This window comes from Gibbsiella dentisursi (assembly GCF_039539505.1).
Classification (GTDB): Bacteria; Pseudomonadota; Gammaproteobacteria; order Enterobacterales; family Enterobacteriaceae; genus Gibbsiella; species Gibbsiella quercinecans.
This window is the reverse complement of sequence record NZ_BAABDG010000002.1, coordinates 1-115,343: the sequence shown is the minus strand read 5'-3', so window position 1 is coordinate 115,343 and position 115,343 is coordinate 1. Positions and strand designations below refer to the sequence as shown.

The 115,343-nt window shown below is 54.2% G+C and carries 108 protein-coding genes and 1 pseudogene (1 of these 109 running past the window's edge); 46 read left to right on the top strand and 63 right to left on the bottom strand.

The features are described 5' to 3' along the window. The 3 genes from ABFX35_RS00915 to ABFX35_RS00905 form a co-directional block, all read left to right on the top strand. Positions 1-217 carry the 3' portion of an ABC transporter ATP-binding protein gene (locus ABFX35_RS00915; protein ID WP_346078637.1) on the top strand. Its footprint begins 512 nt before the window's first position, so the window shows 217 of its 729 coding nt (coding positions 513-729); its start codon lies off the left edge, out of view; it ends in the stop codon at positions 215-217. Positions 218-438: 221 nt separating this feature from the next. Further along, on the top strand, positions 439-1,395 hold the full coding sequence (gene epsC, locus ABFX35_RS00910) for a serine O-acetyltransferase EpsC (protein WP_346078635.1): 957 nt from the start codon (positions 439-441) through the stop codon (positions 1,393-1,395). A gap of 336 nt (positions 1,396-1,731) precedes the next feature. Further along, positions 1,732-2,937, top strand: coding sequence for a multidrug effflux MFS transporter (locus ABFX35_RS00905; RefSeq protein ID WP_279027424.1), 1,206 nt, complete (start codon positions 1,732-1,734; stop codon positions 2,935-2,937). A gap of 36 nt (positions 2,938-2,973) precedes the next feature. Here the strand turns inward: ABFX35_RS00905 and ABFX35_RS00900 are convergent, their stop codons facing one another. The 7 genes from ABFX35_RS00900 to ABFX35_RS00870 all read right to left on the bottom strand — a co-directional run bounded on the left by ABFX35_RS00900 (position 2,974) and on the right by ABFX35_RS00870 (position 10,833). Beyond that, positions 2,974-4,053 carry a fimbrial protein gene (locus ABFX35_RS00900; protein ID WP_346078632.1) on the bottom strand — a complete coding sequence of 360 codons (1,080 nt, stop codon included), beginning with the start codon at positions 4,051-4,053 and terminating at the stop codon, positions 2,974-2,976. Next, the gene (locus tag ABFX35_RS00895) at positions 4,044-6,476 is read right to left on the bottom strand and encodes a fimbria/pilus outer membrane usher protein (RefSeq protein ID WP_346078630.1); all 2,433 of its coding nucleotides are present in this window, start codon (positions 6,474-6,476) and stop codon (positions 4,044-4,046) included. Before ABFX35_RS00895 ends, ABFX35_RS00900 begins: the two co-directional genes overlap by 10 nt. A gap of 4 nt (positions 6,477-6,480) precedes the next feature. Next, complete coding sequence (locus ABFX35_RS00890) at positions 6,481-7,176, bottom strand: fimbrial biogenesis chaperone (RefSeq protein WP_279027418.1); 696 nt, start codon at positions 7,174-7,176, stop codon at positions 6,481-6,483. 55 nt (positions 7,177-7,231) lie between these two features. After that, entirely contained in the window at positions 7,232-7,828 is a 597-nt protein-coding gene (locus ABFX35_RS00885) for a fimbrial protein (RefSeq protein ID WP_279027416.1), read from the bottom strand. Positions 7,829-7,849: 21 nt separating this feature from the next. Beyond that, complete coding sequence (locus tag ABFX35_RS00880; protein WP_279027414.1) at positions 7,850-8,362, bottom strand: helix-turn-helix transcriptional regulator; 513 nt, start codon at positions 8,360-8,362, stop codon at positions 7,850-7,852. A 1,164-nt stretch (positions 8,363-9,526) separates the two neighbouring features. Beyond that, on the bottom strand, positions 9,527-10,018 hold the full coding sequence (locus ABFX35_RS00875) for a FidL-like protein (RefSeq protein WP_346078627.1): 492 nt from the start codon (positions 10,016-10,018) through the stop codon (positions 9,527-9,529). Next, positions 10,015-10,833, bottom strand: coding sequence for a winged helix-turn-helix domain-containing protein (locus ABFX35_RS00870; protein WP_346078625.1), 819 nt, complete (start codon positions 10,831-10,833; stop codon positions 10,015-10,017). Before ABFX35_RS00870 ends, ABFX35_RS00875 begins: the two co-directional genes overlap by 4 nt. Positions 10,834-11,346: 513 nt before the next feature. On the opposite strand from ABFX35_RS00870, the gene ABFX35_RS00865 reads away from it, so the two are divergent. Next, positions 11,347-12,285 carry a LysR family transcriptional regulator gene (locus tag ABFX35_RS00865; RefSeq protein ID WP_279028661.1) on the top strand — a complete coding sequence of 313 codons (939 nt, stop codon included), beginning with the start codon at positions 11,347-11,349 and terminating at the stop codon, positions 12,283-12,285. A 13-nt stretch (positions 12,286-12,298) separates the two neighbouring features. Here the strand turns inward: ABFX35_RS00865 and ABFX35_RS00860 are convergent, their stop codons facing one another. The 9 genes from ABFX35_RS00860 to ABFX35_RS00820 all read right to left on the bottom strand — a co-directional run bounded on the left by ABFX35_RS00860 (position 12,299) and on the right by ABFX35_RS00820 (position 24,137). Continuing rightward, a complete protein-coding gene (locus tag ABFX35_RS00860) occupies positions 12,299-12,700 on the bottom strand; it encodes an ExbD/TolR family protein (RefSeq protein ID WP_346078623.1) in 402 nt (133 codons plus the stop codon). A gap of 2 nt (positions 12,701-12,702) precedes the next feature. Beyond that, entirely contained in the window at positions 12,703-13,419 is a 717-nt protein-coding gene (locus tag ABFX35_RS00855; RefSeq protein WP_279028665.1) for a MotA/TolQ/ExbB proton channel family protein, read from the bottom strand. A gap of 11 nt (positions 13,420-13,430) precedes the next feature. Beyond that, positions 13,431-14,207 carry an energy transducer TonB gene (locus ABFX35_RS00850; protein WP_346078621.1) on the bottom strand — a complete coding sequence of 259 codons (777 nt, stop codon included), beginning with the start codon at positions 14,205-14,207 and terminating at the stop codon, positions 13,431-13,433. Continuing rightward, on the bottom strand, positions 14,200-15,522 hold the full coding sequence (locus ABFX35_RS00845; protein WP_346078619.1) for an aryl-sulfate sulfotransferase: 1,323 nt from the start codon (positions 15,520-15,522) through the stop codon (positions 14,200-14,202). The genes ABFX35_RS00850 and ABFX35_RS00845 overlap by 8 nt, the downstream gene beginning before the upstream one ends. A 10-nt stretch (positions 15,523-15,532) precedes the next feature. Continuing rightward, a complete protein-coding gene (locus tag ABFX35_RS00840) occupies positions 15,533-17,797 on the bottom strand; it encodes a TonB-dependent siderophore receptor (RefSeq protein WP_346078617.1) in 2,265 nt (754 codons plus the stop codon). A 451-nt stretch (positions 17,798-18,248) separates the two neighbouring features. Continuing rightward, positions 18,249-19,337: an ABC transporter substrate-binding protein gene (locus ABFX35_RS00835; protein WP_428832152.1), complete on the bottom strand. Its 1,089-nt coding sequence runs from the start codon at positions 19,335-19,337 to the stop codon at positions 18,249-18,251. Between the two features lie 560 nt (positions 19,338-19,897). Further along, complete coding sequence (locus ABFX35_RS00830) at positions 19,898-21,679, bottom strand: aryl-sulfate sulfotransferase (protein WP_346078615.1); 1,782 nt, start codon at positions 21,677-21,679, stop codon at positions 19,898-19,900. A gap of 128 nt (positions 21,680-21,807) precedes the next feature. Continuing rightward, entirely contained in the window at positions 21,808-22,569 is a 762-nt protein-coding gene (locus ABFX35_RS00825; RefSeq protein ID WP_346078613.1) for an ABC transporter ATP-binding protein, read from the bottom strand. After that, positions 22,566-24,137, bottom strand: coding sequence for an ABC transporter permease (locus ABFX35_RS00820; protein WP_346078611.1), 1,572 nt, complete (start codon positions 24,135-24,137; stop codon positions 22,566-22,568). The genes ABFX35_RS00825 and ABFX35_RS00820 overlap by 4 nt, the downstream gene beginning before the upstream one ends. 413 nt (positions 24,138-24,550) lie before the next feature. On the opposite strand from ABFX35_RS00820, the gene ABFX35_RS00815 reads away from it, so the two are divergent. After that, positions 24,551-25,930, top strand: coding sequence for a diguanylate cyclase (locus ABFX35_RS00815; protein WP_279026961.1), 1,380 nt, complete (start codon positions 24,551-24,553; stop codon positions 25,928-25,930). Between the two features lie 116 nt (positions 25,931-26,046). On the opposite strand, the gene ABFX35_RS00810 is transcribed toward ABFX35_RS00815, so the two are convergent. From ABFX35_RS00810 to idnD, 11 genes are all read right to left on the bottom strand, one after another. After that, positions 26,047-27,366 (bottom strand): anaerobic C4-dicarboxylate transporter family protein, encoded by a 1,320-nt coding sequence (locus tag ABFX35_RS00810; RefSeq protein ID WP_279026962.1) that lies wholly within the window; start codon positions 27,364-27,366, stop codon positions 26,047-26,049. Positions 27,367-27,424: 58 nt separating this feature from the next. Then, the gene (locus tag ABFX35_RS00805) at positions 27,425-28,270 is read right to left on the bottom strand and encodes a fructoselysine 6-kinase (protein WP_346078608.1); all 846 of its coding nucleotides are present in this window, start codon (positions 28,268-28,270) and stop codon (positions 27,425-27,427) included. A 63-nt stretch (positions 28,271-28,333) separates the two neighbouring features. After that, complete coding sequence (gene fraB, locus ABFX35_RS00800) at positions 28,334-29,308, bottom strand: 6-phosphofructose-aspartate deglycase (protein WP_346078606.1); 975 nt, start codon at positions 29,306-29,308, stop codon at positions 28,334-28,336. Positions 29,309-29,490: 182 nt separating this feature from the next. Beyond that, positions 29,491-30,267: a GntR family transcriptional regulator gene (locus ABFX35_RS00795; RefSeq protein WP_346078604.1), complete on the bottom strand. Its 777-nt coding sequence runs from the start codon at positions 30,265-30,267 to the stop codon at positions 29,491-29,493. Between the two features lie 46 nt (positions 30,268-30,313). Then, positions 30,314-30,784: a NanQ anomerase/TabA/YiaL family protein gene (locus ABFX35_RS00790; RefSeq protein ID WP_346078603.1), complete on the bottom strand. Its 471-nt coding sequence runs from the start codon at positions 30,782-30,784 to the stop codon at positions 30,314-30,316. Between the two features lie 95 nt (positions 30,785-30,879). After that, positions 30,880-31,575, bottom strand: coding sequence for an RraA family protein (locus tag ABFX35_RS00785; protein WP_095845776.1), 696 nt, complete (start codon positions 31,573-31,575; stop codon positions 30,880-30,882). A 19-nt stretch (positions 31,576-31,594) separates the two neighbouring features. After that, positions 31,595-33,103: an MFS transporter gene (locus ABFX35_RS00780; RefSeq protein WP_095845777.1), complete on the bottom strand. Its 1,509-nt coding sequence runs from the start codon at positions 33,101-33,103 to the stop codon at positions 31,595-31,597. Positions 33,104-33,149: 46 nt separating this feature from the next. Beyond that, the gene (locus tag ABFX35_RS00775) at positions 33,150-34,100 is read right to left on the bottom strand and encodes a 2-hydroxyacid dehydrogenase (protein WP_346078600.1); all 951 of its coding nucleotides are present in this window, start codon (positions 34,098-34,100) and stop codon (positions 33,150-33,152) included. Between the two features lie 32 nt (positions 34,101-34,132). Continuing rightward, positions 34,133-35,125 (bottom strand): DNA-binding transcriptional regulator IdnR, encoded by a 993-nt coding sequence (idnR, locus tag ABFX35_RS00770; protein ID WP_095845779.1) that lies wholly within the window; start codon positions 35,123-35,125, stop codon positions 34,133-34,135. 37 nt (positions 35,126-35,162) lie between these two features. Continuing rightward, positions 35,163-35,927, bottom strand: a complete 765-nt coding sequence (idnO, locus tag ABFX35_RS00765; protein ID WP_279026976.1) for a gluconate 5-dehydrogenase — start codon at positions 35,925-35,927, stop codon at positions 35,163-35,165. Positions 35,928-35,941: 14 nt separating this feature from the next. Beyond that, the gene (gene idnD / locus ABFX35_RS00760) at positions 35,942-36,976 is read right to left on the bottom strand and encodes an L-idonate 5-dehydrogenase (protein ID WP_279026977.1); all 1,035 of its coding nucleotides are present in this window, start codon (positions 36,974-36,976) and stop codon (positions 35,942-35,944) included. Between the two features lie 456 nt (positions 36,977-37,432). Here idnD and idnK point away from each other — a divergent pair, with 456 nt between their 5' ends. Continuing rightward, complete coding sequence (gene idnK / locus ABFX35_RS00755) at positions 37,433-37,993, top strand: gluconokinase (protein ID WP_279026981.1); 561 nt, start codon at positions 37,433-37,435, stop codon at positions 37,991-37,993. Positions 37,994-38,092: 99 nt separating this feature from the next. On the opposite strand, the gene ABFX35_RS00750 is transcribed toward idnK, so the two are convergent. Continuing rightward, a complete protein-coding gene (locus ABFX35_RS00750) occupies positions 38,093-38,716 on the bottom strand; it encodes a cysteine hydrolase family protein (protein ID WP_346078597.1) in 624 nt (207 codons plus the stop codon). A 394-nt stretch (positions 38,717-39,110) separates the two neighbouring features. Here ABFX35_RS00750 and ABFX35_RS00745 point away from each other — a divergent pair, with 394 nt between their 5' ends. Together ABFX35_RS00745 and ABFX35_RS00740 are read left to right on the top strand one after the other, a co-directional pair. Further along, a complete protein-coding gene (locus ABFX35_RS00745; protein WP_346078595.1) occupies positions 39,111-40,097 on the top strand; it encodes a helix-turn-helix domain-containing protein in 987 nt (328 codons plus the stop codon). A 107-nt stretch (positions 40,098-40,204) separates the two neighbouring features. After that, the gene (locus ABFX35_RS00740) at positions 40,205-40,846 is read left to right on the top strand and encodes a glutathione S-transferase family protein (protein ID WP_095845785.1); all 642 of its coding nucleotides are present in this window, start codon (positions 40,205-40,207) and stop codon (positions 40,844-40,846) included. Between the two features lie 60 nt (positions 40,847-40,906). Here ABFX35_RS00740 and ABFX35_RS00735 read toward each other — a convergent pair whose 3' ends face one another. Then, positions 40,907-41,809, bottom strand: coding sequence for a LysR family transcriptional regulator (locus ABFX35_RS00735; protein WP_121555927.1), 903 nt, complete (start codon positions 41,807-41,809; stop codon positions 40,907-40,909). Positions 41,810-41,902: 93 nt separating this feature from the next. On the opposite strand from ABFX35_RS00735, the gene ABFX35_RS00730 reads away from it, so the two are divergent. Next, the gene (locus ABFX35_RS00730) at positions 41,903-42,886 is read left to right on the top strand and encodes a nitrilase family protein (protein WP_121555928.1); all 984 of its coding nucleotides are present in this window, start codon (positions 41,903-41,905) and stop codon (positions 42,884-42,886) included. 76 nt (positions 42,887-42,962) lie between these two features. Here ABFX35_RS00730 and ABFX35_RS00725 read toward each other — a convergent pair whose 3' ends face one another. After that, positions 42,963-43,358, bottom strand: a complete 396-nt coding sequence (locus ABFX35_RS00725) for a VOC family protein (RefSeq protein ID WP_095845788.1) — start codon at positions 43,356-43,358, stop codon at positions 42,963-42,965. Between the two features lie 233 nt (positions 43,359-43,591). Here ABFX35_RS00725 and ABFX35_RS00720 point away from each other — a divergent pair, with 233 nt between their 5' ends. Next, positions 43,592-44,035: a VOC family protein gene (locus ABFX35_RS00720; RefSeq protein ID WP_346078594.1), complete on the top strand. Its 444-nt coding sequence runs from the start codon at positions 43,592-43,594 to the stop codon at positions 44,033-44,035. Between the two features lie 826 nt (positions 44,036-44,861). Then, on the top strand, positions 44,862-45,494 hold the full coding sequence (locus ABFX35_RS00715; protein ID WP_346078592.1) for an acyl-homoserine-lactone synthase: 633 nt from the start codon (positions 44,862-44,864) through the stop codon (positions 45,492-45,494). On the opposite strand, the gene ABFX35_RS00710 is transcribed toward ABFX35_RS00715, so the two are convergent. From ABFX35_RS00710 to ABFX35_RS00700, 3 genes are all read right to left on the bottom strand, one after another. Next, the gene (locus ABFX35_RS00710) at positions 45,466-46,215 is read right to left on the bottom strand and encodes a helix-turn-helix transcriptional regulator (protein ID WP_346078590.1); all 750 of its coding nucleotides are present in this window, start codon (positions 46,213-46,215) and stop codon (positions 45,466-45,468) included. The two genes, ABFX35_RS00715 and ABFX35_RS00710, sit on opposite strands and share 29 nt — an antisense overlap. A gap of 688 nt (positions 46,216-46,903) precedes the next feature. Beyond that, the gene (locus ABFX35_RS00705) at positions 46,904-47,170 is read right to left on the bottom strand and encodes a hypothetical protein (RefSeq protein WP_121556009.1); all 267 of its coding nucleotides are present in this window, start codon (positions 47,168-47,170) and stop codon (positions 46,904-46,906) included. Continuing rightward, positions 47,148-47,654: a DUF2778 domain-containing protein gene (locus ABFX35_RS00700; protein WP_230472743.1), complete on the bottom strand. Its 507-nt coding sequence runs from the start codon at positions 47,652-47,654 to the stop codon at positions 47,148-47,150. The genes ABFX35_RS00705 and ABFX35_RS00700 overlap by 23 nt, the downstream gene beginning before the upstream one ends. A gap of 449 nt (positions 47,655-48,103) precedes the next feature. On the opposite strand from ABFX35_RS00700, the gene ABFX35_RS00695 reads away from it, so the two are divergent. Next, the gene (locus ABFX35_RS00695) at positions 48,104-48,532 is read left to right on the top strand and encodes a DUF3828 domain-containing protein (RefSeq protein ID WP_279029331.1); all 429 of its coding nucleotides are present in this window, start codon (positions 48,104-48,106) and stop codon (positions 48,530-48,532) included. Positions 48,533-48,719: 187 nt separating this feature from the next. Here the strand turns inward: ABFX35_RS00695 and ABFX35_RS00690 are convergent, their stop codons facing one another. After that, positions 48,720-49,625 (bottom strand): LysR substrate-binding domain-containing protein, encoded by a 906-nt coding sequence (locus ABFX35_RS00690; RefSeq protein WP_279029329.1) that lies wholly within the window; start codon positions 49,623-49,625, stop codon positions 48,720-48,722. A gap of 364 nt (positions 49,626-49,989) precedes the next feature. Between ABFX35_RS00690 and ABFX35_RS00685 the strand changes: the two genes are divergently transcribed. From ABFX35_RS00685 to ABFX35_RS00660, 6 genes and pseudogenes are all read left to right on the top strand, one after another. Then, positions 49,990-51,018 (top strand): ornithine cyclodeaminase family protein, encoded by a 1,029-nt coding sequence (locus tag ABFX35_RS00685; RefSeq protein ID WP_346078586.1) that lies wholly within the window; start codon positions 49,990-49,992, stop codon positions 51,016-51,018. 291 nt (positions 51,019-51,309) lie between these two features. Further along, entirely contained in the window at positions 51,310-52,782 is a 1,473-nt protein-coding gene (locus tag ABFX35_RS00680; RefSeq protein WP_346078584.1) for a YfcC family protein, read from the top strand. A 260-nt stretch (positions 52,783-53,042) separates the two neighbouring features. Further along, complete coding sequence (locus tag ABFX35_RS00675) at positions 53,043-53,771, top strand: ABC transporter permease (protein ID WP_279028962.1); 729 nt, start codon at positions 53,043-53,045, stop codon at positions 53,769-53,771. Then, positions 53,765-54,487, top strand: coding sequence for an ABC transporter permease (locus ABFX35_RS00670; protein WP_346078582.1), 723 nt, complete (start codon positions 53,765-53,767; stop codon positions 54,485-54,487). Before ABFX35_RS00675 ends, ABFX35_RS00670 begins: the two co-directional genes overlap by 7 nt. A gap of 93 nt (positions 54,488-54,580) precedes the next feature. Next, complete coding sequence (locus tag ABFX35_RS00665) at positions 54,581-55,420, top strand: transporter substrate-binding domain-containing protein (RefSeq protein ID WP_279028963.1); 840 nt, start codon at positions 54,581-54,583, stop codon at positions 55,418-55,420. Positions 55,421-55,629: 209 nt separating this feature from the next. Next, a pseudogene (locus tag ABFX35_RS00660) lies at positions 55,630-55,803 on the top strand (carboxymuconolactone decarboxylase family protein); the annotation flags it as partial. On the opposite strand, the gene ABFX35_RS00655 reads toward ABFX35_RS00660, so the two are convergent. Beyond that, positions 55,775-56,269 carry a DUF2938 family protein gene (locus ABFX35_RS00655; RefSeq protein ID WP_279028957.1) on the bottom strand — a complete coding sequence of 165 codons (495 nt, stop codon included), beginning with the start codon at positions 56,267-56,269 and terminating at the stop codon, positions 55,775-55,777. The pseudogene ABFX35_RS00660 and the gene ABFX35_RS00655 sit on opposite strands and share 29 nt — an antisense overlap. 74 nt (positions 56,270-56,343) lie before the next feature. Here ABFX35_RS00655 and ABFX35_RS00650 point away from each other — a divergent pair, with 74 nt between their 5' ends. The 7 genes from ABFX35_RS00650 (at position 56,344) to ABFX35_RS00620 (ending at position 62,339) form a co-directional block, all read left to right on the top strand. Next, the gene (locus tag ABFX35_RS00650) at positions 56,344-56,742 is read left to right on the top strand and encodes a helix-turn-helix domain-containing protein (protein ID WP_095848950.1); all 399 of its coding nucleotides are present in this window, start codon (positions 56,344-56,346) and stop codon (positions 56,740-56,742) included. Between the two features lie 468 nt (positions 56,743-57,210). Further along, positions 57,211-57,873 carry a DUF3313 domain-containing protein gene (locus ABFX35_RS00645; protein ID WP_346078579.1) on the top strand — a complete coding sequence of 221 codons (663 nt, stop codon included), beginning with the start codon at positions 57,211-57,213 and terminating at the stop codon, positions 57,871-57,873. Between the two features lie 51 nt (positions 57,874-57,924). Beyond that, entirely contained in the window at positions 57,925-58,677 is a 753-nt protein-coding gene (locus tag ABFX35_RS00640; RefSeq protein ID WP_346078578.1) for a MipA/OmpV family protein, read from the top strand. Positions 58,678-58,848: 171 nt separating this feature from the next. Beyond that, positions 58,849-59,475, top strand: a complete 627-nt coding sequence (locus ABFX35_RS00635; RefSeq protein ID WP_346078576.1) for a paraquat-inducible protein A — start codon at positions 58,849-58,851, stop codon at positions 59,473-59,475. Continuing rightward, positions 59,468-60,088, top strand: a complete 621-nt coding sequence (locus ABFX35_RS00630) for a paraquat-inducible protein A (protein WP_346078574.1) — start codon at positions 59,468-59,470, stop codon at positions 60,086-60,088. The genes ABFX35_RS00635 and ABFX35_RS00630 overlap by 8 nt, the downstream gene beginning before the upstream one ends. After that, complete coding sequence (locus tag ABFX35_RS00625; protein WP_346078572.1) at positions 60,085-61,731, top strand: PqiB family protein; 1,647 nt, start codon at positions 60,085-60,087, stop codon at positions 61,729-61,731. Before ABFX35_RS00630 ends, ABFX35_RS00625 begins: the two co-directional genes overlap by 4 nt. Beyond that, positions 61,731-62,339 carry a PqiC family protein gene (locus ABFX35_RS00620; RefSeq protein WP_346078570.1) on the top strand — a complete coding sequence of 203 codons (609 nt, stop codon included), beginning with the start codon at positions 61,731-61,733 and terminating at the stop codon, positions 62,337-62,339. The genes ABFX35_RS00625 and ABFX35_RS00620 overlap by 1 nt, the downstream gene beginning before the upstream one ends. Before the next feature lie 503 nt (positions 62,340-62,842). Here the strand turns inward: ABFX35_RS00620 and ABFX35_RS00615 are convergent. Continuing rightward, positions 62,843-63,475 (bottom strand): TetR/AcrR family transcriptional regulator, encoded by a 633-nt coding sequence (locus ABFX35_RS00615; protein ID WP_346078568.1) that lies wholly within the window; start codon positions 63,473-63,475, stop codon positions 62,843-62,845. Positions 63,476-64,075: 600 nt separating this feature from the next. On the opposite strand from ABFX35_RS00615, the gene ABFX35_RS00610 reads away from it, so the two are divergent. From ABFX35_RS00610 to ABFX35_RS00595, 4 genes are all read left to right on the top strand, one after another. Continuing rightward, entirely contained in the window at positions 64,076-65,197 is a 1,122-nt protein-coding gene (locus ABFX35_RS00610) for an efflux RND transporter periplasmic adaptor subunit (protein ID WP_279024429.1), read from the top strand. Next, entirely contained in the window at positions 65,197-68,307 is a 3,111-nt protein-coding gene (locus ABFX35_RS00605) for an efflux RND transporter permease subunit (RefSeq protein WP_279024428.1), read from the top strand. The genes ABFX35_RS00610 and ABFX35_RS00605 overlap by 1 nt, the downstream gene beginning before the upstream one ends. Further along, on the top strand, positions 68,304-69,683 hold the full coding sequence (locus ABFX35_RS00600; RefSeq protein ID WP_346078565.1) for an efflux transporter outer membrane subunit: 1,380 nt from the start codon (positions 68,304-68,306) through the stop codon (positions 69,681-69,683). The genes ABFX35_RS00605 and ABFX35_RS00600 overlap by 4 nt, the downstream gene beginning before the upstream one ends. A gap of 124 nt (positions 69,684-69,807) precedes the next feature. After that, positions 69,808-70,242 carry an RcnB family protein gene (locus ABFX35_RS00595; RefSeq protein WP_346078564.1) on the top strand — a complete coding sequence of 145 codons (435 nt, stop codon included), beginning with the start codon at positions 69,808-69,810 and terminating at the stop codon, positions 70,240-70,242. Positions 70,243-70,332: 90 nt separating this feature from the next. Here the strand turns inward: ABFX35_RS00595 and ABFX35_RS00590 are convergent, their stop codons facing one another. Continuing rightward, complete coding sequence (locus ABFX35_RS00590; RefSeq protein WP_346078563.1) at positions 70,333-71,274, bottom strand: helix-turn-helix domain-containing protein; 942 nt, start codon at positions 71,272-71,274, stop codon at positions 70,333-70,335. A gap of 158 nt (positions 71,275-71,432) precedes the next feature. On the opposite strand from ABFX35_RS00590, the gene ABFX35_RS00585 reads away from it, so the two are divergent. From ABFX35_RS00585 to ABFX35_RS00575, 3 genes are read left to right on the top strand one after another with little or no spacing between them, the layout of a single operon-like run. After that, a complete protein-coding gene (locus tag ABFX35_RS00585; protein ID WP_230479066.1) occupies positions 71,433-72,431 on the top strand; it encodes a carbon-nitrogen hydrolase family protein in 999 nt (332 codons plus the stop codon). A 1-nt stretch (position 72,432) separates the two neighbouring features. Continuing rightward, complete coding sequence (locus tag ABFX35_RS00580) at positions 72,433-73,482, top strand: phenylacetaldoxime dehydratase family protein (protein WP_346078561.1); 1,050 nt, start codon at positions 72,433-72,435, stop codon at positions 73,480-73,482. Next, entirely contained in the window at positions 73,479-74,354 is an 876-nt protein-coding gene (locus ABFX35_RS00575; protein WP_346078560.1) for a transporter, read from the top strand. Before ABFX35_RS00580 ends, ABFX35_RS00575 begins: the two co-directional genes overlap by 4 nt. A gap of 177 nt (positions 74,355-74,531) precedes the next feature. Here the strand turns inward: ABFX35_RS00575 and ABFX35_RS00570 are convergent, their stop codons facing one another. The 21 genes from ABFX35_RS00570 to ABFX35_RS00470 all read right to left on the bottom strand — a co-directional run bounded on the left by ABFX35_RS00570 (position 74,532) and on the right by ABFX35_RS00470 (position 94,293). Beyond that, positions 74,532-75,050: a hypothetical protein gene (locus ABFX35_RS00570; protein WP_346078558.1), complete on the bottom strand. Its 519-nt coding sequence runs from the start codon at positions 75,048-75,050 to the stop codon at positions 74,532-74,534. Positions 75,051-75,099: 49 nt separating this feature from the next. Then, entirely contained in the window at positions 75,100-75,285 is a 186-nt protein-coding gene (locus ABFX35_RS00565; RefSeq protein WP_346078556.1) for a hypothetical protein, read from the bottom strand. Continuing rightward, complete coding sequence (gene surE, locus ABFX35_RS00560; RefSeq protein ID WP_346078554.1) at positions 75,266-76,045, bottom strand: 5'/3'-nucleotidase SurE; 780 nt, start codon at positions 76,043-76,045, stop codon at positions 75,266-75,268. Before surE ends, ABFX35_RS00565 begins: the two co-directional genes overlap by 20 nt. A 70-nt stretch (positions 76,046-76,115) precedes the next feature. Further along, complete coding sequence (locus ABFX35_RS00555) at positions 76,116-76,385, bottom strand: HPr family phosphocarrier protein (protein WP_346078552.1); 270 nt, start codon at positions 76,383-76,385, stop codon at positions 76,116-76,118. A 49-nt stretch (positions 76,386-76,434) separates the two neighbouring features. Further along, positions 76,435-77,271 carry a class II aldolase gene (locus tag ABFX35_RS00550; RefSeq protein ID WP_346078550.1) on the bottom strand — a complete coding sequence of 279 codons (837 nt, stop codon included), beginning with the start codon at positions 77,269-77,271 and terminating at the stop codon, positions 76,435-76,437. 5 nt (positions 77,272-77,276) lie between these two features. Then, a complete protein-coding gene (locus ABFX35_RS00545) occupies positions 77,277-78,020 on the bottom strand; it encodes a GntR family transcriptional regulator (RefSeq protein WP_346080799.1) in 744 nt (247 codons plus the stop codon). Between the two features lie 190 nt (positions 78,021-78,210). Further along, positions 78,211-79,242, bottom strand: a complete 1,032-nt coding sequence (locus tag ABFX35_RS00540; RefSeq protein WP_346078548.1) for a zinc-dependent dehydrogenase — start codon at positions 79,240-79,242, stop codon at positions 78,211-78,213. After that, positions 79,239-80,741: an FGGY-family carbohydrate kinase gene (locus ABFX35_RS00535; RefSeq protein WP_346078546.1), complete on the bottom strand. Its 1,503-nt coding sequence runs from the start codon at positions 80,739-80,741 to the stop codon at positions 79,239-79,241. The genes ABFX35_RS00540 and ABFX35_RS00535 overlap by 4 nt, the downstream gene beginning before the upstream one ends. A 210-nt stretch (positions 80,742-80,951) precedes the next feature. Then, the gene (locus ABFX35_RS00530; protein ID WP_346078544.1) at positions 80,952-82,340 is read right to left on the bottom strand and encodes a PTS galactitol transporter subunit IIC; all 1,389 of its coding nucleotides are present in this window, start codon (positions 82,338-82,340) and stop codon (positions 80,952-80,954) included. Between the two features lie 13 nt (positions 82,341-82,353). Then, positions 82,354-82,635: a PTS sugar transporter subunit IIB gene (locus ABFX35_RS00525; protein WP_346078542.1), complete on the bottom strand. Its 282-nt coding sequence runs from the start codon at positions 82,633-82,635 to the stop codon at positions 82,354-82,356. A 60-nt stretch (positions 82,636-82,695) separates the two neighbouring features. Beyond that, positions 82,696-83,160, bottom strand: coding sequence for a PTS sugar transporter subunit IIA (locus tag ABFX35_RS00520; RefSeq protein WP_346078540.1), 465 nt, complete (start codon positions 83,158-83,160; stop codon positions 82,696-82,698). A 410-nt stretch (positions 83,161-83,570) separates the two neighbouring features. Next, the gene (locus ABFX35_RS00515; RefSeq protein ID WP_279024413.1) at positions 83,571-84,164 is read right to left on the bottom strand and encodes a response regulator transcription factor; all 594 of its coding nucleotides are present in this window, start codon (positions 84,162-84,164) and stop codon (positions 83,571-83,573) included. 78 nt (positions 84,165-84,242) lie between these two features. Continuing rightward, complete coding sequence (locus tag ABFX35_RS00510) at positions 84,243-85,541, bottom strand: FKBP-type peptidyl-prolyl cis-trans isomerase N-terminal domain-containing protein (protein WP_279024411.1); 1,299 nt, start codon at positions 85,539-85,541, stop codon at positions 84,243-84,245. Continuing rightward, a complete protein-coding gene (locus ABFX35_RS00505; protein ID WP_346078537.1) occupies positions 85,538-85,960 on the bottom strand; it encodes a hypothetical protein in 423 nt (140 codons plus the stop codon). The genes ABFX35_RS00510 and ABFX35_RS00505 overlap by 4 nt, the downstream gene beginning before the upstream one ends. 313 nt (positions 85,961-86,273) lie before the next feature. Further along, positions 86,274-87,992, bottom strand: a complete 1,719-nt coding sequence (locus tag ABFX35_RS00500) for a PglL family O-oligosaccharyltransferase (protein ID WP_346078536.1) — start codon at positions 87,990-87,992, stop codon at positions 86,274-86,276. Positions 87,993-88,094: 102 nt separating this feature from the next. Beyond that, on the bottom strand, positions 88,095-88,643 hold the full coding sequence (locus ABFX35_RS00495; protein ID WP_423783642.1) for a fimbrial protein: 549 nt from the start codon (positions 88,641-88,643) through the stop codon (positions 88,095-88,097). 194 nt (positions 88,644-88,837) lie between these two features. Next, entirely contained in the window at positions 88,838-89,494 is a 657-nt protein-coding gene (locus ABFX35_RS00490) for a fimbrial protein (protein ID WP_279024407.1), read from the bottom strand. 78 nt (positions 89,495-89,572) lie between these two features. After that, on the bottom strand, positions 89,573-90,340 hold the full coding sequence (locus tag ABFX35_RS00485; RefSeq protein WP_423783643.1) for a fimbria/pilus periplasmic chaperone: 768 nt from the start codon (positions 90,338-90,340) through the stop codon (positions 89,573-89,575). A gap of 118 nt (positions 90,341-90,458) precedes the next feature. Then, positions 90,459-93,011 carry an outer membrane usher protein gene (locus ABFX35_RS00480; protein ID WP_279024405.1) on the bottom strand — a complete coding sequence of 851 codons (2,553 nt, stop codon included), beginning with the start codon at positions 93,009-93,011 and terminating at the stop codon, positions 90,459-90,461. A 47-nt stretch (positions 93,012-93,058) separates the two neighbouring features. Further along, positions 93,059-93,604 carry a fimbrial protein gene (locus ABFX35_RS00475; protein ID WP_279024404.1) on the bottom strand — a complete coding sequence of 182 codons (546 nt, stop codon included), beginning with the start codon at positions 93,602-93,604 and terminating at the stop codon, positions 93,059-93,061. A gap of 164 nt (positions 93,605-93,768) precedes the next feature. Next, the gene (locus ABFX35_RS00470) at positions 93,769-94,293 is read right to left on the bottom strand and encodes a fimbrial protein (RefSeq protein ID WP_279024402.1); all 525 of its coding nucleotides are present in this window, start codon (positions 94,291-94,293) and stop codon (positions 93,769-93,771) included. A gap of 677 nt (positions 94,294-94,970) precedes the next feature. Between ABFX35_RS00470 and ABFX35_RS00465 the strand changes: the two genes are divergently transcribed. From ABFX35_RS00465 to ABFX35_RS00455, 3 genes are all read left to right on the top strand, one after another. Further along, positions 94,971-95,318 (top strand): hypothetical protein, encoded by a 348-nt coding sequence (locus ABFX35_RS00465; protein ID WP_279024400.1) that lies wholly within the window; start codon positions 94,971-94,973, stop codon positions 95,316-95,318. Between the two features lie 257 nt (positions 95,319-95,575). Further along, positions 95,576-96,538: a fimbrial protein gene (locus ABFX35_RS00460; RefSeq protein ID WP_423783641.1), complete on the top strand. Its 963-nt coding sequence runs from the start codon at positions 95,576-95,578 to the stop codon at positions 96,536-96,538. A 13-nt stretch (positions 96,539-96,551) separates the two neighbouring features. After that, positions 96,552-97,052 carry a fimbrial protein gene (locus tag ABFX35_RS00455; protein WP_346078533.1) on the top strand — a complete coding sequence of 167 codons (501 nt, stop codon included), beginning with the start codon at positions 96,552-96,554 and terminating at the stop codon, positions 97,050-97,052. 218 nt (positions 97,053-97,270) lie between these two features. Here ABFX35_RS00455 and ABFX35_RS00450 read toward each other — a convergent pair whose 3' ends face one another. After that, the gene (locus ABFX35_RS00450) at positions 97,271-97,450 is read right to left on the bottom strand and encodes a hypothetical protein (protein ID WP_346078531.1); all 180 of its coding nucleotides are present in this window, start codon (positions 97,448-97,450) and stop codon (positions 97,271-97,273) included. Between ABFX35_RS00450 and ABFX35_RS00445 the strand changes: the two genes are divergently transcribed. The 7 genes from ABFX35_RS00445 to ABFX35_RS00415 all read left to right on the top strand — a co-directional run bounded on the left by ABFX35_RS00445 (position 97,449) and on the right by ABFX35_RS00415 (position 105,353). Beyond that, complete coding sequence (locus tag ABFX35_RS00445; RefSeq protein ID WP_346078529.1) at positions 97,449-98,981, top strand: ABC transporter substrate-binding protein; 1,533 nt, start codon at positions 97,449-97,451, stop codon at positions 98,979-98,981. The two genes, ABFX35_RS00450 and ABFX35_RS00445, sit on opposite strands and share 2 nt — an antisense overlap. A gap of 60 nt (positions 98,982-99,041) precedes the next feature. Further along, positions 99,042-99,959: an ABC transporter permease gene (locus tag ABFX35_RS00440; protein ID WP_121555533.1), complete on the top strand. Its 918-nt coding sequence runs from the start codon at positions 99,042-99,044 to the stop codon at positions 99,957-99,959. Between the two features lie 10 nt (positions 99,960-99,969). Further along, positions 99,970-100,905, top strand: a complete 936-nt coding sequence (locus ABFX35_RS00435; protein ID WP_279024393.1) for an ABC transporter permease — start codon at positions 99,970-99,972, stop codon at positions 100,903-100,905. Positions 100,906-100,916: 11 nt separating this feature from the next. Beyond that, on the top strand, positions 100,917-101,909 hold the full coding sequence (locus tag ABFX35_RS00430; RefSeq protein WP_279024391.1) for an ABC transporter ATP-binding protein: 993 nt from the start codon (positions 100,917-100,919) through the stop codon (positions 101,907-101,909). Beyond that, positions 101,906-102,766 carry an ATP-binding cassette domain-containing protein gene (locus ABFX35_RS00425; RefSeq protein WP_279024389.1) on the top strand — a complete coding sequence of 287 codons (861 nt, stop codon included), beginning with the start codon at positions 101,906-101,908 and terminating at the stop codon, positions 102,764-102,766. Before ABFX35_RS00430 ends, ABFX35_RS00425 begins: the two co-directional genes overlap by 4 nt. A gap of 71 nt (positions 102,767-102,837) precedes the next feature. Then, entirely contained in the window at positions 102,838-104,274 is a 1,437-nt protein-coding gene (locus ABFX35_RS00420) for a M20 family metallopeptidase (protein WP_346078526.1), read from the top strand. A gap of 149 nt (positions 104,275-104,423) precedes the next feature. Further along, positions 104,424-105,353 carry a LysR family transcriptional regulator gene (locus tag ABFX35_RS00415; protein WP_346080797.1) on the top strand — a complete coding sequence of 310 codons (930 nt, stop codon included), beginning with the start codon at positions 104,424-104,426 and terminating at the stop codon, positions 105,351-105,353. Positions 105,354-106,330: 977 nt separating this feature from the next. On the opposite strand, the gene mtnK is transcribed toward ABFX35_RS00415, so the two are convergent. Further along, a complete protein-coding gene (gene mtnK / locus ABFX35_RS00410) occupies positions 106,331-107,530 on the bottom strand; it encodes an S-methyl-5-thioribose kinase (RefSeq protein WP_346078524.1) in 1,200 nt (399 codons plus the stop codon). A 140-nt stretch (positions 107,531-107,670) separates the two neighbouring features. Here mtnK and mtnA point away from each other — a divergent pair, with 140 nt between their 5' ends. Next, a complete protein-coding gene (gene mtnA / locus ABFX35_RS00405; protein WP_346078523.1) occupies positions 107,671-108,699 on the top strand; it encodes an S-methyl-5-thioribose-1-phosphate isomerase in 1,029 nt (342 codons plus the stop codon). Between the two features lie 52 nt (positions 108,700-108,751). On the opposite strand, the gene ABFX35_RS00400 is transcribed toward mtnA, so the two are convergent. From ABFX35_RS00400 to ABFX35_RS00390, 3 genes are read right to left on the bottom strand one after another with little or no spacing between them, the layout of a single operon-like run. Continuing rightward, positions 108,752-109,294 (bottom strand): 1,2-dihydroxy-3-keto-5-methylthiopentene dioxygenase, encoded by a 543-nt coding sequence (locus tag ABFX35_RS00400; RefSeq protein ID WP_095845838.1) that lies wholly within the window; start codon positions 109,292-109,294, stop codon positions 108,752-108,754. Next, positions 109,294-109,980, bottom strand: coding sequence for an acireductone synthase (mtnC, locus tag ABFX35_RS00395; RefSeq protein WP_121525716.1), 687 nt, complete (start codon positions 109,978-109,980; stop codon positions 109,294-109,296). The genes ABFX35_RS00400 and mtnC overlap by 1 nt, the downstream gene beginning before the upstream one ends. After that, the gene (locus ABFX35_RS00390) at positions 109,977-110,591 is read right to left on the bottom strand and encodes a methylthioribulose 1-phosphate dehydratase (protein ID WP_121555741.1); all 615 of its coding nucleotides are present in this window, start codon (positions 110,589-110,591) and stop codon (positions 109,977-109,979) included. The genes mtnC and ABFX35_RS00390 overlap by 4 nt, the downstream gene beginning before the upstream one ends. A gap of 232 nt (positions 110,592-110,823) precedes the next feature. Here ABFX35_RS00390 and ABFX35_RS00385 point away from each other — a divergent pair, with 232 nt between their 5' ends. The 3 genes from ABFX35_RS00385 to ABFX35_RS00375 all read left to right on the top strand — a co-directional run bounded on the left by ABFX35_RS00385 (position 110,824) and on the right by ABFX35_RS00375 (position 115,177). Continuing rightward, complete coding sequence (locus ABFX35_RS00385; protein ID WP_095845840.1) at positions 110,824-111,984, top strand: pyridoxal phosphate-dependent aminotransferase; 1,161 nt, start codon at positions 110,824-110,826, stop codon at positions 111,982-111,984. Further along, the gene (locus ABFX35_RS00380; RefSeq protein ID WP_121555730.1) at positions 111,972-112,745 is read left to right on the top strand and encodes an amidohydrolase; all 774 of its coding nucleotides are present in this window, start codon (positions 111,972-111,974) and stop codon (positions 112,743-112,745) included. The genes ABFX35_RS00385 and ABFX35_RS00380 overlap by 13 nt, the downstream gene beginning before the upstream one ends. A 176-nt stretch (positions 112,746-112,921) precedes the next feature. Further along, positions 112,922-115,177: a hypothetical protein gene (locus tag ABFX35_RS00375; RefSeq protein ID WP_346078520.1), complete on the top strand. Its 2,256-nt coding sequence runs from the start codon at positions 112,922-112,924 to the stop codon at positions 115,175-115,177. The last annotated feature ends 166 nt before the right edge of the window (positions 115,178-115,343 follow it).

Sequence of the window (115,343 nt, the reverse complement as noted above, 5' to 3'; positions counted from 1 at the left end):
ACTGGCCCGCCAGTACCACATTGCCCTGCTGCTGGTCACGCACGATCTGGATGAAGCTTTTTACCTAAGCGATCGCGTGCTGATCCTGGGCGGCACCCCCGGGCATATCATCCAGGAGGTCAACGTGGCCGTCGCCAGGCCGCGCGATCGGCGCGACGATCAATTAGCCCATCTGAAAGCCGGGGCGCTCACGGAGCTGATTAAAATCCACGCCTGACACCGCTGGAGCAACGGCGGGTATATTCACAGAGTGACTATCGAAAGCTTATAAAAGTATTTGATTCGGGCAACGCGGGGGCACACTATCATAGCTATAACCTAATGAATTCATCCAAACTTATATACCCGTTGTACTTAAAGTTGTTTCGCCTGCCACACACCTGCAACCTGAAGTATGAAGGGGCTATATTGTGATGCTGTTTTAAGAGGTAAGCCACTATGCCGGAATTGGGTGAATTGTTTTATATCCCGCAGAAAAATATCAACTGGCATTTAGACAGCATCGTTGACGAATTAAAAAATGTTCGTCAACAGTGGCGTGATAAATACCAGCAGGGTAATTATCAAAATAAACGCTTGCTCCCGTCGAAAGAAAACGTCAGCAATATTGCCGATACGCTATCAAAAGTCTTGTATCCGATGCGCTTAGGCGCAACCGATCTCAAAAAAGAGAGCGAAGATTATTATGTGGGATACCTGCTGGGCAACGCGCTGGAGCGCCTGGCGGAAGAAGCCACGCTGGAATTGCGCTATAACGCCGGCGAACAATCCCATCCTGGCGATGAAGCGCAAGAGGCCATCAACCGCATCAAGCAGTTCGCCGCACAGTTGCCAACGATACGCAAACTGCTGGACAGCGATATTCTGGCTGCTTATCAGGGTGACCCTTCCGCCCGCAGTATGGATGAAGTGCTGCTGTGCTACCCCGGTATTCACGCCGTTATCCATTACCGCCTGGCCCATGAGCTGTACCGGCTGGAACTGCCGCTGCTGGCGCGGTTGATGACGGAAAAGGCGCATAGCCAGACCGGTATCGATATTCACCCCGGCGCGCAAATTGACGAAGGGTTCTTCATCGATCACGGCACCGGTGTGGTGATTGGCGAAACGGCGATCATTGGCAAGCGTGTGCGCATTTACCAGGCCGTCACGCTGGGCGCCAAGCGCTTTATCACCGACGCCGACGGCAATTTGCAAAAACGCTATCCGCGCCACCCGATCGTTGAAGACGATGTCGTGATCTATGCCGGGGCAACGCTGCTGGGGCGTATTACCATCGGCGCCCGTTCGAGCATTGGCGGTAACGTCTGGTTAACCCGCGACACGCCGCCGGACAGTAATATTCGGCAGGCCAGTTTATTACAAAGCCAATTTAAAGATGGCGATGGCATTTAACCTAACGGCTTATTCTCTTTCTGGTTTTTATTAGGCAGCACGCTACGCGGAGTTCGCTCTCCCTACCCTGTAAGCATACGCTCAGTAAGTTATCGTATGATTTATCATCATGTTTGATACCCATCAAAACCAAAGCAGAAACCGGTTTCAAACCCCGTTTTTTTTGCCATAATCAACAATATTTATTCATGCTGCGATTGAACAAATTGTTATGCACCTTTGCGGGGACGGGAACCTCAACCACGCCCTTGATGCTCAACCGAAGGTGCACAAAGGCGCAGATATGAAGGCTAACCATTCATCCATAGTGAAGTGGCGAAATAAAGGAGAGTGCGAATGAGAACAGGATCTGCCCCCGCCGGATCAAACACGCTGACAATCATCATGGTGCTCTCTGTTCTTTCGATCTTTCCGCCGCTGGCGACCGACATGTATCTCTCGGCCTTCGGCGACATCCAGGCTTATCTCAATGCCCCGGATGGGGCACTGGAGCTGTCGCTGTCGGTATTCTTCCTTGGCCTATGCGTCGGCCAACTGGTGTTCGGCCCTTTAATCGACCGGTTCGGCCGCAAGGGGCCGCTTCTGGCCGGAGCCGCGCTGTTCTGCGTCGCAACGGTACTGTTGCTCCTGACCCGTTCAACCTCGATATTTGTCGGCCTGCGGTTCATCCAGGCACTTGGCGCCTGCGGCGGTATGGTGGTGGGGCGCGCGGTGGTCTCAGATCTCTATGAGGGGACCGCAGCAGCGCGAACCATGACTCTACTGGTCATGCTGATGACGCTTGGGCCCGTCGTATCGCCGCTGCTGGGCGGCGTTATCGTAACGCAGTTCGGCTGGAAAATGGTCTTTATCACGATGTTGGCGATCGGTGCTCTCGCACTGGCGCTGGCATCCATGCTGCTGCCGGAAACCTTACCCGCCTCAAAACGGCTCAAGACGCCACTGACCGGCGTATTCAGCGATTATTGGCAGTTGTTGGCTTCCCGCCCGTTCGTCGTCCCGGCGCTGGTCAGTTCATTGGTCCAGGCGGCCATGTTCTCCTTTATCACAGCCTCATCCAGCGTTTTCCAGGGAGTGCTCGGCCTCGGTAAGATTGAATATGGCCTGGCCTTCGGCTTTGTCGCGCTCGGGTTGGTCGTCGCCTCGTTCGTCAACAATCGGTTGCTGGTGAAGTTGCAGGTACAAACGGTTATCAGCACTGTACTGCCGCTGTTTGTGGCTATTAGCTTCGTACTGCTGCTGGTTTCGCAAACACATCGGCTTTGGGTGCTGATCGCCCCACTCTGGTTCTCAATCGCCATGGTCGGTTTGCTGAGCGCGAACGCCACCTCCATTGCCATGGAGGCGGCACGGGGGCAATCGGGTGTGGGCTCGGCCTTGGTCGGCGCCATGCAATTCGGCGTCGCCTTCATCTGTTCAGCCGTGGTGGCTTCAGCGATCAGTTCAAGCGCCTTGCCTTTGGCGCTCGGGATACTGCTCCCCGCCCTTGCCGCGCTGATACTCTGGTCATTTGGCCGAACATCTTCCGGCAACGTAATATGAAGAACGGCTAATTAGCGGAGCGGCTGGCCTGGGTGTTTACTCATATTCCATATAAATCACCATGGTGCCAACCACCGTGCCGGCCGAGAGATTACTGCTGTCGTAAATCTTGTAACGTGCACCGATATCAATGCCGGTGAGTGAAGTAACCAAACTACTGCTTTTGGTCATTGAGGCCAACGAGGTGGCGCCGGAATCAAACGTTGAACTCATCTTGATAGGATCCGCAGCACTGTTAAACAGCTGAAAACCAATGCCGGATGAGGTCGAGGAAGGATTTCTGATTATGTAATTGCCGGTATCGACCAGATCGTTACTGTAGGCGCGTAAATTAAACGTCTTCGTGGCGAGGCTGTTCACGCTGCCGCTGCAGCTCACCGGGATCGTGAACTGGCTGTCCGAATAATCGCCGGATTTCAACGCAAAAACAGTAGTGTTGGGCAAGGAAAACGCAAGGTTTTCAATGACGCAGGTCGTAGTGGTCGGCAAGAAATTCACCGTCATCGACGCAAATGCTTTGACATAACTGAAAGAGGCTGCGGTTGCCAGAGCAGAAGTAGAGACAACTTTACGCAAAGCGCTTGCGGTTGCATAGGTGGAATTGCCGCTTGAGGTCACTAGGTATAAGACCGGTATCTCAATGCTGGAACCTGAGGTCGTGGCATCATAGGTGGTACCGTTCACGACCTCGGCGTTAAGCGTCATATCGGCATCAAAAGTACTTGCCGCAATAGCCGTGTTTACAAGGCCCGTAAACGTTTGGCTGCTTTTTGAGAGCGATGCGGTAAATTTGATATAGGTATCCAGATCCCCATTAGTGAATTTGACCGTGTAACCGCCATCTATACCATTACGATAATACAACGTTGTCGAACCGGCCCAGCACTGTAACGTATAATTTGAAAAATTCGAGCTTTGGGTATAGGAATAGCTATTACTTAACGAAAGCATATCGCTAATATCAGTGGAAGCGTTACTGGTCACCGCCATAGAACGGTCACCGATTAACATGCTATACGGATCACACCAGGCAGCATACACCTGCGCCCCAGAAAAAAGCCCAAATAATGCCAAGAAAACATTGAGTAGATACTTTTTACATACGATTATTTGCATATATTCCCGCCTGTAACAGTCGCGTCCCTTATAACACAAGAACCACCATTCGTTTTAATTAAAATATAATCAGGCAGAGTATTTGCCTTTATATAAATTAAGCTACCCTGAGCTACATATCCGAGTTCATGACCTTCCTTGTCAAAAATAGACGAACCAAAAGACAATGGTTTCCCTCTGCTATCAGCGGCGCGTAAAGAAAACGTCTGGCGCGTATCAGTGATATATTTGACATAGGAAATACTGCCCTTCCACGGGGCAATTTGTTTGATATTACCTAGCACATCATTGCCGGCCTCGGAACGTAGATAGTAGCTGTTTTTGCGCCAGGCTTTAGCATAAGGAATAAGCGTTTTACCGGAACTGTTGGTTGTAAAACTGCCATTGCCATTCACTTTCGCGCCGGAAACGCCTGGCGCATCAATGATAACGAAGTTGCTGCCCGTTCTTGGCGATGTCAACACACCATACCGTGAAGCCAAAATGCTGCCGGTGGCACCAACGCCATACTGGCTGTAGTTACTACCTTTAGTAACATTACCGGTGAGATTGGCGAACGGTGAATCATAAGAAACGTAACCGCCTGCCGTGGTTTTTTCTTGCTGGCTATTTTTCACCGACAGGTTATAGCGCAGGTTGTCTGCATATTGCTGGTTCCAACTCAAAGATGATGAGCTATATTCTTTCCCCTCCGTAGTCAAGGATGAACTAATACTGCTTGCACGCTCAAAAATGGTGATTGGAATACTCAAAGACAGACTGGCGTACGATTCGTCATAATATTTTACGTCTCTATCCTGAGCATCGACCAGGCCGACAGCGTAACCCTGGCTATACAGACGCCGCCCGGCATTCAATGTCCAGGAAATATTATTATAGCTATTGCTCCATCCCAATGAATATTGCTTTGATTTATCCTGGGTGTTCCAGTAGTCAACGGTATAAATGCTGGCCGACAGCGTGCCGTAACCTTCAGGCAAACGCTGATCCACCGAAATGCTCAGGCTGTTTTTTTCCTGCGCCTGATAACCGATCTTGTTGCTGATGTATTGGCTGATGGAGTCGGATTCATTCAGCGTCAGATAATCCGGTTTTTTATGTGTCAGGCTGACAGTGACATTGGTATTGGCACTGAAATAGCGGTTCCAGGCAATTCTACTTTTGCTGCCGCTGGCTTTGTTCTGCGCAGCTTGCAGGGCGGCCTGTTCAACGCTGGCTGATAGGGTTCCGGCATACGGCACCAACACCGATGCACCAATCAAGCCCGATTTGTATCTGCTGCTCAAAATCGAACCGGCCGCCAGCGTCAGGTAGTTATTCACCCCCAACGAATACTCTACCTGAGAGAAGTAGCTTTTATCCAACAGTGAGTCGGTGCGTAACTGACCGGCGTTAAACAACCAGTCGGAAGAACCACTGCGCAACATGCTCGAAGCCGCTGAATAAGGAATAAAAGACGAACTGGTGGTGCCATTCGCATTCTCAATCACCAGATTGAGATCGGAGCGTGAGCCCGTTGGCATCAGATCGGCGACGATAAACGGCCCGCCAGGCACACTCTGCTGGTAAATAATTTTGCCGTCCTGCAGCACCTTAATGACTGCGTTGCCGTCAGCCGTGCCTTTAATTACCGGCATATAGGTGCGATAGCTGTCCGGCAGCATCGTCAAATCTTTTTTCACGCCCAGACCACGAAAATCGAAGCTATCGAACCAGTCGGCATTGCTGGAATTGTCACCCAACGTTGCGATCGCGTCGATCGCCGGTAGCGATTTCTCCAGATAACGGCTACGGTTCACCCACTTCGTTTCGGCATTTTGACGACGATAGTAGTAAGAGTTATCACGGAAATGCCAGTCAGCCAGATTCAGGCCGCTATTGAGCGACAGATATAAATAAGATTGGTCGTCACCGCTATTACGGTAGCGACTCTGTGAATAGAGCATATTGTAGTTGGTATACAGGCCACTGATCCCCTTATCCCAGAGTTCGGGGGGCAACCAGTTTTTATCATGCGCGATAATATCCGCCTGCGGTACGGTAATCTCGAGGCGCAGACTATCGTGGTGGAACACCACGGCGCGCTGCTCGAGATATTGCACCAGCAAAACCCACTCCGCCGCGTTGCGCTGTTCCGCTAGCAACAGCGTTTTAATATCAAGATTCTTCAGATAGCCCGCATCGACATAAACCGCGCCATCAGCATCGATTTTTACATCATATTTCCCTTTCCACTCTTTATTGACAAAAACATCAGCGGAATAGATGCCAGGACTGATGGCGCTCTTTTGTGCCTGTGAGAGCTCTTTGGCGCTGGTGCCAACCATGAAGCTCTGGTCAAATTCAGCAGTGGCTAAAACGGAACATGAAAATGTCTCGCCCGATAGCAACAGGATGATAATTAATCGATTGCAAATTTTCATATTCTCAGTTGCTGATATCGATGTCTCTTTGCGTGCCAAAATCATCAATAATTTTAAAAGTGTAGGATTTCCGATCGCTCAGCAGATGGCGTTTATCGTACTCATTACAAGAGAATGGTCGTAATAACAACGCCTTATCAAGGAGGTTACCCCCTTTGCTTTTCTTATCCTCAATGCCTATCACGGTAACGAAATAAGGCGTCTCGTTTTTAATGCAAGACCCCTGAACACGGATATGCTGATTGATGCTGTTTGGGCTTATCGCTAATCCTGCTGGGCGATAGAACACTTTTAAGCGGCTCCGCACCGCAAATTGTAAATAGTTGCCGCTTTTGTTCTGCGGAACGGGGGGAACATCAATAATATTCAGCCAAAACACACTTTCACGATCGGTTGGCAGACTCGCGGCCAGATCATTTTTAACGATATTCAGTACCTGGCCGTTATCCGCATCAATACGGACTACCGCGGGTACGACCGCCAACGCTAATTTTAAATCTTCAGGCCTGGCGTCCGGATTGCCGTCATCAATCCATGATTGCACCAGATGCGCCTCAGACGATTTATTCATTAACTGCACATTCGTGCTTTTCTTACCGCCATCAAAAATGACCCGGGTGTTATTCACCACGACGCTGGCATGGGCATAAAATGTGCTCGTCAGCAATAAAGAGCACAACAAAGTTATCTTACTGATCATGTCTTTCCTGGAAGGACATCCTTGTCCTGTTATTTCATCCAAATAGCGTTAACGATTACTCGTATTCAAAGGTATAGGTTGCCGTGGTGATCACAGAACCGGTGGTGGCGGAACTTCCACCGTAATTGTAATAGTTGGCGTAGTAGCTCAGAGTGCCGTTCGCCGCGGTGTCATATTTTGACGAGTCGGACGACGTAGTCGCCAGACCGGTATTCAGCGCACTGTTCAACGCCACCAGCGAGCTACCGTCGGAGGTAATACCAATGCCTACGCCCGTGGCGGTACCGGATAAATTCTTCAGATAAATGCCATCATCCGAGACATTTGAACCTGAGAATGTGATCTTCAGCGCTTGGGCTGTAGTACTGGTGCTGTCGAATCCCGTACACCCGTCCACCGTCAGGCTGAATTGTTGCGGGTTCGCCGTCACTACGCCAATAGTAGAACCAACATCTGTGGCGGTGACCGGGGACATGTCCACAGTGAAATCACTGCCGTTGTTGGTGGTGACATTACAGGTTACATCGGTGACTGCTCCGGAGAAGGTAATCGTGCCGCCGCCAACGCCAGAAGTGGTAGTCGCGGAAGCAAGATTACAAAAGAAAAAAGCAACCAATCCGATAGTGATTTTATTAAAATTCCGATTTTCCATTTACATTATTTCCTTGGTCATTCATATTATTTCTAAAAGAGTGAGTAATAACTTATAAAATTCTAAAGTATTCTGACACCTCCACTTCGTCATCACTTTTGCTTTAATGTTGCTGATATTTTTACGCCCACAGTGAAAAATAATTGCCATTTGTTCTACTGAGACGCCCTGAGCCAACAGCAAGCAATAGCGTCTTTCGACCTTGGTCAACCTGGGAATATAAGATAACCGCATTTGAACCCGACTTATTGACCGACCACTCAGTAGCTGTACAAACTCATCGACGCTAATCCGGCTGCAAGCCGCGATGACGCTAATGTCGTTTGGAAACAAGCTAATTACATTTAATAAATGTCTTGGTCCAATAACTACAGTCCTCTGATAATCAGTACGATTAGCAGTCAGGCAGTCAATAACCCCACCATTTCTAACCTCAAACATATTCTTAGGCATGGCGAGGCATGAAATAATGTGCTTCACACCTGCGGTCATAAATGCATCACCGCCAAGAATAATAACTCTAATCGCCCCCATATAAAACCAACCTATTTGTCCCGGTGCTGCTTATTCCGGGCTTACCGAACAATAAAATTTGTGCGCACCACATACCTACCTTTAGCCGGTAATTCAGTTTTGCATAAATTTCATGAGGCTATTTTTACCCAGATTGAGCATGAATGTTAATGATTTATTAAGTGGATATATCTTAAAAAAATAAATGAACAGCTTGACATTAAGCCAATAAAAAACAACAACCATCCATTTGATATATATATATTTTCATTACCACCCCTCCAGTTAAATGTATAAATTACGATTTTTCTTTACAAATAAGCTTACCAAGTAACGGATTAATCCTAGATGACACAACCTATTTTATTGCGCCCTTATGTAAGTTCAAATTTTCACCATTAAGAGCAATAAATTGATAAAAATCAATCTAACGCCTATTTTTTAATTTGACTCAAGAAAACAACTTGACTGCATTGATTCCCCTTATCTCGAATAATATCCACTTAACCCCGAGCTGCCGGCATCGCTTTACATCCTGTTTATACTCAATGCTGGCTAATATCCGTCCAGACGCACTACGTTTGCTTCGGATTAAATTTACGCCCAAACCATCGACACCAGCAATTTAAAGATGTAAAAACGATATAATTAGATTTTTATTCCGCAAAATTAAAAAAATAAGAATTACATACCAAAAAGATGAGTCACTACGATAAACCGAAGGGTACGGCGCCATTATGTGCATCGGAACCACTCATTAGATAAATATGCTAATAAAATATAATTTTCGGATAAAAATTCCATTTAAAATCCATTTATAGATTTATCCCCATTGATAAGCGGTGACGTATAATCCAACAACCCGCTTATCGGCACGGCAGTCTGATTTGTTTGCGCAATATCGTAGTGGCCGTTGAACTAGAAGTTACGAGCGGAAGGGAAGCTATTTTCCCCTTTTTATCCATACAGCCTTGGAGACGCCATCGTCGAAATAAAACATTATCCGATTAATGACTCTAAAATAAGAACAAAAACCTATTAATTATAAATTTATAGGTTTTTGTTCCAGAATGTTTTCGCGGATTGATTTGACCGTATTACATGTGCCGATACAGCGATTAAAGGTGGGCGTAATCATGCCGAACGCCGTACGGATATTCGGCATGATGAGCGAAAATTATCGATTCAGTAGCGCTGGCAGGTGAACAAATGAGAGAGGGGACCGCCAATCAGATAGGTTTTTTTATCGAGCTGCACCACATTCAGTTGTAAAGAAGAGGGATCAAGCATCAACTCAGCCAATAGGTGATTAAAAGCCGCATCAGGGGTATTATCGGTCGATGATTTTATAATATTATCAATATGATAGCGATAAGTATCATAATCAATTTTATCGCCCTGATTGAGGATAATTCGACGATTAAGGGTAGTAACCTTATCGCCGTAAGTCACCTGCCCATTGAGCAATAAATAGCCTGAAGATTTATCCTGGAAACGCAGATCATGCTTCAGCGCAAACTCGATACTCCCCCCCTCTTTACGGCTTAGGTCATAACGCGTAAAGGTGGAGCAACGAAATGGAAAATCGTCGACGTGGCGCATAAACGTCACTGCCCCCAGGGAAATCAGAGCGAGCAGGATCATGACGGCCAACGCTATCGTGGTGGTTCTTTTCAACTCATTCTCCAGTCGAGATAATAGACGTTATCGCACGAGATAACATTTCCGCTGTTATCCAGCTTGCAGAAAGAGATGAGCGTTCTGCCATAATTTTGCGGAGAGAATGCGGTATTTTTATCGAAATAGAGACGCAGGCTGCTATCACAGGTTTGGTGATTTTCGCGCATCATTTGTTGGATTTGGTTCTTCAGTTCCGGCTCAGCCGGGCTGTCCCCCCCTTCTAAAAACACGACACGACAGCCGCCCGCCAGGGCGATGGAAACCGGTGCAATTTCCTGTTTACCCGCTTTTATTACCAGATAGTACCAGCTTCGGCCTGCAATCAGACAAATCAGCAACCCCGCCAGCAGCAGGCAACCATAAAGGGCAACGTGCGCCTTGGCGCGGCTTTTAACCGGCGGGGAAGTTTCAGTCAGCGAAGATTGCGATACATCTTCACGGGCAAACGCTTCCCGCGTGATGGGAATATCCGTGTTAAGGCGGATCCCCATTTTAGGCACGGTGATGATCAAATTTTCACAGCCAAACGCCGCCAGTGCGCGCCGCACAATGCTGAGATATTGATTAAGATTGTTATTCGAACCGCGTAGCCCATATTTATCCCACACCTCCGTCAACAGTACGTCCCTTGCCAGAATTTCACCGTTGGAGTTGAGCAATTGCTCGAACAGCCGGCCAGATGAAATACTCAGGCTTAGCGTCTCCTGCGTGGGCAGATGGCTCAATGTGCAATCATCTGAGTTATAAGTTATGGTCCCGTCGATCGTATAAATCATGCAAAAAATCACCCTATGCTCGCGGATCGCATCCATTATAAATCAGATTCTTATAGCGAGCGAATCTAAGTACCCAGATAATACAAATGCGTAGGTTCACTTTCTCGGATAATGTAGGCGAAAAAATATAGCCGCAGAGTAAAAACAGACTGATCCACGCGATATCGCGCTATTACTGCTTTTCGCCAGCGCAGCGGCACATGCCAATAGCCGGCATAAAGTATATTCTGCTGCCAACGGCATTATGAATAATGAGAGCAGGCTAAAGACAAACCTACTCCACGGATAAAAACATGCCGATACCGCCATTACATCTTAACAGCACATTCTGATTGCCATAAATGATACAGGGAAAATGGAAGGATAATTATTTACCGTGTTCCTTAATGCTGTTTTTCCGTTTAGGGCGGCAATGAATTAATCTGCCGTAAGTTACGCCGCAAAGGTGGGGGATGAGCGACGGCATATCTTATAACGTTATGTCATTGTCTTTTACCTGCCATCTCCCTACAAAATGGCGTAAATACCATACATTGGGGCGGCATAGCGATGAACTTGGATCTACGGCAATTGCGTAACTTTCTCGCGCTGGCTGAACACAAAAGTTTTGTGCAGGCGGCCGAAGCGGTTTACCTGTCACAATCAGCCTTCAGCCGCAGCATTCAAGCGCTGGAACAATCCGTGGGTTGCCAACTGATAGAGCGCCAGAGCAAACAGTTTGCCCTCACCTGGCAGGGGGAAAAGCTGCTGCCGATGGCGCGGCGCATGCAGGAACTGTCCGACGATCTGCTCAAAGAGATGCGCAACATGAGCGATGAACAGAGCGGGAGTCTGTTTTTTGGCTGCGGCCCGGCGCCCTCTTCGCTGCTGATCCCGCAGGCGATCGCCCACTTCAACCGCCTGCGCCCGGGCGTGCGGATCACCTACAGCGTCGATAACTGGCAATCACTGCACCAACGGCTGATCGCCGATGAATTTTCCTTTTTTATCGCGGATATCTGGCAGGCTGAAACCAACCCGGAGCTGAGAGTGCAGCCGCTGCGCAGCCAGCGCTGCTTTTTCGTCTGCCACCGTTCGCACCCGCTGGCGGAACAGGGCGGCGTCACGCCGGCACAGTTACTGAGCTACCCTTTTGCCGCGCCCTATCTGCCGACCGGCATCCGCAAGGTGCTAGCGGCACTGAGCCAGCAGCCGGACTTCACGCCGCACATCCAGTGCGACTATGTTTACTCGCTGTTCGGCGTCTTGCGCCACAGCAACGCCATCAGCTTCGCCAGTGCCGATACCTTTGAGCTGTTACAGGAAAGCCACGGGCTGGTGCGGATTAACCTGGCGGAAGCGCCGCCGGAATGGGAAAAGATGTGCACCCACTTCGGCATTATTTCCATGATGAACAAGCCCCTGCCGCCGCTGGCACAGCTGATGGTCGATACCATCGTCGACACCGATCGCCACGATCCGGTGAACTGGCTGGCGGCTGGCGAATAAAAACCGCACCGCGCTATTTTTGCGTCAACAGCGCCAGGCGGGTGATGCCGGCTTTTTCCATTTCGGCCAGGATCCCGGCCACCGCGCCGTAGTTAGCGCCCTCATCCGCCTGCAGTTGCACGATCAGATCGGCGTTTTCTGCCTTGGCCTGCTGCAAGCGCGGGATCAACATCTCGCGCGGCACCGCCGTTTTATTCACAAACAGCTGCGCCTGCGCGTCGATACTGACCACCAACGGGTCCCGCTGTTCCGGCGGCGCTATGGCCTCGGTTTTCGGCAGTTTAATCGGGATGGCGTTGGTCAGCATCGGGGCGGTGACGATGAACACCACCAGCAGCACCAACATCACATCCACCAGCGGCGTGATGTTCATTTCACTCATCACTTCATCGTTATCCTGCGAGACAAAAGCCATAATCACACCACCGGCTGCATTTTAAGGGGGGCAGTATAAGGCGCGGGCGCCTGTTCTGCCCCAGTGGCGGTAAACAGGTGGAATTCCTGCGCCTGGGCCACGCTGAAAATATCGTGGGCGAAATCATCCAGATAGGCCACATGCAGCTTCATGCGGCGGATGAAATAGTTGTAGACCAGTACGGCGGGAACCGCGACGGCGATGCCGACGCCGGTGGCGATCAGGGCATTGCCGATCGGCCCGGCGACGGTATCCAGGCTGGCGGAGCCGGTCTGGCCGATCTCCTGCAGCGCCGCCATAATCCCCCATACCGTGCCGAACAGGCCGATAAACGGCGAGGTACTGCCGATACTGGCCAACACCGCCAGCCCGGCTTCCAGCGAACGGCGTTCGCGCTGGATCTGCTGGCGCAACGCGCGCTCAATGCGGTCTGGCAAATTGACCGCGCCAGCGGCGCGCCCCGCTACCGCCTGCGCGGCATCCAGGCTAGCCCGCGCCAGGTTGGCAGAGGCGCCCGGCGCGTTCCCCGTTGCCGCCAGGGCGCCACTGATGCTCTCCTGCTGCCAAAATGCCCGCTGGAAACGCCGGTTGCGCTGCTTTTGCCGCGAAAACTGCACCAGCTTGGCCAGGCCGATCAGCCAGGTCAGCACAGAGAAAAACAGCAGTAGCAAAATGACGGCGCCTTCCGCCGATGCCAATTCAATGTGTCCCAAAGTCATAGCCTGTCGCCTCATGAAGTTAAATTGAAATTAATCGGAACCGTAACCCAGCCCGCTTCCGGCTTGCCGCCGCGTTGCGCCGGCACGAATGTCCAACGCTGTACCGCCGCTTTGGCCGCCTCGTCCAGCACCCCATAGCCGCTGGATTTCTGCAGCCGGATGCTTTGCGGCGTGCCGTCGGCGCGCACCTGAACCTGCAACAGCACAGTGCCCTGCCAGCCACGTTTGAGCGCGGCCGCTGGGTAATTCGGCGCCGGGTTACGTAAATAGGCCGCGTTGGCCGAAGGCGGTACCAGCGGCGCCGGCGCGGGGGCGGGTTTTGCCGCCGGCAGCGTGCTAAGCGGCTGCTCCACCGGTCGTGGCGCGCTCGGCGCCGGTTTGCTTTGCACCGGCGGCTTTTTCCTGACCACGGGTTTTGGCTTTGGCGCTGGTTTCGGCGGCGGCGGTGGCGCAACCTCATCAATCACCGGCGGTGGCGCTTCGGCAGGCGCAGGCGGTTCTGCCGGTTGCTCAACCGGCGGCGCCGGCGGCTGGGCAAACTCGATGGAAACCGCCACCGGCATCGGCACCGGCGGCAAGACCGCCTGCTGGCGCGCCGCCAGCGCCACGATGACCGCCGCATGCAAGGCCAACGTCAACACGCCCAGCAACAGCCACTCGTAGGCCCGGAGCCGATAAGGACCGGGCGCCTGCACGACAAAGCGCCGCAGCGTCTGCGGCGGCCAGGCCGGCGGCGCGTCATGCTCCGCCTGTAGGGCGTAGCGCCGATACGCGAACGCTTCAGCCACGGTGTTGCCCCTCGTTGACGACGCGGAATTGCGCATTGGCCGGCGGCGTCACCGCCTGTTCACTGTGCGGCGTGCCGGCCGGCGCCCAGTCATAAGGCACCGGCGTAGCGCGGTACAAGCCATTACGCCCTTTGCCGTAGAATGGGCTGACGTATTCCCACACCGTCTGGCCTTCCGCCGTCACCTGGAACACGCGCCCACTTTGCCCTTCGGTGATCAGCGTGTTGCCGTTAGGCAGGCGCCGCGCCAGGCTGGTGAACGTGCTGAAGAACGCCGAGCCGGGACGATACTCCCAGACGATCTGTTTGGTTGATGGGTCTATCTCGACCACCCGCGATATGCCGGTGGCGATGCGGTAAGCCACCGGCGGGTAGCCAGAACCGCCCTGGTTGTCGAACACCAGAATATTGCCCGCCCCCGGCAGCCCTTTCGGGATTATTTTGGCGTCGTGCTGGCCGCTTAACTGATCCACCGGGCGCGGCAGTTTCGCCCCGGCGGCAAACGGGTTGCTGCGCTCTGCCGAGGGGTAGTTCGGCCCCAGGCGCCACACCACCTTGCCGGTTTGTTTATCAATGATGGCGATAAAGTTGGCCTGCCGGGAGTCAATGATGATGTTGTCCGGATGGAAACGCGTATCGCCGGCGTCATACCAGCGGTTTTCGCCAAGCGGGCGGGCGTTGTTCAGGTGCAGGTAATCCGCGAGATCGGTGTTATGCACCAGTTCCAGCTGTTCCGGGGTAAAGCCAAACTCGTTCAGGTGATCGGAGGCCAGCCAACGCCAGACCACGTTGCCGTTAGGATCAACCTCATAGATCGCATCGTCGATCAACGCATCCAGCTTGAAACCGGCCACCTTGTGCAGGCGGTTCGCCAACAGCAACGTGTTGCCATTAGCCAGCCGCGTTATCTCATGGTGCTGGTGAGCGTTACCCACCGCCGGCTCGCCGGCCCAGCGCCACACCACCTTGCCGCTCCAGTCCAGCTCGGCCACGGCATGGTTATTCACGCCATTGCCGAAGGTGCGCCGATCACTGTCCTTGCGCTCTGCCAGTTGCACAAACACGTGCCCCTTGCGCCCCTGGTTGACGGCGGGATCGATCACTTCCGTCGGGAAGCCGCGGTATGGCCAGCTACGCACCACATTACCGTTCATGTCGATCAGATAGCTTTTGTCGTCCGCGCCGCTGAATACGGTGTAATGGCCCCAGGCTTTGGCCGGATCGTACAGGGTGACGCCGGTGGGGAACACGGTCGGCGCCGCCAATACCTTGGCGCTAACCAACAGAGCAGCGGCGACGTTAAGCACTTTTTTCATCTTGGTTCCCTTAGAAATCGTAACGGACGTTGAGGTTGAGCGTGCGCGGCGCGCCGACCACCAGGGCATTGCTCGCGGCGATCCAGTAATCTTTATCCAACAGGTTGTTCAGCTCGGCACGGTAGGTAATCTGCCCTTTGCCCAGCGGAACGCGGTAGCTGGCACCAAGGTTGTAAAGCTCATAGGACGGCGTCTGCAGGGTGTTGGCGGTATCAATGTACTGTTTGCCGGTGTGCGTCACGCCGCCGTAAACGCGCAGCCCGGGCAGCGAGAAGAACTCTTTTTCCACGCTGAAGCTCCCCTGATAGGTCGGTACCGCCGCCGCTTTTTTACCGACGACGGCCGCCGCGGCCTCGCGATATTCGGCGCGCAGCCAGGTGCTGCCCACATTGAGGGTTAGCCCCGGCAGTGGGCGGTAGCTGCCGTTGAATTCCAGCCCGTCGTAACGCACCGTGCCGTCGCCGACGTAGTAGTTATCCGCTGCGGCGTAGCCGGTGCCCCGTTCGATACGAAACAGCGCGGAAGCCAGCGACCAGTCCCTGCGTTCGCTCTTGATGCCCAGCTCATACTGCTTGCTTTCGATCGGCGCCAACTGCTGGTAGGCATTGGCATAGGTGCTCCCGACGTTGCCGCCGTCTTCCAGCGCTTCAACGTAGCTGGCGTAAATCGTGGTGTCGGGCCGTGGGTTGAACATTAGCGCCACGGTCGGCGTCAGCGGCTTCTCACGGTATGCGGTGCGCTTCGCCCCGGAAACGTAGTAGTTGTTGTTTTCGTAATCGAACTTCCGCAGCCCCAGCAACAGCGACCAGTTGTCGCCCAGCCCCAGGGTGTCGCTGAAGTAGGCCGATTTGGTGGTCCAGTCGGAAATGCGGAAGTAACGGCGCGGCGAATCGCCGTCGTAGGCCAGATCGAGCGAGGAGCCGTACAGATTGCCGGCCGGGAAAATGCCGGAAGCGGGATAAAGATGGTTTTGCCCGCCGGTGCTGGTGGCCGGATTGAGCGCGGGATCGCCGATGTTGAGATCGCGGGTTTGCTGCTGCCATTCCACCCCGGTGACGATGTTGTGCGTCAGCCAGCCGGTTTCAAAATCCCCCTCCAGGCGGAACTGCACGGAATCGTAGTTCAGCGTCGGGCGATAGAATTGCCGCAGCGCTACGTTGTAATCCCCCTGGGCGTTGCGCAGGTAGAGCGTTTCGTCGCGCGAATCAATACGTTTGAAGGTGTGCGAGTAACTGGCATCCAGCGTCCAACTATCGTTGATTGACCACTCCAGCCCGGTGGCGCCCACCCACACCGTTGAGTTGTAATAAGAGGAATCATAGGCGGTCAGGTCTTTACGCCCGTTGATCGCTGCCGGCAAGGCGTTGCCGGAATAGGCATAGTTCCCGGCACGGCTAATGCTAAGCGTGGTAATGCCGCCTTCCAGATCGCGCTCTTGATACAAGCCGTTGGCACGCCACACCAGCGAAGGCGTGATCCGCATATCCATATAGAGGGACACCGCCTGGCGATCGACTTTCGTGCCGTTATACGCCTCGCCCTTTTCGTTAACCGCGTTAAAGCGGTAGCCGAAGCGATCGTCGTCGCCAAAGCGGCCGCCGGCATCCAGGTGCTGGCTGAAAATGCTGTCCTGCGAATAACCTGCCGCGATCGACAACGTTGGGGTATTGGTCGGTTTTTTCGAGATGTAGTTGACGATGCCGCCGGGCGATCCGATGCCGTAAAGGAAGCCGGTCGCGCCCTTGAGCAACTGCACCTGCTCAAACATTTCCAGCGGCAGCTCCACCCCGTACATCTGGAACGGGTGGCCGTCAATCTTGTAGCCATTGACGAAGTCCAACGGCAGGCCGCGCACCGCCAGGGCATAGGCATCCAGCCCGTAAGTGCTGCCCTTGGCCTCGACGCCGGCTTCGCCGGCAAACAGTTTGCCGATGGTTTTCGCCTGCCGTTCCTCGATCTTTTCGCTATTGATGCTGTGGGTGGCAAACGGCGTTTTCAGATCGCTGCGCGTGCCCAAGGTGCCGCTGCTGACGACGGTGCCGCGCTGTGCGCTGACCGTTACCGTGCTCAGCACTCGCGCCTCGCCGGCCGCCGGCGACTGGCCCTGGCGATTTTCGGCTTCGGCCTGGGGTTCGTTTTCCTCGGTTCCCTGCTGTTGAATATAAGTCGCCGTATCATTGGTTTCGGCCAGCACAACGCCGGGTTCACCGGCTAGCGCTGCGGCAATAGCGAAAGAAATCGGTTTTAACCTTATTGTGGAATAAAGAGACGGCATAATGTTTATTCTCCGGTGTATACCCTTCATACTTCAAGTTGCAGGCGTGTTGGCTTTCCTCGCTCACCCCAGTCACTTACTCCAGTAAGCTCCTGGGGATTCGCTGCGTTGCCGCGTGATTCGGTCATACGGCCTCACCCCTTCGGAGCCAGCGCTAACGCTGTTCAAAAACGCTTTTGCATTTTTGTCCTGCAACTCGAATTATTTTGGGTATAGATATAATTTGCTCCTGCATACATCAATTTTATTTATCTGCAATTTGAAGTATGAAGGGTATATTTAATTTTTATATTTCCGCTGAAATACTTCGCCGGCGGCGTTATTTTATTTCCCAGACGTACTTTCCCGTTATATTTCACTAACCGGAATGCGCTAAAATAAATTATTCCACGGGGATAAGGTTAGAACTCGGTGCCTGCCCGGCATATGCACCCGGCAGGCGAACAGCAAATTACTGGGGCACAGCCTGCCCGTCGGCGCCATAACGCGGCCAGACCGGTTCCAGTTGCAACGTTTTCAATGCCTGCTCCACAAACTGGCCGTCAAACCAGCTATCAACGGTAAACGCCGTGCGAATTAAACCGGCCGCTTTGGCCCGGTCTACGCTGTCTTGCAGACTGGCCTGCAAGAACGCATCCAACCGTGGCGAACTGCGGAAATTCAATTCCGCCGGCTGCAGTTCGGCCAGAAACAGCGCCTGCGGGATCCAGCTTTGCGCCTCGAGCTTTTCAACATACGCCGCCGTATTGTCCGGCTGGCTAATCCAGTGGGCGTTTTGCACCAGGATATCCACCAGTTGCTGCGTTACCTGCGGGTAATGCGTAATGAAATCCTGGGTGGCGACCACGCCGGCCTGGGTGGTGTTCGCCCGGCCCAGTTCCCCGCTGTCGGCCACAATGGCGATGCCCTGCTCGCGCAGCGTTAAAAGCGACACGCCGCCCCATACGGCATCGATGCGGCGAGCGGCCAACGCCGCGCGCCCGGCGGCCCAATCCAGATTGATCACTCTGACATCTCGCTCGCTCAGTCCAACGCTTGCCAGCGCACGATCAAACGCCAACTGATCGGCCGTGCCGCGATATACGGCCACCCGTTTGCCTTTGATATCCGCCAGGGTTTTGATGCCCGATTCCGGCGTGGCGGCCAGGTAAGAATGGGAGCCACGTACCCCCAGCAAGAAACGGGTTTGCAGGCCACCAGCGCGGCCGATAATCGCGGCCAAATCGCCCAGATAGGCGATATCCAACTGGCGGTTGGCTAACGCCTCATTCACCGCCGGCCCGGCCCCTTTGAAAAAGGACCATTTTATCTTGATCCCCTGCGGTTCAAATGCCTGCTCGAATTGCCGCTGGATATGCGCCAGCCCCAGTGGGCCGGCGATAAACGGTTTATTGCCCGCACTTTGATCGGGCACGCCAATGCGGATTTCCGTGGGCTTATCATTTTGCGCGTTTGCCTGGCTGACCACCCCGGCGGCCAGTAGCCAAAATAGCATGCCCCATTTGAATGCCTGCGCCACCGCTATCCATCGTTGTTTCATTTTATTTTTCCATTCGTCTATTTATTAATTGAATTTACCTAACTGCCATAGGCGACTATAAATAACTTTTTTATATTTCCTTTTGTGAAAAAGGGATAAATTAGTGATTACCCGCGTTACAGGAACATATGCATTTATTGCACGCACACCATCGATTTAACGCATGCGCCATTATCGCAAGATTATTAAATTATCCTCCCCATTAATTTATAAATTCTATACCCCAAATAATTCGAGTTGCAGGACAAAAATGCAAAAGCGTTTTTGAACAGCGTTAGCGCTGGCCCCGAAGGGGTGAGGCCGTATGGCCGAATCATGCGGCAACGCAGCGAGTCCCCAGGAGCTTACTGAAGTAAGTGACTGGGGTGAGCGACAAATCTGCCAGGAGCAGATTTGAACGCTGTTAGCAGCGGCCCCTTTGGGGCGAGGCCCAAGGATGGGCCGAGTAATAAAGCCAACACACCTGCAACTTGAAGTATGAAGGGTATAATTAATACGGGCCAGAGCCATAAATTAATACGGCACCGGCCCCGGTGATTATCTCGGCTATGTTTATGTTGTTATAGCGCCAACCATTGTGCCAACTGGCCGCTGGTTAAGCCGTTTTTGGCCCTATCGATCACCTCGCCGTCTTTCAACAGCAGCAGCGCCGGTAGCCCGCGCACGCCAAAGCGCGCCGCCAGTTCAGGGAAACGATCGGCATCCAGATAGTAACGCGGCCGCTGCGCCAGGCCGGCGGCAAGCGCTGGCTCATTGAGCTTGCGCCACAGGTTGCGGCAGTGAATGCAACGTTCAGCGCCGACAAACAGCAATACGTTGCCCTGCTCAAGCTGTGCGCTGTCTGGGTGATCAATCCGGCTAAAGCCTTCGGCATCAACGCGGAACACTTTTGGGCTGCGGCGCAGCGTATCGTTGTCGGTGGCCACGCAGAGCGCGTCGCCGCTTTTGCTGTAAGGCAGGGCGCCCTCAACCTGCACCACGCTGGCAAAACCGCTGCGCCCCGCCGCGCCCGGTTGGCGCAGTTGCGAAACGTCTGGCGCGGCGATGGCGGTCTCTTCCGGCTGCGCCAGTTGCGGGATCCACGCATACGGCACGCGGTAGGCGCGATAAACCATGTTGTTGTTGAGCGCCTTGCCCCAGTACGGGGAGATGTATTCCCAGACGATCTCGTGCTCCTGCGTCACTTCAAAAATACGGCCGTTCGATCCTTCATTGATCAACGTGTTGCCGTTCGGCAGCCGTTGAATATTGCTGATATACGGGCTGTAGAAACGGTAAGAGTCTGTCGGCTGTGGGATACCGGCTTCATAAGGGGAATAGCGCCATTCAATATCCAGCGTCACCGGGTTGATTTCCAGCACCCGCGAGTAATCGCGCCAGGCGTTTTTCACCCCATCCGGCGATGCCGGGTTAGGCGCGCCATACCCGGCCCAGCCGCCGTTATCAAACACCAAAATATTGCCGGCGCCCGGCAGGCCGGCGGGAACCATGTGCGCATGGTGCTGGCCGATAATCCACCCCAGGTGTTTCAATTCCGGTTTGCTGTAGTCCGGGCCCAGTTGCCAGACGATCTTACCGCTCGGCTTATCAATAATGGCGATGATATTTGATTCACGCGCGTCCCAGATGATGTTGTCCGGGTGGAACCGGGTATCCCCGGCGTCAAACCATTTGTTCGGCCCCAGCGTGGACATGGAGTTGATGTGCATCCAGTCCCCCATGCCGCCGCCGCTGGCGCGCATATTGGGGTTGTTGCGGATCGCTTCGCGCGCGGCTGCGTCAAAACCAAGCTCGGCAAAGTGATCGCTGCAGCGCCATTCCCAAACAATATTGCCCTGCCAGTCGACTTCGATAATGGTGTCATCCAGCAGCAGCTTGTCGCTGATTTCCGGGTTGTGCAGGTTCTTGTGCGCAAGTATCAGGGTATTACCCCCCTCAACCTGTGGCTCCAGGCCGGGCGCATAATACCCCACCGGGTTACCCGCACGCTGGTAATCATGGTGCGCCCGCGCCATCCAGCGCACCGGATTGCCGGGATCGCGTATTTCTTCATAGCGATCGAAGCGCCAGGTAATATTGCCTTCCCAGTCAACCTGCACCAGATCCGCCATATCCTGCATGCCGTAGCGGGGATCGCGCTCGCTCAGGTGGCCCAGGATCACGCCGCCGGGGAAGATCTTGTTCGGGAAACCGTGCAAATTTGGCCAGTGGCGCAGCTCGCGCCCGTTCATGTCCGTCAACACGGCGCCGCTTTCCACCGCCTGAAATACGGTGTAACCGCTCCAGGCTTTTTCCGGGTTATAAATCGTGGTGCCGGTTGGGTAAACAGAGGGATGCCCCATTGCTGTTTTCTCCTGTTTTCATTAAGTGATGCCCGCAGGCTTAAAACGTTGCCCAAACCGCAGGCGGCGGCCTTCTCTGTATGCGCCTAGCGCCAGGGAATTGCGTGTAATGCCGCCTGCGTTGGGGGTTAATGCGAACCGAGGTGTGGCTGCGTTATCAGGCTGCGGATGCGGGCGCAGCAGGCGCCAAATTCCGCGCTGTCCCGATCGCGCGGCTGGGCCAGTGCCACGGTGACGACATCCAAAATCCGCCCCGGCCTGGGCGAAAGCACCACGACCCGGTCTGCCAGCGCCACCGCCTCCTCCACGTCGTGGGTAACGATCAGGGTGGTGGTGCCCTGGCTTTGATGAATGCGCAGCAATTCCTGCTGCATCTGCTGGCGCGTTAACGCATCCAGCGCGCCAAAAGGTTCATCCAGCATCAGGATCTCGGGGCGGGCGACCAACCCGCGGGCGATCGCCACGCGCTGGGCCATCCCGCCGGAGAGCTGCGCCGGCAAGGAACGCGTGAATTCACTCAGTTGCACCAGTGAAAGAATATGGCTTATCCGTTGGCGCTTCTCGGCCTGGCTTATCGGTTCATCCGCCAGCCCCAGCGCCACGTTTTGCTCAACGTTCAGCCAGGGGAACAGGCGCGGTTCCTGAAACACGATCCCTCTGTCGCGCCCGGTGCCCCGCACCGGTTGGCCGTTAACGCGGATCTCCCCTTGAAAATCACCATCCAGGCCGACCAGCAGGCGCAGCAACGTCGATTTACCGCACCCGCTGCTGCCGACCAGCGCCACCAATTCACCGCGTTGAATATCCAACGAAAAATTGTCGATAGCCGTCAGGTGTTGCCACTGTTTTTTAACGTGGCGAAACGCCACAACCGTAGAAGATGCCGTCATATTTGCTCCTGCCGTCGCCAGCGCGTGGCGGATGCTTCCAACACGCGGCCCGTTTTATCAAGCAGCGCCCCGGTGATGCCGATAAGTAACATGCCGCAGAAAATCGTCGGCATATCAAGAAGCTGTTGCGCATTGATCATCAGGCTGCCGATACCTACGCCCGATGACATGAAATACTCCGCGCCGATGTTGCCCAGCCAGGCATAAAGCAACGCCAGACGCAGGCCAGCAAAAATACCGGGGGCGGCGCCGGGCAAAATCAGTAAGCGCAGGTAGTCGGCGCCTTTGAGGCGCAAAACCTTCGCCACTTCATCCAGTTGCGGATCGCGCCGGGCAACAGCCTTCAGGGTGCTAAAAAACATCGGGAAGAAGGCCGCCAGCATCACGAATACCACTTTGCCGGGGTTGTCGTTGCCCACCCAGGCGGTGAGCAACGGCAACCAGGCAAACAGCGCGATCTGGCGCAACACGTTCAGCGTGGGGGAAAAAACCGCGCCGACGGTGGGCCTTAACGCACAGGCCAGGCCACCGGCAAAGCCCAGCACAATCCCGGCCGCGCCTCCCAGCAGCGCACGGCCCAGGCTTTGCCCCATCGCCTGTAACAGTTCGCCGTTTTGCAGGCCGCGGATCAGGCGCTCAACCACCGCCAGCGGCGAAGAGAGCAACAGCGGATCGATCCAGTCATGGCGGCTGGCAAGCTGCCAGAGCGCCACCAGCAGCACCGGCAGCACGAGCCCGGCCAGCCGCGCCTGCCGGCGGTGCAGTTGCCGGCTAAGCGCGGGCTGCGGCCAAAAAACCAGCCGCTGATACAACCGGTGCGTTCCCCATTCCATCACCAGGCCACTGATGCCGATAACGGCGATCGCGACAAACACGATATCGAGTTGAAAAAGCTGGCGCCCCCAGACCATCAGGTAGCCAATCCCCTGGGAAGAGGCCAACAGTTCAACCACGATCAGCGAGATCCACGCCTGGGAAAGCGCCAGATGCACCCCGGTAAACCACCCCGGCAGGCTGGCGGGCACCAACAGCAGGCGAAAACGCTGCCATCCATTCAGGCGCACCACGTGCGCCACTTCGCTTAAACCGAGCGGCACCGCGGCCAGCGCCTGCTGTGTGTTCAGTGTGACGGGCACGATAACCGCCTTGACGATCACCGCCATTTTCAGCCCATCGTCGATGCCGAACAGCACCATAAATAGCGGGATCCACCCCAGAGTGGGGATTTGCGCCAAGGTGTAGAACATCGGTTCCAGGTATTGCGCGCTGCGGCGCGATAGCCCGAATAGCCCGCCGAGCAGCGTGCCGGCCACCACGCCGAGCAGTAGCCCCAGCGCCAGGCGCTGCAGGCTCACCCACCACTGGGCAAGCAGATCGCCCTGCCAAAGCGCGCTCGCCGTTGCCAACACCACCCGCGGCGCCGGCAGGATTTGTTCCGGCATCCACTGGTACTGCGCCGCCAACTGCCACAGGGCAAACAGCGCCGCCGGCAGCAGTAAAGGCCACAGATTTATATGCCACATCGGCGGCGCCAGCAGTCGCCTTTTCAAGAGCAGCAGTTGTGCCATAGCAACCTGTTTAATCAATGAAAACATGTGGCTATCAAACAGTCCTTTGCTGCGCTTGACTAATGCATTTCTTGAATATGCCCACTGCAAAAGACGCATTTATCCCGCTGCGCCGCGCCAGCGCTGGCTTAGCTCAATTCCGGCATCGCTTTGCTAAAAAAATCATTTAAAACAAGATAGTGGTATATGCAGAACCGTTAAACAGAGGGCGCCGATGGCGAAAAGGGTACGGTAACGCGGGTTTTTCTGGCGCAGTGGCGGCGGCGCGGTGGAAAAGAATGAGGGGGGTTACCAGGCGCTGAAATATAGCCAAAATAATTCGGCCGCAATCCAAGCCTATTACAACAGGTATGCTACGATAGATGAAATTATTTGCAGCATAACTTTCAGATAACCTGTTGGCTTAATTAAAGATGCAGAAAGAAATCGAACAATATATCTCTGTTATTCTTCAAGAGTGGCAGCCCTTACGCGCAGAGCTCCCGCAAGCGGCGATCGTGGTTTTGCAGCAGATTGCGGAAGAGCAATCTGACGATCTGGCCAACAAGTTTTATGAAAGTTTGTTTAAAGATCCGGCTATTGCGCGGCACTTATCCTATGAACTGGTGCAAGAACGGCTAAGCCGTTCTCTTTCCAAATGGGTCAAGGCCGTTCTGACCCACGGCGAAAACCAGCTCGAAGCGCTGGCGCAACAGCAATACCACGTGGGCGGCGTCCATGCCCGCATCGGCATTCCCGTTGAATTTGTGCAACGTGGCGCCCGGCAATTGAAGTACGGCATCTTTGACTACGTTACCAGCCGCAGCCTGGATCCCTCCCTCAGTTTACAGGTGATGCATTATGCCGCGATGGCGATTGATATCGCGATCGAAATGATGAGCCACGCCTATGCGATGTCGCATTACCTGGCAACACGTAATGAAGAATCTTACCGCCTGCATGTGTTGATGAATAACGCGCATCTGGAGCAAGGCAAGCAACAGACGGCCCTTTCCAACTGGGAAAACTCGGTGATTTACAGCCTGGTGAGCGGCGCACGGCAAACGGAGCCGCTGGTCAACATTTCCGAATCCAGCTATGGCCTGTGGTTCCGCCATAAATGTGTGCGCCACTTTGGCGAAAACCAGCAGGTTCAGCAAATGCGCCAGTTGATGACGCAGATTGATGAAAAAGTGGATAGCATTGATACCACGGCGGAAATGCCGGTAAAAAAAATGCAGGAACTGCTACGCGTCATCCATAGCAGCTGCCAGCAAATTAATACCCACATGGAGATGCTGTTTAACGAAGCATCGCATATGCAAGACGGCAAAGATGCCCTGACGAATTTGCTCAACAAGCGCTACCTGCCAATTGTCCTCAAGCACGAAGTCAGCCTGGCGATGGAAAACCATTTGCCGCTTAGCGTCGCCATCATCGATGTGGATCATTTCAAACAGGTGAACGATGAGTGGGGGCATACCGTGGGCGATCGCGCGCTGACGCACATCGCCAACCTGCTCAGCGATAATATTCGCTCCAGCGATTATCTGTTCCGCTACGGTGGGGAAGAGTTCCTGATTGTGCTGGTTGAAGCCGGCCAGTCGGAAACCTATACGTTGTTGGAGCGCATCCGCCGGATCATTAGCAGCACGCCTTTTGAAGGCGTTGCCGGGAAAACGCTGCCCATCACGGTAAGCATCGGGTATGCGCAACATAATGGGCTCCCGGACTATAACCTGTTGCTCAATAAGGCGGATATTGCGCTGTATGAGGCCAAACGCAACGGCAGAAACCGTATTGAGCCGCAATAAGCTTAGGGGCTGGAGCGCTATTTCATTAGACCCATATATACCCTACAACTTGAAGTATGAAGGGTATAACGCGTTTATTCCGCACGGGTACCGCCAGAGGGGCCACCGATCCCCCATTACGGTATGACAAATTTGCCGATGGCTAACCCGACCACGACCGAGACGATCACATTCACCAGGCCGGGGCGCATAAAACTGTGGTTAAGCACATATTTACCAATACGGGTAGTGCCGGTGTCGTCGAAAGCCAGCGCAGCCAGGCACTGCCCGGCGACCGGGATCAAGAAATAACCGTTCACCGCCGGCCATGAGCCGATGAGTGCATAAAGCGGCAACCCCAGCGCCAGCCCCAACGGCAGCAAAATCAACGTGGTCGCGGCCTGGCTACTGACCATGGCCGAAACAAAGAACATCATGATGGCAATCAGCCAGGTATGTTCCTGAAGCAGCACCTGCACCTCGGCCTTAATCAGATCAATATGGCTGCTGACGAACGTTTCGCTCATCCAGGCAAGGCCGAAGGCACAGACGATCGCCAATGCACCCGCGCGAAATACCGAGCCACTCAGGATGTGATCGACGGGTGGGCGGCACAGCAATACGATCAGGCAGGCAAACGACAACATCACCATTTGGATTGCGGCAGACATCGACAGCGGCTGCAACCCTTTTGCCGTTTCCACCAGCGGGCGCAGCCCTGGAATCAACCCCAACAGCACAATCACTACGGCGCCGGTCAAAAACAACAGCACGGACAGTTTCGCATGCGGGGCCAGCACAGCTGCCCTTTCCGTTTTACCGATCGGTTTTAACAACCCTTCGCTCAACCTGCGCTGGTATTCAGGATCGTCCTTTAACTCTTTGCCTTTATTAAAGGTTGCGATAGCGCCTGCCGCAACGCCAATTAACGTCGCGGGTACGCAAATCATCATAATGGTGGAAATCGAAACCCCCAGCGGGGCCAGCAGGCCGACCATCGCCGCCATCGCGGCGGAAATCGGGCTTGCCGTGATCGCCTGTTGCGAGGCAATCACCGATATGGACAGCGGCCGTTCCGGACGATTGCCCGAATCACGGGAAACTTCAGAGATAACCGGCAGCAAGCTGTAGACAACGTGCCCGGTACCCGACATGAAGGTAAAGAAATAACAGATAAACGGCGCCAGCAACGTGATATAGCGAGGATGGCGGCGCAGCATACTTTCCGCCAGCCGAACCAGAAGATCCAACCCGCCGGAGGCTTGCAAAGAAGAAGCAGCCAATACAACCGAGAGAATAATCAGAATAACATCAATCGGTGGTGAAGAAGGCGTCAGGCCGAAAACAAATACCAGGATGCCAACGCCAAATCCCCCGATCATCCCTAAAAAGACACCACCGACTCGGGCACCAAACATCAGAGCCACAAGAATAAAACCGAGTTCCGTCCAAAACATATTTACCCCCTGATAATTACGGAGTTAATGCCAGACTTTTATTTAAAGGGCGCGGTGTTTAATCGGAATAGGGTTTCCCAAAACCAAATGCGCCATAATGATGCAGAACGCCGCGTGCCAATGCGCCCCCCGCCGCCATAGCACGAAGTACAATTTCTCTATCGGCTTCAGGCTGCCCGGCTTGTAGTATCGACAGCATAAAGCCGGTTAGGAAAGCATCCCCCGCGCCCAACGTATCTATTGGTTCGATATATTCCGGCTGCCATGCAATAACCTCTTCGCCCGAAAAATAATAAACTTTCTCATGGCCACGGGTGGCGATAATATGCCGGCAGCCAGAATCAAATAGCTTATCTATCTTTTGCCTTGTTTCATTTTCCGTAAGCGCACCACAGGAAATAAAACCATAATCCACCCACGGGCAAACTTGCTTAAAATAAGCATCCGTACCCCGTGAGGAAAAATCGAAAGATAACGTGACGGGTAATGTTTTTATCTTGGCCAGTTCTGTTTCCAGATGGCCATTCAGGCTAGAGTGCACTAAATCAAACTGTGCGATGTAGTCCAGATCGGTTGCTGCCAGCGCCAGCGGATGCTCGCGCAGCACACCATTTTTATTACTGGTGACAAATTCCCGATCGCCGTTCACCAGCCGGATGCAGGCATAGCCATTCTCACCGCTGTAGTGCCGGCAACGCTGCCTATCAATGCCTAATTCGTCTAACGTCTGCTGTACGTGCCGGGCGGCGGCATCGCTGCCAAACGCCCCCAGAAACGCACTCTCCATCCCGGCCTGGCGGGTATAAACCGCAAAGTTGAGGGCGTTGCCGCCAGGGTACATCATGCCGGAATGGAGGTATTTATCAACGACGTTATCGCCGATGCCAATCGCCTTTATGCTCATTGTTGTTCCTTATCCGATCATCCAGCCAATGGCATCCTTGCCCGATTAACGCGCCAAATAAGATCAGTACTCCACCTTCCACATATAACGGCGCGTGGTTAATGGATGCTGACGAATATCAGCAAGCGCACGGTTATAAACCGGGTAGACATTGTTGAACAGCGAGTGGTTAAAGTAATCGATTACGGTCGGCTTAATGGTGGAAAGGCCCAGCTCTTTGGCGTCTACGACTTCAATACGGCGACCATATTTTTTCAGGAATGTTAATGCGCGCTCGTCCACGGCGCGGGTGCTGCCTTCAGAGAACTGGAAGAAAAATGGCGTGTTGGCGTCGGTAATCTCAAAGGGGCCGTGGAAGAACTCACCGCTGTGAATGCAGGCGGAATGGATCCACTGCATTTCCATAAAAATACAGGTGCTTTGTAAATAGGCGGCGCCATAACCGGCACCGCTGGCCAGGGTATAAATAACCTTATCATCCTTATATTCTTCAGCGAACGCCAACGCGCGTTTCTCCAAATGCTCACAGGCGCGGTAGACAATACGGTTAATTTTGCTCAGCCCGTCCTGGAAATCATCATAATGCATATAGCCTTCCGTCTGCTGCAGGAACTCTACGGCACTTAGCAACCCTTTGATGGTTTTCTCTTGCGCAATGTCTTTACCTTCGCCAAAGCTATAGGTTTCAACAAAATCACAGTGGGCCACCAGTGGGGAATCAGTGACCCACGTCAAGCCGATCACCGGTACGCCACGGCTTTGCGCCAGCGCGGCGGCCTGGATAGTTTCTGGCGTATTCCCCTTATGCGAAGCCACGATGACGACGGCATTGTCGGCCAGCGCAACCGGTGGGTTATTGATAAACTCGCCACTGTTGTACAGCCCAACAGAGAGTGTTTTGGCCTCTTTCTCGATAAAGGCTTTCGCGGGGTAAAATGCGGCATAAGAGCCCCCACAGGCAACGTAGTAAATATGCGTGATCCCCCCTTTCGCCGCGTTGTTCTCCACGATGCCGCTCACAATTTCTTTGATACTCATACTGATCTCCTTGGGTCTGTACAGACATCCAGCGCCACAACACAATGCCGCTTAATGTATTTAAATGTATTGGTTTAATCATATAACATTGGGATACATTTAGATCAATAAAATCGCGCAAAAAAATCGGGATCCACGATGTAGATCCCGATCTCAGGGGTATTTAAACGGCGAAGCAGTGATTAAACCGTGAAGCGGATTTTGTCACCCACAATCAACTGATGAGAAATACATGATACTTTCCCTTTATTATCAATCATCTCGCTTTTTATTGAGATTAAGGGATAGCGCTGAGCGACACCAAGATAATGAGCCACTTCAAAGTTGGCATACACCAGCTCGATCACTTTGCTTGAATGGGTAAACCATAGATCGTACTTATCGCGCAGGAGATCATACAAAGAGTTATTGTTTAGATCCTCGCCCAACAGGAAAGCAAAAGACGGCGGGAACCAGACCGTCTCCAATGAGACCGGCACATCGTCGGCATAACGAATACGCTCCAGCACCACGGCTTTCTCATCTTTGCTGATATTAAACCGCTCGCGTATTTCTTCATTCGCCGGTTCAAAGACGGATTTAATGGTACGTGCCCCTGGGCGATAGCCCTGCGAACGGCACAACTCGCTGAAGCTCATGATGCCTGCCATGCTGCGCTGGAATTTCTCACCGGAGACAAACGTCCCTTTACCTGAAACGCGGGTGAGCAAATTTTCACGCGTGAGCGCATCAAGCGCTTTACGCACCGTCACCCGGCTGACCTTCCAACTGGCACTGAGATCATTTTCGGTTGGGATTTGCTGCCCAGGCTTAAACTCGCCGCTTGAAATGGCTGCTTTCAGGGCTTCTTCAAGCTGTTTATACAGTGGCTTGGCGCTTGTGGGATCCGGCTGATTCACGCTAAGTATCCTTTTGTATTGCCATAATGCGCACAAAATATAGCATACAATACACAACATTTTCGCTTATGGATGAACCGGCTCCGGTTACGTATTGGCGGGATGGCTAATAGCGGCCAGGCGCGGCGATCTTGATCACGGCCTTTCTCAGAAAATGGGTTGAATCCAAATAACAGGCAGGCTTATGCCATTCCCCCGGGAAGAAAATCACCAACCCGCCGGGGGGCAATACCAACCATGCTTCGCCCTGCTGCGCCTGCGCAAAACAGATATCCCTGGCCTTATCATAGGGCGTGATATTTTCCATTCGTCCATCCCCGCAGACATACCCCAGCGTTTCCGGGCCGTTTAGCGGAATATGAATATCAATATCACGCTGATGCATTTCAAAAGGTTTAACCGCTGGCGCCGTTAATTGCCGGTCCATCATCTTAACCAGAATCTTTCCCGCTCCCAGTGAATAATCACCTGGCGCAAGATCAAACAGATCCAGCGCCATTACCTGTTCCAAAGCGGTTAGGAACTCTGCATCCAGTCCGGGATGGTGTTTAATCGAAGCCAATGAATCAACAATCATGCCATGCTCCTTTTTTAAATAGCACGCAGGGGTTAACCGCCACATCCGTTAACCCCCGGCATGATATTTAGCGGGTATTAAAACGTGCCGAACAATCAGAAATAAACATCGTCGATGACGTCGACGTTTTTTGCCGCAAATAATTTATCAATCCAGGTGCGCTCCAGGGCGCCGGATTTTGCCAGTTCAAAGTTGTGATTATCCACAACCAGGTACTGCTGGGCCTCTTCCAGAATACGCGCGGCATCCAGGCGCGGAATGATAATCACCCCATCGGCATCGCCCATAACAATATCCCCTGGGCAGACATGAATTTTCCCACAGGCGATCGGCACATTAATTTCACCCGGGCCATCCTTGAATGGGCCACCTGGCGTATGCCCGACCGCATACAGCGGAAAATCCATTTTTGAAATCCCTTCGATATCCCGAATCGGCGCATCCAGCACGATCCCTTCGATACCACGGTAGCGGGCATAGGTGGTCATCACTTCGCCCATCAGCGACTGGCTGCGGTCCCCTTCGTTCGAAAGAATAATCACATCATCACGGCCGGCAATATCCATGGCCTTATGCAACATCAGATTATCGCCAGAGCGCGCTTTAACGGTGACGGCTAACCCGCACATAACGGCTTTTTGGGGCGCGCTCATCAGCTTTATTTCCGATGACAACGCCGGCATGCGGCTCATACAATCGGCGACCACCGCCGCGGGGAGTTGACGGAATGCATCAAGCAAAGGGAGTGCATCCATCGGTCTTTTTAAAAACACACGATTACCAATAGCCATTCCAATATCCTCTAAGTGATTAATTGTGAACTTTTTCGGCCAAAGCGATCTGCTCTGGGGTGGTCTTCTTCGTGAAAGCGCCCGTGAGAGGGGTTCCGTCAACAGCGTCGTAATAACGCAGCGCTTCTGGCCGCAGCCAGCGTTGCAATCGTGACGGCATATCTAAGCCAATCAGCAGGATAACGACAAATGTCAGCGAGAATGACAAACCACTCAGCGCCGTTCCCAGGCTGAATTGTTGGGCAATGGAGGCGCCTAAAACAGGCGCCAGTGCCCCGCCCATAGAGCCAATGTTGTAAATGAACCCCAAATTGGCTGCACGTTGGTCGGTATCGAAATAGCCGCTGATCAGTTTGGCAAGCAGCCCGCCAACGCCCTGGCTAAATAGCTGCTGCAAGAAAATCAAAGCGCACAGTAGCCACACGCTGCCGCCGGTTAAGGCAAATACCGGGATGATGATGATCTGGGCAATCAGCAGGCTGATGACGTAGGTTTTTCTGGTGCCGAAATAATCGCCGGCGATACCGGCAAAACAGCAGCCTAGCCCCATGCCGAATCGGCTGAAAGAGAACACCAGCGCCACGATTTCAGGCGTGTAATGCAGCTCGGTTTTTAAATAGGTCGGCAACAGCGCATGTATCGGCCAGCCATACAGAAATACGCATAAAATAATCACCGTCAGCATTAAGCTGGTGGGCCATTTTTTGCCGCCGCTTTGTACCAAAAAGGAAATAAAAATCAGTGTGGTGATCACCCCCAGAATAGCGACCAGTACGGCAGGCCGACTGTGATCGAAACAAAAATACAGCGCCACCGCAGCGATAACAGACATGGCGATATTCATGCCGCTTTTAGCCGCATTACCATTGCGGTATAACAAATCAACCATGGTAAATACGGGCTTGGTGCTCTTGGCACGATTTTTTGCCCATTCTTCGGCTTCGGGAATAGCGCGGCGCAACCATAACGCATACAGGATTGGGATAATCCCGATATAAAATAATACGCGCCAACCCCATAAAGGCACGATGACGCTATAGGCCATTACCGAAAGAATAGCGCCGGCGGAAAAACCAGAGTTAAGAAACGCGCTGGCCTTATTACGCATGTCCTTGGGCCAGCTTTCGATCACGTAGGCGGAACTTGTGCCGTATTCCCCGGCCATCCCAACACCGACAATCACCCTGGCGATGAACATCCAAGTGTAATTAGGCGCTAAACCACAGGCGACCGTGCCGCCGGCAAACATCACAATGCTGGCAATCATGGCGCTCTTTCTGCCAAACCGGTCGCCCATGGCGCCCAGGGCCAGGCCGCCGAACCACCTTAAGATAAAAGCGGCGGAAACCAGCCCGGCGGCTTCAACCGTCGGGATATTAAACTCCGCCATGATTTCGGTTAGCACTAAGGTGATAATGACAAAATCAAAACCATCAAGCATATAACCGATCCAGGCAGCCCAGAATGCTTTCCACTGCGGCCGCGTAATGCGCCGGCTCCAGTGCAGGGTCGAGGACTCATTATTCATAACGTACCTCATTATTTAAGGGTAATATTTCACGTATTTATTTTTCTTACTGTAAATCCAGCGCGGTTATCGCCTTGCCTTCGGTGAAGTAACGATCAAGGTTATCAAAGACGTTATTTGCCATTGCCTGGCGGGTTTCAACCGTTGCGCTGGCAATATGCGGCGTGAGTAAAACATTATTCATCTGCAATAATGGCAGTGGAATTTCCGGCTCATGCTGATAAACATCCAAAGCCGCGGCCTTAATTGTGCCTGATTGCAAAGCTTCAATAAGATGTTGCTCATTAACTAACGAGCCGCGCGCAATGTTAATCAACGTGCCATCGGGCCCCAAGGCCTGCAATACGGCGGAATCAATCAAATTCCGGTTACTTTCATTACCGGGCATGGCCAATACCAGAAAATCTGAAAATGCCGCCAACGCCTGCACGTCGGGGAAATAACTATATTCAACGGACGATTTTACGGTTCTGTCGCAATAGCCCACGTGCATATCAAAGGCGCTGGCGCGTTTAGCAATTGCCTTGCCAATTTTCCCCAGCCCCAAAATCCCGATCTTTTTACCGCTGACTTTACTGGCAAGGCGAGGGGATGTCGTTAACCATTGACCACTTCGGGCGAAATTATCCTGATAGGATAATTGCCGTGCCTGCGCCAAAATAAAAGCCAGCGCCAAATCCGCCACATCATCAGTTAAAATATCGCGGGTAACGGTAACGTTAATCCCCCTTTCCGCCGCTTTGACTAAATCAATACCGTCGGTTCCCACGCCAAAAACTGAAATAATTTCCAGCCTAGGCAGCCTGGCCATCACATCGGCGGATAAGCCAACATCGCCACGGGTGGCAACACCGCGAATTTTTTCGCCGTGCTGACGTAAATATTCATCGCTATTTTCGCACTGATAAAGGTTATGACAGATAAAACGGCTAGCCAACCTGTTTGCCAACGCATCCATTAATGGTTGAACAACCAGGATATGTTCTTCTTTGCTCATAATTATCTCGCTTTAACGCGTTAATTAATGGGTTATATCGTTTCCCCGGTAAATATCTTGAAGCCCAGATCAACGCTACGTGTGGCATTCGCAGCATCCATTTTTTTGATGATCACCTCTGCCGACTTTTTACCAATTTCAAAGCGCGGAGTGATTACACTGGCTAATACAGGCGTCACCGTTTTGCCAATATCAAGGCCATGGAAGCCGGCAATAGACATCTGCTCCGGAACCCGAATGCCACGCCGCAAACACTCCTGCAATACGCCAACGGCAATATCGTCATTGGTGCAAAATATCCCGTCGACTTTTTGCGCCCCAGCCAACACATCTTTGAGCATCATCGCGCCCAGCGAAAATGATGAAATGCTGTTAGGTGATATACGGCGAGCCAGTAAACCGGACTCTTGCATTGCCGCGCGATAACCAAGATAGCGTTGGTTATCGCGCTGATCGTTACGCGATCCGAAATAATAAATATGCTTTTTCCCATGCTGGATCATGGCATTCACCATATGGTAAGCCGCTAATTTATTATCAAAGCCAATTTCAATATCGATCTGTGATTCCAGCGTATCCATGATTTCAATAACGGGTATTTTCGACGATCTTAAATAGCTTTGCGCACGCAAGGTGTGTACTTTTTCGCACAGCACGATACCTTCAATGTCATATGACAATAGATTGATAATCTGCTTTTCTTCATTCTCCCTGGAATAGTTATATTCAGAAATTAACAACTGATAACCATGCTGGTTAGTGATAAACTCCAGGCCGGAAAGAATGTCTGAAAACACCTGATTCTGGAAAGAGGGTATCAGCACGCCAATTGAATTACTTTTTGCATTGAGCATAATATTGGGCGCTCTGCTTGGTATGTAATTCATCTCATCCAGTATTTCTGCAATTTTCAGCCGGGTTTCCGATGCCACCTGTTTGGGCTCACGTAGATAGCGGCTAACGGTCATTTTACTCACGCCCGCAAGGCTTGCTATATCCTGGAGACTTATCCGGTTATTACGCATAGATACCCTTTATGAAGTTTATATCCCAGCCACAGAATCAAACGGCGACCAACATGCCTCCATCCACGAAAAGCAGGTGACCATTTACAAAGTCAGAGGCTTTCGAAGACAAAAAGACAGCGGCGCCAATCAATTCCTCAGGGTTCCCCCAGCGGGCGGCCGGAGTGCGCTTACATAACCAGTCTGTAAATTCACGGTTTTCGACCAACGCCTTGGTCATTTCAGTTTTAAAATAGCCGGGCGCGATGCCATTAATTTGAATATTGTATCTGGCTAATTCTACGCACATCCCACGCGTGAGCATTTTTACCGCCCCCTTGGAGGCCGCATAAGGTGTGATGGTGTCGCGCCCAAGCTCGCTTTGCATAGAGCAAATATTGATAATTTTACCTTGTTGCCGTTTAACCATATGTTTGGCAACCGCTTGGGAAACGATAAATACCGATTTCTGATTTACCCTGATCACATCATCCCATTCAGCTTCAGGAAATTCAGTAAACGGATGGCGGCGCTGAATCCCCGCGTTATTAATCAAAATATCGATCGGGCCAATACGTTGCTCAATTGCGGCAACGCCATGCTGCACCTGTTGACTGTCCGTCACATCAAAAGGCACGCCATAGGCTTTTATGCCCTGCTGTTCCAGGTGGGTAACCGCCTGATCGACCCGTTCTGCGGTTATGTCATTAATAATGATTTCTGCACCATAGCGCCCAAGCCCCTGGGCCAATAAAAAGCCGATCCCTTGCGCCGAACCGGTAATTAACGCTTTTCTATCTTTGAGAGAAAATAAAGTATCCACAATCCATCCCCATATTATGCAAAAACGAGCTGTACTTTTGATGCGGCTGATTTGTCCGCCGCGAAATTCAGCGCTTGCTGGAAATCTTCAAACCGGTACTCCGCGCTGAGCAAGGGCAGCGGGTTGATCTTTTTCTCCTCCAGCCATTGCACTGCAGTGTTAAATTCTTCCGTAAAACGAAACGTGCCAATGAGGTTAATTTCTTTGGCAATCAGCGCCATCAATGGGATCTCTGCGGTTGCGCCCCCCATCCCCACCTGCACGACGTGCCCTTTTGCTCGGGTGACCTGAACGCAGCGTTTGATAGAAGCCGGATGGCCCGAAGCCTCGAATGCCACATCAAAAAAGCCTTTGCCTGATTCATAGCCTGCCAGTGCCGGCGCATCGGCGGTAAAGGTGTTATCGGCCCCCATGGCGCGGGCAAGCTGCAAACAACGTTCACTGATATCCGTTGCCACAATCTCTTCGGCCCCCAACGCCTTGGCGGCCGCCACAACCAGGCAGCCGATTGGGCCAACCCCGGAAACGAAAACCCGTTTGCCTTTAACACTGCCGGCCTGGTTGACCGCGTGGATAGCCACCGCCAGCGGTTCAGCAAAAACAATCACATTGCCGCTCACCGCAGGGTTAAAAGGAATACACTGTTCGTTCTCCACGATTTTATATTGCGTAAAACCGCCATCAACGTGAGGAAAATACATTGCGCTGCCAAAAAAACGCATATTCAGGCACTGATTAGTATTCCCCTCCAGACAATATTCGCATTTAAGGCAGGGTTTACTTGGGTTAATCGCCACCGCCATACCCGGGGCCAGAGAAGGCGCACTGGATTTCTCGACAATACCAATCACTTCGTGCCCTAAAATCATTGGCATTTTCACCGGATAACTACCCACCCGGCCATGCTGATAATAATGTAAGTCCGAGCCACAAATGCCGCCGCGGGTGATTTTAACCAGCGTACCTTTATTCTCATATTCCAGTTCATATTTTTTAAGCGCAACGGCCCGCTCGCCTGTTACCACACAGGCAATAGAGTTAATTTTCATATTGGCTCCCTTTATTGATGTGCGGCTTATTAAACGAACAAAACCGCGTTTAATTTGTGATTAAAATCACACAAAAGGGATGTTACATTGGGATGTTACGCATATCATTACCGAGCTCTCAAAATTCAAAAAATAGCCGTTGAAATAGTTGCGCTATGTCTATTACCTGTTAGCGGCAATCCATTACGCCATCAATACATTAGAAAGAGTAAAACATCCCGATACATTTTTAAATTCTTCTCACGCTGGTTTATTTTTATTTATTAAAATTTTTATCAGGAAAAATATCGCCATATTTAAAAACAACACCGTTGATTTTAAACAGGTGTTACACCAGGATGTTACGCATAACGTGATGCCGGTTATATTTTTATATTCCCAGCCGATTAAAACATCAGTTTATTCAGTTATACCGGGTAGGATGTTTTTGATTTTGTCTTTAACAGGGGTAATAAAATGGCGGGTGAAAGCTATATTTTGATGGGCGTTTCAGGAAGTGGTAAATCGTTGATCGGGAAAAAGTTAGCAGATGAACTCGGTGCCAAATTCATAGACGGCGACGATCTGCATCCTGCCCGCAACATTGACAAGATGTCGCAAGGGATCCCGTTAACTGACGAAGACCGGTTGCCATGGCTTGCAAGGCTTAATGACGCCTCTTACAGCCTTTTTAAAAAAAATGAAATGGGCTTTATCGTTTGTTCTTCGCTTAAAAGAAGCTATCGCGACGTTCTCAGAAAAGGCAGCCCTCATATCGTTTTCCTGTGGCTGGACGGCGATTACCACGTCATTCTTAATCGCATGGCCGATCGTACCGGGCATTTTATGCCGATAGAACTGCTGAAAAACCAATTTGAGGTGCTGGAGCGGCCGGATGCGACTGAACGCGATGTTATCCGCATCAACGTAAATGAGGGCATTGAACAGGTAATACGGCAATGTAAAAGCGCCATCGCTTCGATTAAACAGGCGCGAGAAGCCGGCCCCGCGGTGGGCAGAGAGCATGCTAATCCGTAGCTGGGAACGCGCGGGCTTCCGCTTTCGGCGCCATAAAGCGGATATTCGGGCCGCCCAGGACATCCCGAATATCCGTTTTTTAATGACACGCGGAATTAATCAGGCCGTACGGCGCGCGTTTTGATTCGAACTATAGATATTTTCACGCACCGGCTGGCTGCCGTTTTGCAGCACGGCCAACCATTCATCCGTGGTCAGCACCGCCGCAAAGCGCGCCTGCAGCACAACGGAAAATACCCGATGAATCTCCTCAGCGCTGGCGCTGCCCGCGCGGTTTGCGTAAGACACCGCTCCCGTTGCATCGCTTAGAAACTCAACCGCCAACCCGGCATGCAATGCGTGTTTGATGGTGGAGTCGTCGCAGTTTTGCGTCATATAACCAACCACCGTGAGCGTATCAATGCCATTGGTGGCGACCCACTCCCCCAATCCGGTGCCCGAGAACGCACTGGGCATGGATTTTTCAATCGCCAGGGCACGCGGGCGGTTTGCTATCTGTGGATGAAGTTGCGCACCGAGCGATCCGCGAGCAAACAGCGGTGAATCTTCCGGCGCAAAGTTCTGCACAATCACCACCGGGATGCCATTCGCTTCGGCGGCATCCAGTGCTCTGCCGATGTTGGCGAGTGAAACCTGCCGATCGGGGTATTCGATGGGCAGATCGCCCGTGAAGTATTCATTTTGTACGTCAATGACGATTAACGCGCGTTTGCAAGCGGCCATGATGAACTCCGTATATCAGTGAAAGAGTGATTAGGCTGTGTCCCGCAATAGGTCGTGGTGCCGTCGTTGCGTCCAAAGCCCGTCATCTTGGCTGCGGGCGCAGGGCATAGTGGGCCTATGTTCAAGCCCGATAACGCAGAGGACGGGCTTTGGGGGCACGACCCTCCGGGCTGGGGCCATTGGGCCGCGCTCCTGCGTTGCTCGCCGTTTATTTGGGCCCGCCAAACCTCACGGCTTGCGCCTTGACGCACAGCCCAATGACCGCCAGCGGCACTCGCGCACTATTGCGAGACACAGCCTAGTGTGCGCCACGCCAGCGAGAGCCGCCATTGGCCCAAGTGACAATATTCGATATAATCGGGCCAAAACTACCGCCGCGCCCGGGAGCCGGAAAATGACTTCACCCATCGTTACCGTCGTCGCCTTCGACCATATCAGCCCGTTTCATCTCTCTGTGCCTTGCCTGGTGTTTGGCGATGAACGGCGGAACGGCAACCGCCCCTGGTTCAGGCTGCATGTCTGCGCAGCGGAAACTGGCCCGTTGCAAACCACGGCGGGTTTCACAGTGAGCTGCTCCGAAGGGTTAGCCGCGCTGGCGTCGGCGGATATGGTGGTCGTCCCCAGTTGGCGCGACGTTAACGAAACCCCGCCGGAGGCTTTGCTGGATGCGCTGCGCCAGGCGCATATGCGCGGCGCACGCATTGTCGGGCTGTGCCTGGGCGCCTACGTATTGGCGGCCGCCGGCCTGCTCGCCGGGCGTAAAGCCACCACCCACTGGGCATGGGCCGAAGATTTCACCCGCCGCTACCCGGATACCGCGCTTGATGCCAGCGTGCTGTATGTGGAAGACGGTAACGTGATGACATCAGCCGGCGTGGCCGCCGGTATCGACTGTTGCCTGCATATCGTGCGCCAGCACTATGGCCATGAGGTGGCCAATCAGGTAGCGCGGCGCCTGGTGGTGCCGCCGCACCGCGAGGGGCTACAGGCCCAGTTCATTGAACAACCGGTGCCAAAACAACTGACCGATAAGCGCATGGCCGAACTGCTGGATTGGCTGCGGGCCAATCTTCAGCAGCCGCACCCGATTGACGCCGTGGCCGACCGTCTTGCCCTGAGCCGGCGAACCTTCACCCGCAGATTCAAACGGTTGACCGGAATGACGCTCGGCGAATGGCTGCTGCAGGAACGCATCGCTCTGGCACAACGGCGCCTGGAAACGTCTACGGCTCCGGTTGAGGCGATTTCCGAAGAGTGCGGTTTTGGCTCCGGCGCCGTCATGCGCCAGCACTTTGCACACCGATTAAAAGTCACCCCTTCCGCCTACCGCCGCGCATTCCAGGAGCGGCCGTTGGCAACGCTGACGGAAAAAGACGATTGACCTGGCAGCCCAAACCTTGCAGGGTAATACTCATGGGGCCAGAACCGCGTGCAGCCCCAGGCAAGCTGTCGCGAGCCATTGTTGATTCATTGCCAAAGGAGGTATGCGTGTTGACAATATGGGGAAGAAAAACCTCTTCGAACGTGCAGGCGTTAATGTGGTGCGTCGGTGAATTAGGTTTGCCGTATAAACGCCTGGACATCGGGCATAAATACGGCGGCAACGATACGCCGGCCTTTCTTGCCATGAACCCTAACGGCACGGTGCCGGTACTTAAAGACGGAGAGGATGAAGCCCTTTGGGAAACCGGGGCGATTCTGCGTTACCTCGCCACCCGTTATGCCACCGGCGCCTTCTGGCCGGCACAGCCGCAGGAACGTGCCAGGGTGGATAAATGGGCCGAATGGGCCAAACTGAACATCGCCCTTAACTTTACCGCGCCCGTGTTCTGGCGCGTTGCCAGAACCGCCAGCCGGGATCGCGATGCCGCCGCCATCCAGGCGGCCCTTGCGACTCTGCACGCCAAAATGGATATCGCCGAATCCCTGTTAGCGCAACAGGCTTTTTTGGCCGGCGAGCAGCTCACGCTGGCAGACATACAGTTCGGGCATATTCTTTACCGCTATTTTGATATCGATATTGCCCGGCCCGCCTTCCCCGCTATTCGCGCTTATTATGAAAGGCTGACGCAGCGGCCGGCATTTGCCGAGCACGTAATGGTTTCCTATGACGAATTAAAAGTCACGTGATTGCCTGGCGTTGTGCTATCTGCCGCACTGCGGGTTTGAAATACCGGGGCCGCCCCCAGCTCACTGAGCCTGGCGGCCAGGCGTCAGTTTCCCGGCGATCTGTCGCGCGGTTTTAATAAAATTATCCCTTAACGGATCGCGGATTTCGCTATTCCAGGCCAGGCCGGCCTGCCAGGATGTGTGGGGGCCGCTAAGGTGCACAAACCTGATACCCGGCGGCGTGATAGAAAGCGCCCCTTGCGGGATCAGCGCACAGCCATTACCGGCGGCAACCAATGCCAGCAGCGTATGGATATCAGAGGCGTATTGCCCCACTGCCGGCGCGATAGCCCGTGATGCCAGATAGCGGTTAATCTGCGTGGCAAGCCCGCGCCCGCGGTGTGGCGCCAACTGGAGCAAAGGGTGCTTCGCCATGGCCAATTCAGGTTGGTTATCGGGGATCGCCAGCGCGGGCATGGCCGGCACGGCCAGGAGAAGTTTCTCGGTTAATAGCGCTACCGCATCCAGCGGCGGCGCCACTGGCAAACGGACAAAACCGGCATGGAGCCTGCCGGCGCGGATGTCTGCGCACTGCACGTCAGAGGGTATATCATCCAGCCGGATACTTACGCCAGGGAAGCGCTCACGAAACGCCATAATCACTTGCGGCGCCAGCCCAAAAAAAGACAGCCCAAACCCCAGCGCCAATTCCCCCGCGCTGCCTGCCGCAATATAACCGGCATGAAGAAGCAACGCATCGTACTCGCCCAGTAGGTTTTTTGCCCTGGCATAAAGGCGCTGGCCACCCGTCGTCAGCGTCGCGCCATGGCGCCCGCGAATAAACACCGGGAACCCAAACTGTAGCTCAAGCAGTTGGATTTGCTTGGTCAATGCCGGCTGGCTAATACACAGCACCTCGGCGGCAAGCCGGTAGCTCCCCTGATCGGCCAACGCCGCCATCGCCTTCAGTAACTTGATATCCATTCCGTTTTGTTATCTATGATGGAAATTATTTGATTATATCTTAATCGACCAATCTGATGAAATCCTGACTGAACTTGGCTCAGGAGAAAGATAATGAAGACAGATCTGCGTGTGGCCACCGTGCAGTTCCAGCACAAGGCCGGCGATAAAGCGTATAACCTCGCCACCATGGAAAATTTCATTCACCAGGCCGCCAAAGAGCAGGTAAAAATACTGGCGTTCCCCGAGATGTGCCTGACAGGCTACTGGCATGTGCCCAAATTGCCTGCGCACGCCGTCCGGGCCCTTGCCGAGCCGGTAGCCACTAGCGCGGCGATCGGCCAGGTTGCGCACCTGGCGCAAGCTTACGATATGGCCATCGGCGTTGGCCTGATTGAAGAAGCGGAAGATGGCCGTTTGTATAATGCCTACGTGGTCTGTATGCCCGACGGCACAAAGCACGTCCACCGCAAAATCCATGCGTTTGAACACCCCGAATTTTCAAGAGGCGAGCGGTTCACCGTTTTTGATTCGCCCTGGGGAGCACGCATTGGCATATTGATTTGCTGGGATAACAACCTGGTTGAGAACGCACGGGCAATGGCGCTGCTGGGCACAGAGATCCTGATTGCGCCACACCAAACTGGCGGCACTCATTCCCGTAGCCCGTACGGTATGAAGCCGATCCCGAAAGCCCTGTGGGAAAACCGCCATCGCGATCCGCAAAGCCTGCGCGCGGCGTTTGCCGGGGAAAATGGCCGAGGATGGCTGATGCGCTGGCTGCCCTCACGCGCCCATGACAACGGGCTGTTTATCTTATTCAGCAACGGCGTGGGCCTGGATGATGATGAAATACGCACCGGCAATGCGATGATCATCGATCCTTATGGCCGTATCGTGGCCGAAAGCGAGGCGATTACGGATGATATGGTGACATGCAGCATCGATCTCTCGCTAATCCCCCTAAGCACCGGCCGCCGTTGGATATATGGCCGCCGGCCAGAGCTTTATGGGCTGCTGACGCAAAAGCAGGGCTATGAGCGTGATGCGCACGATGCCCGCTTCTCTGATGAGCCTACGGCTATCAGTAAAAAATAACCTGCAGACTACGCCGCCGGGGCCGCACACTGCCCCGGCGGCTATCTCTGCATGCGTGGCGTATTCAATAACAGGTTTAGGCATTCTGGTATAAATCCCAGCGGTTGCCATAGATATCTTCAAATACCACGACCATGCCATATTCTTCCTGACGGGGTTCTTCGCAAAAATGTACGCCGTTCGCTTTCATGGCGTGGTAATCACGCCAGAAATCATCCGTTTGCAGAAAGAGAAACACCCGGCCGCCGCACTGGTTGCCAATAAAAGCCTCTTGCCGCGGGTTGGATGCCCTGGCAAGCAGAAGATTACAGTCGCTTTCCGGGTTCGGCGTTACCACCACCCAACGTTTCCCCGGCTGCGGCGTATCTTCCACCAGCGTGAACCCCAGTTTATTGGTGTAGTAATCAATTGCCCGATCGTAATCATCGACAACGATAGCCACGTAGCCCATGCACCTTTTTTGCGTTCTCAATCATTCCCCCTTGTTTTCCAGAAACCTTGCCTGCATAGCCAGTTAAACATAACACCGATTCGAATAATCGCTATGCAGGATGATGGGCGGCAGCGCGGCTTGCCCGGCCACTTATATTGGGCGAGCATTCTTTTTGCAAAACCGGATTGCTATGAAATTTAACCGTTTGCCAGAGACACAAATCCAGGCGTGTTATTCTGCACACTGTTCCCCACAAATAAGGAGCAATACCGATGGAACCCCAATTACCTGATATCGGCGTTTTATTTGTAGCTGGCTTTGGGCCAATCACAACGGACAGCAAAAGCAGCCAAGCCCTGTACCTCAACCTGCTGGGGCTGCCGCTCAAGCCGTTAGCCGAAAACCCGGATTACCTGTTGGTTGAGGAAGGGGCGTTAGAGGGCATAAAGCATTTCGCACTCTGGCCATTGAACCAGGCGGCGCAATCCTGCTTTGGCCGTGATGATTGGCCTGATGATCTGCCCGTGCCGCAAGCATGGCTGGAATTCGACGTTGCCGATATTGCGATGGCGACCGAAAAATTAATCGCAACGGGCTATCATTTGCTGATCGCAAACCGCGAAGAACCCTGGGGGCAAAAGGTAACGCGTTTCCTTAGTCCAGAAGGGTTGTTAGTCGCCGTGAGTGAAACGCCCTGGTTACGCAACAAGGCGTAATGAAAAGCAGAAAAAACCGCCTGCCCCATTCCATCCATATTGGAATTATTTCCAATTATATAATTAATATTTTTGCTGAAGTGGCAGGCCCTGTATTTGTAAATAGGGCATAGCAAACGGTGTGAAGCCACCGGCAATGATTTGTCTTCATTTTTAGTGAATTTTTTGCGAAAATCCCGCGAGTTATGCTTTCCATATAGCCTGGCGTATTTGCTGCACGCATAACAACGTTAAAAAAGGCTTACTGAGGCAATATCACCAGTAAGGCCAAGTGGAGTTTCCGCTGGCCATACGATAATAGGGATGAACGACGAGTGTTATTCACAGTTTGCATGTTTGCCAAGAGCTCCCTGGTTTTGCTTATCGATGTACTGACGACCTATTCAGCGGGTAAAGACGCGATCAGAGCCTTTTCCAGGTTTTGGCTGTTTTTCGTTGCTGTCGCCTCATTCGCCGGGTTTATCGCAGATGTATTGTATAATTGGCTGCTAATGGGCTAATTAGCCGATTTAATGATTAAAAATCACGTAAATACAGCCCTTTCTTTTTCAATTTCTAAATCCATCTGTTTTTTCATGCATTTTACCTGACTGTTGTTACCCCTGCGGATTTAACCTCCCCGAGCCGGCCACTGGCGCAGAAGAACTTAAGCAGCAGCTTCCACCACATTCAAATAGTATTATGATGTAATAATATCAATAAGTTAAAAAATATGCGTATTTTCTCATCGCACAATCGTTTATTTTTCCAAAGGTAATCCTAGAATACTGACACGCAGCATGGAAAAATTACGCTAGGTTTCCGCGAATTAAAACAGGGTGATGGAATGCTTGAACTGTTTGACGTCAGCTATGAAGAGCTAAAAATTACACGATCAAATGAGCTTTACCGACTGAGAAAAAAAACTTTCAGTGACCGCCTGGGATGGGATGTGGTATGCAACCGCGATATGGAGTTTGATGAATTCGATAACCCCGCGACACGTTACATTCTCGGGCTATGTGAGGGGCAGTTAGTTTGCAGCGTGCGCTTTATCGGCCTTGAGCAGCCCAATATGATAACTCATACGTTCAACTCTTGCTTTGGCTCGGTATGCCTTCCCGATACGGGTATAGAATCAAGCCGCTTTTTTGTCGATAAAGAACGCACCCGGCAACTTCTCGGTGAGCGTTACCCCATCAGCCGGGCGTTATTTCTTGCCATGATCAATTGGGCACGCCATAACGCACATAGCGGCATTTACACCATTGTGAGCCGGGCGATGCTAACCATCCTGAAGCGTTCAGGATGGCGCTTCAGGCTACTGAAAGAGGGCTTCCTCAGCGAGCAAGAAAGCATCTATTTGGTATTTGTTCCCACGGAACAGCAAGATCAGGATCACATGGCCGCAGGGATCATCAGCGCGCTGGGCTGCCCTGCCCCATCCACCGTTACCTGGCCGCTGTCGCTGCCGAAGTAATCAGCTCCAATTCAACGCCCAGCCGGATGGCCTGCCGGGCGTTACTAACACCCAGTTTAATGACGACATTCCCCATGTGGTGCTTCACCGTACTGACGGAAATACCGAGGATAGCAGCCACCTCGCTATAGGTCTTCCCCATGCTGGCCCAGTACAGTACGTCACTCTCCCGTGGGGTAAAAATGGGTTTGCCTTCGATCGCCTTATCCTGCTGCCTGCCAGGTGAGACTGAATCGGCAAGGCGATACATTTGTTCATTAATATCAATTAATAACATCTGCATAGCCCCCCGTTCAGAAGACAGGCGCTGCTCCAGATTGTCGTCCCCTTTGCTGCCGATGAGGATAGACAACAGGGCCAGATTACCCATCTGATCGTGCAATACAAACGTATATCCATTAACAACATTGTACTTTTTGGAAAGGGAGAATATTTTTGTGAACTTCAGGTCTGACATTAGGGTGATGTTTTCATCCCAGACAAAGGGGGATACACGCTTGAAAGCGGTCAGTATCACCGGGTCAGTAAGCTGAAAATTGTTGGCGCGGTAGAGATTAAACCACTCATCAGGATAGCTGGAAATAATCAGGACATCTGACGGTTTTTTCTTGTTGACTACGGTGTAGGCGTATTCAGGGTTGCCCAGCAGGGACAGTTTCCTATCGATATAGCCCCGAAGTGTCTCCATAATTGCATGATTTTTACTGAAAACCGAAAACATAAAGGCTCCCTGACGGTCGTTTTTCCCGTTTAGCGTGCATGTATGCACTTAAGTACAGGTATTGATAGAACTTAAGTACAAGTTACGCGAGCAGTTCTACACCCTATAATAAACTCAGTTGTGTTGATGGCAAAAAAAACTGACCAATCAGGCCAGGCCGCTAATTCAGCCAACACCAGGGAAAATTTTCCGGCCAGACAGGGCATACAAAAAGTCACTGCTGGCCGGGCTTCTTACTTTAGCCCGTCTTAACAATACTATCAAACCCCGCTTTCCTGCTGCGGCTCACCTGACGCTATTGGGAACCTGACACAGGTTATCCTATCCTCTGCCGCCTGTTTATGATACTCATCGCTTGCCTGAAAACAGGAAAATGCGCCGCTGGCAAATTCAACGCTTCCCCCCGTTCTGACCAAGAGCAAACCAGGGCAAGAAGCGAATGAACCATTCAGTCACTAAGAGCCTATCCCTATAGGCATTATTAGCACAGCGCGTTTGGGCACAGACAACACGCATGCTGAACGGACGTTTGTCCGGCTTATCGGGCGAACATAGCAAGTAAAAACAGCCTTAATGGGATAGACGCTTAGCAACGTTAATTGAGTAAAAGATTATCAATTATGCCAGGACAAAAACGCTTTTGCGTTTTTGTCCTGCAACTCGAATTATTTTGGCTATATAAAGTGAATTAGCGTTGGATTTTTCTGAACAGAAAAAATATGACGATTGCGGCCAAAAGGGGAACACCAAACAACACCCACAACCCGGCAGGATCATACTCTCCATCAGCCATCGCCATACCGGTAGTGTTCAGGAAATCATCAACCCGATAAGACAGTTTCTCAAGCAACCGCCAAACAGGAGTGACAAAAAAGGCCACGGCCAAGCAGGCAAGATAGAGACCGATAAAAAAAAGTACCCGATGTATGCGATTACTTGATACGGCAGTTTTCATAGTCTGTTCTCCCTCTAACCGCAACCTGTCCATATGCCATAATCCCCGCCTTAACCTTCACCTTTTTGGTGCTTAAAAGAGCACGGCGCAATACCTCAAACTGGGACACGGTAGGGAATGTGATACATCCCCATGATTCCCCGCTACCGTCGGGGCGTAAGGGATGGATCCTAAAGCCCCCTCTATCGACACCATTGACAAAAACGTGATCGCTCATCGTTTCACTGTCGTAGAGGCCAAACCATGTACTGTGGTCAGTGCCATTTCGCCAATCCTTGATGGCACTTAATGCCTTATTAGCAAAGCTACCCGTTGGACGGTCTACAATCCAATAATTACCAGGGGGTAATGCCGCTTTATTTTTGAACGCACATTCAGCGATATTTGTTGTGGGGTTTTCACCAGAGAACACATCAAAAGTTCCCACGCCATAGCACAGCAATTTTACGGTTTTGCCGTCTGCGCTCCCCTTGTTATAGTCCATCTCACAGTGGATCATATTCAAAAACCATTTCTAAAGTTAAACTTTCCTTATCATAACGCTATCACGCCATCCTAAAAATAAGAATTGTCTGCTGCCTTACCGCCAAGCATCTGAATTCGGACGGGAGTAGCCATAAAGCCCGGTTGGTGATGTGACAGCATCCAGAGTGTACTAGTCAATGGTGCTATCAGAATATATAGGGGGAAATTCAGCCAATGCTGCGTAATTCCCTCTAGCCCGGATATTCCGTTCATTATGGGAACATATGCCGGCATAAAGCATATCGTTACAATCGCACCTTTGATTTCCTTATGTTTTTCAGGAAAGATCGCCACATCATACATGTAAAAAAAGGTTTCTTATGTGGGATGCCCACAGAGCGGCTATGTATCCCGGTTCTGGCTATAGGCGATTACATCCAGCTTATATAATTTACAGGCATGACTAATATGAAGAATTTACTTATTTCGCTTTTATTTGTTTCTCCAATCGCTCTGGCCTCTGCTGAAATGCCCCCGCCAGAACGTGCAGCGTTGAATTTTAACAAGTGGTACATCGGGCAGCTTGAAAAAGACGCATCCCCTTTAACTGATTTTACCTCGTTAAATAAATATGTTACTAGTGACACCATAAAGTCGTTAAAAAAGCTTTATGCCGGTGACAATAATGATAAGGACATGCCAGATTCAGATATGTTTATCAAGGCTCAGGATTATAATGACGACTGGAATCAAGTAAATGTCATTTCATCTGATTTTGATGCTGCATGTACCCATGTATATATTGCTTTCGGTGATAAAAAAGACCATATCATTGCAGACTGTATGGTACAGGAAAACAACAAATGGAAAATCAGGTCCGTAACGCTGATAAAGTAACGCTAGCATGGCATAGCCGCGCCAGCGGCTTTTTTCATGGGCAAGATTCAGTGGCTGGCGTTGAGCTTGAAGAAAGTATTTTTTCTGGCACTTAGTGGATTCCTTCATTACAAAGCCCCTGTTTTACTCATTGGATACAATAGCGGAACAGTCTTAGCTGAGAAAATTTAGCGGGTATAATTAATTTTTAAATCAACGCGGTTTCTTCCATAAGAAAATGCCAGAATGCTTCGGCAAATTCAGAGGCAAGATCGCCGTTCATATTCTCAGCCAATTTTATTTCTGTAAATCCGGCTTCAAGATAAGGTTTAAACGGCCTGATCGTTAACCCCCTGTCAGTAAATTCACGCGCAGAAAAGTAATCTGTCACCGTGATACCCGCTCCCTCAATGACCATAGAGCAGGCCGTATGGGATAAATACGTTTCAATCATTGAATTATTATTGATGCCGGCCAATTCAACACTGACGCGTTTGGAGAAGATTGAGCCTGGTTCCACGTCAATAATCGTCTCGCCGACTAAATCGTTACGGGTGATAAAAGGTTTCTCACACAGCGGATGATGTGAAGGTAAAGCCACCACGCCGGCGATAGAACGGTGGCGGCAAAGCATACCGCTGCGCTCAAACTGAAAATCCACATAGCCGAGCTCAACGTTGCCAGCGGCAACCCGTTCAATAACGGTGGGCGAAGGAAGCGCTTCCAGCGAAACATGCAAACCACCCCGGTTACGAACAAACCTTGCCAGAAAACGAGCCAGGATACCGTTAGCCAGTGCAGGCATAGCGACAATGCGTAGCGTCCCGGCAAAATTCCGGCCAATATCTTCCGCCACTTTGCCAATGCGGTCCAGGCCGGTAAACGCATTCTGCACTTCACGCATAAGCGTAAATGCTGCTGATGTGGGCACCAGGCGATTACCTTTTCGATCAAAAAGATGCAGTTTGGTGACGCGTTCAAAATCCGCAATAAGCCGACTTACCGCAGGTTGGGTAATAAACATCAACTCTGCTGCCGTTGTAATCTGGCCTGTCAGCATAACGGCGCGAAAGGCTTCAACTTGTCTGAGATTCAGACGATGTGACGGCTGCATAGTCTCTCCTCAAACCAGACATCAAAACCGTGACAGTTCAGCGCTCTCACTGGTGTATCGCCACCCTACCATTAATTATGCTTAAGATTCAATACATAAGGCCACAGTATAATATTTTGTTATGGTTAGCGGCGATTATTTTATTTTTTAGGCAGGTATATTTTATTGTATTACTTATCATATTGAATTTAAACGGCCATTTTATGGCATGAGCGTTATCCTTGAAATAATGTTTTAAACATAAAGCCAAACATTAAATAAAAATTTAAACACTTCACCTTCAAAAATGGTGCAAGCGTGCTTTTTATCCGGGCATGGCTGTTTTTACAATCTATTAATAAAATAATACAGGCAGGAGTCACTAATGACCAATAATAGCGGAAAAGTGCTTATTCTCAATGAAAAACAGGTAAAAGATGAACTGACGCCACAACTTGTTTTGGATCTGGTAGAAAAATCATTTGCTGAATACGCCAATGGGAATGCCGTTAACCCGGTGAAACTTCACCTTCCATTATATCCTCATCATGAAGGATATATTAACTCAATGCCATCTTATCTGACCAAAATGGAAATTGCCGGGGCTAAAGTCGTCAGTGTATTTAAACATAATATGAAAGAGCACTGTCTGCCGAGTACGATCGGGACAATTATTTTGCATAATACAGAAACCGGCGCACCTTATGCCATTATGGATGGTACGTATATCACAGCGGCGCGTACCGGTGCCGTAATTGGCGTGATGGCAAAATATCTGGCAAAACAAAACTCGAAAGTGTTTACGGTGGTTGGCGCCGGTGCGACGGGGTTATCTGCATTTATCATGATCAATGCCGCACTGAATGAAAGTATTACCGAAGTTCGTCTCGTTGATATTAGCCCTGATGCTCAAGCCAGGTTTTCCTCTTCGGCAAAAGAGATCTTCCCGGCTATTCGCTATGTCAACTACGATAGCATTCAGGAAGCCTGTACCGGCGCGGATATTATCGTTGCTGCTGCGACGGCATCAACGCCGCTCTATGATGATATCACCTTTGATAAGGGATCAACGTTATTGATGATCGAGGGGGACATGGATGATAAGTTCGCCAACAGATTTGATAGCTTTATTGTTGATTTTAAAGAGTGCTTCGTCGAGCGCGTCAATGTAACCAATACCTATCATGCCGAAGAAACCGGAGAACCCATTCAGTTGCTTTCAGAAGAGAGCGTGACGGCAGAAATTGGCGATGTGATTACAGGGAAAGCAACGGGTAGAAAATCCGATGAGGACATTATCGTCGTCGGTTCTATCGGTATGGGGATCCAGGATATCATCGTCGCTGATTACGCCTGCAAAAAGGCCCGTGAAAAAAATAAAGGCACGCTGGTTGATTTTTTTAATCTTCCCTGATGTATTTTTGGCTGCAACGTAATAACTATCCTGAATAATCAGAAGCCTGACAAAACCGCTACACTGATGTAGCCAGCCAAGAGGGAACCGTACGTACAGAGCGGCTACATACGGTGTGAATATATATGCAGGGATCAGCCCAGGGCCACAGATAAATTTTTACTGGCAGGTCAGCATTAAGTGAATGGCTAAAACTATCCATAATAGCCCGCTGTATTTCTATAGTGAGCGAAGGATGGGAGCGGCTCATTTATATAAGCCTGACCGAGCCATATTTTTCAAGGGAACACCATGAATCTCAAGTTGCCATCATCGTTTACTATACTTTTTTGGATTATCATCGCCATATCTGTGATGACGTGGATTATCCCTGCCGGTCATTACGATACGGTTGAAGGAACGGCGATATTAAAGGCCGGGACTTATCAAACTATAGCGAAAAACCCACAAGGATTATTTGAAATACTGATGTCGCCTGTTCGGGGTTTTTCTGTTTCACTGGGGGTTGTGTTATTTATTCTTATCATAGGTGGGTTTCTGGGCGTAATGGCGAAAACAGGTGCGTTAGATGCCGGCATCGCCAGTGTTGTAAAAAATTCGCAAGGGAATGCAAAAAAATTAATCCCTATTCTGTTTTTTATTTCGGCTGTTGGTGGCTCCACCTACGGTTTTGGCGAAGAAACCGTCGCTTTTATTCCATTAATTTTGCCGGTAATGATCGCCACTCGCCTTGATCCGCTGGCGGGAGTAGCAACCATTTTGCTGGGTTCGGAAATTGGTATACTTGCCTCAACCGTCAACCCTTTTGCCACTGGCGTGGCTTCGGCGGCAGCCAATATTTCCCTTGGGGAAGGCATATCCTGGCGTTTACTTATCTTTGTTTCTAATGTGACTATCGCTATTCTTTATCTTTACCGCTACGCACAGCGTGTGGAGAAAGATAAAAATAACTCTTTAATGATAAAAACATGGGATGACGATCAACAATATTGGAAAAAAGAAGCCGTCATTGAAGGCATGACGAAAACGCAAAAAGTGGCACTGATGCTGATGTGTTTAACCTTTATCATTATGATAGTGTCAATCATCCCATGGGATTCACTGAATAATAAATGGACTTTCTTCATTACCGGTAAGGCGTGGCTCAGTCACACTTTTTTTGGAAAAATCATGGGTGACGTCCCCGCCCTTGGCACTTGGTATTTTAATGAGTTATCCATGTTGTTTTTTGGCATGTCTATTATTATTGGCCTGGTTGCCCGGTTATCTGAAAAAGAGATTGTGGAAAGCTTTATCGCGGGCTCGAAAGACCTGTTGGGCGTGGCGTTGCTGGTGGCGCTGGCAAAAGGGATCCAGGTGGTGATGGATGGCGGGCATATTACCGCAACGATCCTGCACTGGGGGGAACAGGCGCTTACCGGGGTTTCGCCTGCGGTATTTGGTATTTTTGTTTACCTGTTTTACTTGCCTATGTATTTCTTTATCCCTTCCACATCCGGGCTTGCTGGCGCAACGATTGGTATCACCAGTGAATTATCCAGGTTTGCCGGCGTGGCACCCCATGTCGTTATCACGGCATTCCAGGCTGCATCCGGCTTGACCAGCATCATTACGCCAACCTCAGGGATCCTGATGGCGGGGCTTGCTGTCGGGCGAATTAACTTTGGCATCTGGTTGAAATTTGTTGCGAAGCTTGTCGCCATACTATTCGTGCTGGATATGCTCATCATCGCGATTGCAGCGCATGTCAGTGCATTTCCGTGAACGATGAGATACGGCCGCCAATGGGGCAAAACCACTATCACGCCAGGCAACAGCAGAGGCGGTTTGGAAAGTGCTCTTTTCGCCAACAGGCGAAGAGAAAGGGCACGTCGCGTGGTAGTAAACAGAATATTATTCATTTAATTCAGTATGTTATTTATAAGAATAACATTAGGTAATGCAAGATTATCGATATTTAATTTCCCAGAAAACATCCCTCATTGTAACACTGTTGACAAAACCAGCCTGTGGCAGAGGAGCGTATGTCCATAATAGAACTCTTTTATTTCGGTGATGGTGGCTGGGGGGCGCTTTTACTCAGCGCATTAGCAATGACCCTCTCTTTGGCTGTGGCGGGCATGCTGCTAGGAATGCTGGCAGGCATCGGCGGTGCTTATGCCGCATTATCGGGCGTGCCGGCTTTACGGCTGCTTGCCCGGATTTATACTACGCTGCTGCGAGGGATTCCTGATTTACTGGTCATTTATTTATTCTATTTCGGTTCATCCACGGTACTAACGGCCGTTAGCCGTTTCTTTGGTTCCGAAGGTTTTGTCGGCGTGCCAGAGTTTTTTATCGGCGTATGCGCGCTAGGGATCGTTGCCGGTGCCTATTTAACCGAAGTATTTCGTGGCGCGATTCAGGCAATTGATAAAGGTGAGATTGAGGCTGCACTTGCTTTTGGTATGACCATGATGCAGCGCACACGGCGTATTGTTCTGCCCCTTGCGGCCAAACATGCTTTGCCTGGCATGGTAAATATCTGGCAAATGGTTCTAAAAGATACGTCGCTGATATCCATTATTGGCTTGGTGGAACTGATGCGGCAGGCACAAATAGCCGGCGGCTCCACGCACAAATATTTTACCTTCTATATGGCGGCGGCAGTTATTTATCTGTTTGTTTCCTGGCTTTCAGGGCGTGTGTTTGCAAAAGCCGAACGCGTCACCATGCGTTCAGTGACTCGTGACGAGGAAGGTAAAGCATGCTGACGGAGCTAAATTTTTTTGCTGATATTTTCATGCGCCTTCTGGCCGGTGTGCCATTAACCATTCAACTGGCGGCAACGGCGATATGTGTTGGCGGTATTCTTGGCATGTGCCTGGTCTTTATGCGTATTTCAGGGCGTTATCTGCCGGATTTGATTGCCAGAGGGTATATCTCTATTTTTCGCGGAACGCCGCTGCTGGTTCAGATTTATTTAATTTATTACGGCCTGAGCCAATTCCCGGAGGTACGTTCCAGTTTTTTGTGGCCGTTTTTACGCCAACCGTGGTGGTGTGCCGTGCTTGCGCTTTCACTCAATACTGCTGCCTATGTTGCAGAAATTGTTCGGGGATCGATGATTACCGTTGCCAAAGGGCAAATTGAGGCAGCGCTCGCCTATGGTATGAAGACCTCCTTGATATACCGGCGGATCATTCTCCCGCAGGCGTTTGTACGCATGCTGCCCGCCTATGGGAATGAAATCATTCTGATGATTAAGGCAACGTCACTGGCTTCTACCATCACGATTATGGAGGTCACCGGTATTGCTGCACAAACCATATCAGAAACCTATCGCCCGATAGAAGTGTTTGCCGTTGCCGGGATGATTTACCTTTTCCTGAACTTTTCTGCTGTATTTGTTATCCGGCAAGCAGAGCAGCGCCTGTCGCCGCAAAATTCATTCGACCGCAATGTTCAAAACGCAAGAGACTATTTCTGACGTTGGTATATGCAGGCCAAATTTAAATATGCTGTTATTTCCACCAGACCATAAATTAATTATTCCTCACGACACCGGAGATCGTTATTGACCATGAAATTTCATACCGTTTTTCTTCTTACATCAGTGGCTATTTCGTTTGCTTCCCCCGCATATTCACAGGATAACATTCGCTTTGCGACAGAGTCGTCTTTTGCTCCGTGGAGCTTTACCAATGCAAATGGGAAATTAGACGGTTTTGAAATCGATCTCACGCATGAACTTTGTTCTCAGATCAAGGCTAATTGCCAAATTTATTCTCAGAGCTGGGACGGTATTATTCCTTCGCTGACAACGGGAAAATATGATGCGATCATTGCAGCGATGAGCATTACACCCAAGCGCCAGGCCGTCATTGGTTTTTCCACACCTTATGCCGTTGCGGTAAACACGTTTATGACGGTCAACGGCGGCGGGCTGGATACGCTGGCAGGCAACGGTAAAACCCTGCCTCTTGATGCAGACAAAACCCGGGCGGACGAGGTTATTGCTGCACTGAATGATCAACTTAAAGGCAAAATTGTTGGCGTTCAGACCTCAACCACCGCCTCGGCATTTTTAGCTGAACACTTTAAGGGGGTTGAAGTCAGGGAATACAAAACGATGGACGAAGCCAGCCTCGATCTGTCTGCCGGCCGTATTGATGCCATTCTGGCGAATGTTACGGTGCTGCAGGCAGCGATAAAGGCCGGCCAAACGGAAGGGGCTCACCTTACCGGGCCGCTATTCTCAGGAAAAGCATTTGGTGAAATTGCGATTGGTTTACGAAAAGATGACCCCGCGCTGAAAACCAGGCTTGATGCGGGGCTTAAAGCGCTCAGTGCTGACGGCCGGCTTAAAGCGCTCAGCGAAAAATGGTTCGGCTTCGATATCTCACCAAATGGCGGGCAGTGATAACCGGATGGAACAACCGGGCACAAGGTTGGCCTGTGCCCGGTGCTTTGGCGCTAATCAGCTCGACTCATCACATTCTGCCAGTGCCGCCCTCAGGCGCTGAACCGATGCCGCCGCCTGTTCTTTCGTTGTGAAACCAGTAAACCCCATCAGCAAACCGCCCTGCGGCGCCCTTCGCATCCGCCAGTTGCTCAAAGCCCGGCACGCAGTTCAGCGAACGCGAGCGCGCAGCGCTGGCCTGGACGGAATCGCTGACAGACGTGGCCACCAGCCACGCGCCCGATAATGATTTTGCAGCGCTCAAGGCGTATTTCAGCGAGGCAGAAATTGCCGACCGCTGCTCCTGCATCTGCGCTATAAAGAAAAAATCACGATCGCCTTAGCGGTAATATAAAGTCCGATACCATATGCCAAATGCGTTAAAACACTCATCAAGCGTGCTCGCCCTGGCCGTGGCGTTTTGGCGGCCGCAATGCCAAAACCGAGTGCGGGTTGCATAATTAAAAACGGAGCGAACAAGCTCAGCAGCCCTGCCAGCAGGCCGGTTATGAGCGTAGGATGCCAGAACCAGTCAGCGCCACGTAGCCCAAGGGGAATGCCGGCGAAAACCACCCCGGTTAAATAATGCATTGCCCAACCAACCGCACCTTCTGCACATCTTGCCGGTGCCGAAGCAATAGCGGCATGCCGAAAGCGCCCCCTCGGCATCCATAAAATCCAGCGGCCGACCCACGCATAGTTCAGCGCTGGAATACACAACACGTGCTTCTGAAACAGTGTCCAAATATCCATAATCAGGGTTGCGCCGATCCCCGTTATAACCATGCTAAAAATGAGTTCAGTACCCATATGCTATTTCTCATTTATCTGTAAATGTTAAACTGGCGGTCATTGTGCAACTTGAAGTCAGGTTTAAGTCAAAGATGAAAGAACTGGATATTGGGCAAGTCGCAAAACTCTCCGGCGTAGTGCCTTCAACGCTGCGTTTTTATGAGAAAAAAGGGCTTATTCGATCTGTTGGCCGTAACGGCTTGAGAAGGCAGTACCATGAAGATGTGCTGATTAAATTGCAGTTAATAACATTAGGTCAGGTTGCAGGGTTCACCCTTGATGAAATGGCCGCGATGTTCGGGCCGCAGGATAAGCTGACTATCGACCGGGAAAAATTGCATAGCCGGGCACTGGAGATCGATAACACCATTCGCAAACTCCGGCTGTTAAGCCATGGTCTGAAACATGCCGCTAACTGTACGGAACAAGAGCATACCCAGTGCGCAGAATTCAAGAAGATTGTCGCCCGGGGGCTACGCCTGGCTAACTAGCTATTAAGCCTGGCAAATCGCTATCAAAGCGCTAGAAAAATCCGCAGAAACAGGGCGCTGACGCCAAGCCGCAGAATCGGAGATGGATCGGGAAAATCCCCATCCACACATCAACGAAGGCCGCGTTATCATTATCCGCCAGCAACAGGCGGATCCTCCTCGGCTGTCGTCACCGCGTATCCCACTAGCCCAGCACTAACGCCCCACCAGCACAACATCCCTTTCCCGTTCTTAAGGCCATTCCCCCCGAAGCCAAACACGAAAGTAAATACGAAACATTTTGTTGACAACGTAATGAGAGTAATTAAAACTAGCCCGTACAGTTATAATGCATTGTCTTCAAGGTCGTCACGCTTTGCCTGGCGGCCTTTTTAAGGATAAACGCAGCGCCCTGTCCATCAGACAGGGCGGCGTTGAATGCCAAAAACAATCGTGTAACGACTCCCTAAACACTACAGGACATTTGAGATGATGACGTTATCCCGGGCTGCAAGCCCCATGTTGTTAAGCCTTGCCATCCTGATTACCGGCTGCTCCAGTAATCCGCCCGTCCGCTATACCGGTATCGACTCGGCGGCTAAGCTGACGCCTAATACCGGCGATAACGCCGATCGTATTCCCTATCGCTACGCCCCTCAGGTGGACTGGCAGAAATACAACAGCATCATTATCGATCCGGTCATCCTCTATCACGGGGCGGATAACCAGTTCGGCGATATGGCGCCAGCAGACCGCCAGCAGCTCGCCAGCTACATGCAGAAAAAGTTTGCCGAAGAATTGCGCCCACGCTTTCGCGAAGTATCCGCCCCCGCGCCGGGCACTCTGCGCCTGAAGCTGACCCTCACCGGGGCCGATACCACCACCCAGGTTGTCGGCACGGTAACCAAATTCGATCTGGCCGGCGGCCCCTATAACATCGTACAGTCAATCCGCGGTGGTCAGGGGATGTTCAGTGGTTCAGTAAATTATGCCGTTGAAGTTTACGATGCAGCGACCAACACCCTGCTGCATGCCTATGTCGCCAAACAGTATCCGAACGCCATGAATGTCTCCGCCAGCGTCGGCTCGCTTAGCGCGGCCGAAGTGGGGATCGACAAAGGTGCTGAAGAACTTGCCGGGATATTGAAATAGCCCCCGAGCGGGGGCTGCAATTCACTCATTCAAGCGTAAAGAGATAACATCATGAAAAGCCTTTCTGTTCGGAAATGTCATGCGTTGCTGTTACTTCCCGTGCTCGGTTCCGCACCGGCGCTGGCCGATGGCCTGGCGCTGGGGCTTTCCGCCGGGGCGGCCCAAAGCCCGTATCGTGAAACGGATCCCACCGTATTTCCTTTCCCATTGATCAGCTATGACAGCGACTATCTGTTTTTTCAGGGTATCAAAGGCGGTGTGCATCTGTGGAAGGATGATGTCAATCAGCTTGATGTCTTTGCCGCTTATGACCCACGCCAGTTCAGGCCGAAAGACAGTGACGATCGCCGCATGAAGCTGCTGGATCGGCGTGACTCCACCGCCGTTGCCGGCGTGGAATATACCCTGCGTACCGATTTCGGCCATTTCAACGCTTCGGTGGCCGGCGATGTCCTCGACAACAGCGATGGCATTTCCGCCAATGCCGCCTATCTGTACCCGATAACGCTCAACGATTGGGAACTGGTGCCTAAAGTGGGCGTGCGCTGGGACAGCAAAGACCAGAACAAATATTACTTTGGCGTTAGCCAGCGTGAATCGCAGCGCAGCGGGCTGGCCGCGTATGACCCGCAAGACAGCTTCACGCCGTATGCCGAGCTGGCGGTGCGTTACCACGTGACACCGGCGTGGACCACCTTTGTCTCTGCCCGTTATGAAGCGCTGCCGGACGAAGTGAAAAACAGCCCAATGGTCGATAAAGACGGTGTGGGCCTGGTTTCCGCCGGCTTCAGCTACAAGTTCTAATCAGCCATGTTGCGGGCAAAGCGGAGATTATCCCCCCGCTGGCCCGATGATAAAACGCCACACCAGGGCAAGCCGATGACTGAATGTCATCATTAAACCACAGCGGCAGACCGGTTCTTTGAACCGGCTGCGCTTTTATCGTCTACCACAATGGCTTTTCCGTGCCTGAACATGAAAACATACCCGCATCTGACCGTCTGCCCACAGTGTGACAGCGTCTACCGCTATCGGCCGTATACGGCCGGCAACACCGCGCTGTGCGAACGCTGCCATGCCGTTCTCTGGCAGGGCGACGGCCGCGGCATATACCGTGCGCTGCCGCTGACCCTGGCCGCCGCCATCGCTTTTTCCATCGCCTGTCTTTACCCGGTGATGCGTGTCGGTTTTCATGGCGTAACCAATGACGTTACGCTCTGGCAGGCCGCATGGGCGCTATCGCCGGGGGAGGCCTTCCCGTTGCTGGCGTTGTGTAGCCTTTTTTTGCTGATTGCCGCCCCCTTCCTGCAGATCATTCTGCTGGCCTGGCTGCTGCTGTTTGCCCACTATCGCCGCGCCGCGCCGGGGTTTATCACCATAATGAAAGCGCTGGTCTGGCTGCGCCCCTGGAGTATGGTGGAAGTCGGCGTACTGGGCTTTCTGGTCGCCGCCGTCAAGCTATCCTCATTGCTGGAAGTTGCGCCCGCCGCCGGCGGTTGGGCACTGGCGGCATCGGCCGTGCTGATTATTCTCGTCACCCGCCGAGATCTACGCCCGCTGTGGGCGCTGTTGCCTATCCGTGAAGAGGCGCCGCATGAATAACGCCCCTTTCGCCCGGCAAATGCAGGTTCGCGGCTGCCCCCTCTGTGGGTTGGTTTGCGATGCGCAACCCGGCGCCGGCCACCCCCAGCATTGCCCCCGCTGCGGTGCCCTGTTGGTTGGCGCGCACGCGGAAAATCACACGCGCGCCAGGGCCTTTCTGGTTGCTGCCATGATTTTCTATCTTCCCGCCAATCTCCTGCCGGTGATGTACACCAGCCTGTTTGGCCGGGGGAGCGAAAGCACCATCCTGTCTGGCGTGCTGGAGTTTTGGCGTGGCGGTTCCTATGGCATCGCCGCCATTATCTTTATCGCCAGCGTAGTGATCCCTTGTATGAAGTTTTTATCGTTAAGCGTACTGCTGATCTCGGCCGGCCGAAAAAGCCGCTGGGCCCGGCGTGAACGCACCCGGCTGTACCGCATTACCGAGTGGATCGGCTGCTGGTCCATGCTGGATGTGGTGGTTGTAGCGGTGGTCTGCGGGCTGGTGCGCTTCCATTCGTTGAGCGAAGCCGAGCCGCGAGCCGGCATCCTGTTCTTTGCTCTGGTGGTGATACTGACCATGCTGTCAGCCTTAAGTGTTGATCCAAAATTAATCTGGGAAGGTGATGAATGATGCGTCCGCAACCTGGCGAACCGGTGCTTGCCCGCCGGCATTGGCGCAATGCCCTTATCTGGCTGGTTCCGGTGATTGCACTGCTGATCGCCCTCTCCATGCTCATCCAGGCCCGGCTTGCCGCCGGGCCGGAAATCACGATCGCCTTTCGCAGCGCCGCCGGGCTTGAAGCCGGTAAAACGGCCGTCAAATATAAAGACGTCACCGTTGGCACCGTCAAAGAGATTACGCTAAGCCGCGATAACTCACAGGTGCTGGTCAAGGTGCAACTGACGAAAAGCGCGGACAACCTGGCCCGCGCCGACACCCGTTTTTGGGTGGTCAGGCCGCGCGTTGGCGTCAGCGGCGTTAGCGGCATTGATACTCTGCTTTCCGGCGCCTATATCGGCGTGGATCGCGGCGAATCGTCCGACAGCCGCACCGAATTTACCGGGCTTGAAATTCCGCCGGCCATCATCAGCGATACGCCGGGCAGCCAGTTCATCATTGCGGCGGACGATCTTGGCTCGTTGGATATCGGCTCACCGGTTTATTATCGCCGGGTTCAGGTGGGGCGCATTGCCTCTTATCAGTTGCGCAAAGACGGTAAGGGCGTCGATCTGCGGGTGTTTATCGAAGCCCCCTATGATCGGCTGGTCACCGCCAATTCCCGCTTCTGGAATGCCGGCGGGGTGGATCTTTCCGTGGGAAGCGACGGTTTTCGTTTAAAAACCCAGAGCGTCGCCGCCATCATTGCCGGCGGCATCGCTTTCGCCACGCCGGAAACAGATTCAACGGCCGGCGAAAACAAACCCACTACATTTACCCTGGCGCCGGACAGGGATACCGCCATGTCCCCGGCCGACGGCCCGTCCATCCCCTTTCAACTGCGTTTTGAGCGCACGGTGCATGGCCTGACCGTCGGCGCGCCGGTGGAGTTTTCCAGCGTCAAAATCGGCAAGGTGGTTTCCATCAACCTGGACTATAACCCGAAAGGTTACCGTTTCCCGACCGTGGTGGGCATAGAGGTTTATCCATCCCGCATGGGGAACGTGCTGAACAAGCTGCCGCAGGCCACCTCAGACAATCTCGCTCATGAGACGGCGCTGTTCACGCGCGATCTGGTCGCCAACGGCCTGCGCGCGCAGGCGGTGCCCAGCAGCCTGCTGACCGGGCAACTGTATATCGCCATTGATTTTGTTCCCGACGCGCCAAAAGTGAAGTTTGATATCTCGGCCAGGCCGTTGCAACTGCCCACCATCAGCGGCGGCTTCGATAAAATTCAGGAACAGATGGCCGGCATCGTAACGAAAATCAATAAAATGCCGCTGGAATCCATCGGCAATAATTTAAACGGCACCCTAAGCGAACTCAGTAAAACGCTCAGCATGGTGAACAACCAGACGTTGCCGGCGGCAAACCGCCTGATGAAGCAAACGCAGAAGACCACGGAAAATGCCCAGGATCTGCTGGCGGAAGACTCACCGTTATTGATTAACTTCATGCAAACGCTGCAGGAAGCCACCCGGACGTTGCGCGCCGTTCGCAGCCTGACCGATCAACTCGATCGCCATCCTGAATCGCTGTTGCAGGGGCGGCCGCGCGATGCCGCCGTATTGGAAAATGCGGGCAATCTCCCCGCGCCCGCTGGAGGAAAACATTGATGAAACGCTCGTTCCGGCCCTGGATCATTAGCAGCGCGCTGTTCCTGGCCGCCTGCTCATCACCGCAGGTGCGTTACCACACGCTGGTCAGCCCGGCCCCGCTCGCCAGCCCGGCCACGCCGGCGCCGTTTGTCATTGAGCTGCTGCCGGTTGGGGTGCCGGCCCAACTGGATACGCAACAGGTGATCGTCCGCCAGGGGGACAGCAGCGTTGCCGTGCTGGATAACGATCGCTGGCTAAGCCCGCTGGGCGATGAACTCCAGACGGCGCTGTCGGCACAAATCACGCAGCGTCTGGCAACGCAGGATGTCTCGGGGCTGGCGCGTGAGGACGATAAACCGGTGGTGCGGATCCTGGTGCAAATCAGGCGTTTTGATAGCTGGCCGGGCAATGCCGCCAGCCTGGATGCGACCTGGAGCTTGTCGACCCGGCGCGGGGAGCAACGCAGCCGGATCGTATGTAGCAGCCATTTAACGCAAAACGCAACCGGCGACTATACGCAGCTGTTTAGCGCCTGGCAGGGCCTGACGGCACAGATGGCGGCACAGATAGCGCAAACTGCCGCGCGCTGGTCAGCCAATAGCGCGGCAACCTGCCAAGGGGAATAACGGAAAACGCGCCCAAATGCGTTGCGCAGCCTTTCGCGCAGCGCTCTATACCGCAAATTAACGGCGCAAAAAAGCCGGGTGGGTTAACCCGGCCCGGCCAGAACACGACTTGCCGCCTTTTACAGATGGCTGCCGATAGAAAGGCAGCCGCTTAACATCAGCACGGTGGTGATGACGCCAATCAAACCAAGGATCTTCATACTGGCTCCTGATGAATGAAAAATACGCTGCTCGTCAGAACAGAGACACGCAGCCCGACAGGAGCAGCACGGATGAAACCAACCCGACCAACGCAACAATTTTCATAGCCACACTCCATAACCAAGCGATAATTAACTGTACGGTTCAGTTTATTGGATGAAGAAAAATTGTCAAGCCTTATACAGGCCGCTATGTGTGATATCAATCACTGGGCGGCATTGCTGAGGTCGGGTTAATGACAGGAAGGGTGCCTGCGAGAGGGAAAACGCAGGCGGGCCGGTACTCACCCAGCCCACCACAGGCTAGTTTTTACTTTTGCCCTGCGGTAAAGCGCCGTGGAGGAACAAGCGGACACCATTGTTGACCATTTGCTTTATCTGCGCCGTGGTATAACGCGGCAATTCACGCTGAAACAGTAAAATGTCCGTCTCCGCCTTCACCAGCGTGGTGAACTGCATCGCCCGGAACATCGGATCGCCATCCTCCAGCTCACCTTTTTGTATCGCATCGGCCATCACCTGAGCCAGTTTTGCCATACTGTCCTGAATTCCGGATTCGTAAAAAAGTTTACCGATATCGGAATGCCCGGCCTCGCCCACCACAACCCGGTAAATCTGCAGCGCCTGATTATCGCCGGCCAGCACCTGCAGCATACGCTCACCAAATCGGGTCAGCTTTTGTTCCAGAGAAAGCGCCTCACTGCCGGGTTCCGTCAGTGAATCCGCCGCATCGGCCATAAAACGCGCGCTGTAGGCACGTACGACCGTTTCAAAAAGCGCTTCTTTCGAGGCGAAATAGTTATACAGGGTTGCTTTAGAACCCCCAACGCGTCTGGCGACGGCATCCATCGACGCACGCTCATACCCTATTTCCTGAAAAAGCTGTGCAGCCGCGGTAATGATGGCTTGTCGCCGTTCTTCTGTTAATTTTCTCATCGGTCTCTCGCTATTTTTTACTGAGATAAGGACGGCAGTCAGTCAAATAAATAACTAAACAGTGCAGTTAATAGGGTCAATTATGCCATAGTTGTGCGTCAAGAGGTAAGACCTGCCCGTATCCACCATCAACCAAGGGCTAAACCATCAAGCGGTGGCCGGAGATGTGAACGCTGGCATCATGCTTTTAAAGTGAAGGCCGATTTACCTGGCAGCGTATGCACAAAAACGCCTTCTGACCAATCAGGGCACAGCCAGCTGTCGTCGATTCCCCGGTTGTACCGCCGTTAAAAGCCTAAAAAGCCGCCCGGTGAACAGGTTCATCAGACAGGACTATTCCTGCATCTGTAAGCCGTTACACCATACCCTCCCCCAACCGGGGAAAATGTGTACGTATGTGTCGCGATGTTTCCCTTGACAATAATTCCTTCGCACATAAAACTGTACGGTACCGTATTGTAAAGAGTTTACCGATCCACCGGCAAAGCAGGCAACGGCCATTCCCGCAAGGCCGAACCACCCGCGATGACAACGCGACACAAGATATTTTGGGTCTGCTATCGGGGCAAGATTTTGTCAATTCAGCTTATGGGTAACATTATGGCTCTTCGAAAATTTTGCCTCGTGACGGCGATCATGCTGGCGGGTTGTGACAACACGCAGGCTCCCGTTTCACCGATGCCGCCGGTTCAGGTTGGTATTGCGACGCTCCGTGCAGCCCCTTTTAACGTTATCAGTGAACTCCCCGGCCGTACCGTCTCCACCATGACGGCGGAAGTGCGCCCACAGGTGGGTGGATTAATTCAGCAGCGGCTGTTCCGCGAAGGCGATGATGTGAAGGCCGGCCAGGCGCTCTACCAGATTGACCCGGCCACTTACCAGGCTTCCTTTGATCAAGCCGCCGCCGCCCTGAAAAATGCCCAGGCGCTGCTGCGCAGTGACTGCGCCAAAGCCCGCCGCTATGCGCAGTTAGTCAAAACCAACGACGTTTCCCGCCAGGATGCCGATGATGCCCGTTCCGCCTGTGAACAGGATCAGGCCAGTGAAAGCGAGAAGAAAGCGGCACTGGAAAGCGCGCGGATCCAGCTGGCCTGGACAACGGTCAGCGCCCCGATCAGTGGGCGAATTGGTATTTCCAGCGTGACGCCCGGCGCCTTGGTCACCGCGCAGCAAGATACGGCGCTCACCACCATCCGGGCGCTGGACAGCATGTATGTTGATGTCACCCGCTCCAGCGGGGATTTGCTGCGCCTGCGCAAGCAGGCCCTGGCGACCAATAATGATACCCTGAGCGTCACCCTGGTTCTGGAAGATGGGTCGGAATATCCAGAGAAAGGGCGACTGGAGCTCACGGAAGTGGCGGTTGACGAAGCGACCGGCTCCGTTACCCTGCGCGCCGTCTTCCCCAACCCGCAACATCTGCTGCTGCCAGGAATGTATATCCGCGCCAGAATTAACGAAGGGATGGTACAAAACGCCATTCTGGCCCCCCAGCAGGGCATTGCCCGCGATGCGAAAGGCAATGCGACCGCGCTGGTCGTCACGGCAGAGAATAAAGTCGAAAAACGCCAGGTGGTCACCGGTGACGCCGTCGGCGATCGCTGGCTGATCGTCAAGGGCCTGCAGGACGGAGACCGCCTGATCATCGAGGGCACCGACAAGGTGAGCGCGGGCCAGGCAGTCAGCCCCGTTGCCACGGAACAGGCGGGAGGCCAATCCTGATGTTTTCCCGTTTCTTTGTTAATCATCCGGTCTTCGCCTGGGTCATCGCCATCCTGATTATGCTGGCAGGCCTGCTGGCCATCCGTATTCTCCCGGTAGCACAGTATCCGGATGTGGCGCCCCCCTCTATCCGCATCAGCGCCACCTACTCCGGCGCTTCTGCCCAAACGCTGGAAAACAGCGTGACGCAGGTTATCGAACAACAACTGACCGGGCTGGATAACCTGCTCTATTTCAGCTCCAGCAGCACATCGGAAGGCACGGTGACCATCACCGTGACCTTTGCGCAAGGTACCGATGCCGACACCGCCCAGGTACAGGTGCAAAACAAGATCCAGCAGGCGGAATCGCGGCTCCCGACCGAGGTGCAGCAGGTGGGCGTGACCGTGACAAAATCCCAGTCCAACTACCTGCTGATCCTGGCGCTCTATGACAAAACCAATCAGTCATCCAGCGCCGATATTGGCGACTGGCTGGTGAGTAATCTTCAGGATCCGTTGGCCCGGGTGGCCGGGGTCGGCGAGCTGACGGTATTCGGCGGCGAATACGCCATGCGCATCTGGATGGATCCGACCAAACTGGCTGCGTATTCGCTGATGCCGGGGGATCTTGCGGCCGCCATTCAGGCGCAAAACGTGCAGATATCGGCGGGGAAAATCGGCGGCCTCCCGGCACCGGAGAAACAGCAATTGACGGCAACGGTGAACGCCCAGTCGCGCTTACAGACGCCGGAACAGTTTCGCAATATTATTATCAAAAACGACAGCGCGGGCGCCATCGTCCGGCTGGGTGATGTGGCCCGCGTCGAAATGGGCAGCCAGGCCTATAATATGACGGCGAAGCTGAACGGCCACCCGGCGGCGGGGCTCGCCGTGATGCTGGCGCCCGGCGCCAATGCGCTGCAAACCTCTACGCTGGTGAAGGAAAAGATCGCCGAATACCAGCGCAATATGCCCGAAGGCTATGCCGTCGCCTATCCCAAGGACAGCACCGAATTTATCAAACTGTCCGTCGAGGATGTGGTTAAGACCCTGATTGAAGCCATCGTATTGGTGGTGGCGGTCATGTATCTGTTCCTGCAGAACTTCCGTGCGACGCTGATCCCGGCGCTGGCCGTTCCGGTGGTGTTGCTGGGCACATTTGGCGTCCTCTCGCTGTTTGGCTATTCCATCAATACCCTGACCCTGTTCGCCATGGTGCTGGCCATCGGCCTGCTGGTTGATGATGCCATCGTCGTCGTGGAGAACGTGGAACGCATCATGCACGATGAAGGGCTTGACGCCAAAGCGGCCACGGAAAAATCAATGGCGGAAATTTCCGGTGCGCTGGTGGCTATCGCCCTGGTGCTGTCGGCGGTGTTCCTTCCCATGGCCTTCTTTGGCGGCGCCACCGGCGTGATTTATCGCCAGTTCTCCGTCACCATCATCGCGGCCATGACGCTATCGGTTATCGTGGCGCTAACGCTGACGCCGGCGCTGTGCGGCATGCTGCTGCGGCACAATACGCCCCGCAGCACAGGGTTCTTTGCCCGCTTCAACCGCTTTTATGACAGAACGGAACGTGGCTACCGACGCAACGTTCTGCGGGTGCTGCGGCGCCCAGTCGCGCTGATGATGGTTTACGCGGCGCTGGGCCTGGTGATGGCACTGCTGATGTGGCGGTTGCCGGCCAGCTTCCTGCCCAACGAAGATCAGGGCGAAATCATGCTCCAGGCATCGTTGCCAGCCGGCGCGGCGGCCAGCCGCACCGATGCGGTAAACCAACAAATCACCAACTGGTTCCTGAACGAAGAAAAAGACAATACCGACGTCATTTTCACCATCACCGGGTTTAACTACACCGGCAGCGCGCAGAATGCCGGTATGGCCTTCGTCAAATTGAATAGCTGGGATCAACGTAAAGGCGAAGAAGACTCCGCTGCCGCGATATCGGCAAAAGCCACGCGGCAATTGGCCGCTATCCGCGACGCCCGTATTTTTGCCCTCACCCCACCTTCCGTTCAGGGGCTGGGCCAGAGCAGCGGCTTCACCTTCGAGCTGATGGCCAGCGGCTCCACCGATCGTAACGAACTGCTGAACCTGCGTAACCAACTGATACAGCAGGCGGCTCAAAGCCCGGAGCTGCACGCCGTTCGCGCCAATACGCTGCCAGAAACGTCCCAGTTACAGGTAGATACCGACAACGCGAAAGCCGTGGCGCTCGGCCTGGCGCTGAGTGATGTGACCACCACACTCTCGACGGCCTGGGGCGGTACCTACGTCAATGACTTTGTGGACCGGGGGCGGGTAAAACGCGTCTATCTTCAGGGTGACGGCCAATTCCGCTCAAAGCCTTCCGATCTGGAAAAATGGTTTGTCCGTGGTTCATCAGGCGCAATGACACCGTTCTCCGCCATCGCCACGACGCGCTGGATCTGGGGGCCGGAAAGCCTGTCGCGCTATAACGGTTCTTCCGCCTATGAGATCCAGGGCGAAAATGCGGATGGCTTCAGTTCGGGCGAGGCGATGGCAAAAATGGAGGCGCTGGCCGACGCATTGCCGCCGGGTTCCACCTGGGCGTGGAGCGCCCTGTCACTGCAGGAGAAACTGGCCAGCGGGCAGGCCATCAGCCTGTATGCCATCTCTATACTGGTGGTCTTCCTGTGCCTTGCAGCGCTTTACGAGAGCTGGTCCGTGCCGCTCTCCGTCATTATGGTCATCCCGCTCGGCCTCCTTGGCGCCGTGCTGGCCACCTCGCTGCGCGGCCTGAATAACGACGTCTACTTCCAGGTGGCGCTGCTGACCACCATCGGGCTATCGGCGAAAAACGCCATTTTGATCGTCGAGTTCGCGGAGGCTGCCGTGCAACAAGGGCTTTCGCTTGGTTCAGCGGCGCTTAACGCTGCCCGCGCCCGTCTGCGCCCGATCCTGATGACCTCGCTGGCGTTTATCGCCGGCGTGGTGCCGCTGGCGCTGGCTACCGGCGCCGGCGCCAACAGCCGTATCGCCATCGGCACCGGCATTATCGGCGGCACCCTTACCGCCACCCTGCTGGCCATCTTCTTCGTGCCGCTGTTCTTTGTACTGGTTAAAGGCGTTTCCCGCCGTCGGGTTAGCGGAGGTTCGCAATGAGACGTTTCACCCCTGTTTTCCTGGCGCTGTTTCTGGCGGGCTGTGTCTCCCTGGATCCTGCGTGGCAACGCCCCGCCCCACCGGTTCCGGCCGTATGGCCGGGCGCCAGCGGGCAGGCATCGCCGAACCCGGCCGCCGCTGAACTGGCGGGCTGGAAACGCGTGATTGCCGACCCGCGCCTGCAGACACTGGTCGGCCAGGCCCTGCACAGCAACCGGGATTTGCAGAAAGCACTGGCTGATATCGCCGCCGCCCGGGCGTTGTATGCCGAACAGCGCGGTTCACTGTTTCCGGCGCTGGATGCCGATCTTAGCCTTACCCGAAGCCGCACGCTGGCATACGGCGTCAGTGAAAGCGCCGAGGCGCAGGGGGCCGTATCCAGCTTTGAAGTGGATTTGTTCGGCCGCAATCAAAGCCTGACGCGCGCCGCCCGGGAAACCTGGCTTGCCAGCGAATATACCGCATTGAGTACGCGCCTCACCCTGATAGCCGACACTACCACTGCCTGGCTGACACTCGCCGCCGATAACAGTAACCTGGCCCTGGCGAAAAACACGCTGCAGTCTGCTGCTGATTCGCTGGCCGTCACGCTGCGCCGCCAGCAGGCCGGCGTGGCGGCCAGTTCTGATGTGGCGCAGGCGCAAACGGTCTATCAACAGGCGCGGGCGAGCGTGGCCAGCTACCAGACGCTGGTCATGCAGGATAAAAATGCGCTTGATTTGCTGGTCGGCGCCAGCGTGCCGGCCTCGCTGTTACCGGGTTTACTGGAATCGTTGACAGATGACAGCATCGTTCTGGTGCCTGCGGGCGTGTCGTCTTCCGTCCTGCTGCGCCGCCCGGACGTTCAGGAAGCGGAACACAACCTAAAAAGCGCAAACGCCAACATTGGCGCCGCGCGGGCCAGTTTCTTCCCGAGCATTACCCTGACCGCCAGTGCCGGCGTGGGCAGTAATTCACTCGCCAACCTGTTCAGCCACGGCTCACGCATCTGGGCATTTTCACCTTCCGTCACCCTGCCCCTGTTTGCCGGCGGTAGCAATCTCGCACAGTTGCGTTATGCGCAAGCCCAGCAGCAAGGGCTGATAGCCAGCTATGAAAAAACCATTCAGGCCGCCTTCCGGGATGTTGCTGACGCACTCGCCCGCCGGGGAACGCTTAACGAGCAACTGGATGCCCAGCGCAACTATGTCGCGGCCGCGCAGCAAGCGTTGGATTCAGCAGAGCGCCTTTACCGCGCCGGCTCTGCGGATTACCTTAGCGTACTGACCGCCCGGCGATCCCTGTGGTCAGCACAGGAACAGTTGATTACCCTGAAGCAGACCGATCTGGAAAACCGTATTACCCTTTGGCAATCGCTGGGGGGCGGTTTCAGCTAAGCACAACCTGGCTAAGCCAAAAACCAAACATGTACTAGGATCAGGTCATTGCCATTCGTGTTGAATATCGGCTGACCCGCAAGAAAAACCGGGTCGTTAGTGAGAGTAATAAGAGGTGGTAAAAATGAAGAAAGTCGCGTCCCTACTGATACTGAGTGTTGCCCTGGCAGGATCGCTGTCAACGTTCACTGCGCAGGCCGATGGGCGTGGTCCTGGCGATCAGCCAATCAAACAGCCGCAACATCAACAGTCTCCGCAACATCAACAGACTTCGAAACATCAACAGGCGCCGAAACATGCCGATAACCGGCAACAAAATGTAAAACACCCACAATCCAGGGATCATTTCACCTGGAGCGGCCATGACTTCCGCAAAGGGAAACCCGTACCGCAAGGTTTCCGTGCGGATAACTACAGAGTAAAAGACTGGCGCGCACGCGGGCTTTATCAACCGCCACGCGGCCAGAATTGGGCGTATATCAACGGGAATTATGTCCTGATCGCCGCCGCCACCGGTATCGTGACGGCCATCCTGTTAGATAGCGCTAACGGGCATTAACAGCAACAATCACAGATAGGCTGATGGAGGATGGTTAAGCAATCATCCTCCCTCTACTGCGATCGTTTTTATTTGTTGCCGCTAATCAAATTAGCTGGGATGTTGCCGATAGTCCGTAGGCGAGCAGCCAAATTTCGCCCTGAACTCACGGGAAAAATAAGACATGTCACTGAATCCGTAACGCCAGGCAATCTGGCTGATCGGTGTATTTGCATGCAGTGAAGACCGCAGTGCTTCTGCGGATTTTGTCAGCCTTTGGTTTAGCAGATATTTGCCGAAAGAGGTGCCGTCTTTCTGAAAAAGCATGCTCAGATAACGGGATGATATGCTAAATGACTCTGCAACCGTTGCCGCGGAGAGTGTGTGTTCAGCAAGATGGCTGTTGATCATTATTTTTATCTGGAACAGCAGCCCATGATATGTACCGGCACCGCCTTTGCGCAGCTTGCTCTCGTCGGAAATGATGCTGGTAAGCAGTTCCAGAAACTGGTCATAAAGCATCGCCGCATATTTCTGTGGAATATCGTCTGGCAGCGTCATCAGGTTATTTAGAAACATCTGCAGAAATGGCATTAACTGATGATGCTTTCCAAACGTGCTTGCGACAAAGCGATCCGTTTTCCCCAGCCTCTGCCAGAGATGTTCACCGGGTATCTGCACCACATGCTGCCGCGACTCACCATTGAGGTGCAGCTCATAAGGAAAACGCGTGTTATAAAGCCCGAATTCTCCCTGGCCGAGACAGGCATGATTCCCCGCTTGTACCACAGCCGTTGTTCCTTCGCTGACAAAGCTCAACAATATCAGGTTGTCAGGATGATTGTCCGCGCCTTTGCGCGCTCTCACCACGTCCTGAGCACTGCAATTTATCTCTGATATCCGCAGATTCCCCCAGGAACCCGTTCTGATCGTTCCCGCTTTCGTGCTCCCGGCAAAAGCGCATTCAAGAGGAACGAACGTTCTGCTGATGGCGTCGCGCCAGTAGTCAGTCCGGTCGGCGTATATCACATCAGCGGTATCAAAAATATTCATGCCAGCCCCCCAGTCGTCACTGAAAGACCTTATGCAAACCGCGCGCCAAACCCGTGTTCCGTACCAGACAAGCATCACTTCCTTTATGTCATATCGCTCCGTGATAGCGGGAAGTTATATCTATTTCCTGCTTATTTTACTTACCTGGAGACTGAAGCATGATGAACAAACCTGTTACCGTGGCCTGCGTACAGGCTGCCCCGGCGTTCATGGATCTGGAAGGCACGGTTAATAAAACGATTGAGTTTATTCAAGAGGCAGCCGGTAAAGGCGCAGAACTCATCGCATTTCCAGAAACATGGATACCTGGGTACCCATGGTTTCTGTGGCTGGATTCCCCCGCAGCCAACATGCCTCTGGTTTATCAGTATCATCAGAACTCGCTGGTGCTGGACAGTGAGCAGGCAAAACGCATTGCAAATGCTGCACGGGAAAACACTATCCAGGTCGTTCTGGGCTTCAGTGAACGTGACCACGGCAGCCTTTATATCTCTCAGTGGATCATTGGCAGCGACGGAGAAACGATTGGCACGCGGCGTAAGCTCAAGGCAACGCACGTTGAGCGCACACTTTTTGGTGAAAGCGACGGTTCTTCGCTAACCACCTGGGAAACACCACTGGGTATCCTCGGAGCACTCTGCTGCTGGGAACACCTGCAGCCGCTTTCACGCTATGCGATGTATTCACAGCATGAAGAGATTCACATCGCCGCCTGGCCGAGCTTCAGCCTTTATACCAGTGCAACGGCCGCACTGGGCCCTGAAGTAAACACGGCGGCCTCACGCCTTTATGCTGCGGAAGGGCAATGCTTCGTTATCGCCCCTTGTGCGATTGTTTCCCATGAAATGATCGACCAACTCTGCCCTGATGACACCAAAAAACAACTGCTCAGCGCTGGCGGCGGCCATGCCCGTATTTACGGCCCTGATGGAAGAGATTTGGCCCCCCCGTTGGAAGAAAATCAGGAAGGGCTGCTCATTGCGACGCTGGATCCCGCCGCAATCACCTTCGCCAAGTTTGCCGCCGATCCGGTAGGCCACTATTCCCGCCCGGATGTAACCCGGCTGCTTTTTAATTGTTCGGCTAACACGCCGGTAGTCAAAACGGAACCGGCATCTGATTTGCTGGGTGAATTACCCGCAGAGGAGGATGAATAGTATGGAATCTGCTATTCCAAAACATCTGCGCGTATTGCGCCACTATCCGGCCGCTTTGCCCGAAGGCCATCATCCGCCTTTTCCGGCCTGGACCGCCCGTTTTCCCCCGCTTACCGGGCAGGTCGTGATGGCTTATTTTGGCGTTCAGGGTGCGGAGGTTATTAATCCGTCGGCCCTGCAAGAGGTGATTAACCGTTTTTCGTTAACTGACGGCCCTGCGCACTGGGACATGGCCTCATGCACGGACGAAATGGGATTTCACAACCTGATGGCCATTGCCTACTGGTCATCCCCAGAGCAGTTTCAGAACTGGAAGCAGAGCAGCCTGTTTTCCGAATGGTGGGCATCACCGGAAAGGGAAAATGGCGAATACGGTTTCTTTCTGGAAGTGGTTAGCCCCGAGTCGGACCGTTTTGAAACGATTTTCTCTGATAAGGGAGCGCCTGAAGGCGTTGCCTGTCTCGGTGAGGGAATGAGCGGCGAGATGATTGAGCACGGTTATTGGGGCAGCGCCCGGGACCGCCTGCCAGCGGCCCAACAAGCCCAATTGGAGGGTAGCCAAAAGGCTCAAAGCCGAAAATCATTGGGGAAACGCGTGGTACTGTCTGGCCGGCAGAACCTTTGCCTGATTCGCTCCGGGCAGGACTGGTCCGATACGCGCGAGGATGAAAGAACAAAATACATTACCGACGTTGAACCGGTATTGCGCGAGGGCATGCACTTCCTTAGAGAGCAGGGCCATACCGTAGGATGCCTGAGCTGCCGTTATATGGCGGTGATCGATTCAGCCACGAATGGCGAGACGGAAAAAACGTTCGGGCTGGCCCACTTTACCGATATGGCGGCGCTGGAACTTTGGGCAAAAAGTCATCCGACGCATGTCGCCATATTCGGAGAATTTATGCGTTATGTGAAAGCGCTGAATTTTAATATTTCGCTTCGCTTATGGCATGAAATTGCCGTAGTGCCTGCCAGCGCGCAACACTTTGAATACATCAACTGTCATCCGAAAACGGGCCTTTTAGGGCAGCGCTGCGGGGAGTCGTCATGAAAAAAGTCTGTGGTAGTCTCGGAGCGCTTTTTGCCGCTCTGCTCAGCCAGCCGGTTTATGCGCTGGAGTTCTCTCCGGGCGATTATGAAATGTTGCCGGCAGATAAGAGCCTGTTGCTGGCATATTTTCAGTATGCCCACAGTGATGCCTATTTCTCGCAGGGCAATAAGCAACAGGGCGATTATCGGCTGCGTACCGAAGCAAGCCTGCTGCGTTTTATACATGCCTTCCGCCCACAGGAAAATATCAGCATCGAACCGCAGATGATCCTGCCGTTGATCAAGGCCAGCGCGCTGGGGGATGCCAGTGCGCTTGGTAAATCATCAGGAATGGGGGATATCATACTGGGCGTCCCGTTCAAGTTCGATCTGGCTAGCGCTGGCGTGAACATTGTCTCACTGGCACCGTTTATTTATTTGCCGAGTGGGGCATATGACAATGAAAAATCGGTAAACGCCGGTGAAAACCGTTGGCGCTATCTGCTCCAGGGAGTATGGATACACCATTTTTCTGATTCATGGGCGTTTGAAACCGGTGCGGACGTCTCGTGGGTGAGCAGAAATAACGAGTATGGTGCGGATAAAGCCACGCTGCAGCAAACGCCCCGTTATGAATACCAGGCCTATTTGCGTTATAACCTGACGCCCGCCACGCAGTTTGGCATTGGCGGTGGCTGGATAACCGGTGCGCAAAGCAGCATTAACGGCCAAGACCAGCATGACAAGCTCGATAGCACTTACATGCGTATTTCGGCCTCTCATTTCATTACGCCGAAAATGCAACTTCAGGTATCCGGCGGGCGCGATCTATCGGTTGAGCAGGGGTTCAGGCAAGACACCAGTATCAGCCTCCGACTGGGTTTCCTTTTTTAACCTCTGGGCCAGAGTTTGCGGACGTTTGCGGGGTGATGCTCATCGGTATTCATACCCTATCTTTTAACGCTGCTGCTCTGGCTCTCTTATCATCTGGTTGACCGTTCATTTTATGATAATTAATTCTCGCGGAAGATAAAAATAGGCTATAGCCGGGAATAACCAGGCGTGGTGAAATTATCGGAAACTCCACTGTACACTCATGGCGAATATGGTAGGTAAAATGATCCCGCCTTCAATAGCAAAGCGATCGGTAAAATTGTATTGGACCGCATGGTAGATATAGGGGGAGAAGCCTATGCCGGTCAATTTCTTGGCCGTCCTATATGTCCCTGAATCCCCGCAATGGCTGAATGCACTAAAGAAGAACTCGCCGGTATAGGCATATACGCCCTTAAACGTCCAGCCGCTATCCCATGATATCCAATCCCGCCTGGCCCCCAGGGATAAACAACGGTCGTCAAAACTGTTATTCATCGTGCCAATTAACACACTGTATTTTGAGTCTGCTGACAGCTTGCGCTCAACGGAGAAAAAGTGGTTGTTAAACATCTCATTATACTGGCCATGATTCCCTGTCATATGATAGACGAACGAACCCGTATTGACTGAGTATAGGCTTAACTCACTGGCATAAGCCGCCGGCATTGAAAAAAGAAATAAAGCACATATTGAACCACTTAATATCTTTAGCATTAAAAGCTCAAACAATACATTCAGGTAAAATAAAACACGATATTATCATTTATGCTTTAAACAAACCATCAACCACGGCCAGATGCTGTTTAAGCCGTAGAAAATTGTCCTCATCGGCATAATTATTAAAATTCAAACCAGGGTAATACCAGCGGTAAAACGACTCGGCCCCTCCCTGGGCCTGGCCCATGTTCTCGATCAATGGCAAGGCGCCTTCACCGCTGATTGAGCGCATCGGCAAGCTTGCGCCACACGTCGACAGCGGTTCTTTCGTAAGTTAACGGCGTCACAGAGATAAACCCTGCAGCAATGGCCCCCACTTCGCTATGTTCGGGCAACTCGGTGATGCCATGCTCAACGCGGATCCAAAAGTAGTCTTCGCCCAGCGGATCGGTGGTTGGCGTTACCTGCAACCCCTTTACTTTCCCGATCCCCTGCCGGGTGGCTTTAATGCCCTTGATTCTCTCCGCCGGCAGATTGGGGAAATTGACGTTAAGGCAACATTCAGCCGGCACCCCATGCTCCAGCAGTTGCTCAAGCACCGGCAGGCAAAAGGCTTCTGCAACATGCCAATCCGGCGGATCTTGCTGCTGCTTATCCTGGCTTAGAGCAATGGCCGGCACCCCTAACAGAACGCCGGTCATGGCGGCCCCCACCGTCCCCGAAAGCACGGTTTCAAAGCCGAGGTTGGAACCACTGTTGATACCGGAAAGCAGCAGCGCCGGCGGTAGATCTTTCATCAAATGCCGGACGGCAAGGGTGACGCAATCCGCCGGCGTGCCATGCACGGCAAAGCGCCGCGCGCCGCGCTCCTCAACGCGCACCGGCGCCCGCATACTCACAGAGTTGGATACGCCGCTTTTATCCGTAGCCGGGGCAACAACCCAGACTTCTTGCGCGAAATGCTCAGCAACGCGTTCGAGTAACTTAATACCTGGTGCATCGATACCGTCATCATTAGTCAGCAAAACATTGCGTAATAGTTTCTGAGCCACAGTTTCTCCTTATTCAGAAAACCTTAGCCTCTGAATAGCTGGTTTACCTACAGGGAAATCAGCAGATCAATTATTCCTTTTCACCAAACCCACTGGCGAATAATCCTTTGATTTCATTCATCAGCACTTGTTCATCCGGGCCTTCGCAAATAATTTCGATGCTGGTATTCCCTTTAACGCCGGCACCTAATACGCTCATCAGCCCTTTCACCTCGGTGGCTTTACCGTTGTTAACCAGTGTTACCGATGACGCGTATTTCTTCAATGTCTTTACAAAAGTCGCCGCCGGACGCGCGTGCAGCCCCGTGCTGTTGACAACACGTATATTCTCTCGGATCATTTTTTTCTTCCGAATGGAGTAATAAAATTAAATGGTTAAATTATTTTTATCAAGCGCGATTCATCATCAGTATTTTACTGTAAACATCATCCTCTACGGCGAGTTTTGCACTGGTCATCACCCGGGCCAAATTAGCTTCATTATTATTTTGTGCCCATGCCTTACCCACGGTGGTAATAAATGCCTTGCGCAGATCGCTGGCGATATTCACCTTAACCACATTATATTTTACAAAACTGCGGATAATGTCTTCATCAATACCCGAGCCGCCGTGAATAACCAGCGGCACCGGGCAAACCGCGGCGATTTTCTGCAGCAGCGGAATATCGATACGCGGAATATCTTCCAGGCCATGCACGTTGCCTACGGATACCGCCAGCATGCTGCAGCCGGTTTCTTCAACAAAGCGCCGCACCTGGTTGACATCGGTTTTGCAGTCGGCTTCGCTGACGTGATCGTCTTCTTTGCCCAGAATGGCGCCCAGCTCCGCCTCCACCGGCACACCGAAGGACTTGCAGAAATCAACCGCCGCTTTGGTAAAAGCGATATTCTCTTCATACGGTAATTCCGCACCATCAATCATTACCGAGGTGAATCCGGCACGCACCGCTTGTTTCACGTCATCCAACTCTTTACCGTGATCCAGATGCAGGCTCACCGGCACATCCATCGTCATCGCCCTTTTTTTGACAATTTCATAGATGTAATCATAACCAGACAGCTTCGCATTGGTTGGGGCTATTTGAATAAAGTTCGGCAAGCCTGAACGCTCGATCGCGTTCAGGATGGAAATGGTTGTCTCTAGATTGGTGGTGTTAAATGCTCCCGCAAGAACATTTTTTTCACGAATACGATCAAGCAGGATATTACCGTTTACTAATGGCATGATAGTTACCTCTCTCTTCGTTGCAGTACGGTGCCTAAATAATATTTATCTGATTTCAGCCAAACGTTACCAAACTCGACAGGCATGTCCTGTTGGAAAAAAACCAGCTGCTCAAGATGCAGCACCGGCGCATCATCATTGACTTCAAGATAATGCCCACGTTCGGCGCCGATAATTTTTGCCGCATAGCGGCTCTGTGAAAAACTGATTTTCCTGCCGGATAATTTCTCGATGGTGTGGAAAAGCGTATTGTGATTGAAATCAACCTCTTCGATGCCTGGGCAATATTGCAGGTTAATGCGGTTCTCAATCAGCATCACTTTCTCACCTTCGACGCTACGCACCCTTTTCAAAAATAAAATCGGCGCGCCTTCAGCAATCCCAAGCTTTGCCGCCACCATTTTTGACGCCGTTTCTTTGCGGCACTCAATCATCTCGGTGGTAAATTTAAGATTCTGGCTTTCCAGCGACTCGGCAAATGAAAGCAACCCCTGCCCCAATGAGTAAGAAATGTTCTCACTTTTAACAAAAGTCCCTTTGCCCTGAACCTGGATAAGCAACCCCTCTTTAACCAGCATGGTGATCGCCTTTTTCACCGTGCCACGGCTCACCCCAAGCCTTTCCATGATTTGGTTCTCTGAAGGAACGCGGTCCCCCGTGCTCATGTCGCCCTTATAGATCTTTTCACGGATCCACTCAGAAACCTGCAGGTAAAGCGGCACTTCGGAGTCTTTTAAAACGGTATTCATGCTCATGTGATATTCCCTTAGAAATTTAGATCATCTATGTACAACCATGCACAAGTATTACCTGAACCCGGCATTAAGACAAACGATCTATTTCACAAAATCAGTGCCGCCAGTCCCCCACTTGAAACGCCGCCGATCGGGAGAATTACCGTTAAAAAGGCCTCACCGTCAGCCAAGACCAACGGGGTGCTTAACCCATTTTCATGATGACTTTTAATACCTCGTTCGCGGGGTTAGCAGCGAATTCGATAGCCTCGCCTAACTGTGCAAGCGAGTAGGTTTGCGTGATCATGTCATCAACATTGATCTTGTTGAGCCGAATGATTTCGACGGCTTCCGGCATCTCATAGGGCGTGAGTGAATAAGTGCCGATCACGGAAATTTCATCGCGGAAGAAACGCCCGGCATCGATGCTCACCATGTTGTCATGGTCAAACGGTGAGAAAACAATGACGCGCCCGCCACGCCGCAACACATTGATCGCCTGGGGCAACAACGAAGACACCCCCGCAGCGATGACCACCACATCAACCCCCAGCCCATCGGTGATCTCGTGAATGCGCGCTTCAAGATTTTCCGTTGCCGGGTTGATGGCATGGTGCATACCAAGACGCAGCGCCAGGCCAAGCTTAAACGGCGACAGATCCGATACGATCACGTTCGACGCGCCCATCATCGCCGAAAGCTGTGCGCTGAGCAGGCCAATCGTCCCCGATCCCATCACCAGCACGCTGTCCCCGGATTTAATCGAAGCCGCCTTCAGGCCATGCAGGCAGCAACCGACCGGCTCCACCATGGCGGCTTTTTCCCATGACATTCCGGCCGGAATTTTGTGCGTCAGATGTTTTACATGCAGCTCGGGAAGCCGGATGAATTCGGCAAAACCGCCGGGTTCGATATTCGTGGGTTTGAACTGTTCGCACAGGGTGTAATGGCCGCGATCGCAATAGTGGCAGGTGAAACAGGGCACATGGATCGCCGTCACAACGCGATCGCCAGGTTTAAAACGGCTGACCCGCTTACCAACCTTGACCACTTCCGCCGCGATCTCGTGGCCAAGCACCACGGGGCCGGTCACGGTCTGATGCTGCGCTTTATGAATATCGGTGCCGCAAAGGCCGCAGCTTTTCATCTGCACCAGAATATCGCCGTCGTCCAACGCAGGAATGGGAATATCTTCGTAACGAATATCGTTTTTGCTGTAATAAACGCTCGCTTTCATGACTTTATCCTGTTGATTTTGCTTTCAATATGAATTTTTGACGCGTGCAGGGGCTGGTAGATTTGCGTATAGATATCCTTAAAGCGCGCCGCCGCCGCTGCATCAGGCAAATACCGCACCACGGCATTTTCAGCTAAAGAAGATTCAACGGGCTCATACCCCGCCCCACGCGCGCCGATCATCGCTGCGCCGCGGCTAACCGCCTCGGGGATACGGCATGAAACGATCTCTCGGTTCAGAATGTTGGCCTTCAGTTGCAGCCAGTACGGGTTCTGGCACGCCGCGCCGATCACCATCACGGATCCCCAGTGCCGCCCGGCCAGCGCCTCATAGGTTTCCATCAGCATGCGGAGCTCGAAACACAGGCCCTGGAAAAGCGCGCGCAGCAGTTCCTCCGGCGCGGTTTTTTCGCCGATACCATAGAGCAGCCCCTTGGAGAAAATACAGCGCTTTGGCGGCCCACTCCCCCGAAGATGCGGAATGAGGAAACTGTTGTCAGGCTGACTGGCGGCAGCGCTTGCCATCAGCCGGTCGGTCATTGCAACGAAGTCATCGGCGCTAACATCAAACAAGTGGCGAAACCATTCGATCGCATAGCCCGCAGAGGGCAATGAGGCATAGAGCGTGTAAGCGCCGCGCAGAACATGGCAGCCGTTGGATAGGCGCGAGCGATAATATTCCGGCGTCACCGCGGCCTGCTTGCAGATAACCAATAACCCCTCGGTGGTGCCGGTTGAATTAAGGATCTGATCCTCATCGGTGATACCCACCGCAACCGAGCCGCACATATGATCATGCCCGGCGATCGCGATCTGCGCCCCGCCGGAGATCCCTGTCAGTTGGCGGTTAACCGGCAGCAGCCCGCCGATGGGTTCGCCGGCGCGGACCAGCGGGCTGAAGATGCCTTCTGGCAGCGCCATCGCTCGACAAATCTCCTGGGACCATGCCCCGGCATGGATATCGAAAGCCAGCGTGCGAGATGCCAGTGAATATTCCGCCCGTTTAACGCCGCTTAGCCGATAAGCGATATATTCAGCCAGGCATAGCCAGCGTGCGGCTTTGCGTTGCGGGGCGTGCTCCATCAGCCATAAAATTTTATTCAGGCTGTAATTGCTGTGCGCCGGGATGCCGGTTATTTCATAGAGGCGCTCTTCGCCCAAACGGGCGACAACGCGTTCAAGCTGTGGCTGCGTGCGGGTGTCGTACCAGGTCATCACCGGGCCAATAATTTGGTCTTCATCATCAAGCAACACCCCGGCCTCACCGACGCTGGCAACGGAAATACTCACAATTTGTTCCGGATCGCTCACTGCCTGTACCGCCAGCGAAAGTCCATTAATAATGCCGTGCCAGAGAGCATTAATATCAAAATCGCTGCCATGCTCAGAGCTGTTTTTTGGCGTTGGGAAACTGTATTTATTCATTAAAGAAATTTCAGGCACCCGGTATAGGCAAACTTTACAGTTTGTTGTTCCGACATCAATGCCAATTGCGTACATATCTTTCCCCTCAGCCAAGGAATACTATTTCTATGCGGTATTAAAAGGGAAATACGGCTCGGCCCTTCCCTTTTCAGAGCGTTATACCCTTCATACTTCAAGTTGCAGGTGTGTTGGCTTTCCTCGTTCACCCCAGTCACTTACTCAAGTAAGCTCCTGGGGATTCACTGCGTTGCCGCCTTCCTGCAACTCGAATTATTTTGGGTATAATTATTGGGTGGCGTTTTGCTGCAGCGCTGCGTTTTCTTCTTCCTCTTCCCGCTGAAGTTGTCTTTTCGTCATGCGATATAGCATCATGCAGATAATGAAAATAACGGGGATTAATGCTAAAGCGATATAGTTCCCTTCAAAAATCTTGACCGCCCAGAAGCGGAATGGATTACCGCCGTCCAGCAGGCTGGATATTTCACTGTCAGTATTAATTGGGAACTGAATGCTCTTGGCCACCGCAGTCAAAATCGGTGCTGCTGCCGAGGCGACATACAGGTTCATTGCCAAGCATGGAATACCGATAATAAACGCACGGATGATATTCCCTTTACAGGCCAGCACCACCATTGAAATCGGCACCCAAATATTAGCCAGGTCACCCAGCGGCAGCAGACGGTTGCCCGGTAGAATGACTGCCAGCAGCACCCCGACGGGAATAAGCAACAACGCGGTCGAAAGCACGGACGGATGGCCCACGGCCACGGCAATATCCAAACCAATGTACAGATCGTCACGGTCAGGATAGCGTTTACGCAGGTAGCTACGCACAGCGTCAGACAGCGGCAACAGCCCTTCCATCAGCAGCTTTACCATGCGGGGCATAATCAGCATCACAGCCCCCAGGCTCATGGCCAGAGTCAGTACACCTTTGAAATCATACTCGGCCAGCAGGCCGATCCCCGCCCCCAGAATCACCCCGAGCATCATCGGCTCACCAAAGACGCCAAAGCGTTTTTGGATGGTTTCCGGTTCTGCGTGCAGCCGGTTTATCCCGGGGATTTTATCCAGAATCAGATTACCCACCAGGCCGATGGGGAAGAAAATGACGGAAGACAGGGTGGGCAGCGAAATACCCGGCAGGTTGAAATACTTCTGGATCATCGGCGCGCTCCAGTCTGCCAGCACGAACGTAATCACCGCGGTGATGCCGGCAATCAGCAGGCCGAAGATGAAGTTGCCCGTCACCCCATACACCATCGCGCCAACCATTGAAAAATGCCAGAAGTTCCAGACATCGATGTCGACCGTGCGCGTCCATTTCATCGTCAGCATCAGAATGTTGATGCCAATCGTCATTGGCACCACGAATGGCGCAATCTGCGAAGCCCAGGCAATTGCCGCCAGCGGCGTCCAGCCCAGATCCACCACCGGTAAATCAATGCCGGTGTGTTTTACCATGTCCTTCGCCGCCGGCCCCAGGCTGTCAACTAACAGGCCGAAGACCAGGAAGATACCGATGAAACCCATCCCGATCGTCAACGCTGAGCGCAGGGCCCGGCTGAAGCCGGTGCGCAGGCACATCGCCATAATAAAGATAATAATTGGCAACATTATGGTGGGGCCAAGCCCCAACACATACTGTATTGCCCCATAGAGTTTATCGAGCATTATCTTATCCCCATTATTTCTTCAGGATGGACACGATTTTTTCAAGCAGCTCTTCTTCGCCAAAACCGGTTAATAAAGGTAGACCGTTTAATACAGGCGTTTGTAAATTAGTTTTTACCGCTGAAGTGACAATAATAATATCAGCGAGACCATCCTGGTTGGCAATGGTGCCAATGTTGGATTGAATAGGTTCAATATTAATACCGTGTTCTTTACAATAGTTAACCACTTTTTCCGTTGCTACGGCAGAAGTAGCAATACCACTGGTACAGGCAAAGATAATTTTCTTGTTCATTTCAGACTCCAGGGCTTTAATAAGAATAATGGTGTTGTTTGCAATAATGCTTACTGTTTTTTAGTCCAGGTTTCTTGCCAAAATCTCCATAACCTCATCTTTTGATGACGTCGAAAGAAGTTTTTCCATTTCATTACTGCGCTGGAAAAGTGAAATAAGCTTCATCAGAAAATCAAGATGCGCATCTTTTTCCTTTAACAGTAAAAAGAAAATAACATTCACCTTCATGGTACTGTCGGGATCTTCTGCCTGATTAAATACGATGCCTTCAGGGCAGGTTACAACCACCAGCTTTTCTTCACGAACGTGTTCAATATCAACATGGGGAATGGCTACGCCCATTTTTTCCAATTGCATGGCGGTCGGGTGCTCTTCCTCACGCGCCATCAGCGCATCACGATAGCTCTGCTCAACATAATGCTTAGCGATAAGCACATCGCTAACGGTATTGAACAGCGACGCTCTGCTCTGCGGGACCTCGTGCAAGAAGATCAGCTCACGATCACACTTGTTGTTCGAAGGCATAACTCTCGACCTCGTGGCGTCTTCAATTGGTTAATTAAAACTGTATTAACATACAGTGTCATCAATGATTGTCTATGTACAACTATATTCAACCTGTATAAACGTTACTCCCTGCCAAGCATTGGGGGCAACAGGTGGCGTTGAGATCTGTGTATGACTTCACAAAAAATAACCAACTCGCCTTCACATGCGGCGTCGATTTAATTTTAGTGAATTGATAAATAATGGTTTTTATTCCACTTAACTCAGTGGCAAGAGAGGGGAAAATGAAGCGGTATGGCAGTGCAGAGTGGATGCTAGCGCCTGGCTTTCATCCACAGAGCAGAATAAAGAGCGGGGTTTTAGGCGCCGCTGGCGCTCATTGGGCTGTGTCTCCAGGCATGAGCCGTGCTGCCAGCAGTTCGTTTACTTTAACACAGCCCCTGCCGCAGCCAGCGATACAGTTCCATATTGCGCCTGAAGCCCATTTTGCGCATCACGCTCATTTTATGGTTGCTCACCGTTTTAATACTGATTGTAAGCCGGGAGCCAATTTCCGACAGCGACAGCTCCTGCCGCAGGAACATCATGACTTGTTTTTCCCGCAGCGTTAGCGCGTGTTGCGTGCAGGCACAGCGGCGCATTGGCACAGGCTGATCCACCCGTTGCCCACGGCAGCGTTCCAGCCCGCAGGTAATAACCTGCAGTGCCGCAGCGATGGAAAAATCATGCTGGATCACACCCGCCTGTAGCGCACAATCCGCCCAGCCGTTTGTCCTGTCATGGGGCTGACGGATGGCAAAACACAGTGGACTAAAGCCGGGTTTGAGTCCCTCGTACAGGCAAAAACAGGTGGGTATACCGGAGGGGAAATACTGGAAAATCATATCCACGCCGGGATATTGCACCGCCACGTGCCGCACGGCAATCCCCGAGCGGCCAAAATAGGCGCTGATGGCCGCCAGCAGCCCACTGGCGAAATAGGCATTCTCATCAAATATCGCTACTGTTATTACTGGACGCATAAGCTCCCTGCCTTATGAGTTGCTTGCTAAACGGCCCGGCACCACGGCCTTCCGCGCCGTTCATCTGCCAGGCGCCCGTTATGGCGCATGGCTGTTGTCGATCCTAAGCTGATACACCATGGTGGCATTCGGCGGCACTTTCGGCGGATAGCCGCTCTCGCCGTAGGCCAACGCTGGCGGTACCACCATCGTCAGACTGCCATGATTGCGCAGGTGGCCGATCGCTTCGCGGAACAGCGGCGGGTAGGCTGAAAGCGGCTGCGCCAAGACCTTGCCGCTTAGCTCCATATCCTGCACCACCGCGCCGTCCGTCAGCATCTCTTTGACCACCACTTCAATAATCGCCCCTTCAGCCAACGGCGCGTCACCGGCGTAATCCACCCGGTACCAGAACCCCATATCAGACTGTTTCACCCCTTTCTGACCACGGAAATCGGCCACATAGGCTTTGTCCTTCGTTTCCCGAGCGTTGACCACCGCGTCACGCGCCGCATTCGCCGCCGCATCGGCTTTCGCCATCAGCGCCGCCAGCTCCGGCTGTGGCAGCACCGGATGCCCTGCGACCGTATCCAGCACGCCAGTCAGCAGGATGTCTTGATCGACTGTCACCCCCCAGCCCTGGCGTTCCTGCACCAACCCCTGAATGTCTTTCCCCAGGGCGCTGCCCACCGCGTAGGACATGCGCGCACGGTCATCGGTTAACTGTTCCGGCGTAATCTGCCACACCTTGTGTTGGCGCAAAGCGCCAATTTCTTGCCGGGCCGCCGCCAACTCTGTTTGCTGCTGCTGTGCCTTAACCTGCTGCGCCTGGCTGGCTTGTTGCGCCTGCGCCAGTTGCGTAGCCAATGTGTCGGCCTGCGCGCGCACTTTTTCCTCGGCCACCCGAGCCTGCGCTGCCCGCTGCTGCGCCTGCTGAATCAAGGCGGCTTTACGCTGTTCGTCCGGTGTGCCCTGCACCGCCTGGCGCATACCGGCCAACCACTGTTGCAACAGGGCTAAATCGGGTGCCTGAGATGGCGGTGCGGCCGGGGCGGCGAGCCGTAAACTGTGCACCTCCTGGCGCAACGCATTCAGCTCCGCCGTCTGGCGCGCCAATTGTTCATCCCGTTCCCGCAGGGCCTGGCGCAGCGGCAGTACCGTCGCCGCAGGCGCCTGCGGCGCTTTTCTCACTGGCTCGGCCGCGCCGTCGGCTGATTTCTTGTCAGCACGGCGCGAGCCCGCCGGGGCCGGTTTGGCCGCCGGTGCAGGCTCACTCTGCTGCTGATACTGCTCGGCAAACTGCAACAGGGCAGGGACGCCGCTTTGCGCATGGCCGCCGCAAGGCAACGCCAGCAACGTGGCCAGCAGGGATAGCGTTAGCCGAACCGGGCGTTTCATTTAACCTGTTCCCCGCGCGCCGCCAAACCGGCCAGCACCGCCTGATTCACCTCGGCACACAGGCGATTGACCTTGTAGCGATACAGCGCATCCACCGTGTCCTGCGTATCGCTATTCACCTGGGTGCGCAGCCCCGCATACTGCGAAGCGCCGCTCATCAAGGCATCAAAAGCGCGTTTATTCTGCTGATATTGTTCGGCATTAATGGTGCGCAGCGCGTCCAGCTCTTTCTGGCATTGCTGCAGCCGCTCGGCTTCCCGCTGCTTGCGCTGTTCCTCCGGCGAGGGCGCCTGCACCTCAGCGGTCTTTTCCGGCACAATGCGCTTTTGCAACGGGGCGTTTTTACACCCCACGACGCTTGCCCCTGCCAGGCATAACAGCGCGATCTGCACACAACGAGATAGATAAGGCTTGATCATGTTGGCTTCCCTTCATTTTTTACGTTATTTCTGCCCGACGGGCGCATAGAGGCTATATACTCGTCATACTTCAAGTTGCAGGTGTATTGGCTTGGTTACTCGGCCCGTCCCTGGGCCTCGCCCCTTCGGGGTCGCTGCTAACAGCGTTCAAATCTGCTCCTGGCAGATTTGTCGCTCACCCCAGTCACTTACTCCAGTAAGCTCCTGGGGATTCGCTGCGTTGCCGCATGATTCGGCCATACGGCCTCACCCCTTCGGGGCCAGCGCTAGCGCTGTTCAAAAACGCTTTTGCGTTTTTGTCCTGCAACTCGAATTATTTTGGGTATAGCGGATAAAAACGCCGATCCTTTGGAAACAGCAAAGCCGCTTCCCGGCGATAACGTTCCGCCGCCACATTCCGCTGTTGGTGATACAAAATGGCAATCAGGCTGGCGTAGACATTGGCATCGGTCCGTTGCGCCAGATACGCCTCGGCCCAGTCGGCATAGCGCCAAAGCAGCGCCTCGTCCCGCGTGCGGTTGTAAACCAGCAGCGCATGGGTTTGCAGATCAAATGCCAGGCGCTCTTGCAACGGCCAGGCGACCACCGGCGGCAAAGCAGCCAGCGGTTCAACATCGCGCAGGCCGCCGCGTTCAACACAGGTCAGCGTCTGCCCGGTATAAAAAGCCGCCAGCATCACCCCAGCGCCGACGGCGAGCACCGATGCCAACCCAGCCTTCAGCGCTACACCGGCCATCAGGGGCAGCCGCACCACTCTGCGTTTCCGGCAAGTAAGACGATCCAACGTGGCCAGCAACAGCATGAACAACGCCCAGTGCAACGCCGAAAGATAAAACGGATACTCAAGCTGGGTGTGCATCAGCATCGGCACCATGACCAGGCACAGTGCCGTCGCCTCGCCGGCGTTGGCGCGCCCGGCGGCAAACGCTGCCCGATCGTACTTGACGGCCTGCCGCAACACCCGCGCGCCGGCGGCGATCGCCACTCCCAGACCAAACACCGCGATCAGGCCGCCTTCTACCCACCACAACAAGATTTCATTGTGGGGATGGCGGGCAATTTCCTGCACCTGCGTTGGCAAGGCCTGGTGCACGCGAAAATGCTGAAAGGCGTAATCAAAACTGCCGTAGCCCCAGCCGGCAAAGGGCCGTTCGGCAATCATTCTGAGCGTATCCTGCAGCATCAAAACGCGCGCCAGGTTCGACTGTTCATGGGTCAGATAGCGCAATACGCCGGCGCTTTCCTGCCCCAGCAACACCGCAATCCCCACGCCCACGCCGCCCAACACCAGCGCCGCAGCCGCTGCTGCCTGCCAGCGGTAGCGGCGGCCAAAGCAGAGCAAGAACCCCAGCGCCGCCAGTGCGCCGCCCAGCCAGCCGGCGCGCGACTGTATCCATACCAACAGCGCCGGCAGCAGCACCAGCAACACGCCCAATCCGCCACGGCGCCAACGTTCCTGTTTTGCCGATTTCAGTGCGTAGCCCGGCAATAAAAACAGCATCAGCGCCAGCGCCAACCCGGTGGCGATAAAGCTGCCCAGCACATTGGGCTGTTGAAACACGCCGAATACCCGCGCCCCGCGCAGCGGCACCCAACTCAATGCGGGCGCGAACAGTTGCAGCAAGGCGATCGCGGCCTGCCCGAGCACCAGCAGCAGTAAGAGCACCATCAGGTGCGCGCGCAGCCGAAACGGCATGCGCACCTGCAGCCAGGAAAAGTAAAAGCTCCAGCCGGCCAACAGCCCCGCCAGCCGCCAGGCGGCGGTAGAGAAGCCGGGCGCATAGCCATAGGCCAAGGGAATAAACAGCAACGCCACGGCAACCAACAAATAGCCGCTGGCCGGCGTCACCACGATGCCGCGCCTTAACGGCAGGCGGCACCAAATAAACAACATCACGCCGGCAAGCGCCGCATAACAAAGGGCATTCACCGGCAAATTAAGGCCAACGCCGCCCATATTGGGGAAATAGCACACCGACAAAGCCAGCAGGCCGATAAAATAAGCAACCGACAACCGTTCTATTCGCAACACGCAATCACGCCATAAGAAAAGAAAACCAAACGCCCTTGGGGGACAACACTGTCGGCCAAGGGAAGCAGGCGGCATGAGCCGCCGGAACGCTCGACGGGCGGCTTATTCGTACGCCAGGCTGAACGTCGCAACCGCACTGAATGTGCCGCGCCCGATCGTTTTGTTGGTGATGGCGTCAGGTTCGCCCTGCACATAGGCTTGCAGCGATATCGTGTTGCTGCCATCTGTCAGTTGGTATTTACTGGTGGCCTTATTGAGTTGCAGGGCTTGGCCGTCCTGGGTTTCCAGCCCAACGGCGATCCCCGAGGCAGCGCTGCCGCTGTCAATCGCCAGCAGCCCTGGCAAATGGCTGTTCTCTGTGCCGCTAAAGGTGACCGTGACCGTATTCCCCAGGCTGGTATCGCACTCCGTCAGGTGCAGCGTGAAAGGCCGGCTGAGAGTGCGCGTGTTCAGATACAGGTATTTGTCGACAATGGTGCCAAAATCCAGCGCAATCTCTTCTTCACCCGGCGGGATCACGCACGGTTCGGCCACCAACGTGCCGTGGAAATACATATTCTCGCCATCCGCCGCGGCCGCTTGCCCGCCGGCCGCCAGCAGCATTGCAGCAAGCAGGGCCAGGCCCTGCGGCTTTTTCTTTATCATTAACATACCGCCGTTCCCTTTATTGCCGCACCCACATCCCACTCCGGGCGCCTTAGAGCCTATCCCAGTAGGCGTTATTGTCGCCGCCAGTTTGGACACGGACAGCGCGAGTAAACCGGAACGTACACAGAGTACGTGAGGATTTCGAGCACTGCCCAGGGCCAAAATGGCAAGTAAAATAGCCCTAATGGGGTAGGCTCTTAGTCATAATGCAGTCGGAAATCAATCACCGCCTGATAGCGCCCGGGGTTCAACGTCGCCGGCGTGCGTATCGGCGTTACCGTATACGTCAGGGTATTGTTCCCCGGCGTGAGCAGCACCGGTTTGTTACGGGCGCCCAACCGCACCGGCTGCCCGCGGCTATCCGCCAACAACAGCCCCAACCCGGTGGCACCGGTCACGCTCACCAGCCCCGGTGCGTCCGCATCCGCGGGGCCGCCGAAGCTGACGGATACCGCCGGTTCGCTGCCGCTCCAGGCCAGCGCACCGCCCCAGGGATCGCGGTTGCTGGCCGGCGCCCGCAGGCAGTCTTTCAGGCGCAGAACAAATGCCACCGGCGTGCCACGATCGCCGATATGCTGGAATTGCGCCGTGCCGGTCTCCCCTAACCACACCTCCTGGCGCGCGGATTCCATCTCCAGGCCGCAGGCGTTTTCCGTCAGGGCGCCGGAAACGTAAAGCACACCGTTAGCCCCCTGCACGTCCCAGTTATCCACGGCGTGCGCTCGGGGCATCAATATCAGCAACATCCCCACGGCCAAAGGCACCATCAATACTGCCGCCACCATCAGGCTAACCCGTTGGCGCTGATAGTTCCGGTAGGCTTTGCCAGACAATTTTGGGCTATTCCGTCGCATTGTTTTCTCTCCGCTGTCTGTGTCTATTGCCGGGGTTGTCCCTTCCCTGCCGTTTGACATAACGGCACGCCGGGTAGCTTATTTCTTCTCTGGCACAACCTGGCACTCGCTGCCGCCGCAGCGGAACGTCAGCTGCGGCCGGCCGCCATAATCATTGATATAGGTCAGCACCGGGCTGCCGCCCAGCGCCGCGGCGCTGATGCTCATCGGCGCGCTGCTTTTTGGCGCCACCATCAACGGCGTGAAGCCGTCCAACGCAGTGCCCTGCTTGCGGGTACTGGCTTCCACTATCGTCACGTAATAAGGAGTTGGGTTGTGCACCACATACCGCTCCCCCTGCTTGCTTAACGTCAGTTTTTCCTGCCACGGCTGCGCATTGCGCACCGGAGCAATCGCATCCGGGCGATAGAACATTTTGATCCGCGTCTGCAGCGCTATCTGCAGCGTGTTTGGCTTATCACTGCGCGGCGGGATCTCACGCAGGTTGAAGTAGTACAGCGTCTCGCGATCCTGCGGCAGCTGTTTTGCCGCCGGCAGCGCCTGGATTTTCACCTGGCTGGGTTTGCCCGGCTCCACGCGCTGCACCGGCGGCAACACGGTGAACGGGCTTTGAATTTTGTTGCCCTGTTCATCCTCGATCCACCCCTGCGCCAGATAGGGCAAGTTTTTGTTCTGGTTGCTGATATTCAGGCTCATCGTCTTTTGACTGCCGTCAAAAACCACCCGGGTGCGATCGAGTGCGATCGCCGCCTGCGCCGATTGCGCCAGCATCCCGGCCATCAGCGCGCCGACGGCCGCCAGTTTGAAAACAACACGCTGTTTCTGTTTGATAAGGTTCTGATTCATCATCTTCTTCGCAGTGAGTATCCGTTACGCTCAATTAGGATCCACCGGCATCAGGCTCTGTGACGCCAGGGGCATATTGCGCCGGGGCGGCGGACGTTGGTTTCCGCCCCGTGCACCGTTATTGCTGTTGTTCTTTCGCGGCAACCGCAGCGGGCGTTTTGGCGTTATTCAACGGCTGGCAAGGCAGCAGCAGGCTGTTCATCAGCATCTCTGCCGGCAGCGGCGTCGGCATTTGCACCTGGCACTGCGGGCCGCCATTCCAGTGCACCTGCATCACCTCACCCGGGTTAATACCCGACAGGTAAACGGTGCCGCCGTCGTTGATAATCCCCGTTGTCTGTTTACGCATGTTCATCACCGTGGCGCCGAACGGCGGCTCGCTGCCATCGGCCAGTTTGATAACCGCCATGGCTTTTTCGCCGGCGATGACGTCAAACTGACGATAGCCGATGGCCCCTTCCGTCAGGGTGGCCTGCACCACCGAGCGCGTCGCTTCAACGTTGTCGCCCAGGCGGTTCAAATCAATGCTTGCTCTGTTGCGGTAATAGCTGTTCACATCCGTTATCACCGCTTTGCCAAACCGGTTGGTCATGATCGTGCTGCCGTAGCCACGCACCGGTACGTCAGCCACCCCTTCCGTATCCAGCATCAGCCGGGTGCCGCCCTGGCTGGTAACGCGGTGCAGCGCGGCGCCCTGCGCCGTCATGGTGATGCCGCCCTGCGCCGTCAGCCCCATTGCGCTGTAGCTGCCGCCCTGGTAACTGGCATTGGCGCTGACCTGCGCCATATCGCCTTCATGGCTGTAATAACCGCTGGCCGTCGCGCCGCTGCGTGCGCTGCCGGCGCTGATCTGGTAGTTATTGTGTTCATCCACCCGGTCGTAGTAGCCAATACGGTGCGTGTTGTCATCACGGCTTGCCGCCATGTTGTAGCTCAGCGTGCCGCTATTGCCCCACGGCACCGACAGCGACAGGTACATGCCATCGTCGTTGGTGTCGTTGTAGCGCGTGCGATATGCCGACAGCGATACGCTCAGGTTTTTGAAATTACCGACGTCGAAATAGCGCGACACCATCAGGTTGTAACGATCGTTCGCCGGGCGATCCCAATAGGTCTGGTGGCTGTAGGTCAGATAGGTGCTCAATCCCCAGTCGCGGAACTGTTTGTTGAAGGTGATGGTGTACAGCTCCTTGCTGTTGCCGCTGCGTTCGCCTTCGTAGCGCGCATCCAGGTACTCTGCCATGCTCATGAAGTCTTTCTGCGAGAAGCGGTAGCCGGCGAACGTGATCTGGCTGTCGTATTCATCAAAGCTTTTTGAATAGCTCAGGCGGTAAGAACCGCCGGTCAGCGTGCCTTGCTGCGGCAAGTTGGCGCGCGACTGCGTAACATCGAACGACAGGGCGCCAAGCGCCATCAGATCGCGCCCCAGCCCCACGGACAACGCGTTGTAATCGCCGCCGCCGATGCCGCCGCCGTATAACGACCAACCGTTGCTCACCCCCCAGGAAAATTCACCGGTCGCGAACAGCGGGCCGCGCGTCCGGTGTTCCCAGTCCGACGGTTTACCCATCGCCAGCTTGTAGCGCAGGCTGCCGGGGCGCGTCAGGTAAGGAATGCTCGCGGTGTTCATTTTGAAGGTCTGTACGCTGCCGTCCTGCTCTTCCACCCTGACGTCCAGCTCGCCGGAGACGGCGTCATTAATATCCTGGATCCGGAACGGCCCTGCGGCGACCTGGGTTTCATACAGCACCCGCCCCTGCTGGCTGATCACCACTTTGGCGTTGGTTTTCGCCACGCCGGAAACTTCCGGCGCATAGCCGCGCAGGTTCGGAGGCAGCATATTGTCATCGGAGCGCAGGCTGGCGCCGGTAAAGCGCAGGCTGTCAAACAGATCGGAACTCAGGTAATCCTCGCCCATCGACAGGCGGGCGCGCAGCGCCGGAATGGCCCGATAGGCGTAATAACGGCTCCAGTCGAACTGGCTGTCCGTCGGTTGGCCAGAGCCGGTCTGGTGTGAGAGATTCGCCTGCCAGTCGGCGCGCAGGCGCCAGGCCCCAAGGTTGGCGCCCGTGGTACCGTTACCGCTCAGGCTGTAGCTGCCGCCATTGCGGTGGCGCTGCTGTGTTTGGGCGTTGACGTTGTAATCAAACAGTAAGCCCGGGATCCCCTCATCCCAGCGGGAAGGCGGATCCCAGTTCTCGGAGGTGTATTCCAGGTAGGCTTGCGGAATACTGAGATATAAAGAAGAGGTGCTCAGATCGCCATGCGCTTCCATGCCCGGCAAGCTGCGTAAATCCAGACATTGGCCGCCGTGCGTCCAGGCCAGCGATCCCGCCTGGTTTTCCTTCAGCCCCAGTTGATTAACCAACGCCGGCGACAAACAGGCTTCGCTGCCTTTCGGATCGTTTTCCGGCGCAACAAACGCCACCTGCTGTTCAGGCATATCGCTTTTGTTGACGTGCAGCACCATGGTATAGGTGCCGGGCATGATGAAGCCGCTACGGGAGAACTGGCTCAGATCGATATTGTTACGATCGTTGGTGTCCAAAACGTCCGTGTTAAACTGGATCTCGTCGGCAGCATAAACCAGCATTACCGGCTGCCCAAACGCGAGGGCAACACATAATCCCAGAACCTGAAGACGAAATAACTTCCCTGCCGGTGAAAGCATAATACAAACCCTTTCGAAAACGGATTAATCGTCAGTACGCGAGAAAATTAAAAATAATCCAGTTTAAATCGCACCGTGGAGAAATACGTTCCCGCCTTCAACGGCTGATGATTAGGTATCAGCGTCATGAAATAATTCAGCGTCATATTCCCTGGCTCTATTTCTTCCATAGGTAATGGCACTCCGGGAATAACAACATGGCCGTTGTTATCGGTAATTTTCAAGCCAATACCGCGGGCTTCACCCTGCACACCAAATAAATCGCCATCCGCATGGCCATCGAACGTAACCTGGAAATTTTTCCAGTTCGGCTTATTCCCCGCCCGTTCCAACACGCAATTGATCAATTCGATGCTGAAAGGCTTGGTTAAACCCTGGCCATCACGCATGATTTGCCCCACCGGAAGGGTTTCCATATCGATGGTTTGTTCCCGGCTACCGGCTGCAATAGCGCAAGCGGTATCGATAATGGCGCCTTGCATATTGACCCTGCCCCACCCTTGCAGGGCTGGCGCGGCGCTGCCCGAGGCGGAGACCAACGCAAGCATCAATATAAAAGGCGTCACGCCTGCCTTACTCCCTTGTAAAAACATCGCGGCATCCCTTGTGCAGATGGTCAACCAGGCTGCGCCCCGTGCAAATCACGAGGCGCAGCATAGGCATGTTAATCAATCACATACCTATACCCTCTCTACTTCAAGCTGCAGATATGTTGGCTTCCTGCAACTCGAATTATGTTGGGTATATATAGCGATTATTACTGGTATGCCAGCGTGAAGTCGGCAACGGCAGTGAAGTCACCCGGGACGATGGCGGCGGAAGCGCCTTCACCCTGCAGGTATGCTGCGAAAGCCAGCGTGTTGTTGCCGGTGTTCAGCGTCTGTGCAGCAGTCGCCTGACCCAGTTTAATTTTTTCACCGCCGTAAGTAATACCGATGCCCGCGCCGCTTGCGGTGCCGCCGTTAATACCCAGCAGATCGCTGTTGTTTGGCGAAGCTTTACCGGTAAAGGTGGTGGTTACGGTTTTCAGGGTGGTGGTATCGCACTGTTCCAGCTTGATCTCGAACGTACGCGGGTTAGATTTGCCGCCATCTTTCAGCGCAACGTTAGAGATCTGCCCCAAATCAACAGTTTGCTTCTCTGAGTCCGGAGAAATTGAGCAAGGGGCATCAATAATGGAACCAGTGAAATACACTTTACCGTTGCCCTGATCGGCTGCGTGAGCAAATGAAGTAACACCCATTGCCATCACAGCGGCCATCATGATTTTGTTCAGTTTCATAGAACCTATATTCCTTATAAGAAAAAGCTGGTTTCCAATAAAGGTAAGAGCATGGCGCATGTATATGCACCTCGATCGTTGCTCTTATTCTTTAGTACATTGAAGATGAGTCACTGCCAAAACAAAAGGGGACATTTAAAAATCCAGATACCATCTATGATGGTATTAAGACTATGAAATCAATTAATTAAAATGGATTTGAAAAGCAAGGCGGTTGAATAATCCTTTATGATTCAAAATCCTTTTTCATCCCAATCTCTCCCCTTGATCGGCAAATGAGATTCTTACAAAAGGCCAACTTTAAAAAAAGCTTTTTTTGTAAAATTGACGATATTCACATTTTTTTCCTTTAGCGGAGTATTTTAATGTTTCATTTTAGAGGCATAGATCGTAAAAAATTAAAAATCAAAATAATATTCTGTTTTTTCAGTTATCACATCAAATAAGATCCACAAAGAAGCCATTAGGTAATACAATAAACCAAGTTGACGAAAAGGGACTCAATGGCCTAAACGGCCAAAATCCATAGGAAATACTCTCAGGGAGCTGATTACGTCAATCATCAGCAATAGTCACTCTTTTGCTTTTCTTACCGTTTTAGACGAAAAACGGAGCCGCCATGAAAAATACGATAGCCGGCGGCAACAGCAAAAGAACAGCGAGGAATGGAGAAGCGAATGGACGATCTATCCCCCAAAAGAAAGGAAACTCAGCAATTGTGCCAAACGCTGCATCAGGCGTTATTATTGCTGTCACCACGCCCCCTTAAAAGTGGGGAACTCCCTCCCCAAGAACAATGGCTGACAACCCGCAGGCTGGCGGAAGTCATCAATGAAGGCGTATACCGCACGCGTACGTTATTGCTGAAAATGGTTGAACTCGGCGACGTATTGGTTTCATCCGGCCCGGTGAAAAACTCCTTGCGTTGGTATCCCACTGCCCTGGCTAATAGTTATCACAGCAGAACGTACCGCATTGCTCCCCAAAAATCATCCATAAGAAGAATCCATCACGTTCTACGCTAGAGCCCGGCTATAAATGAGCAAAACACAATACTCCTTTATGGTTAAAAATGGATATAGTTTAGGGACATGTTTTTAATGGTGAGTAAAAATTTCAAATTATTACATTTGCCTCTAATAACGATTTGCGGGCAAATAATTATTGCCCATAGCGTTATATGTAACCCTAACCAATGCTAACCCGAATTGACGCATTCTTTCCCCCTTGAGCGCGCGCCGTTCGAAAGGAAATGTTAATCACTTATTATTGAGATATTACAGTGAGAAAAAAAATATTTTATAGCCTGCTCGCCTGCTGCGTTTTTTTACTGGCGAACAACGCGTACGCTTTCACCTGCAGAACCTCTGACGGCGGCGTTATTTCCCCCGGCGGGTCAACCACACCGGTAAATGTCAGGGTGCGTATCGGACCAGACCTTCAATTAGGCAAAAACGAAATCGTCAACGTCAGCCAGGTCACCTGTACCAACGACGTCGCTTCATGGACGGACTACCTGAAGACCGACTCCTCGGCTCTGTCGCTCAATACCGCCCTGTTTGGCAGCATTGGTTTTGGCGCAACCATCAACGGCACGGACTACACCGCGCCGGTTCCGGGTGGCATTAGCATCATGACGCTGACCAACAAGGCCTCGCAAACCGTGACCCTGCGCGTATATATCGTGCTGAACAAGGCGCCCACGCGGGATATCAAAATCAGCCAAGGCGACATCATTGGGCAAATCAACTTTGTGCAAACCAATGACCGGGCCGGCTGCCCGCAGTGCGGCCCTTATCGCTGGCAGTTGATCGCCGATAACGATGCCTACTTCGTCACCACCAGTTGCACGATCAACAATAACCAGCAAATCAACGTCGATTTTAACCAGATCCGGCAGGATTACCTGACCCAAACGATCGCCGACGCCCAGATTAAACAAGACAAAGCGCTGACCTATCAGTGCGAGGATCTCACCGCCACGCAGGATGTGGAGATCCGCCTGGTCAGTGATGCGGCGTCGTTTTCATCCAGCTACATCAAAACCACCAATGCGAACGTCGGCGTCGCCCTGGTTTATAACAATCAGGTGATCAGCCCCAACAACACCTTCAGCACCCGTGTCACCAATGGCGTCGGCAACGATACCGTGACTTTTGTCCCGGTGAAAAACAATGTCGCTTACAGCGATATCGCAACAGGTCCGTTTACCGGATCGGCAACGCTGATTTTCAGCGCACCTTAAGCCAGGGGGAGATATGTTCAACATTGGCCGCAGGTTATTCTATTTTTTGTTCATCTCAGTGCCTTTTTCCAGCGTTGCCGTGGCGGCTGATAATCAGGGCACGCCGATTGTCATATCAGGCACCGTGGTGGCGCCGCCGCCTTGCGTGATTAACGAAGATCGCACCATCGACGTGGAATTCGGCACTGTTGGGGTCAATAAAATCGATGGCAACCGTTACATGCAACGGCTGAATTACACGGTGAAATGTGAATTTCTGGACAGCAGTAAACAGCTGCAGATGAAAATCGTCGGTAGCGTGACCTCGTTTGATGCATCGGCAATCACCACCAACGTGACGGGGCTGGGCATCCGGCTGTTAGCCAATGGAAGCGCCCTGACCATCAATTCCCCCTTTAATATTGACTACACTAATCTGCCTGCGCTGGATGCGGTGCCGGTGAAAAGCACCACCGCCACTCTAACGGAAGGGGAGTTCACCAGCGGCGCCACCATGCTGGTGGACTATTTTTAACCCACGGATGTTGCCCCATTCCCGGCCGTGAACATCGCCAGGCGGCCGGGCTATCTACCACCACGCTTCACTTCCCCATTCGCTGGCATGCACACTTTTTCGCCTTCAAATGGTGCATATCCCCCAGATTAGCGCACTGCCATAGGGGAACTTGCGCCGCCAAACAGCCCGGGATCGTGCTCTGCTGCGCGGTTAAGCACGCCCCTTTCCCCCACCGCTCAGCCACTAGCATGCAAAAATAAAGCAGGCCACGCCGCCGGTTTCTTTTTTTTAGAAAGCTGGAAGCGAAAATCAGTAAGGATATCCGCCGGCGATTGGCGCAACTCTTGCACCCTCTGTTCCCTCAGTTCTATGCACGCTTTTAATTCTTTCATCATTAATCGTATGGAGAATGACATGACGTATTCCCTGGCAAGACTGATACAAAAAAGCGCTTTATTTGCATTGGTAATTGGATACGCCGCGTCCAGCTATGCGGGGAAAGCGAATGATACCCTGGTGTATGCTTCGGATAATGAGGTTGAGAACGTCAGCCCATACCACAATAACCTGCGCGAAGGCGTGATCATCGCACACCTGGTGTGGGATACGCTGATTTTCCGCGATCCGAAAACCGGGGAATACAAACCGGAGCTCGCCACCGACTGGAAGTGGGAATCGCCGGTAACGCTGCTGATTCATTTACGCAAAGGGGTTAAATTCCATAACGGCGACGATTTCACTGCGGACGATGTGGTTTATACCTTCAACCATATCGCCGGCGACGACACCGGTTCCGTTATGCCGCAGAGCGTCAACTGGATCCAGACAACGGAAAAAGTCGATGACTACACGGTAAAACTGCATCTGCACAAACCTTTCCCGGCGGCCTTGGAATATCTTTCCGGGCCGACGCCAATCTATCCGGCCAACTATTTCCAGCGTGTGAAACTGGCCGGCTTCAGCAAAGCGCCTATCGGCACCGGCCCTTACAAGATTACGCAGGTCACGCCGGGCCAGGGCATCAACATGGAAAAGAACCCGGACTATTTTGCACAAAGCCCCGTCGGGCAACCGAAGATCGGCAAACTGCAGTTTGTGGTGATCCGGGATCCGGAAACCCGGCTGGCACAGTTGATGACTGGCCAGGTGGACTGGATCTGGCGGGTGCCGGCCGATCAGCTCACCATGCTGGAAACCATGCCGAACGTCACGGTTAAAAGCGGCGAAACCATGCGCATCGGCTTTCTGGCGCTGAATCCGCAGGCCAAAGGCCCGGGGGGCGAACCCTTTAAAGACGTGCGCGTGCGCCAGGCGGTGAACTACGCCATCAACCGTGAAGGCATGGTCAAAAACCTGGTGCGCGGCGGCAGCCAGCCGGTTTATTCCGCCTGCTTCCATACCCAAACCGCCTGCGACACCAGCAAGGTGGTGAAGTATCAATACGATCCGGAAAAAGCCAAGAAACTGTTGGCGGAAGCCGGCTACCCCAACGGCTTTGATACCGATATCTGGGCCTACCGCGAGCGCGACTATGCCGAAGCGATCATCGGCGATCTGCGCAAAGTCGGGATCCGCGCCCGTTTGCACTACGTCCAGTATTCCGTACTGGCCGCCGATCTGATTTCCGGCAAGGCGCCGATGGCCATCCGCACCTGGGGATCGTTCTCGATCAACGACGCCTCCGCCTTTACCTCACCGTACTTCGGAGGCAAAGGCGATGACATCTGGAAAGATCAGCAGGTGACCAGCACGCTGGCCAAAGCCGACGAAACCATCGACGCCCAACAGCGCAGCGCATTGTACGCAGACGCGCTGGGCAGGATCTCGTCGCAGGCCTATCTGGCGCCGCTGTTCTCCTATTCGACGAACTATGCCTTCACCTCTGATTTGAATTTTGACGATTGGCCGGATGAGCTGCCGCGCTTTGCAATGGCCAGTTGGAAATAAATCGCGCGGGGGGCGCCGCCGGTTTCCCCCCGCCACGTTGGCAATAATCAGGAACGGCTCATGGTTATTTATATTTTACATCGGCTTCTCGTGGCGCTGGCGGTGCTGTTCACCGTCGCCGTCGTCAGCTTTTCGCTGTTGCACCTTTCCGGTGATTTGGCCGCGGCGATCGCCGGGCCGGACGCCTCGGCCGAAGTGGTTGCCCGCATCCGCGTGCAATACGGGCTGGATCAACCGCTGTACACCCAGTTTCTGCACTGGCTATGGGGAGCGCTGCACCTGGATTTCGGACGCTCTTTCTATTTTGAAAACACCGTGATGGAGCTGATCGGCCAGCGGATGCCAATCACTCTGAACCTCGGCGTGCTTTCGCTGGGCATCGCCTTGCTGGTGGCCATTCCGCTTGGCGTGCTGGCGGCGGTTTTCCGCGACAGTTGGATCGACCGCTGCTCGATTTTCATCGCGGTTATCGGCCAGGCCATGCCGAACTTCTGGTTTGCGCTGATTTTGATTCTGATTTTCGCCGTCGAGCTGAAATGGCTGCCGGTCGCCGGCAATGGCAGTTGGCAAAACTTTGTGTTGCCCGCCATCGCCCTGGGCTACTACGCCATGCCGTCGCTGATGCGCCTGACCCGCTCCGGCATGCTGGATGTGCTGGGTTCGGACTATATCCGCACCGCCAAAGCCAAAGGGCTCAGCGCGTTTCAGGTGATCGTCAAACATGGCCTGCGCAACGCCATTATCCCGGTGGTGGCGCTGGCGACGGTCGAGCTGGGCTTTATGCTCGGCGGCTCGGTGGTGATCGAATCCGTTTTTGCCCTGCAGGGGTTGGGCCAGTTGGCCTGGGATTCCATCTCGCGTAACGATTTTCCTGTGGTACAGGCCATCGTGCTGATTATTGCCGTGTTCTACATCGGGCTGACGTTTTTAGCCGATGTGCTCAATGCGGCGCTGGATCCACGTCTACGGACCAAATAAAGGGGCGGCCATGAAAACCTCGTTATCTCTCTCTTCCGCGCCGCTTGGCAATACGCCGGCGACCGATCCCGGCTCGCTGCTGCCGGAACCCACCGCCTGGCGCAAATGGTTGGGAAAAATCTTCGGCCATCGCAGTATGACAATCGGCCTGGTGATCCTGGGGGTGATTGTCATCGCCGCGATTCTGGCGCCGCTCATCAGCCCGCACGATCCCTACGCGCAAGATATCAGCCAACGGTTGATCCCGCCGGTCTGGCAGGAAAGAGGCAGTTGGGAACATATTCTCGGCACCGACAAACTGGGGCGTGACTACCTAAGCCGCCTGCTATACGGCGCGCAGGTTTCGTTGATCATCGGCCTGGTTTCCGTGCTGGTGGCCGGCTGCATCGGCATAACACTCGGGGTGCTGGCTGGCTACTTTGGCGGCCGGGTGGATGCCGTGGTCAGCTATATCCTGACCGTGCGCCTTTCCATGCCGGTGATCCTGGTGGCCCTGGCGACGGCCTCGCTGATGGGCGGCTCGGTGAAAGTGGTGATCCTGCTGTTGGGGCTATTATTGTGGGATCGTTTTCTGATCGTCTCCCGTTCCGTCACCCGCCAACTGCGCGAAGCGGAGTTTATCGCCGCCGCCCAAACGCTCGGCGCCTCTTCGCTGTTCATCATGCTGCGCGAGATCCTGCCCAACCTGCTCGGGCCGCTGACCGTCGTCGCTACGCTTGAAATCGCCCATGCCATTTTGCTGGAGGCCACGCTGTCCTTTTTGGGGCTTGGCGTGCAGCCGCCGATGCCGTCCTGGGGGCTGATGATCGCCGAAGGCAAAGCCTACATGTTCTTTATGCCGTGGGTGATTTTGATCCCCGGCTGCGCGCTCGCCATTCTGGTGTTGGGCATCAATCTGGTGGGGGACGGCCTGCGCGACATCACCGCGCTGGACGGACGTAACTGAGGAAAAACGCCATGAATAATGACATGTTGCTCGATGTTAAAGGGCTGAAGGTGGACATTCCAACCGCGCGCGGGATGCTGCACGCGGTGCGCGGCATCGACTTTTCCGTGCGGCGCGGCGAAATGCTGTGCCTGGTGGGCGAATCCGGCTGCGGTAAATCCATGACCTCGCTGGCATTGATGGATCTGCTGCCGGCGAAGGCCATCAGAACGGCGGAGCGGATGCAGTTCAAGGGCGCGGAACTGCAAACGCTGAAAAAGCGCGAAATCGCAGCGTTACGCGGCGATCAGATGTCGATGATCTTCCAGGAGCCGATGACGTCGTTGAACCCCTCGTTTACGCTGGGCAATCAGCTATGCGAAACCCTGCGCGCACATCGGAAAGTGTCGCACGCGGTTGCCCGCGATCGCGCGGTTTACCTGATGGAACGGGTTGGCATCCCGATGGCGGCCGATCGCCTGAACCAATATCCCCACCAGCTCTCCGGCGGCCTGCGCCAGCGCATCATGATCGCCATGGCTCTGATGTGCGAGCCGGATCTGATCATCGCCGATGAGCCCACCACCGCGCTGGACGTGACGATCCAGGCGCAGATCCTGCGCATGCTGCGCGAACTGCAGCAGGAAATGGGCACCGCCGTTATTTTCATTACGCACGATCTGGGCGTTGTAGCGCGGATCGCCGATCGGGTCGCCGTTATGTACGCCGGCCAAATCGTGGAAACCGGCTCGGTGATGACGCTCTTCAACCAACCGCGCCACCCGTATACCCGCGGCCTGCTTGACTGCATTCCCATTCAGGGGAAAACCATACCGGGGCAACCGTTGCGGGCGATCCCCGGCGTCGTGCCCAGCCTGATTGGCGCCCAACGCGGCTGCGCATTCAGTAACCGCTGCGGGCAGTGCAGCGCCGCCTGCAGCCAGGAAACGACGCCCTATGTCAATGTTAGCGCACATCATGCGGTGCGCTGCGTTCAGGTGGCCCGCGAACTGGAGGGAATATGAATACCACGATAACCCCTTCGGCGTTGCCGACCCATATCGCCGGCAACGAGGATATTGCGCTGGAGCTTTGCGCCCTGACGCAGGTCTATCGCCTGAACCGCGGGCTGTTCGCCCGCCCGGGCGAGATCCGGGCGGTCAATAACGTCTCCCTGCGGGTACGCCGGGGCGAAACCCTTGGCCTGGTCGGCGAATCCGGCTGCGGCAAAAGCACGCTGGCCAAAATGCTGCTCGGGTTGCTGAAACCGACATCCGGCAACGTGCTGATCGAAGGCAAGGAAATCGACGCCACCAACCGCAAAGCGATGGCCGTGCGCATCCAGCCGATCTTTCAAGACCCTTACTCGTCGCTGAACCCGCGCCGCACCATCGCAGACATTGTGGAAGTGGCCCTGCGGCTACATGGCATCGGCACGCCGGCGGAGCGCAAAGCCCGGGTAAAAGAGATGCTGGACGTGGTCGGTATGCCGGCGCGCACTCACGCCCAATACCCCAACCAACTCTCCGGCGGCCAACGCCAGCGGGTGGCGATCGCCCGGGCGCTGATTATGCGCCCCGACATCCTGATATGCGATGAACCGACATCCGCCCTGGATGTTTCCGTCCAGGCGCAAATCCTGAACCTGCTGCTGGCGCTGAAAAAGGAGTTTGGCCTGACTTACCTGCTCATCAGCCACAACCTGTCGGTGGTGGAGCACCTGGTCGATCACGTCGCGGTGATGCAAAAAGGCACGATTGTGGAACAGGGCACGCGCGAACACATCTTCCACTCGGCGCAGCATCCCTACACCCGGATGTTACTGGCCTCGGTGCTCACGCCGGAAGCCGGGCTGGGCATTCCGGACATTACGGCGCACTAAACCCGATACGGCCAGTGCCATTGGCGCAGCAAGACAAGCACTCATTATTTGATGTAGAGGACACACTGTATATGACGCGTGAAGAGACGATCCAGGCGACGATTGATGATTTTCAGTCAGGAAAATTCCGTGAGGTTTTGGCACGCCGGGTAGCCTACCGCACGGTCAGCAAAGGCGGCGACCACGGGCCGGTGTTACTGGCCTATTTGCAGGACGAAATGATCCCCACCCTGCAGGGTATGGGATTCGAATGCCTGATTGTAGCAAACCCGATCGCCGGCAAAAGCCCGTTCCTGCTGGCGCGGCGCATCGAGCCGGACGCACAGCTGACGTTGCTGACCTATGGCCACGGCGACGTGGTGCCGGGCAATGATGAACAATGGCGCGCCGGGATATCACCCTGGGAAGTGACCGAAGACGGCAATATCTGGTACGGCCGCGGTACTGCGGATAATAAGGGACAGCACAGCATAAACCTGGCGGCGCTGGAGCAAGTGCTGAAAGCGCGTAATAACCGCCTGGGCTATAACGTAAAAATCATTCTTGAGATGGGCGAAGAAGATGGTTCGCCAGGGCTGGACGCCATCTGCCGGCAATACCACGAGTGGCTGGCCGCCGATCTGTTTATCGCCTCTGACGGCCCACGGATTACGGCGGCGCGCCCAACGCTGTTTTTAGGTTCCCGCGGGGTATTCAATTTTGAATTGGCGCTGAATCCGCGCCAGGGGTTCCACCACTCCGGCAACTGGGGTGGCCTGTTGAGCAACCCGGGGATCCGCCTGGCACATGCGCTGGCGACCATGGTAGACGCCCACGGGCGGATCCTGGTGCCGGGCCTGCGCCCGCCGGCGATTACCGCCACCATGCGGCAGATCCTGGCCGATATTGAGCTGGGCGGCGGCCCAACCGATCCGGCGATCGATCCGCAATGGGGGGAAAACGGCCTGACCGCAGCGGAAAAACTCTACAGTTGGAATACGCTGGACGTGCTGGCGTTTGTGACCGGCGATCCGGATAAACCGATGCACGCGATTCCGCCGGAAGCCCGCGCCCACTGCCATATGCGCTACGTGGTGGGCAGTGATGTCGAGCAGTTTTCCCGGCATATCCGCAACCACCTGGACGCCAACGGCTTTGAAGACGTAGAGCTGGTTAACGCCGTCAGTAATTATGAGGCTACCCGGCTTGATCCCAACGATCTGTGGGTGGAATGGGGGAAAGCGTCGATCGCCCAGTCGGTGGGCCTCAACGCCGCCGTGCTGCCCAATTTCGGCGGTGGATTACCCAACGCCTGCTTCTCACAAACGCTGGGGCTGCCGACGCTTTGGGTTCCCCACTCCTATCCGGCCTGCGCGCAACATGCGCCGAACGAGCACATTCTGGCGGATGTAACGCTGGAAGCGCTGAAGATCATGACCGGCTTGTTCTGGGATCTGGCCGAACAGGGCAGCAACATTGTCCGCCTGCGCGCCCGCCGCCAGGAAAGCTCCCCGGTAGAGCGCGTATAGCCCACGCCAGGCACGGGGCATTCACCGGATGTGCGGGATGTACGTATGCGCCTGCTCTCATTTAAGATGGAAAAATATCGCCGCCGGGCAGACGTGGGCGGCGATAACAGGAAGAGAAGATGGATAACCCAGAGCAGGTGAGAGCGCCCATGCACAACAATGAAATCCGTTACTTCATGGCGGTGGCCAGCACCGGCTCGCTTAGCGCCGCCAGCCAGCAACTGTTTGTGGCCGTTTCCGCCATCAGCCGGCAAATTCAGCGGCTGGAAAGCCGGCTGGGAGTGCCGCTGTTCGATCGGCATGCCAGGGGGATGGTGCTTAACAGCGCCGGGCAGATTCTGGAAAACCATGTGCGCCGCAGCATGGCGGATATGGAGCTGGCGATTGCCGAAATCGAAGGCCTGAAATCGGCCCGGCAAACGACGATTCGCGTCGTGTGCACCGACGGCATCGCATTCAATATGATGCCGACCGTCATGGCCAAGTTCCGCCAACAGCACCCGACGGTCAACTTTTGCCTGTCGGTGGGCAGCGCCCGGCAGGTGCCGGAAATGGTGCGCAATGGCGAATGCGACGTGGCGCTGAAGTTCAGCCTGTCGCCGGAGTATGGCGTTGATGTGATCGCGACCTTTCCCTCGCCGTTTCTGGTGGTTATGAAAGAGGATCACCCGCTGGCCACAGCGGATTTTCAACTGGCCGATCTCAACGCTTACCCGGTCGCGCTGCCGGAACAAACGGCAACCGTGCGCCAGTTGTTTGATTTGTCATGCCGTATGAGCGGGGTTTTTATCGATCCGGTGTTTACCTGCAACCATTTCGCCACGCTGTATGCCTTCATCCTCAATACGCCGCAGGCGATCACCATCTGCAGCCATTTCTCACTGTTGTACTGCACCCGGCGTGATGGTTTACAGATAAGGTCGCTCGACGCCAGGCAAGTGGGGCAGCGGACGTTGCAGATCCAAACGGAAGCCAGCAAGCCAAAAACCGCGGCGCTGAAAACGTTCTTTGATTTTTTAACGGATGAACTCAACACCCAGGATGAACGCTTTCGCCAGGAGTATCGTATCCCGGGCTGATCGCCAGGTTACGTTCCGCCGTTCGGCGCCTTCAATGGCTTCCACACCCGTGCTCCACTCACCACATGAATCGTCTTTGAAATTAACTTATTAACTCATTAAGTTATGTCAACATCGGTGGTTAGGTTGCCCGGTGGCAATAGATTTGTGTTTTGACCTTCGGCGCGCATCTTGGGCTGCCGAGCAAGGCACCGTTGCCAGGGGCAATCGGCCACGGACGGATTGAGGCAATTCCACTTGCACGGTGGGTTACAGAGTGCGGTTTCACTAATGTTCTTTGTTGGGTGCGTGGAAAGTTTCGGTCGCCATCATATCGTGGCGTTTTGCAACACCGTAGCCCGCGCCCGAGTTAGGGGCCGATGGCGCGGCCCCTAACGACCCACGCCTTCGCCATATCAGGCGGCCGCTGCGCGGCTGCCCTCACTGTGTCACTTCGCATCACGGCCGGCTACGACAGGCGTCCCTGCCTATCTCGCCTGAAACCGCCGTCCTTGGCGGTTTCGCCTATGCTACGTTCCGCCGTTCGGCGCCTTCAATGGCTTCCACACCCGTGCTCCACTCACCAACGACATTGTTTTTAAGAGTGGATAATTAACTTATTAACTCATTAAGTTATGTCAAAACAGGTGGTTAGGCGCTCACCTGGCGGATTTCATCATGGTTCGGGTCACAACAAGACCCCGAAAGAAACCGGATATATGGCTGCAATACCTGTTCACGTTTTCAGAAAAAAACATTGGCATTATCGGAGCGTCCATATAAGGCCGATTGAGGTGAGACAAACAGGGAGGTTTGTCGTAGCCGACCCGCCCGGCAACGGGGACGCCGCGAGGGCACCCGCGCAGCGGGCAGGCCATGTTAAGCGCAGGCCGGGGTGTCGGGGCCGGGCCTTCGGCCCTGACAATTGCCTGCCACTATTGCCGCAAAGAAACTCGATACGATTAAGGCAATTCCACTTGCACGACGGGCTACAGAGATTAGGCGTACTGGCGGATCCGTGCCAGCAAGGCATCGATATTCTCAATCCGATCGGCATTAACAATCAGAAAACGCCCCAGCACCAGCGCCTGCTGCTGGCATTCCGTGCGCATGGCCACATCCTCAATGCCGTCCAGATCCGCCACGTGCGACAGGCCGATAGTACGGCGTATCAGCTCGGTACCGCTGTAACCCAGGGCATCTTTCCACACCTGTTGCAGGAACTGCTCGGCATAGCCCGGCACCGCCAGCGCCACATCACGCGTGTGCTGATGGCACAGCGACAAAAAACGGTCGGCAAAAATCAACCACAGTTCACGCACATCCTGCAGGCGTTGCTCACGCCCGGCAGCGGCCTCCCGCGCAGCGAGCAGGCCCGGCAATCCGCAGAAATTGAGCAACAGGTTGCCCAGCGCCGTGCCCACGTCAAAGCCAATTGGCCCATAAAAACCAAATTCGGCGTCAATCGCCTTCAGCTTGCCTTCCGCGACAAACACCGAGCCGCTGTGAATATCCCCGTGCAGCAACGCTTGGGCCTGGCTCTGGAAACGGTGTTTCAGGCCGGCCACCGCCAGCTTCAAGTCCGCATCGGCGCGCAGCTCTTGCACCGCAGGCAATAATGCTTCTGCAAACTGGTTACGTTCGTGTTCAATGTAAGGATCGCTAAAAAAAAGATCTTCGGTGATCTGGCACAGCTCTGGATTGGTAAAGCGTTGAACGTCGGCTTTTTTCTGTTGTGCGTTTTGGTAAAAATCAGAGGTGTGAAACAGCGCCTGCGCCAGATACTCCGCCAACTGCCCAACCGCCAGCGGATAATAGTTGCCCTTGATTAACTCCGAACGCCAAATGTGGTGATCGGAAAGATCCTCCTGCACCATCACGGCCAGTTCAGGATCGTAATGCAGCACATTAACCGTATGCCGCGGGCAGAAATCAGCGTGCACCCGCAGCGTTTCCGCTTCAATACGCGCCCGATCCAACGTCAATGGCCAGGACTCGCCGACGCAGCGCACATAGGGCAGCGCCTGCTTGACGATCACCCGGCTGACGCCCTCGCGATCGCGGATTTTAAACACCAGGTTCAGATTGCCGTCGCCGATCTCTTCCGCGCTCACCAGCGCCTGTGGATCGGCAACCTGCCCATATTGCCGGGCATATTCAACGGCATCAGCAGCCGTAAACGTACGATAAAGCGACATTCCAACCCCTCTGGTGTCTTACAAAGCGATAATTCTTATTTTTTAGACGTAAAAGCATTTGGACGTCTATACATCCGCAAATCATGTTGGCAGAATATGCAGCCAGATGCAATAACAACGCAACAAGGATTTAACCGCTGATGCTAACGATTAACACTACCAGCCTGTCACTGAAAAACAACCAGCTCTGCATCCTCGATCAGCAAGCGTTGCCGCAGGAAAAACGTTGGCTGCCCAGCAACAGCGTGGAACAACTGGTTGAACATATTCAGGCCCTGCGCGTGCGCGGCGCGCCGTTAATCGGCCTGTCGGCCAGCCTGTTACTGGCATTGCTGGCCGAGCGCGGGCTGCCGCGCGCCGAGCTGGAACAGGCGCTCGCGACGCTGCGCGCGGCGCGCCCAACGGCCGTTAACCTGATGAACAATCTGGATCGCATGAAGCTAGCGCTGGCGCAGCCGCAGTGGGTAGCCGCCATGGTAGATGAGGCGTTGCGCCTGGTGGAGGAAGACCGCGCGCAGTGCGATCGCATCGCCGACTACGGCGCGGCGCTGGTGCGGCCCGGCAGCCGCTTGCTGACCCACTGCAATACCGGCGGCCTGGCGACCGCCGGCGTAGGCACCGCGATTGGCGTGCTGCTGCGGGCGCACCAGCAGGGCAAGGTGGCGCAGGTGTGGGTGGACGAAACCCGCCCGCTGCTGCAGGGCGGCCGTTTAACCGCCTGGGAGCTGGGTGAGTTGGGCATTCCCTATCAGTTGATTTGCGATTCCATGGCCGCCGGCCTGATGGCGCAGGGCCAAGTGGATGCGGTGTGGGTGGGCGCCGATCGCATCGCCGCCAACGGCGACGTGGCGAACAAGATCGGCACCTACAGCCTGGCGGTACTGGCGCATTATCACGGCATCCCGTTCTACGTAGCGGCGCCGTATACCACGCACGATCCCCTTTGCCCGAACGGTGCGGCGATCCCCATCGAGCAGCGCGCGGCACAAGAAGTGACCGGCGTCGCCGGCAGCTTCGGCAGTTGCCAATGGGCGCCGGTTGACGCACCGGTGTATAACCCGGCGTTCGACGTCACGCCAGCGGCATTAATCAGCGGTTGGATCCTGGACAGCGGCGTGATCACGCCGGAACAGGTGAAGGCCGGGGCTTTTCAACGGGCGCTCGGTTAAAAACACGAACGCGCCATAAAGGCGCGTTCCTTTTCCTCACCGCCCGGCGCCGTTAATCCAGGCGCGGGTAGGCTTCAGCAATCTTGTCGCCGGTAAAATGCGCCACCCAGCCTTCCGGGTTATCAAACAGGCGGATCGCCGTAAAGCTCGGCGACGATCCCATGTCGAACCAATGGCGCGTATTGGCCGGCACCGACAGCAGATCGTTTTTCTCACACAGGATCTGATAGATCTTGCCGTTCAGGTGCAGGCAGAACAGCCCCGCCCCTTCAACAAAAAAACGTACTTCGTCTTCACCGTGGGTATGTTCAGACAGGAACTTTTCCCGCAGCACCTGGCGCTGTTCGTTATCCGGGCGCATGCTGATCACATCCCAGCTTTGATAGCCCTTTTCCGCCACCAGGCGGTCGATTTCGTGCTGATAGGCGGCGATCACCGCCTCCGGCTGCGGGTTTTCCCCCAGCTCGTGGTCGGCCTGCCACCGTTCGAAACGCACGCCAATCTGCGCCAGCTCCTGTTGGATGGCATTGGCATCATCGCTCTGCCACAGCGCTTGCTGCGGCTCTTTATCGCTGTATATCGTCAATCCACTCATCAGGCAAACTCCCCTACATTGATATGATCAAACCGCTTAACCTGCGGATGCCGGCTTTGCTCGTCTGCGTCGTCGCGGATCAGTTGGCAGGTGTGCCAACCGGCTTCCCTCGCTGCGTCCAGTTCCTGGCGGATATCCGACAGGAACAACAACTCACCCGGCGCAAACCCCGTTGCGCCGGCAATATTTCGGTATGACGCGCTTTCACGCTTGGCGCCGATCCGGGTGTCAAAGTAGCCACTGAACAACGGCTGCAAATCGCCCGCTTCGCTGTAGCCGAACAGCAGTTTTTGCGCTTCTACCGAACCGGAAGAATAAACATACAGCTTCAGCCCCTGCTGTTGCCAGGCGGCCAACTGCCCAGCCACTTCCGGGTACACATGGCCGCGGAAATCGCCATGGTGATAGCCGCTGCGCCAAATGATGCCCTGCAACGCCTTGAGCGCGGTGGACTTGCGATCTTCATCCATAAAGCGGTAGAGCGCGGCGATCAGCTGCGCCAGATCCGCATCCGGCTGGCCAAGCTCCTCGCGCAGCGCCGCCAACGGCGCCGCCACTTCAGCATCGTCGGCATGCTGGCGGATAAATGCATCCAGATGCGCCCGCGCATAAGGGAACAGCACCTGATGCACAAAGCGGATCTCACTGGTGGTGCCTTCAATATCAGTCACAATCGCGCGGATCATTTTGCCTCCAGCAAACGGCGTTGCAGTTCGCACTGGAATAAAAACTCCAGCCCTTCGAGATGGCGGCGCGCTTCCGCCACCGTATTGCCCCAGCAGTACAGGCCGTGGCCGCGTACCAGAAAACCATACTGCAATGGCGTTTGCCCGGCGTAGGCCGCAACCCGCGCCGCCAACGCTGGAATATCCTGGTCGTTGTCGAAAATCGGGATGCTGACGCTATCCAGGTGGCTGTGTTGGCCGCTAAGCGACTTTTGCATTTCATAGCCTTGCAGCACCACTGCCGTGCCCTTTTCCACCCGCGACAGCACCGTGGTATTCACCGAATGGGTATGCAAAATAGCCCCCACCTGCGGCGCCAGGCGGTAAACCAGCGTATGCAGGCCGGTTTCCGCTGAAGGCTTCAGGCCGCTGGGAACATGATTGGTTGCCGTTTCCACCAACAGGAAATCCTGTTCGGTCAGGCTGCCTTTATCTTTGCCGGATGCGGTGACCAGGCAGCGCTCGGCATCCAGGCGCAGCGACATGTTGCCGCCGGTTGCCGGGCACCAGCCCTTTTCGCCAATCCAGCGGCAGGTGGCCAATAACGCCTGCAGTTGTGAATTTTCTGTCATTATGCTTGCTTCTTCCCAGTGGTCGATAGGCGCCATCATCCGCCCTGCTCCGCCCCCCGATGGCGCGGAAATTTACTTGCTGCGTAGCTATTGCCGCTTTGTTTATGGCGGGTTGCGGTAAGATCATTTTCTTACTTTAGCCGTCTAAGCGTCTTGATTGCCAAATACTAACATCGTGTTATATTGACAGCAACATGAGTACTAACAACCAAGACGGGGCGTCATTCTATTTATGAGCACTTCAGCACCGGTTCCCGAAAGCAAACTTCCTGCCCTCGGCACGACAATCTTCACCCAAATGAGCGCACTGGCGCAGCAGCATCAGGCGATCAACCTCTCCCAGGGCTTCCCGGACTTCGACGGCCCGGATTACCTGAAAGAACGCCTGGCCTGGCACGTCAGCCAGGGCGCCAACCAATATGCCCCGATGACCGGCGTAGCGGCGCTGCGCGAGGCGATTGCCGATAAAACCGCACAGCTTTATGGCTGGCAGCCGGATGTTAACGCGGAGATCACCGTCACCGCCGGCGCCACGGAAGCGCTGTTTGCCGCCATCAGCGCGCTGGTGCGCCCGGGCGACGAGGTGATCTGCTTCGATCCCAGCTATGACAGCTATGCCCCGGCGGTGACGCTGGCCGGCGGCGAGCTTAAACGCATTGCCCTGCAGCCGCCGGCATTCCGCGTGGACTGGCAGCAGTTTGCTGATGTGCTTTCGCCACGCACCCGTTTGGTGATCCTCAATACGCCGCACAACCCGTCCGCCACCGTCTGGCAGGCGGAAGATATGCAACAGTTGTGGGCCGCCATCGCCGAACGTGAAATCTATGTGTTGAGCGATGAAGTCTACGAGCACATCTGCTTTGCCAAAGGCGGTCATGCCAGCGTGCTGGCGCACCCGCAACTGCGCCAGCGCTCGGTGGCCGTCTCGTCGTTTGGTAAAACCTACCACATGACCGGTTGGAAAGTGGGCTACTGCGTCGCCCCCGCCGCGATCAGCGCCGAGGTGCGCAAGGTGCACCAATACCTGACCTTCTCGGTCAATACCCCGGCGCAGTTGGCGCTGGCCGACATGCTGCGCGCCGATCCTGAGCACTGGCGCCAACTGCCGGCGTTCTACCGCGCCAAACGCGATCGCTTTGTGCAGGCGCTGGAGAACAGCCGGTTGGAAATCTTGCCCTGCGAAGGCACCTACTTCCTGCTGGCGGATTACAGCGCGGTATCCGATCTAGACGACGTCGAATTTTGCCGCTGGCTCACCGAGCACGTCGGCGTGGCGGCCATTCCACTTTCCGTTTTTTGCGCCGATCCTTTCCCTCATAAATTAATCCGGCTGTGTTTTGCCAAACAGGATGCCACGCTGGATGCGGCTGCGGAGCGTTTATGTCGACTTTAAAAATCACCCTGTTACAGCACCCGCTGGTTTGGCGCGACGGGACGGCCAACCTGCAGCAGTTTGACGCCGCGCTGGCGGCGATCGCCGGCCGGGATGTCATCGTGCTGCCGGAAATGTTCACCACCGGCTTTGCGATGGATGCCGGTGAAAGCGCGCTGCCGGAACCGCAGGTGATTGAATGGCTGCACGCCTGGGCCAAGAAAACCAATGCGCTGATCGGCGGCAGCGTGGCGCTGAAAACCCCGCAGGGCGCGGTTAACCGCTTCCTGCTGGTGGAGCCGGGCGGCAACGTGCATGGTTACGATAAACGCCACCTGTTCCGCATGGCCGGCGAGCATCAGCACTATCAGGCGGGTAAACAGCGCAAGGTGGTTGAATGGCGCGGCTGGCGTATCCTGCCGCAAATCTGTTACGACCTGCGCTTCCCGGTGTGGTCACGTAACCTGCAGGATTACGATCTGGCCCTGTACGTCGCCAACTGGCCGGCGCCGCGCAGCCTGCACTGGCAAACGCTGCTGGCGGCGCGCGCCATCGAAAACCAGGCGTACGTGGCCGGTTGCAACCGGGTGGGGGAAGACGGCAACGGCCTGCACTACAGCGGCGACAGCCTGATCATCAGCCCGCAGGGGGAAGTGCTCGCGCAGGCCGAGCCCGGCCAGCCGGCCAGGCTGGATGCCGATCTGTCGCTGGAAAACCTGCAAACCTACCGCAATGCCTTCCCGGCATGGCGCGATGCAGACAGCTTCCTGCTTCACGATTAACCCAGTGTAGTTTTAAGCCAAGGAGGCGGCGCCTTTGCCGCCCCTTCAAACTGCCGACAAAATTTGGTATCAGGGAAAGCATACCGTAAGAGTCGTAGCGGCTTAGTCCGTTGCTTTGCCAATTATATCTGGTTAGGTATTATGGCGACTATTTATCCATATAAAAGGAATTTGACATGGAAGAAAGGGTTATACCGTGGGACGGCAGTTACAGCATGGTCACCGGCCCCGGATGCGTCCGCAAAGAAGTGATGGTTCCCTCATATCCCCGCCTCTATTTTCATCCCGACAGTGAAACCCTGCTGGCCGTTGACCAATGTGACGGGCATGACCTTGAACAGGAAAGTAACCGGCTTACGCACTATCTGGCAAAACGGGCTGATTCGTTGCAGCGAATTGAAGAACTGATACAGGGGGCCATCACACCGGGCTGGGCAAATATTCGGGAGCGCGACCGATATCAGTTTCTGCTGAAGGCAGAGTACCAACACCTTGATGAAGCCTGCCAGGCCCTGCGAGCAGAGCTTACGGCACTGTCGCCGGCGGAACATCTGCCTGAAACGACCTTGTTGGATGAGAGCAGTAAAGAGAATGCCATTGGGCTCATGGAACTGATAGAAGTTAGGGGTGGAAAAAACGGCGCTAAATATGTTTATGTCCGCTCGGACAAAATAGGCAGCCACTGGCGGCGCTATCGGCTGAATGATTCCGAGCAGAAAAGCGGCGGGAAAAGTTTCCTGAAAATGGTGGAATACACCGGGGAGGACGGACAGCGCCGTACTCGTCAGGAGATTGACCCGGAGAAGTTAAAAAGCCAGTTGGCGAAGCTGAAGCCTTCCATGACGGCATGGGAGGTGAAACTGCTGGATGACAATGCCGGCATCTGGAGCCAATGGGCACGAGAATTAAACGACAGCCTGAAACACTCTCCCTATGAAGGCTCCTGTATAGCGTTTGACGCACAAGCGCAGTTGCTGCGCTGGGCATACGGTGCCAGCATGAAAGGCGTGCTTAACCCGTTTGAAGTTGATATCCGCACCGGAAAACGTAAGGCAATTACCGAGCTTAGCGGTAAAACCCGTTTTTATGCGAACCTGGCGCTGGCAGAAGCCAAAAGTCACGGAACGCTGCACCTGCCGGACAAGGTTGGGGTAAAAATTTGCTACCCACTGGATCCTGCGAAAATCCCCGGTGGCGGGATCGGCATCCTCGGTACGTTGCGTTTTGATATAGAGCTTGCGCTGTCCGGCAGCATCGGGGCCAGCCTCGGTGTGGAGGCTGGCGTTAGCATCACTGATGATCGGGCAAAAGGGCTGCCGGTGAAAGCCATTCCCGATCAGGGATACGGTTTCTGGCGCAAAGTCGATGTCACGAAAGCGGCAGACGAACCTCTCTGCGGCGGCGCGGAGTTGGGCATGTTTGCCGGAGTGGAAGCCGGCGCCAACGTATCCGGTACACTGCTTTGGCTCAACCCCGAGCATGAAGACAAATACAGCACGCTGGCAAAGGTAGCCGTGGGGGCAACGGCTCAGGCCGGGATCGGTGGTGGCGGACAACTGAGTTTCAGTTGGAAAGGAGGTAAAGTCAGGATACATATCAGCGGTGGGTTGTGCTGGGGAACCGGCGGCAAGGGGGCGATGAGTTTTGACGTGGATGGCCCGGCCATCATGGCGGAATTTATGCCCTGCCTGGTTTATATGCTGCGCAATGCCGACTACGTTCAGTTAATGCAGATTATGTTGGCCGACGACTACTACGCGTTCTGCGCCATCCCGCTGCTGGTGGGGATGTATGGCATCAACCGTGTCATTGATAGCGGTGACAGGATTACTAGCGCGTTGATAACAAGCTGGCAAATCAAAGAAGCCCGCGTAGCGCTGATGGAACAAATCCTCAAGACAAAAGGCGATTGCCTGAAGTTTGCACCGCCGGAGAGCAAGGGCGCAGCCATTGCGGCACTGATTGAGACCGGTTTCTGGGATGAGGTTGCCAGCCCGGCCAGCCACGCAGAAACGCCCTGTGAAGGGGGAACCACCTTCAGCGCCCGCAAACGCGCCGTGATTTATGCCCTGCGCTGGGTACAGTCGCAGCGTGAATATGAAAATATTATGCAGCATCTCTCAAAAATGCCGGGGGAAGGAAAAGGATACTGGAAGGCCAATGAACAGCGGGTAACAGCATTTTTGGCACGGGGAGAGGCGCCGCACACTTATGGTTATGCCGGTTCACTGCTCCCCGGCGCGCAAAACATCACCATTGAACCCAGTCACTACGCAGATAACCTGAAAAATCTTTATCGACACCTGCCGGAAGCCCCGGCCATTCCACCCGGCCATATCAATATGTCCACCCTGCCACTGAAAGAAGTTCTGCCGATATATCTCTATAGCTGTACGCAGTTGGTTGCTTCCATGCACGGAGGTAAATCATGACGCGGATACATTATGGCCTGGCGGGGGCTCTGATAATGCTGGCGCTGTGTGGCTGTCGGGACGAACAAAAGCTAAAAGCAGAACAGGATGCGCTGGTTAGCACCGCACTGGATAACATGGTGGCGGTGAAAGGCGGCCGTTTTCAGATGGGAGACTTTGGCCCCCT

Coding starts and splice junctions, on each gene's coding strand:
- epsC (WP_346078635.1), top strand. CDS start 439: ATGCCGGAATTGGGTGAATTGTTTTATATCCCGCAGAAAAATATCAAC.
- ABFX35_RS00905 (WP_279027424.1), top strand. CDS start 1,732: ATGAGAACAGGATCTGCCCCCGCCGGATCAAACACGCTGACAATCATC.
- ABFX35_RS00900 (WP_346078632.1), bottom strand. CDS start 4,053: ATGCAAATAATCGTATGTAAAAAGTATCTACTCAATGTTTTCTTGGCA.
- ABFX35_RS00895 (WP_346078630.1), bottom strand. CDS start 6,476: ATGAAAATTTGCAATCGATTAATTATCATCCTGTTGCTATCGGGCGAG.
- ABFX35_RS00890 (WP_279027418.1), bottom strand. CDS start 7,176: ATGATCAGTAAGATAACTTTGTTGTGCTCTTTATTGCTGACGAGCACA.
- ABFX35_RS00885 (WP_279027416.1), bottom strand. CDS start 7,828: ATGGAAAATCGGAATTTTAATAAAATCACTATCGGATTGGTTGCTTTT.
- ABFX35_RS00880 (WP_279027414.1), bottom strand. CDS start 8,362: ATGGGGGCGATTAGAGTTATTATTCTTGGCGGTGATGCATTTATGACC.
- ABFX35_RS00870 (WP_346078625.1), bottom strand. CDS start 10,833: ATGGATGCGATCCGCGAGCATAGGGTGATTTTTTGCATGATTTATACG.
- ABFX35_RS00865 (WP_279028661.1), top strand. CDS start 11,347: ATGAACTTGGATCTACGGCAATTGCGTAACTTTCTCGCGCTGGCTGAA.
- ABFX35_RS00860 (WP_346078623.1), bottom strand. CDS start 12,700: ATGGCTTTTGTCTCGCAGGATAACGATGAAGTGATGAGTGAAATGAAC.
- ABFX35_RS00855 (WP_279028665.1), bottom strand. CDS start 13,419: ATGACTTTGGGACACATTGAATTGGCATCGGCGGAAGGCGCCGTCATT.
- ABFX35_RS00845 (WP_346078619.1), bottom strand. CDS start 15,522: ATGAAAAAAGTGCTTAACGTCGCCGCTGCTCTGTTGGTTAGCGCCAAG.
- ABFX35_RS00840 (WP_346078617.1), bottom strand. CDS start 17,797: ATGCCGTCTCTTTATTCCACAATAAGGTTAAAACCGATTTCTTTCGCT.
- ABFX35_RS00835 (WP_428832152.1), bottom strand. CDS start 19,337: ATGAAACAACGATGGATAGCGGTGGCGCAGGCATTCAAATGGGGCATG.
- ABFX35_RS00830 (WP_346078615.1), bottom strand. CDS start 21,679: ATGGGGCATCCCTCTGTTTACCCAACCGGCACCACGATTTATAACCCG.
- ABFX35_RS00825 (WP_346078613.1), bottom strand. CDS start 22,569: ATGACGGCATCTTCTACGGTTGTGGCGTTTCGCCACGTTAAAAAACAG.
- ABFX35_RS00820 (WP_346078611.1), bottom strand. CDS start 24,137: ATGGCACAACTGCTGCTCTTGAAAAGGCGACTGCTGGCGCCGCCGATG.
- ABFX35_RS00815 (WP_279026961.1), top strand. CDS start 24,551: ATGCAGAAAGAAATCGAACAATATATCTCTGTTATTCTTCAAGAGTGG.
- ABFX35_RS00810 (WP_279026962.1), bottom strand. CDS start 27,366: ATGTTTTGGACGGAACTCGGTTTTATTCTTGTGGCTCTGATGTTTGGT.
- ABFX35_RS00805 (WP_346078608.1), bottom strand. CDS start 28,270: ATGAGCATAAAGGCGATTGGCATCGGCGATAACGTCGTTGATAAATAC.
- fraB (WP_346078606.1), bottom strand. CDS start 29,308: ATGAGTATCAAAGAAATTGTGAGCGGCATCGTGGAGAACAACGCGGCG.
- ABFX35_RS00795 (WP_346078604.1), bottom strand. CDS start 30,267: ATGTTGTGTATTGTATGCTATATTTTGTGCGCATTATGGCAATACAAA.
- ABFX35_RS00790 (WP_346078603.1), bottom strand. CDS start 30,784: ATGATTGTTGATTCATTGGCTTCGATTAAACACCATCCCGGACTGGAT.
- ABFX35_RS00785 (WP_095845776.1), bottom strand. CDS start 31,575: ATGGCTATTGGTAATCGTGTGTTTTTAAAAAGACCGATGGATGCACTC.
- ABFX35_RS00780 (WP_095845777.1), bottom strand. CDS start 33,103: ATGAATAATGAGTCCTCGACCCTGCACTGGAGCCGGCGCATTACGCGG.
- ABFX35_RS00775 (WP_346078600.1), bottom strand. CDS start 34,100: ATGAGCAAAGAAGAACATATCCTGGTTGTTCAACCATTAATGGATGCG.
- idnR (WP_095845779.1), bottom strand. CDS start 35,125: ATGCGTAATAACCGGATAAGTCTCCAGGATATAGCAAGCCTTGCGGGC.
- idnD (WP_279026977.1), bottom strand. CDS start 36,976: ATGAAAATTAACTCTATTGCCTGTGTGGTAACAGGCGAGCGGGCCGTT.
- idnK (WP_279026981.1), top strand. CDS start 37,433: ATGGCGGGTGAAAGCTATATTTTGATGGGCGTTTCAGGAAGTGGTAAA.
- ABFX35_RS00750 (WP_346078597.1), bottom strand. CDS start 38,716: ATGGCCGCTTGCAAACGCGCGTTAATCGTCATTGACGTACAAAATGAA.
- ABFX35_RS00745 (WP_346078595.1), top strand. CDS start 39,111: ATGACTTCACCCATCGTTACCGTCGTCGCCTTCGACCATATCAGCCCG.
- ABFX35_RS00735 (WP_121555927.1), bottom strand. CDS start 41,809: ATGGATATCAAGTTACTGAAGGCGATGGCGGCGTTGGCCGATCAGGGG.
- ABFX35_RS00730 (WP_121555928.1), top strand. CDS start 41,903: ATGAAGACAGATCTGCGTGTGGCCACCGTGCAGTTCCAGCACAAGGCC.
- ABFX35_RS00720 (WP_346078594.1), top strand. CDS start 43,592: ATGGAACCCCAATTACCTGATATCGGCGTTTTATTTGTAGCTGGCTTT.
- ABFX35_RS00715 (WP_346078592.1), top strand. CDS start 44,862: ATGCTTGAACTGTTTGACGTCAGCTATGAAGAGCTAAAAATTACACGA.
- ABFX35_RS00710 (WP_346078590.1), bottom strand. CDS start 46,215: ATGTTTTCGGTTTTCAGTAAAAATCATGCAATTATGGAGACACTTCGG.
- ABFX35_RS00705 (WP_121556009.1), bottom strand. CDS start 47,170: ATGAAAACTGCCGTATCAAGTAATCGCATACATCGGGTACTTTTTTTT.
- ABFX35_RS00700 (WP_230472743.1), bottom strand. CDS start 47,654: ATGGACTATAACAAGGGGAGCGCAGACGGCAAAACCGTAAAATTGCTG.
- ABFX35_RS00695 (WP_279029331.1), top strand. CDS start 48,104: ATGAAGAATTTACTTATTTCGCTTTTATTTGTTTCTCCAATCGCTCTG.
- ABFX35_RS00690 (WP_279029329.1), bottom strand. CDS start 49,625: ATGCAGCCGTCACATCGTCTGAATCTCAGACAAGTTGAAGCCTTTCGC.
- ABFX35_RS00685 (WP_346078586.1), top strand. CDS start 49,990: ATGACCAATAATAGCGGAAAAGTGCTTATTCTCAATGAAAAACAGGTA.
- ABFX35_RS00680 (WP_346078584.1), top strand. CDS start 51,310: ATGAATCTCAAGTTGCCATCATCGTTTACTATACTTTTTTGGATTATC.
- ABFX35_RS00675 (WP_279028962.1), top strand. CDS start 53,043: ATGTCCATAATAGAACTCTTTTATTTCGGTGATGGTGGCTGGGGGGCG.
- ABFX35_RS00670 (WP_346078582.1), top strand. CDS start 53,765: ATGCTGACGGAGCTAAATTTTTTTGCTGATATTTTCATGCGCCTTCTG.
- ABFX35_RS00665 (WP_279028963.1), top strand. CDS start 54,581: ATGAAATTTCATACCGTTTTTCTTCTTACATCAGTGGCTATTTCGTTT.
- ABFX35_RS00655 (WP_279028957.1), bottom strand. CDS start 56,269: ATGGGTACTGAACTCATTTTTAGCATGGTTATAACGGGGATCGGCGCA.
- ABFX35_RS00650 (WP_095848950.1), top strand. CDS start 56,344: ATGAAAGAACTGGATATTGGGCAAGTCGCAAAACTCTCCGGCGTAGTG.
- ABFX35_RS00645 (WP_346078579.1), top strand. CDS start 57,211: ATGATGACGTTATCCCGGGCTGCAAGCCCCATGTTGTTAAGCCTTGCC.
- ABFX35_RS00640 (WP_346078578.1), top strand. CDS start 57,925: ATGAAAAGCCTTTCTGTTCGGAAATGTCATGCGTTGCTGTTACTTCCC.
- ABFX35_RS00635 (WP_346078576.1), top strand. CDS start 58,849: ATGAAAACATACCCGCATCTGACCGTCTGCCCACAGTGTGACAGCGTC.
- ABFX35_RS00630 (WP_346078574.1), top strand. CDS start 59,468: ATGAATAACGCCCCTTTCGCCCGGCAAATGCAGGTTCGCGGCTGCCCC.
- ABFX35_RS00625 (WP_346078572.1), top strand. CDS start 60,085: ATGATGCGTCCGCAACCTGGCGAACCGGTGCTTGCCCGCCGGCATTGG.
- ABFX35_RS00620 (WP_346078570.1), top strand. CDS start 61,731: ATGAAACGCTCGTTCCGGCCCTGGATCATTAGCAGCGCGCTGTTCCTG.
- ABFX35_RS00615 (WP_346078568.1), bottom strand. CDS start 63,475: ATGAGAAAATTAACAGAAGAACGGCGACAAGCCATCATTACCGCGGCT.
- ABFX35_RS00610 (WP_279024429.1), top strand. CDS start 64,076: ATGGCTCTTCGAAAATTTTGCCTCGTGACGGCGATCATGCTGGCGGGT.
- ABFX35_RS00605 (WP_279024428.1), top strand. CDS start 65,197: ATGTTTTCCCGTTTCTTTGTTAATCATCCGGTCTTCGCCTGGGTCATC.
- ABFX35_RS00600 (WP_346078565.1), top strand. CDS start 68,304: ATGAGACGTTTCACCCCTGTTTTCCTGGCGCTGTTTCTGGCGGGCTGT.
- ABFX35_RS00595 (WP_346078564.1), top strand. CDS start 69,808: ATGAAGAAAGTCGCGTCCCTACTGATACTGAGTGTTGCCCTGGCAGGA.
- ABFX35_RS00590 (WP_346078563.1), bottom strand. CDS start 71,274: ATGAATATTTTTGATACCGCTGATGTGATATACGCCGACCGGACTGAC.
- ABFX35_RS00585 (WP_230479066.1), top strand. CDS start 71,433: ATGATGAACAAACCTGTTACCGTGGCCTGCGTACAGGCTGCCCCGGCG.
- ABFX35_RS00580 (WP_346078561.1), top strand. CDS start 72,433: ATGGAATCTGCTATTCCAAAACATCTGCGCGTATTGCGCCACTATCCG.
- ABFX35_RS00575 (WP_346078560.1), top strand. CDS start 73,479: ATGAAAAAAGTCTGTGGTAGTCTCGGAGCGCTTTTTGCCGCTCTGCTC.
- ABFX35_RS00570 (WP_346078558.1), bottom strand. CDS start 75,050: ATGCTAAAGATATTAAGTGGTTCAATATGTGCTTTATTTCTTTTTTCA.
- ABFX35_RS00565 (WP_346078556.1), bottom strand. CDS start 75,285: ATGCGCTCAATCAGCGGTGAAGGCGCCTTGCCATTGATCGAGAACATG.
- ABFX35_RS00555 (WP_346078552.1), bottom strand. CDS start 76,385: ATGATCCGAGAGAATATACGTGTTGTCAACAGCACGGGGCTGCACGCG.
- ABFX35_RS00550 (WP_346078550.1), bottom strand. CDS start 77,271: ATGCCATTAGTAAACGGTAATATCCTGCTTGATCGTATTCGTGAAAAA.
- ABFX35_RS00545 (WP_346080799.1), bottom strand. CDS start 78,020: ATGAATACCGTTTTAAAAGACTCCGAAGTGCCGCTTTACCTGCAGGTT.
- ABFX35_RS00540 (WP_346078548.1), bottom strand. CDS start 79,242: ATGAAAGCGAGCGTTTATTACAGCAAAAACGATATTCGTTACGAAGAT.
- ABFX35_RS00535 (WP_346078546.1), bottom strand. CDS start 80,741: ATGTACGCAATTGGCATTGATGTCGGAACAACAAACTGTAAAGTTTGC.
- ABFX35_RS00530 (WP_346078544.1), bottom strand. CDS start 82,340: ATGCTCGATAAACTCTATGGGGCAATACAGTATGTGTTGGGGCTTGGC.
- ABFX35_RS00525 (WP_346078542.1), bottom strand. CDS start 82,635: ATGAACAAGAAAATTATCTTTGCCTGTACCAGTGGTATTGCTACTTCT.
- ABFX35_RS00520 (WP_346078540.1), bottom strand. CDS start 83,160: ATGCCTTCGAACAACAAGTGTGATCGTGAGCTGATCTTCTTGCACGAG.
- ABFX35_RS00515 (WP_279024413.1), bottom strand. CDS start 84,164: ATGCGTCCAGTAATAACAGTAGCGATATTTGATGAGAATGCCTATTTC.
- ABFX35_RS00510 (WP_279024411.1), bottom strand. CDS start 85,541: ATGAAACGCCCGGTTCGGCTAACGCTATCCCTGCTGGCCACGTTGCTG.
- ABFX35_RS00505 (WP_346078537.1), bottom strand. CDS start 85,960: ATGATCAAGCCTTATCTATCTCGTTGTGTGCAGATCGCGCTGTTATGC.
- ABFX35_RS00495 (WP_423783642.1), bottom strand. CDS start 88,643: ATGTTAATGATAAAGAAAAAGCCGCAGGGCCTGGCCCTGCTTGCTGCA.
- ABFX35_RS00490 (WP_279024407.1), bottom strand. CDS start 89,494: ATGCGACGGAATAGCCCAAAATTGTCTGGCAAAGCCTACCGGAACTAT.
- ABFX35_RS00485 (WP_423783643.1), bottom strand. CDS start 90,340: ATGAATCAGAACCTTATCAAACAGAAACAGCGTGTTGTTTTCAAACTG.
- ABFX35_RS00480 (WP_279024405.1), bottom strand. CDS start 93,011: ATGCTTTCACCGGCAGGGAAGTTATTTCGTCTTCAGGTTCTGGGATTA.
- ABFX35_RS00475 (WP_279024404.1), bottom strand. CDS start 93,604: ATGTTTTTACAAGGGAGTAAGGCAGGCGTGACGCCTTTTATATTGATG.
- ABFX35_RS00470 (WP_279024402.1), bottom strand. CDS start 94,293: ATGAAACTGAACAAAATCATGATGGCCGCTGTGATGGCAATGGGTGTT.
- ABFX35_RS00465 (WP_279024400.1), top strand. CDS start 94,971: ATGGACGATCTATCCCCCAAAAGAAAGGAAACTCAGCAATTGTGCCAA.
- ABFX35_RS00455 (WP_346078533.1), top strand. CDS start 96,552: ATGTTCAACATTGGCCGCAGGTTATTCTATTTTTTGTTCATCTCAGTG.
- ABFX35_RS00445 (WP_346078529.1), top strand. CDS start 97,449: ATGACGTATTCCCTGGCAAGACTGATACAAAAAAGCGCTTTATTTGCA.
- ABFX35_RS00450 (WP_346078531.1), bottom strand. CDS start 97,450: ATGTCATTCTCCATACGATTAATGATGAAAGAATTAAAAGCGTGCATA.
- ABFX35_RS00440 (WP_121555533.1), top strand. CDS start 99,042: ATGGTTATTTATATTTTACATCGGCTTCTCGTGGCGCTGGCGGTGCTG.
- ABFX35_RS00435 (WP_279024393.1), top strand. CDS start 99,970: ATGAAAACCTCGTTATCTCTCTCTTCCGCGCCGCTTGGCAATACGCCG.
- ABFX35_RS00430 (WP_279024391.1), top strand. CDS start 100,917: ATGAATAATGACATGTTGCTCGATGTTAAAGGGCTGAAGGTGGACATT.
- ABFX35_RS00425 (WP_279024389.1), top strand. CDS start 101,906: ATGAATACCACGATAACCCCTTCGGCGTTGCCGACCCATATCGCCGGC.
- ABFX35_RS00420 (WP_346078526.1), top strand. CDS start 102,838: ATGACGCGTGAAGAGACGATCCAGGCGACGATTGATGATTTTCAGTCA.
- ABFX35_RS00415 (WP_346080797.1), top strand. CDS start 104,424: ATGCACAACAATGAAATCCGTTACTTCATGGCGGTGGCCAGCACCGGC.
- mtnK (WP_346078524.1), bottom strand. CDS start 107,530: ATGTCGCTTTATCGTACGTTTACGGCTGCTGATGCCGTTGAATATGCC.
- mtnA (WP_346078523.1), top strand. CDS start 107,671: ATGCTAACGATTAACACTACCAGCCTGTCACTGAAAAACAACCAGCTC.
- ABFX35_RS00400 (WP_095845838.1), bottom strand. CDS start 109,294: ATGAGTGGATTGACGATATACAGCGATAAAGAGCCGCAGCAAGCGCTG.
- mtnC (WP_121525716.1), bottom strand. CDS start 109,980: ATGATCCGCGCGATTGTGACTGATATTGAAGGCACCACCAGTGAGATC.
- ABFX35_RS00390 (WP_121555741.1), bottom strand. CDS start 110,591: ATGACAGAAAATTCACAACTGCAGGCGTTATTGGCCACCTGCCGCTGG.
- ABFX35_RS00385 (WP_095845840.1), top strand. CDS start 110,824: ATGAGCACTTCAGCACCGGTTCCCGAAAGCAAACTTCCTGCCCTCGGC.
- ABFX35_RS00380 (WP_121555730.1), top strand. CDS start 111,972: ATGTCGACTTTAAAAATCACCCTGTTACAGCACCCGCTGGTTTGGCGC.
- ABFX35_RS00375 (WP_346078520.1), top strand. CDS start 112,922: ATGGAAGAAAGGGTTATACCGTGGGACGGCAGTTACAGCATGGTCACC.